Annotated in this window: 68 protein-coding genes and 5 pseudogenes; 37 read left to right on the forward strand and 36 right to left on the reverse strand. The window is 70.1% G+C overall.

The features are described 5' to 3' along the window. Positions 1–99: 99 nt before the first annotated feature. The 6 genes and pseudogenes from KVT44_RS45610 (at position 100) to KVT44_RS45635 (ending at position 5,235) form a co-directional block, all read left to right on the forward strand. Positions 100–1,086 (forward strand): acetaldehyde dehydrogenase (acetylating), encoded by a 987-nt coding sequence (locus KVT44_RS45610; protein ID WP_217574010.1) that lies wholly within the window; start codon positions 100–102, stop codon positions 1,084–1,086. Positions 1,087–1,109: 23 nt separating this feature from the next. Further along, positions 1,110–1,748 (forward strand): annotated as a pseudogene (locus KVT44_RS45615) (4-hydroxy-2-oxovalerate aldolase); the annotation flags it as partial. Beyond that, positions 1,745–2,791, forward strand: coding sequence for an amidohydrolase family protein (locus KVT44_RS45620; protein WP_217574012.1), 1,047 nt, complete (start codon positions 1,745–1,747; stop codon positions 2,789–2,791). The pseudogene KVT44_RS45615 and the gene KVT44_RS45620, both read left to right, overlap by 4 nt. A gap of 93 nt (positions 2,792–2,884) precedes the next feature. Continuing rightward, positions 2,885–3,487 carry a hypothetical protein gene (locus tag KVT44_RS45625; RefSeq protein WP_217574014.1) on the forward strand — a complete coding sequence of 201 codons (603 nt, stop codon included), beginning with the start codon at positions 2,885–2,887 and terminating at the stop codon, positions 3,485–3,487. A gap of 917 nt (positions 3,488–4,404) precedes the next feature. Next, positions 4,405–4,623, forward strand: a complete 219-nt coding sequence (locus KVT44_RS45630; RefSeq protein ID WP_190174175.1) for a hypothetical protein — start codon at positions 4,405–4,407, stop codon at positions 4,621–4,623. A gap of 15 nt (positions 4,624–4,638) precedes the next feature. Beyond that, positions 4,639–5,235 carry a DJ-1/PfpI family protein gene (locus KVT44_RS45635; protein ID WP_217574016.1) on the forward strand — a complete coding sequence of 199 codons (597 nt, stop codon included), beginning with the start codon at positions 4,639–4,641 and terminating at the stop codon, positions 5,233–5,235. A gap of 7 nt (positions 5,236–5,242) precedes the next feature. On the opposite strand, the gene KVT44_RS45640 is transcribed toward KVT44_RS45635, so the two are convergent. The 12 genes from KVT44_RS45640 to KVT44_RS45695 all read right to left on the reverse strand — a co-directional run bounded on the left by KVT44_RS45640 (position 5,243) and on the right by KVT44_RS45695 (position 19,824). After that, entirely contained in the window at positions 5,243–6,055 is an 813-nt protein-coding gene (locus tag KVT44_RS45640) for an ABC transporter ATP-binding protein (RefSeq protein ID WP_217574018.1), read from the reverse strand. A gap of 56 nt (positions 6,056–6,111) precedes the next feature. Beyond that, positions 6,112–7,086, reverse strand: coding sequence for an iron ABC transporter permease (locus KVT44_RS45645; protein WP_190174173.1), 975 nt, complete (start codon positions 7,084–7,086; stop codon positions 6,112–6,114). Positions 7,087–7,160: 74 nt separating this feature from the next. After that, complete coding sequence (locus tag KVT44_RS45650; protein WP_217574020.1) at positions 7,161–8,204, reverse strand: ABC transporter substrate-binding protein; 1,044 nt, start codon at positions 8,202–8,204, stop codon at positions 7,161–7,163. Between the two features lie 90 nt (positions 8,205–8,294). Further along, positions 8,295–12,647 (reverse strand): amino acid adenylation domain-containing protein, encoded by a 4,353-nt coding sequence (locus tag KVT44_RS45655; RefSeq protein WP_254650790.1) that lies wholly within the window; start codon positions 12,645–12,647, stop codon positions 8,295–8,297. Then, positions 12,634–12,891, reverse strand: a complete 258-nt coding sequence (locus KVT44_RS45660) for a phosphopantetheine-binding protein (RefSeq protein WP_217574022.1) — start codon at positions 12,889–12,891, stop codon at positions 12,634–12,636. The genes KVT44_RS45655 and KVT44_RS45660 overlap by 14 nt, the downstream gene beginning before the upstream one ends. Positions 12,892–12,923: 32 nt before the next feature. Beyond that, positions 12,924–14,486, reverse strand: a complete 1,563-nt coding sequence (locus tag KVT44_RS45665; protein WP_217574024.1) for a fatty acid--CoA ligase — start codon at positions 14,484–14,486, stop codon at positions 12,924–12,926. 48 nt (positions 14,487–14,534) lie between these two features. Continuing rightward, positions 14,535–15,062 carry an FcoT family thioesterase gene (locus KVT44_RS45670; protein WP_254650791.1) on the reverse strand — a complete coding sequence of 176 codons (528 nt, stop codon included), beginning with the start codon at positions 15,060–15,062 and terminating at the stop codon, positions 14,535–14,537. Next, complete coding sequence (locus tag KVT44_RS45675) at positions 15,059–15,949, reverse strand: TauD/TfdA family dioxygenase (RefSeq protein WP_217574026.1); 891 nt, start codon at positions 15,947–15,949, stop codon at positions 15,059–15,061. Before KVT44_RS45675 ends, KVT44_RS45670 begins: the two co-directional genes overlap by 4 nt. A 38-nt stretch (positions 15,950–15,987) precedes the next feature. After that, the gene (locus KVT44_RS45680) at positions 15,988–16,227 is read right to left on the reverse strand and encodes an acyl carrier protein (RefSeq protein ID WP_217574028.1); all 240 of its coding nucleotides are present in this window, start codon (positions 16,225–16,227) and stop codon (positions 15,988–15,990) included. Continuing rightward, entirely contained in the window at positions 16,224–17,348 is a 1,125-nt protein-coding gene (locus KVT44_RS45685; RefSeq protein WP_254650792.1) for a beta-ketoacyl-ACP synthase III, read from the reverse strand. Before KVT44_RS45685 ends, KVT44_RS45680 begins: the two co-directional genes overlap by 4 nt. A gap of 82 nt (positions 17,349–17,430) precedes the next feature. Then, on the reverse strand, positions 17,431–18,843 hold the full coding sequence (locus KVT44_RS45690) for an MFS transporter (RefSeq protein WP_254650793.1): 1,413 nt from the start codon (positions 18,841–18,843) through the stop codon (positions 17,431–17,433). A gap of 228 nt (positions 18,844–19,071) precedes the next feature. After that, positions 19,072–19,824, reverse strand: a complete 753-nt coding sequence (locus KVT44_RS45695; RefSeq protein ID WP_217574030.1) for an aspartyl/asparaginyl beta-hydroxylase domain-containing protein — start codon at positions 19,822–19,824, stop codon at positions 19,072–19,074. An 862-nt stretch (positions 19,825–20,686) separates the two neighbouring features. Between KVT44_RS45695 and KVT44_RS45700 the strand changes: the two genes are divergently transcribed. Next, positions 20,687–21,190 (forward strand): copper chaperone PCu(A)C, encoded by a 504-nt coding sequence (locus tag KVT44_RS45700; protein ID WP_254650794.1) that lies wholly within the window; start codon positions 20,687–20,689, stop codon positions 21,188–21,190. Positions 21,191–21,270: 80 nt separating this feature from the next. On the opposite strand, the gene KVT44_RS45705 is transcribed toward KVT44_RS45700, so the two are convergent. The 6 genes and pseudogenes from KVT44_RS45705 to KVT44_RS59025 form a co-directional block, all read right to left on the reverse strand. Beyond that, positions 21,271–21,924, reverse strand: coding sequence for a sigma-70 family RNA polymerase sigma factor (locus tag KVT44_RS45705; protein ID WP_190174164.1), 654 nt, complete (start codon positions 21,922–21,924; stop codon positions 21,271–21,273). 217 nt (positions 21,925–22,141) lie between these two features. Continuing rightward, the gene (locus KVT44_RS45710) at positions 22,142–22,828 is read right to left on the reverse strand and encodes a hypothetical protein (protein WP_217574033.1); all 687 of its coding nucleotides are present in this window, start codon (positions 22,826–22,828) and stop codon (positions 22,142–22,144) included. 150 nt (positions 22,829–22,978) lie between these two features. Then, positions 22,979–23,500, reverse strand: a complete 522-nt coding sequence (locus KVT44_RS45715; RefSeq protein WP_217574036.1) for a copper chaperone PCu(A)C — start codon at positions 23,498–23,500, stop codon at positions 22,979–22,981. Then, entirely contained in the window at positions 23,497–25,752 is a 2,256-nt protein-coding gene (locus KVT44_RS45720) for a cation-translocating P-type ATPase (RefSeq protein ID WP_217574038.1), read from the reverse strand. The genes KVT44_RS45715 and KVT44_RS45720 overlap by 4 nt, the downstream gene beginning before the upstream one ends. Then, a complete protein-coding gene (locus KVT44_RS45725; RefSeq protein ID WP_217574040.1) occupies positions 25,752–26,003 on the reverse strand; it encodes a hypothetical protein in 252 nt (83 codons plus the stop codon). Before KVT44_RS45725 ends, KVT44_RS45720 begins: the two co-directional genes overlap by 1 nt. A gap of 197 nt (positions 26,004–26,200) precedes the next feature. Next, positions 26,201–26,567, reverse strand: a pseudogene (locus tag KVT44_RS59025) (hypothetical protein); the annotation flags it as partial. 333 nt (positions 26,568–26,900) lie between these two features. On the opposite strand from KVT44_RS59025, the gene KVT44_RS45730 reads away from it, so the two are divergent. Then, on the forward strand, positions 26,901–27,179 hold the full coding sequence (locus KVT44_RS45730; RefSeq protein ID WP_254650795.1) for a hypothetical protein: 279 nt from the start codon (positions 26,901–26,903) through the stop codon (positions 27,177–27,179). Here KVT44_RS45730 and KVT44_RS45735 read toward each other — a convergent pair. After that, positions 27,169–27,495: pseudogene (locus KVT44_RS45735) on the reverse strand (IS5/IS1182 family transposase); the annotation flags it as partial. The gene KVT44_RS45730 and the pseudogene KVT44_RS45735 overlap by 11 nt on opposite strands. Positions 27,496–27,594: 99 nt before the next feature. Between KVT44_RS45735 and KVT44_RS45740 the strand changes: the two are divergent. Then, complete coding sequence (locus KVT44_RS45740) at positions 27,595–28,368, forward strand: class I SAM-dependent methyltransferase (protein WP_217574042.1); 774 nt, start codon at positions 27,595–27,597, stop codon at positions 28,366–28,368. A 630-nt stretch (positions 28,369–28,998) separates the two neighbouring features. Further along, a complete protein-coding gene (locus tag KVT44_RS45745; RefSeq protein WP_254650796.1) occupies positions 28,999–30,282 on the forward strand; it encodes a phosphatase PAP2 family protein in 1,284 nt (427 codons plus the stop codon). Positions 30,283–30,336: 54 nt separating this feature from the next. On the opposite strand, the pseudogene KVT44_RS45750 reads toward KVT44_RS45745, so the two are convergent. Next, a pseudogene (locus KVT44_RS45750) lies at positions 30,337–30,451 on the reverse strand (IS5/IS1182 family transposase); the annotation flags it as partial. 457 nt (positions 30,452–30,908) lie between these two features. Then, positions 30,909–31,094, reverse strand: a complete 186-nt coding sequence (locus KVT44_RS45755) for a hypothetical protein (protein ID WP_190174159.1) — start codon at positions 31,092–31,094, stop codon at positions 30,909–30,911. A 517-nt stretch (positions 31,095–31,611) separates the two neighbouring features. On the opposite strand from KVT44_RS45755, the gene KVT44_RS45760 reads away from it, so the two are divergent. Genes KVT44_RS45760 through KVT44_RS45770 form a run of 3 tightly spaced genes read left to right on the forward strand, consistent with a single transcriptional unit; the run spans position 31,612 to position 34,291 of the window. Then, the gene (locus KVT44_RS45760; protein ID WP_217574046.1) at positions 31,612–32,586 is read left to right on the forward strand and encodes a zinc-dependent alcohol dehydrogenase family protein; all 975 of its coding nucleotides are present in this window, start codon (positions 31,612–31,614) and stop codon (positions 32,584–32,586) included. A gap of 48 nt (positions 32,587–32,634) precedes the next feature. After that, a complete protein-coding gene (locus tag KVT44_RS45765) occupies positions 32,635–33,252 on the forward strand; it encodes an NADPH-dependent F420 reductase (RefSeq protein WP_144314580.1) in 618 nt (205 codons plus the stop codon). A 34-nt stretch (positions 33,253–33,286) separates the two neighbouring features. Further along, positions 33,287–34,291 (forward strand): zinc-binding dehydrogenase, encoded by a 1,005-nt coding sequence (locus KVT44_RS45770; protein ID WP_217574048.1) that lies wholly within the window; start codon positions 33,287–33,289, stop codon positions 34,289–34,291. 195 nt (positions 34,292–34,486) lie between these two features. Here KVT44_RS45770 and KVT44_RS45775 read toward each other — a convergent pair whose 3' ends face one another. Beyond that, positions 34,487–35,119 carry a TetR/AcrR family transcriptional regulator gene (locus tag KVT44_RS45775; protein ID WP_217574050.1) on the reverse strand — a complete coding sequence of 211 codons (633 nt, stop codon included), beginning with the start codon at positions 35,117–35,119 and terminating at the stop codon, positions 34,487–34,489. 118 nt (positions 35,120–35,237) lie between these two features. Beyond that, positions 35,238–35,693 (reverse strand): Lrp/AsnC family transcriptional regulator, encoded by a 456-nt coding sequence (locus KVT44_RS45780; RefSeq protein WP_217574119.1) that lies wholly within the window; start codon positions 35,691–35,693, stop codon positions 35,238–35,240. Positions 35,694–35,798: 105 nt separating this feature from the next. Here KVT44_RS45780 and KVT44_RS45785 point away from each other — a divergent pair, with 105 nt between their 5' ends. The 4 genes from KVT44_RS45785 to KVT44_RS45800 all read left to right on the forward strand — a co-directional run bounded on the left by KVT44_RS45785 (position 35,799) and on the right by KVT44_RS45800 (position 39,198). Continuing rightward, on the forward strand, positions 35,799–36,365 hold the full coding sequence (locus KVT44_RS45785; RefSeq protein WP_308314293.1) for an alpha/beta fold hydrolase: 567 nt from the start codon (positions 35,799–35,801) through the stop codon (positions 36,363–36,365). A 250-nt stretch (positions 36,366–36,615) separates the two neighbouring features. Then, positions 36,616–37,173: a TetR/AcrR family transcriptional regulator gene (locus KVT44_RS45790; protein WP_217574052.1), complete on the forward strand. Its 558-nt coding sequence runs from the start codon at positions 36,616–36,618 to the stop codon at positions 37,171–37,173. Beyond that, positions 37,170–38,063, forward strand: a complete 894-nt coding sequence (locus tag KVT44_RS45795) for an aldo/keto reductase (RefSeq protein ID WP_217574054.1) — start codon at positions 37,170–37,172, stop codon at positions 38,061–38,063. The genes KVT44_RS45790 and KVT44_RS45795 overlap by 4 nt, the downstream gene beginning before the upstream one ends. 115 nt (positions 38,064–38,178) lie before the next feature. Then, entirely contained in the window at positions 38,179–39,198 is a 1,020-nt protein-coding gene (locus tag KVT44_RS45800; RefSeq protein WP_217574056.1) for an NADPH:quinone reductase, read from the forward strand. Positions 39,199–39,524: 326 nt separating this feature from the next. Here the strand turns inward: KVT44_RS45800 and KVT44_RS45805 are convergent, their stop codons facing one another. From KVT44_RS45805 to KVT44_RS45820, 4 genes are all read right to left on the reverse strand, one after another. Further along, the gene (locus KVT44_RS45805) at positions 39,525–41,159 is read right to left on the reverse strand and encodes a Na+/H+ antiporter (RefSeq protein WP_217574058.1); all 1,635 of its coding nucleotides are present in this window, start codon (positions 41,157–41,159) and stop codon (positions 39,525–39,527) included. 46 nt (positions 41,160–41,205) lie between these two features. Continuing rightward, positions 41,206–42,072: an NAD-dependent epimerase/dehydratase family protein gene (locus KVT44_RS45810; protein ID WP_190174150.1), complete on the reverse strand. Its 867-nt coding sequence runs from the start codon at positions 42,070–42,072 to the stop codon at positions 41,206–41,208. Between the two features lie 818 nt (positions 42,073–42,890). Then, entirely contained in the window at positions 42,891–43,097 is a 207-nt protein-coding gene (locus KVT44_RS45815; RefSeq protein ID WP_217574060.1) for a hypothetical protein, read from the reverse strand. Between the two features lie 132 nt (positions 43,098–43,229). Beyond that, positions 43,230–44,354 (reverse strand): PP2C family protein-serine/threonine phosphatase, encoded by a 1,125-nt coding sequence (locus KVT44_RS45820; protein WP_217574062.1) that lies wholly within the window; start codon positions 44,352–44,354, stop codon positions 43,230–43,232. A gap of 604 nt (positions 44,355–44,958) precedes the next feature. Between KVT44_RS45820 and KVT44_RS45825 the strand changes: the two genes are divergently transcribed. Together KVT44_RS45825 and KVT44_RS59030 are read left to right on the forward strand one after the other, a co-directional pair. Continuing rightward, a complete protein-coding gene (locus KVT44_RS45825; protein WP_217574064.1) occupies positions 44,959–45,399 on the forward strand; it encodes a hypothetical protein in 441 nt (146 codons plus the stop codon). 239 nt (positions 45,400–45,638) lie between these two features. Beyond that, positions 45,639–45,746 (forward strand): annotated as a pseudogene (locus KVT44_RS59030) (IS5/IS1182 family transposase); the annotation flags it as partial. Between the two features lie 335 nt (positions 45,747–46,081). Here KVT44_RS59030 and KVT44_RS45835 read toward each other — a convergent pair. After that, positions 46,082–46,690 (reverse strand): TetR/AcrR family transcriptional regulator, encoded by a 609-nt coding sequence (locus tag KVT44_RS45835; RefSeq protein WP_217574068.1) that lies wholly within the window; start codon positions 46,688–46,690, stop codon positions 46,082–46,084. A gap of 94 nt (positions 46,691–46,784) precedes the next feature. Between KVT44_RS45835 and KVT44_RS45840 the strand changes: the two genes are divergently transcribed. Beyond that, the gene (locus tag KVT44_RS45840; RefSeq protein WP_217574070.1) at positions 46,785–47,531 is read left to right on the forward strand and encodes an SDR family NAD(P)-dependent oxidoreductase; all 747 of its coding nucleotides are present in this window, start codon (positions 46,785–46,787) and stop codon (positions 47,529–47,531) included. Positions 47,532–47,932: 401 nt separating this feature from the next. Here KVT44_RS45840 and KVT44_RS45845 read toward each other — a convergent pair whose 3' ends face one another. Next, entirely contained in the window at positions 47,933–48,793 is an 861-nt protein-coding gene (locus KVT44_RS45845; RefSeq protein WP_217574073.1) for a DUF1963 domain-containing protein, read from the reverse strand. A 521-nt stretch (positions 48,794–49,314) separates the two neighbouring features. Here KVT44_RS45845 and KVT44_RS45850 point away from each other — a divergent pair. From KVT44_RS45850 to KVT44_RS45865, 4 genes are all read left to right on the forward strand, one after another. Continuing rightward, on the forward strand, positions 49,315–52,209 hold the full coding sequence (locus KVT44_RS45850) for a LuxR family transcriptional regulator (RefSeq protein ID WP_254650800.1): 2,895 nt from the start codon (positions 49,315–49,317) through the stop codon (positions 52,207–52,209). A gap of 139 nt (positions 52,210–52,348) precedes the next feature. Then, positions 52,349–53,974 (forward strand): protease pro-enzyme activation domain-containing protein, encoded by a 1,626-nt coding sequence (locus KVT44_RS45855; protein ID WP_217574076.1) that lies wholly within the window; start codon positions 52,349–52,351, stop codon positions 53,972–53,974. 685 nt (positions 53,975–54,659) lie between these two features. Continuing rightward, positions 54,660–56,021, forward strand: coding sequence for a bifunctional o-acetylhomoserine/o-acetylserine sulfhydrylase (locus KVT44_RS45860; protein WP_217574078.1), 1,362 nt, complete (start codon positions 54,660–54,662; stop codon positions 56,019–56,021). Further along, positions 56,018–57,169, forward strand: coding sequence for a homoserine O-acetyltransferase (locus tag KVT44_RS45865; RefSeq protein WP_217574123.1), 1,152 nt, complete (start codon positions 56,018–56,020; stop codon positions 57,167–57,169). Before KVT44_RS45860 ends, KVT44_RS45865 begins: the two co-directional genes overlap by 4 nt. Before the next feature lie 36 nt (positions 57,170–57,205). Here KVT44_RS45865 and KVT44_RS45870 read toward each other — a convergent pair whose 3' ends face one another. After that, a complete protein-coding gene (locus KVT44_RS45870; RefSeq protein ID WP_217574080.1) occupies positions 57,206–58,165 on the reverse strand; it encodes a sulfurtransferase in 960 nt (319 codons plus the stop codon). A 462-nt stretch (positions 58,166–58,627) separates the two neighbouring features. Here KVT44_RS45870 and KVT44_RS45875 point away from each other — a divergent pair, with 462 nt between their 5' ends. From KVT44_RS45875 to KVT44_RS45900, 6 genes are all read left to right on the forward strand, one after another. Continuing rightward, the gene (locus KVT44_RS45875) at positions 58,628–59,560 is read left to right on the forward strand and encodes an ABC transporter substrate-binding protein (protein ID WP_217574082.1); all 933 of its coding nucleotides are present in this window, start codon (positions 58,628–58,630) and stop codon (positions 59,558–59,560) included. Positions 59,561–59,689: 129 nt separating this feature from the next. Continuing rightward, positions 59,690–60,727, forward strand: a complete 1,038-nt coding sequence (locus KVT44_RS45880; protein WP_217574083.1) for an ABC transporter substrate-binding protein — start codon at positions 59,690–59,692, stop codon at positions 60,725–60,727. Further along, on the forward strand, positions 60,724–61,497 hold the full coding sequence (locus KVT44_RS45885; RefSeq protein WP_217574085.1) for an ABC transporter permease: 774 nt from the start codon (positions 60,724–60,726) through the stop codon (positions 61,495–61,497). The genes KVT44_RS45880 and KVT44_RS45885 overlap by 4 nt, the downstream gene beginning before the upstream one ends. After that, entirely contained in the window at positions 61,494–62,264 is a 771-nt protein-coding gene (locus KVT44_RS45890) for an ABC transporter ATP-binding protein (RefSeq protein WP_217574087.1), read from the forward strand. Before KVT44_RS45885 ends, KVT44_RS45890 begins: the two co-directional genes overlap by 4 nt. Then, entirely contained in the window at positions 62,261–63,343 is a 1,083-nt protein-coding gene (locus tag KVT44_RS45895; protein WP_217574089.1) for a phosphotransferase enzyme family protein, read from the forward strand. Before KVT44_RS45890 ends, KVT44_RS45895 begins: the two co-directional genes overlap by 4 nt. Before the next feature lie 179 nt (positions 63,344–63,522). Then, a complete protein-coding gene (locus KVT44_RS45900; protein ID WP_217574091.1) occupies positions 63,523–64,347 on the forward strand; it encodes a DUF1684 domain-containing protein in 825 nt (274 codons plus the stop codon). Positions 64,348–64,416: 69 nt separating this feature from the next. Here the strand turns inward: KVT44_RS45900 and KVT44_RS45905 are convergent, their stop codons facing one another. Further along, positions 64,417–65,445: a LuxR family transcriptional regulator gene (locus tag KVT44_RS45905; protein WP_217574093.1), complete on the reverse strand. Its 1,029-nt coding sequence runs from the start codon at positions 65,443–65,445 to the stop codon at positions 64,417–64,419. A gap of 202 nt (positions 65,446–65,647) precedes the next feature. On the opposite strand from KVT44_RS45905, the gene KVT44_RS45910 reads away from it, so the two are divergent. Genes KVT44_RS45910 through KVT44_RS45920 form a run of 3 tightly spaced genes read left to right on the forward strand, consistent with a single transcriptional unit; the run spans position 65,648 to position 69,256 of the window. Next, positions 65,648–66,688 carry an FkbO/Hyg5 family chorismatase gene (locus KVT44_RS45910; RefSeq protein WP_217574095.1) on the forward strand — a complete coding sequence of 347 codons (1,041 nt, stop codon included), beginning with the start codon at positions 65,648–65,650 and terminating at the stop codon, positions 66,686–66,688. Beyond that, positions 66,685–68,247, forward strand: a complete 1,563-nt coding sequence (locus KVT44_RS45915; protein ID WP_217574097.1) for an AMP-binding protein — start codon at positions 66,685–66,687, stop codon at positions 68,245–68,247. The genes KVT44_RS45910 and KVT44_RS45915 overlap by 4 nt, the downstream gene beginning before the upstream one ends. After that, positions 68,234–69,256 (forward strand): DMT family transporter, encoded by a 1,023-nt coding sequence (locus KVT44_RS45920; RefSeq protein ID WP_217574099.1) that lies wholly within the window; start codon positions 68,234–68,236, stop codon positions 69,254–69,256. The genes KVT44_RS45915 and KVT44_RS45920 overlap by 14 nt, the downstream gene beginning before the upstream one ends. A gap of 131 nt (positions 69,257–69,387) precedes the next feature. Here the strand turns inward: KVT44_RS45920 and KVT44_RS45925 are convergent, their stop codons facing one another. Next, positions 69,388–70,788 carry an NtaA/DmoA family FMN-dependent monooxygenase gene (locus KVT44_RS45925; RefSeq protein ID WP_217574101.1) on the reverse strand — a complete coding sequence of 467 codons (1,401 nt, stop codon included), beginning with the start codon at positions 70,786–70,788 and terminating at the stop codon, positions 69,388–69,390. Next, a complete protein-coding gene (locus KVT44_RS45930) occupies positions 70,785–71,894 on the reverse strand; it encodes an LLM class flavin-dependent oxidoreductase (protein ID WP_217574103.1) in 1,110 nt (369 codons plus the stop codon). Before KVT44_RS45930 ends, KVT44_RS45925 begins: the two co-directional genes overlap by 4 nt. Positions 71,895–73,098: 1,204 nt before the next feature. On the opposite strand from KVT44_RS45930, the gene KVT44_RS45935 reads away from it, so the two are divergent. Then, positions 73,099–76,449, forward strand: a complete 3,351-nt coding sequence (locus tag KVT44_RS45935; RefSeq protein ID WP_308314294.1) for a lectin — start codon at positions 73,099–73,101, stop codon at positions 76,447–76,449. A 323-nt stretch (positions 76,450–76,772) separates the two neighbouring features. On the opposite strand, the gene KVT44_RS60800 is transcribed toward KVT44_RS45935, so the two are convergent. Next, positions 76,773–77,399, reverse strand: coding sequence for a hypothetical protein (locus KVT44_RS60800; RefSeq protein WP_308314295.1), 627 nt, complete (start codon positions 77,397–77,399; stop codon positions 76,773–76,775). Between the two features lie 67 nt (positions 77,400–77,466). Further along, positions 77,467–78,000, reverse strand: coding sequence for a TetR/AcrR family transcriptional regulator (locus KVT44_RS45945; protein WP_308314296.1), 534 nt, complete (start codon positions 77,998–78,000; stop codon positions 77,467–77,469). A gap of 199 nt (positions 78,001–78,199) precedes the next feature. Between KVT44_RS45945 and KVT44_RS45950 the strand changes: the two genes are divergently transcribed. From KVT44_RS45950 to KVT44_RS45960, 3 genes are all read left to right on the forward strand, one after another. Further along, the gene (locus KVT44_RS45950) at positions 78,200–78,667 is read left to right on the forward strand and encodes a nuclear transport factor 2 family protein (protein ID WP_217574107.1); all 468 of its coding nucleotides are present in this window, start codon (positions 78,200–78,202) and stop codon (positions 78,665–78,667) included. Between the two features lie 1,009 nt (positions 78,668–79,676). Then, positions 79,677–81,335: a discoidin domain-containing protein gene (locus tag KVT44_RS60805; protein WP_217574109.1), complete on the forward strand. Its 1,659-nt coding sequence runs from the start codon at positions 79,677–79,679 to the stop codon at positions 81,333–81,335. Between the two features lie 67 nt (positions 81,336–81,402). Further along, a complete protein-coding gene (locus KVT44_RS45960; protein ID WP_217574111.1) occupies positions 81,403–82,068 on the forward strand; it encodes an NAD-dependent epimerase/dehydratase family protein in 666 nt (221 codons plus the stop codon). Here KVT44_RS45960 and KVT44_RS45965 read toward each other — a convergent pair. Beyond that, positions 82,049–82,873, reverse strand: coding sequence for a low temperature requirement protein A (locus KVT44_RS45965; protein WP_254650801.1), 825 nt, complete (start codon positions 82,871–82,873; stop codon positions 82,049–82,051). The genes KVT44_RS45960 and KVT44_RS45965 overlap by 20 nt on opposite strands. Between the last annotated feature and the right edge of the window lie 515 nt (positions 82,874–83,388).

Here is an 83,388-nt window from a genome sequence, read left to right on the forward strand (position 1 = left end):
CCCCCTTCGTCAGCGCCGGCCAGAAGATCGAGGCACGCTTCACCGCCCTCGGCCCGGTGTCGGTGACCTTCACCTGAGGAAGACCCGAGGAGACCCTCCATGCCACCTGCCCCCGACCCGTGGCCGGTCGCCGTCATCGGCTCCGGCAACATCGGCACCGACCTGATGACCAAGATCCTGCGCGGTTCCGGCGCGCTGACGATGGGCGCGATGGTCGGCATCGACCCCGCCTCCGACGGTCTGGCCCGCGCCCGCCGCCTGGGCATCGCCACCACCGCCGACGGCGTCGACGGACTCCTGTCCCTGCCCGAATTCGCGGACGTCAAGCTGGTCTTCGACGCCACCTCCGCCTCCGCCCACCGGGCGAACTGGACCAAGCTGGAGCCCACCGGCGTACGGGTCCTCGATCTCACCCCCGCCGCGTTCGGCCCGTACTGCGTGCCGGTGGTGACCCTCGACGCGCATCTCGACGCCCCGAACCTGAACATGTCCCCCTGCGGCGGCCAGGCCACCGTCCCCATGGCCGCCTCCGTCGCCCAAGTCGCCCCCGTCGCCTACGCGGAGATCGTCTCCTCCATCGCCGCCCGGTCCGCCGGGCCCGGCACCCGTGCCAACATCGACGAGTTCACCGAGACCACGTCACGAGCTCTGCGCGAGGTCGCCGGAGCCCGGCGCAGCAAGGCCGTCATCATCCTCAACCCGGCCGAGCCGCCGCTGCTGATGCGCGACACCGTGTACTGCCTGGTCGAGGGCGACTGCGACCACACCGCCATCGAGAACAGCATCCTGGCCATGGCCGAGAAGGTCCACGCCCATGTACCCGGCTACCGGCTCAAACAGCGGGTCCAGTTCGACACATACGGCCCGGACGACCCCCTGCACATCCCGCAGACGGGGAAGTTCACCGGCACCAAGGTGACCGTGATGCTCGAAGTCACCGGCGCCGCCGACCATCTGCCCGCCTACGCCGGGAACCTCGACATCATGACCTCCGCGGCCGTCGCCGCCGCCGAGCGCATCGCCCAGCACACCCAGCACTCCCCGTACGCCCAGCACGCGCAGACCACCGCGGGAGTCGCCCGATGAACCGGCTCCACATCAGCGACGTCACCCTGCGGGACGGTATGCGCGACGCCCACAGCGCGGGCGCGACAGTCGTCCGGGGGGCCACGCACTGCACCGAGGCCGACATCTCCGCCCAGCACATCGCGGCGGCACGGGAGCTGGGCATGGACACCGTCGGCTTCCTGATGATGAGTCACATGACCGACCCGGCCGGCCTCGCCCATCAGGCGAAGCTGATGGAGGGCTACGGCGCCGCCTGCGTCTACGTCGTGGACTCCGGCGGCGCCCTGACCATGCGGGACGTCGCCGAACGCGTCGACGCCTCCCTCGCGGGCATGGGAGCCGGGGCCGGCAACGCGCCCCTGGAGGTGTTCGTCGCCGCCGCCGACAAGCTCGGACTCGCGCACGGCTACGACCTGTTCGCCCTGCAGGACGCGGCCGACGATCTCGTACGACCGCTCCAGGACCGCCCCGTCCAGGTCGACCGCGAGACGCTCACCCTGGGCTACGCCGGCGTGTACTCCAGCTTCCTGCGCCACGCCGAGGCGGCCTCGGCCCGCTACGGCATCCACGCCCGCAGCCTCCTCGTCGAGGTCGGCCGACGCGGCATGGTCGGCGGCCAGGAAGACATGATCACCGACGTGGCCCTCGACCTGCTCACCGCCCAGGAGGCCATGTCATGACCGCCGGGGCAGGCCGGGTCGACGTCCACCAGCACATCGTCCCCGCCTTCTACCGCGGCCTCCTCACCAAGGCGGGCATCGCCGAAGCCGGCGGTCGCGCCCTGCCCGGGTGGAGCCCGCAGGCCGCGCTGGAACTGATGGACCTGCTGGGCACCACCACGGCCATCGTGTCCGTCTCCACCCCCGGCACCGGCTTCCTCACCGACCCGGGCGAGGCCGCCGACCTGGCGCGACGGCTCAACGACTGCTCCGCGTCCCTCGCCGCCGATCACGCGGGCCGTTTCGGGTACTTCGCCACCCTGCCCATGCCCGATACCACCGCCTCCGCCGCCGAAGCCCGGCGGGCGATGGACGAACTCGGCGCCGACGGGGTCACCCTGCTGGCCAACAACCAGGGCGCCTACCTCGGCGCAGGCGGCCAGGACGCGCTGTGGCGGGTCCTGGACGAGCGGGGCGCGGTCGTCTTCGTACACCCCGCCGAGTTGCCTGCACCGGCCGTCCAGGGCATCCCGCCGTTCGCCGCCGACTTCCTCCTGGACACGACCCGGGCCGCGTACCTCCTCGTACGCAACGGCATCGCGCGCACGTACCCGAACATCCGGTTCATCCTCAGCCACGCCGGCGGCTTCGTGCCCTACGCCTCTCACCGCATGGCCGTCGCCATCGCGGGCGACACCGGACGCAGCCCCCTGGACGTGCTGGACGACTTCCGCGGCTTCTACTTCGACACCGCACTGTCCTCCAGTCCCGCCGCCCTGCCCACCCTGCTCGCCTTCGCCCGCCCCGGCCACGTCCTCTTCGGCAGCGACTGGCCCTTCGCCCCCACCCCGGCCGGCCAGTACTTCGCGGGCGGCCTCGACACCGGCGTGGACCCCGACCTCCTCCAGGCCGTCAACCGCGGCAACGCCGAAGCCCTGTTCCCCCGCCTGGCCGCCTCCCCCGCATCGACTCCGGTTCGTCCGGTCCCCACACGCCTGCGCCAGGCCGCCCAACGGGCCGCCGCCCGCCTCGTCTTCAAGCTCGTCCAACCCGGCACCGATTGAGGAAGGTCCCCAAGACCTCCCCCACCCGGAGTCCGAGGAAGCCGAGGAAGGCGTCGCCATCGACCGCGCCCGCGATCACCGCGTGCTGTCGCGATGCGCGTAGCTCTTCAACTGATCCCGGGTGGCCGGGCGTCGATGGCCAGGCTGAGGTCACGCCCGGAAACCAGCGGGTTCGACGTCACCGCGTGCGACAAGATGGGGCTTCCGATCGGTGGAGGGGGCGTTGGGGTGGGTTATGAACTGCAGGCAGTCATCGCCAGAGACGAGGTGCTGCGTGGCGCCTCACGGGACTTGCCTGCCGCTCGGGTGGTCTCTCTCGGCCGGGACCTGTCCCTGATGCCGATGACGGACCAGCTCTTCGATGCTGCAACGGACGGCACCGTGGGCTCTCTGGGGTTCTGGCGGCTTCCGGGAGGGTTCGACAAGCGGCTTGCGGACTGGTCAGCCGCCGGAGTGGTGGCCTATGTGGAAGCGGAGTACTTCGGCGGTGTCGGCGAGCAACGCGCTGCCGTCTGGGCTGATGGGGCCGTCGTACTGGGACCACTCCATGTAGCGGAGGGCCAGCCCTTCGGATCCGTCGGCAGCCCGATCTCGCAGGCCCTCCGGAGGCTGGGGGTGGTGGCAGATGCGGCCACGGACGAGTTCGCAACCGTGGGGCTGGATCGCCATCGGCACAGCGAGGACTGGATTGCTTAGGGCGGCGGCTTCCGGATTCCTGCAGCGATGGGCGGGATGCTGGATCCGCTCGCGGAATCTGCCGATGACTGCGAGAACGCGGACCACACGCCATACGCACACGTCGGCTTCGAGTAGCGCCGCGTCTGCGGCGTAGGGCACGCCGGTCTCGACGTGTAGCGCGGCCGGCATGCTACACGCTCCAGGACTTCGGACTCCATTCGCAAGCCGGTCGCCCAAGTCGTGAGGATCACCAACAACGAGACAGGGAGCGCCGGCAGGCGGCGACTGCCCCGTCCTGAGGCGCTTGATCACTCGCGAGCACTCCGCACGCGCAACATTCGCGGCAAGCGTGGCATGCAGAAGTTCCCTCTGGAACGTCACGAAGTCCTCTGTGGTGTGGCAATCGCGCACGTCCTTGATGAAGCCGATCAGCCGCTCCCCGTTCTCCCAGTGAAACGGGTGCTGCTCAAGGTGTCCAACCGGCCGGAGGGCATATCGGTGAGCATCGGATCCATCGGATCCACGGGAGGAATCCTTCCTGGGAGCAGGCCCCGCTCTCCACTCAATTCGCCGAATTTCGCCCATAGGGCTGGGGAGTCTCGATGGTCCTGGGGAGCGTGCTCTCGCCGCCGTCATGACCTGTGCCGACAGCACGCTCCCCACCACGAGCACTGCCGCGTCTGCGCCGACGCGACCGGACGGGCCGCCGACGCGTGCAGGGGGATACTTGCCGCCGTACGGTCGTGATCTCCCGGCCCGCACGAGTGCCCTTTCGCACACCCCGCCCACTGCGTGAGTCGTTCGGCAGTCGCGGTCAGTTCCCGCCAACTGGCGTGGTTTTTATCATGTGTTGAGCCCGTTTGTCGTGGGCCGCATGCCGGGCATCGTTGACGTGCCGGACCGACCGGCGCGGCGGAAGCGACGAGGTGGCACAGATGGCTGACGTGAACCCGGAACCGATCGCGACCTTCTGCGGCGACTGCAACTGCGGTTGTCCCCAGCTCTTCCTGGACCCGGATGCTCCCGAGGACAAGCGGGTACGCATCACCGACGACTTCGGACAGCAGGTGCAGATGAGCGAGGAGCAGTTCGCCGACCTCGTCGCCCAGGCCAAGGCCGGCGCCCTGGACCGGCTCATGGTGGCGTCGGCCTGACGCCGGCACGACTCCGTGAACGACGACACCCTGGCCGTCGGCGTCCTCCTCTTCGAGGGCGCCGAGGAACTCGACGTCGCCGGGCCTTGGGAGGTACTGGGGTTCTGGGCCGCCCACATCGCGTCGTCTCCGGTGCGGGTCCTGACCCTCGGGCCCAGGGCGGGTGTGGTGCGGTGTGCCAAGGGGCTCGGTCTCGTCGCGGATCACGATCTGACCACGGCACCGCCGCTCGATCTGCTGGTGCATCCCGGAGGTGACGGCACCCGCACCCTGGTGAAGGAGGAGCCACACCTGGCCTGGCTGAGGGAACTGCGTCGGCAGGGAACGGTCTTGGCGAGTGTGTGCACCGGCTCGCTCGTCCTCGCGGCCGCCGGTCTGCTGGCGGACCGGCCGGCCACCACCCACCGGAACCACCTCGACAAGCTTGCGAAGATCGACAGCTCGGTCGACCTACGAGCCGGGCAGCGATACGTCGACGCCGGCGACATCGTCACCTCCGCCGGTGTGTCGGCCGGGATCGACATGGCGCTGCATCTCGTCGGTCGTTTCGGCGGGGCCGAGGAGTGCGAGCTGACCCGGAACGGAATCCAGTACGAGCCGCCCCGCGCGTGACAGGGCGTCACCGCTCCGCAGGCTCGGGCTCGGGCGCGGGCTCCTGGGCGAAGGCGAGCGGCTGGGCGGCATACGTGATGCGGACGACGCCGTCGGGGTGTCGATCCGTGGTGCCCCGTACGCCGAAGACGTCGCACAGGAGGTCCGGTGTCAGGACCTCCAGCACGGGTCCCGCCGCCACCACCGCGCCTTCGTGGAGCACGACGAGGTGGTCGCAGAGCCGGTCGGCCAGGTCGAGGTCGTGCAGGACCGCCAGGGTGGTGATCCCTGTGCTGCGGATCAGGTCCAGGAGCTCGAACCGGGCGCGGATGTCGAGGTGGTTGGTGAGTTCGTCCAGGACCAGGAGCCGGGGTCGTTGGGCGAGGGCGCGAGCCAGCAGGACGCGCTGGCGTTCGCCGCCGGAGAGGGTGGCGTAGTCGCGGCCCGCGAAGGGGCCGACACCGCAGCGCTCGACCGCCTCGGCCACGGCCTCGCGGTCCTCGGCGCCGTCCCGGCCCATCAGCCCGTGGTGAGGCGTGCGCCCCAGGGCGACGATCTCGGTCACGGTCAGGCCCGTCGTGGTGCCGGCATCCTGCAGGACGGCCGCCGTGCGGCGGGCGGCGGTACGAGCAGACAGTTCCCATACGTCGTCGCCGCCCACCCTGACCACGCCGTCGGCCGGCCGCAGCGAGCGGTAGACCGTGCGGAGCAGGGTGGACTTACCGCTGCCGTTGGGGCCCACGAGCCCGACGATGTCGCCCTTGGCGGCCTCCAGGTGCACATCGCGGAGGATCTGCTTGCGGTCCAGGGTGATGTGGAGCTGGTCCACGGTCAGTTTCATACGCCGTCCAGGCTCTTCATACGGTGTCCAGGCCCTCCCATGCGGTGTCCAGGCCTTCATACGGTGTCCAGGCCCTTGTTGCGGCGCAGCAGCCACAGGAAGAAAGGGGCGCCGAGCAGGGCGGTGAGGATGCCCAGCGGCAGTTCGTTGGGGCGGTTGACGGTGCGGGAGAGCAGGTCGACGAGGACCAGGTAGATGGCGCCCAGGAGTGCGGTCAGGGGCAGCAGTCTGCGGTGGTCCGCGCCGGTGGTGAGGCGGACCAGGTGGGGGATCATCAGGCCGACGAAGCCCACGCCGCCGGCAACGGCGATGACGGTGCCGGTGAGCAGCGCGCTGATCACCAGCAGGACGGCGCGCAGCCGGTTGACGTCCACGCCGAGCGCGGTCGCGGACTCGTCGCCGGCCAGCAGGGCGTTGAGGCGACGGCCGAACAGGGTCAGCACGACGGTGCTCGTCAGGACCACCACCGAGACCGTGGGCAGTTGGCTCCACTGGGCGCCGGCGACGCTGCCGAGCATCCAGAACATCACCGTCCGCAGTTCGGTGGGCGTCGCCAGCAACTGGACGAAGCTCGTCACCGACAGCAGGACATAGCCGACCGCGACCCCCGCCAGCACCAGCCGGGTCGGGGCCAGTCGGCCCTGGCGTTGTCCCAGGGCGAAGACCAGGGCCCCGGCCGCGAGGGCCCCGACGAACGCCGCGCCGGACACACCGAGACCGCCCAGCCCGCCGAGCGCGACACCGCCCAGGGTGATGACCAGTACGGCGCCCAGGGAGGCACCGTAGGAGAAGCCCAGGACGACCGGGTCGGCGAGCGGGTTGGAGACCAGGGTCTGGAGCACCGCCCCGGCGACGGCGAGGCCCGCGCCGACCAGAGCGGCCAGGGCGACGCGAGGTGCCCGGAAGGTCCACACGATCTGGTCCAGCGCCGGGTCGCCGGTGGCTCCCCGGCCGGTGACGTGGTGCAGGAGGATTCCCCACACGTCACCCACCGGGATGTTCACCGCGCCGATGCTCACCGCCACCACCATGACGCCGACGAGGACGACCAGCAGGCCGACAACCGCGAGCGGCAGCCGCAGGCGGCTCGGAATCGGACTCGGGCTCAGAACTTGTCGGGGTGCAGCATCTTGGCGACCTTCTCGACGGCCAGGTCGTTGCTGGGGCCGAGGTACATCGAGTCGGACAGGGCCACGTACTTGTTGTTCTTCGCGGCCGGCCACTGGGGGAACTCCTTCAGCAGTTTCTTGGCGTAGGCCGCCGGGTTCGGGTCGTTGTAGCCGATGACGACGAGCGCGTCGACGTCGGTGGCGGCCACCTTCTCCTTGCTCAGGTCGGCGAAGGAGGTCTTGGATGCCGACGCGAAGGCGTTGCTGCCGCCGGCCTTGGCGAGGATGTCGTTGTAGATGCCCTTGGCGACGACCGAGCTGAAGTCGTTGCCGCCCATGGCCATGTTGGAGAACAGGATCATGACCTTGGGCTGCTTGTCGCCCTGCACCTTCGCGGAGACGTCGGCGATGTTCTTCTCCGACGCGGCGATCAGCTTCTCGGCGCGGTCGCTGACGTTGAAGATCCTGCCCATGTCGCGCAGCAGCGTGTAGCTGTCGGCGATGGTCATCTTGGAGGTGTCCTGGTCGCAGCCCTGTGGGGAGACGTAGGTGCCCGCGCCCACCTGCTTGAGCTGGTCTCGGGTGGCGAAGCCGTTCTTCTCGTCGAAGCCGTACGAAGTCGTGGACAGCACCAGGTCAGGCCGCAGCCCGATCATCGCCTCGCGCGGAATGTCGTACGCGTCGTTGAGCTTGACGTCGCCGGTCGGCAGGGCCTTGATGGCCTTGGCGCGGCCCGCCACCTCGGACATCCCGTAGCTCTGCTGGTTGGCGACGATGCGGTCGCCGACGCCGAGGGAGAGCAGCGTGGAGACCTCGGCCACCGAGGCGCCGTTCATCACGACCACCCGGCTGGGCTCCTCGGTGAACTTCTCGGACACCCCACAGTTGTCGAAGGTCACCGGGTAGCCGGACTTCGCAGCCGCCGCGGACGCCTTGCCGCCGGTGGCGGCGCCGTTGTCGGTCGACGAGTCGGCGCATGCCGTCGTGACCAGACAGAGGGCGCCGGCCAGGGCGACGGCGACCGGCCGTTTATTCGACATGCTGGCTCCTTGTTACGGGGTGTTCGTGAGGCGTCGGGTTCTGTTGCAGTAGTCGGGGGGTGGAGCCCCTGAGTTCCCGGACATGCCCAACTACCTTGCGGGCGTGGCGGAGTGGAACTGTTTCCCGGCCGGGGCGGGCAGGGTTCCGGTGGTGACGCAGTGGTCGAGGTAGCGGAAGATGAGGTCGCGGTCGACGGGCGGGCAGGTGATGCCGCTGCCGCGCAGACCGTGCACGACGTTGTCGGCGCGGACGCGTCCCAGGCGCAGGTCGGGCCCGGTCGCGTCGTCGGCGTTCGCGTCCCAGGAGTCGAAGAAGGCGAGCGTGGTCGCCGCCACGCCGGACCCATCGGAGTCGCCGGAGTCACCGGACGAGCGGGGCAGTTCGGCACGCCACCGGGCCAACGGCATACGCCGCAGCGGGTAGCCGTACTCCTCCAGCCAGTCGTACACGTCACCCAGTCTCACCAGCTCGCCGGCGGCGTGGTTGAAGACGATCGCGCCCGGTGCGGGCTGTCCGAGGCAGAGGTGGACGAGGGCCTGGGCGACGTGGTCGACGGGCGTCCAGGTCTCCTCCTCGAACAGGTCGGGGACGATGCCGGCGGGAGCCCCCGCGCGCACCACGCTCCAGAGGAAATCCCGCTCGTTCACGTAACCGGTGGTGTACGGGCCGACGATTCGACCGAGCCGGTGCACGGTGACCGGCAGGCCCCTCTCCGCGGCTTGTTCCAGCAGGCGCTCGGCCGCCCACTTCGACTGCTGGTAGCCGTAGCGCAGTCCGGGATGGGCCGGGAGGAACGCCTCCGGTACCTCCGGGGCGAGGGCGAGGGGCGGGGCGACGGAGAGGGTCGACACGAAGTGCAGGGGGGTCGAGCGCACGGCCGCCATGCGCAGCAGGTCCCGGGTGGACTCGGTGTTGGCGGCGCGGAGGGTGGCGTACTCGCGCATGATGCTGACGGTCGCCGCATTGTGGATGATCGCCCCGCAGGTGTGGGCGAGTTCGGCGAAGAGCGCGTCGTCCAGGCCGAGGTGGGGGCGGGTGAGGTCCGCGGGGACCGCCGTGATGCGTTGGCGCGCCGCGTCCGGGAGGTTGATCAGGTGGGTTTCCAGGGCCTGGTGGATGCGGGCGGTGGCCTCGGCGGGGCTCGCGGCGCGAACGGTGCAGACGACCTCCGCGCCGGTGCTCGTCAGGAGTTCGGCCAGCAGGTGTACGCCGACGAAGCCGGTGGCGCCGGTGAGCAGGACTCTGTCCGGTGTGCCGCTCGCCCGGGGGCCGTCGCCGGGGCGGATGTCCGGATCGAGGACGGTGTCGGCGAGCAAGGCTGCCGGAAGGCCGGGAGCGGCCGGTCGAGGCTGCTCCCGTTGCTCCAGGAAGATCGCCAACTCGGCGGGGGTCGGGTACTGGAAGAGCCAGGCGACCTTCACGTCACGGCGCAGTTCGACGCCGAGGCGGTTGGCGACCTGGATGGCCTGGAGCGAGTGGGCCCCCAGGTCGAACACGTCGTCCCGCGCGGAGACGGCGGCCACGCCGAGCGCCTGTTGCCAGACGGCGGAGATGGTGCGCTCCAGTGTGCTGTCGGAAGAGGCCGCCCACACATCGGGGGCGGGTGCCGTCGTGGCGAGCGCGTTCCTGTCGATCTTCCCTGAGCTCGTCCGGGGCAGGCGGTCACGAAACTCGACGGCCGCCGGGATCATCGCCGCGGGCAGCGTCTTCCGGAGGTGGTCGCGGATCCCCGCCACCGCCGGGGCGGGCCCGTCCGGGACGACGTACGCGACCAAGCGCCGCGTCCCATCCCCCAGCACCTGCCCTACGACAGCCGTGCCACGGACTCCCGGGTGACTGAGGAGGGCGCCCTCGACCTCGGCCGGGTGCACACGATGTCCGCTGATCTTGAACTCGGTGTCCGACCGGCCCAGGTAGCGCAGTTGCCCGTCGTCGCCGATCCGTACGAGGTCGCCTGTGCGGTAGGCGCGGGGTGCTCCGGGGAGCTGGTCGAGAGGGGCGAAGCGGGAGGTGTCCGGTGGCCGGTCTCCGCGGTAGCCGAGGGCCAGGTTGTCGCCCAGGAGGTGGAGTTCGCCGTCGACGACCGCGGCTCGGGTGCCGGGCAGCGGCAGCCCGATGGGCACGTCTCCCGGGGCGAGCGAGGGGTCGTGGAGGTCGGCTACGGTGGCGACCACGGTGGCCTCGGTCGGGCCGTAGGTGTTCAGCAGCCGGACCGACGTCCCGACGGCCTTGCACCAGCGGTCGACCCGCTCGGGGAGGGCCGCCTCGCCGCCGATGACGACGGTGCGCACGTCGGCGGGCAGAGTGACGGCGCCGGTCGAGACGGCGTAGGCGAGTTCGTGCCAGTAGGCCGTGGGCAGGTCGAGGAAGCTGATCCGCAGCCGTGCGCAGGCCTCCAGGAACCCGGGGACCGACTCGGTCATGTCGTCGCCGCGGACGACGAGCGTGGCTCCCGCGCACAGCGTGAGGAAGATTTCCTCGACGCTGGTGTCGAAGTGCAGAGGGGCGAACTGCAGGACGCGGTCCCGGCGGTGAAGGCCGTAGCGGTGCGTGGCGCCTGCGACGAAGTGCGCGAGGGCGCGGTGGCCGATCTCGACGCCCTTGGGGCGCCCTGTGGAGCCCGAGGTGTGGAGGACATAGGCGAGGTCCTCCGGCGTCGTCGTCGGTGTCGTCGGCTGGGCCGCTCCGGACTCGGGTTCCGGCTGGTCGTATCGCAGAACGATCCGGTCCCCGAAGTCGTCGGCGTAGGAGTTGGTGGTGAGGACCAGGGCCGGTCGGGCGTCGTCCAGTAGTTCCGCCCTGCGGGCCGGGGGCGCCGTCGGATCGAGCGGGCAGTAGGCGGCACCGGAGAGCAGGACGCCGAGGATGGCGGTGATCGCGTCGATGCCGCGCGGCAGAACGACGGCCACCAGGTCGCCGTGGCCGACCCGGCGGGCAGCCAGTCGGCGGGCGAGCGCACGTGCCGACCCGAAGAGTTGGGCATACGTGATGCAGTCGCCGTCGTGCGCGACGGCGACGGAGCCGCCTCGTCGGGCGGCGTGGTCGGCGATCAGGCCGAGGACCGGGCGGACGGGGCCGGGCAGCGGCCCGCCGTCCAGTACCGGGACGGGCTCGCGTGCACGCAGATCGCCGAGCACCCGGTCGGGGGCGGCGACTGCCTCCCCGAGCAGGGAGAGCAGTCCCTCCTGGAATACGGCGACGTCCGCCTCGTCGTAGAGGTCGGGGTTGGCGTCCACGGCGATGCGCAGTCCCCCGCCCTCGGAATGGTCGTAGACGTTGACCGACAGGTCGTCGACGGGACCCGCGGAGACGTTGTGCACCGTGCTGCGGTGTCCGGCGAACCGCAGGTCGTACTCGAAGGGCATGATGTTGACGCCGGGACCGGACAGCCGGCGCTGTCCGCCGACGAGCTTGAGGTCGCGCCGCAGTTGTTCGTAGCGGTAGCGCTGGTGCGGCAGTCCGGCGCGGAGCTCGCGGGAGATCCGGGCCGCGAGGTCGCGCAGGCTGTCCGACCGGGTGACCGCGACGCGCAGGGGCAGGATGTTGCGCACCATGCAGGGAACGCGCAGCGATACGGAGCCCAGGCGTCCCATCGCCGGCAGGCTGAGGACGATCTCCGGTGCGCCGGTCGCATGGTGCAGCTGGGCCGCCGTCACGGCCAACAGCACCTCGGACCAGGTGAGTTTCAGGTCCCGGGCAACGGCGCGCAGGGCCTCCGTCTCCGTCGCGTCGAGCTCTGCCACCCGCCGGTGGAACGTGCGCGCGGGCAGGGCCGTACGGCCGGCGGGTGTCGCCACGGGCGGCCGGTCCGCGAACCGGTCCGCCCAGTAGGCGCGGGCCTTGGCGAAGCGGGGCGACTCCTGGTAGGCGCGTTCCTCGTCCCGCACCGCGGCCAGGGTGCCGAAACCGCTGTCCGCCACCGGCTCGCCCGCCGCCAGGGCCGTGTAGACCTGGGCGACTCGGCGAGCGACCAGCGACAGGCCGAAGCCGTCGAGGGCGATGTGGTGCACGCGGTGGTACCAGAGGTACTGCTCCGGTGCGATGCGCAGCAGGGCGTGGCCGAAGACGGGGCCGCGCGCGAGGTCGACGGGGCGGCCCATGTCCTCGCCCATCCAGGCCAGGGCCGCCGCGTGCGGGTCCAGCTCGGTGGTGAGGTCGGCCGTGTGCAGGCGCCAGTCGCCGGCCGGGGCGTCCGTCTGCCAGGGGCGGCCCTGGTCGTCGACGACGAAGGCGACGTTCAGGGCCTCCGTCTCCGCGACGACGTGGTGCAGGGCCGCATCGAAGACGGCCGTGTCCACCGGTCCGTCGATGAGCACGTACTCGGCCGTGTTGTACGCGGGACTGTCCGGGTCGAGCTGCTGGCCGTTCCAGATCCCTTCCTGGGCGGCCAGCAACGGATGACGCCGCACTGTGTCATCCATGTCGCTGTCATGCGTCGGCATGGTCCGCTCCCCTCTGCCGTGCGGAGAGCAGCTGCCACCACTGGGCGAACGAGGTGCACTCGGCGAGTTCGACGAAGGTCACCTCCGCGCCGGTCTCCCGCCACCGTTCGAGGAGGGTGACGATGCGCAGGGAGTCCAGTCCGGCGTCTATGGGGTTCTCTTCGAGGTCGACTTCGTCGGGCCGCTGGTACAGAAACTCCGCCAGGTCCGCGCGGAAGCCCTCCAGCGTGAGGGGAGCAGGCATGTCGTTCTCTCTCAATCCGGCCTGGTGGAAGGTCAGTTGACCTTGCGTGTGGAGTCGCCCCAGAAGCGGTCGCGCAGCTCGCGGCGCAGGATCTTCCCGCTGGGGTTGCGCGGGACGCTGTCGATGAACTCGTAGCGGGCGGGCAGCTTGAAGCTCGCGAGCCGCGGGACGAGAAAGGTGTGCAGGTCCCGGGGGCTGGGCTGCTGCCCGGGCGCGGGGACGACGAAGGCGTGCACGTACTCGCCCCAGCGTTCGTCGGGGGCGCCGACGACGACGGCCTCCGCCACGCCAGGGTGGTGCTCCAGTACGTTCTCGATCTCGGCGGGGTAGACGTTCTCGCCGGCGACGAGGATGGCGTCCTTGATGCGGTCGCGGATGAAGATGTAGCCGTCCTCGTCGATGTATCCGGCGTCCCCGGTGTGGATCCAGCCGTCGACGAGGGTCTCGGCGGTCTTGTCGGGCAGTCCCCAGTACTCGACCATGTGGGCCGGCGTGGCCAGGCAGACCTCCCCGACCGCGCCCGGCGGAAGTTCGCGCCCCTCGCCGTCGATCACCTTGCTGCCCACTCCCGGATACGGCCGCCCTGCCGCCTGCATGAGGGAACCGCCGGGGACATGGGCGGCCGGTGGCAGGCAGACGGCGGTGTTTCCGGTCTCGGTGAGGCCGTAGATCTGGGCGAACTCGCAGTCGAGAACGGCGAGGCTCTCCTCCAGCAGTGCCTCGGAGATGGGGGAACCGCCGTAGACGGTCTTGCGCAGGGTGGTGAAGTCCTTGGCGCCGCCATCGGGTTCGGTCAGCATCATGCGGAGCATGGCCGGGACGACGCAGGCGGTGGTGATGCCGAGGTCGCGGATGAGGTCGACGGCCTGGCGTGCGGCGAAGGCCCGCATCACGACGATCGTGGTTCCGGCGTTGAAGTTCTGCGTGGCCCACCACAGGCCGCCGACGTGGAATCCGGGGATGCCGATCAGCGCGATGTCACCGGCGCGCCAGTCGATCCAGTCCAGCCCCTCGCTCGCCAGCGCGTCGCGGATCGCGAAGAAGCTGCGGTGGGCGAGCACGACGCCCTTGGGCAGACCGGTGGTGCCGCTGGTGTAGAGCTGGGCGACAGGGGTGTCGGGGGTGACGTGCAGTGTCGGGTCGGTGTCGGGGTGGGATGCCTTCCAGAGGGCGAAGGGCACTCCGAGCTCGACGACCGTGTCGGGGGGCGCGGTCGGCATCTTCTCGACGATCGGCCCGAACTCCTCCTCCAGGAAGAGCAGTCGGGTCCCGGAGTCCCGCAGGATGTGGCTGACCTCGGGGGCGGTGAGCCGCCAGTTGACGGGGACGAGCACGGTGCCGCTCTTGGCGCAGCCGAAGAAGATCTCGTAGTAGTGCTCGGACTCCTTGCCGAGGTACGCGACCCGGTCGCCCGGCGTGAGTCCGGCGGCCTGGAGGGCGTGGGCGATGCGGTTGCTCTCGCGGTGCAGTTGCTCGTACGTCACCGTGCGGCCCTCGAAGAGAACCGCGGGGGTCGTGGGCTGGTGGTGTGCGTGGAAGCTCGTGGTCTGGACGAGTGTCTCGAGCTCCGGGTGGTGGAGCCTGTCCGTGGACATGGGGGTCTCCGTCCTCTCTTGCCGCTGGGTGGGGTTGCAGAGGGCGCGTCAGGGGACGTTGACGAACGCCAGGATGGCCTCGCCGTCGCACCGGCCCGAGTCCGCGTCCCAGTAGCGGAAGGCGGTCTCGACGTGGAGGAACGGGCTGCCGCCTGCCGGGGCGCGCCGGGTGACGGACCGGAATTCCATCTCCCCGGAGAACGCACGGGGGTTGACGGGTCGCCGGAAGTTGGAGGCGAAGCGGGCGATCAGGATGTCCGGGAGCTGGTGCTTCCAGAAGTCGTCCAGTGTCCAGGATTCGAACCCTGTGCCCAGCCCTTCCTTCACGGACTTGGCGACGAGGTAATACATCATCTGGTTGTAGCAGATGTTCACCTCGACGGAATTCAGGTGGCCGGTGTCGTCGATGTAGCACGACTCCGGAATCGCGAATTCGCAGCGGGCAAGGGCTCGTCCGGTATCGCTCTCGGTCACGACGGCCGAGCGGAGGTATTTGCAGTGGTCCTTGTAGGGCACCAGAACCTGCGCCAACAGGTCCTCGTCCGTGGGGTGCCAGGCCATGGAGGGGGCCGTCATGCCGCCTTGATCCCGTCGTGGAGCTTGCGCTCGTCGTGCACGGTGACGCGGTAGGAGACGGTCGGCTCGGGGGTGGTCGTGTGCCGGGCGCGATGGATGAGGCTGCGGTTGTCCCAGACCAGCAGGTCGCCCTGTTCGAAACCCTGCAGGTGGATGTTGTCGTGCTCGAAGGTCTCGTCGAGCTGGCCGGTGGCCTCGAACAGGCGCCCAAGCAGCTCGTCGTCGAGCGGCTTGCCGTCCTGGTCCTCGATGCCGACGGTGAAGCCCTCGCTGATGTAGAGGACTGTCTCCCCGGTCAAGGGGTGGGTGAACGTGGTCGGCTGGAGGACGGCCGGGGTCTTCCGTTCGACCTCTTCGATGATCTCGGAGATCGGCCGGTAGACGTCGTGGGGCCGGATCTTGAAGTACTTGCGCACCGAGTGCCGGCAGTACGTTCCGCCGATCTCCTTCTTGAGTTCCTCGGGCAGCCTGCCGTACGCCCGCCCCATGTCGATGAAATACGTGCCGCGGTTCTTCTCGGGAATGACCTGGGGGTAGATCAGGGTGATTCCGAAGGGGTCCGGCATGAACTGGTAGTCGGCGTGCCAGAACTTTCCGGTCTTCGGTACGCCTATCTGCTTTCCGTTCTCCGGCACGTTGGAGGAGACGAATATCTCCGTGACCTCCGGGTGGTGGTACATCGGCTCGTAGTAGGTCTCCGGGCGGCCCAGCCGCTTGCCGAGTTCGAGGAACTCCTGGGGAGAGAGGTCCTGGCCCTTCAGGACGGCGATCTTCTTGGTGTAGACGGTGCTTTTGAGCGCGTCGATGTCGGCGGACGAGGCGGTGGCATGGTCGAAGCCCTCGACCGTCGCGCCGATCGCGGTGCCGGGCTGCTCATTGATCCGCATGGGTGCTGCCTTTCGTGGGGAGGGGAGAGCGGAGGAAGTCAGACAGCCGCTTGACGGGCGTCGACGAGCCCGGCGAGGTCGCCGAGGGTGAGGTCGGGCCGGAATTCGTCGTCGCCGACGGCCACACCGAGGTCGCGCTCGATGCGGATGCTGATCTCGACCATCGTCAGCGAGTCGACGCCCAGTTCGGCGAAGGTCGCCTCACGGCTGATCCGGTCGGCCGGGGCGTCGTGCAGCCTCGCGAGGATCTCGACCAGCTGGTCGTAGGTGGTGCTCATGACGTCGTCCGTTCTCCTTGGTCGTACGGATGGGCCGGTACGTCGTGCGGATGGGGCGGTTGGTCGTACAGATGAGGCGGTTGGTCGTACCGATGGGCCGGCGCGGGGAGCGTGGGCCAGGTCAGGAGGCAGGAGCCCCAGGTGAGGCCGCCTCCGAAGGCGGTGAGCAGAAGCCGGGCGCCGGGCCGGAGCGCCTGGCGGGCAGCCGTGTCGGCGAGGGCGAGCGGGATGGACGCGGCGCCCGTGTTGCCGACGGACTCGACATGGGTCACGCACCGCTCGCGAGGGAGACCGAGGTCGTCGGCCACCGAGTGCAGGATCCTCAGATTGGCCTGGTGGGGTACGAAGTGGTCGACGTCGTCGATCTTCCAGCCGGCCCGGGACAGCGTGGCGCGCGCCGACTCGGCCATGCGCGTCACGGCGTGCCGGTAGACCTCCTTGCCTCGCATGGCGAAGTGCCGGTCCTGGCGGCTGGGTTCGCCCGGTCGGGAGCGCTGTCGGGAGCCGCCGGCCGCGACCGTGATCAGGTCCTCGTGGGCGCCGTCGCTGCCGAGGTCGAAGTGGCCGACCGCGCCGGGCTCGTCGGGGTGTCCGGCGCGCAGGACGACGGCTCCCGCGCCGTCGCCGAAGATGATCTCGTTGGCCCGGTCGAGGGGATCCACGATCGTGGAGTAGGTGTCCGCCCCGATGAGCAGGACCCGTTCGGCCACGCCGGCCGCGATGAGCCCGGCGGCCGAGGCGAGGCCGTAGACGAACCCGGTACACACGGCGCTGATGTCGAAGGCGGCCGCCCCCGTCAGACCGAGCCGTGCGGCGACCGCGGGCGCGGTGGCCGGGCAGCTGCGGTCCGGGGTCGTCGTGGCGACGACGACTGCGTCGACCCTGTCTGTCGCGGCGGCGAGTGCCCGGCGGCCGGCTTCGACGGCCAGGTCGGACGTCGACTGTCCGGGGTCGACGACGTGCCGTCGGCGGATCCCGGTCCGGGTCCGGATCCATGCGTCGTCGGTGTCGAGCCGTCGCGCGAGGTGCTCGTTGGTCACCACGCGGGACGGCACCCATCCGGCCAGCCCGCACAGGACGGCGGCCGGAGGAGCGTAAGAGCCCGCGGCGGTAGGGGACATGGGGATTCTCCTGGCATGACGGAGGACGGGCCGTAAGGCCCGGACACGGAATTGGGAGGCGAAGGGGGTGTCCAAGGAGTGTCTAAGGACTGGTACTGGTGGCCCTGCGAAGGACGAGCAGTGCGAGCGCGCCGCAGCCGATGCCGCCCGCTATCGCGAACACGGCGGTACGGATGCCGTCGAGGAGCCCTGGCCCGGAGGCGTTCTGCCCGACGCCACCGGCGAGCGCGACCAGTACGGCGAGGCCGACCGCGCCGCCCACCTGCAGGGTGGTCGACGCCAGTCCCGAGGCGACGCCCTGGTCACCGGGGGCCACCCCGGCGGACGCGGCGATCCACATCCCCGTCCACGCGGCACCCTGGCCGAGGCCCAGCAGCACGATTCCCGGCAGGAGGCTGGGATACGAGCCGTCCGAGGTGAGGGCCAGGCCGAGTGCCGCGGCTCCGGCGGCACCCAACGTCATGCCGCCGACCAGCATGCGGCGCATACCGAAGGCGGACACGGCCCGTTCGCCGGCCTGCGTACCGACGGCCACCACCACGGCGGGCACGAGGAACGCGAGCCCGGTCGCGACCGCGCGGTACCCGTGGACCGTCTGGAAGTAGAGCGTCAGGAAGTACGGCACCGAACTGAACGTCGCGCTGAACAGGGCGGTCACCCCCATCGCCGCGAGCAGGCCGCGGTGGGCGAACAGCCGTGCCGGTACGAGCGGATCACGGGACCGCCGCTCCACGACGGCGAAGAGCGTCAGCAGGCAGACCGACAGCACCGCGCTCACGAGGGCCGCGGCCGTGTCCCAGCCCTCCGCGGGGGCCTGCACCAGCAGGAACACCAGGAGCGTGATCCCGCCCGTCGCGGTCAGCGCACCCGCCACGTCGAAGTGCCGTAAGCGGTCCCATGGACCGTCCGCGGGGAAGAGCAACCGCCCGGCCACCGCGAGGGCTCCCGCCACGGGCACGTTGACGAAGAACACCGACGGCCAGCCGAACGCCTCCACCAGGACCCCGCCGAGGAGGGACCCGAAGCAGAGCCCGCCGGCTCCCGCGGCACCCCACACCGCCAAGGCCCGATTCCGGTCGGGCCCTTCGTCGTACAGGGTGGTGATCAGGGACAGCGTCGCCGGGAACAGCAGGGAGCCGCCGATGCCCTGGACCGCCCTGACGGCGACCAGGACGCCGGGCGTCTGAGCCAGGCCGCCCACCAGGGACGACCCCGCGTACAGCAGCGCCGCGACGACGAACATCCGACGCCGGCCGAGCAGGTCGGCGGCCCGGCCGCCCAGCAGCAGGAAGCCTCCGGTGGCCACGACATAGGCGCTCACCACCCACTGCAGGTCGTGGTCGGAGAACCCCAGCCCGGCGCCGATGTCGGGCAGGGCGACGTACACGATGTTGTAGTCGAGCGAGATGACGAGCTGACCCGACGCCAGAACAAGCAGAGGAAGTCCGATCGACTTTCGGAGCGGAACCTTTGCCGACTCCGTCGTGGACATCATCGATCACCCCCCTCGGGATCACAGTATTCGGAATTCCCACGGAATTAATTTCCGGCAGACCGACGGTTTTTCGTCACCGTAGCAGCCCGATTCGGACTTGGGAATGGGCGACTTCTCGACACTCATTGCGTATTCAAGGAATATCAGGGCAGCACTGGGAACCGGCAGTCGGAAACTGCCGGATCGGCTAGAAATGGGAACTCCTTAAACGAATTCTTTACCCCCGAGTCACTCCTCCCCCATGAGCCGACGGATTTCGGTGATGAGGGCAACCAGCGCCCGGCGCTCCGGGACGGTGGTTTCCGGATGCCAGAGGTCGATGAGCAGGCAGGTCCGTGGGTGGGTGCCCGCGTTGCGTGCCTCGTGCTCGAAGGAATAGTCGAAGAGCAGGCACTTGCCCTCTTCCCAGGAACGCGTCTCCCCGGCGACCGTGATGCTGCACCCGTCGGGGATGTCCACCGCGAGATGCAGGTTGATGCTGAAGTTCCACAGGTCGCAATGGGGTTCGATGACGGCACCCGGCAACAGGGTGGAGAAATGACATTCCAGGAGAGGGCATATTTTGCCCGTGCCGACGGCGACATCCTTCAGCACCTGATAAGCGGTAGGAGCCATGACGGCCGACTCCTCGGCGAGACTTCCTTTACGGAAGAGGTAGAGGGCCTGCCAGTCCTCCTGGCGTTTCAGATAGTGCTCGTAGTCCGAGAAAACCTCCCGCCGGGCCGCCCATGCGGCATTCAGCTCCTTCTTGATCGCCTGATGACTGGCCTCCAGTTCATGGACGACCGGGGCCAGTTCGGGGTAGGCGTACGGGTCGTGCCAGGGGGTGGGAGAGAGCCCCGGCATGATCCACTTGGCCGCTTTCTGCAGCGGATGCCGTTCGCTCCCGCCCGGCTCCAGCATCTGCTCGACCCGAGCGATCGATTCCGTACCGAACTCGGCTCTGATCGCGGCGAAGGCGTTCTCTATCTCTGGTGTCATGCGGTTCTCCGGAGTTCGGCGGCCCGGTCACACGGAAGCGGTCGACGTCCGGAGCACCGTTCCCCGGCGCTCGAACTCCACGATCGCTGCAGCAGACGTCTGCGTTCCACGTGTGCCGACCCACCTTCGCCCGAAGTTCCGCGCTTCAACCCGCCGACCTCGCACGGTGGTCAGAGGGTGTTGAGCTGCGCTGTCGAACTAGTAGTCGGTCGCGAGTGGGTTCGAGTTCCCGCGTTCTCCGGGCCGATTTCCCTTGCTGTGGCGACACTTGGCGGCACTTGAGGACACAGGTAGTCGCGCCGACGGACCACGGAGTTCCCTCGTTCGCACAGTGTTCTGTTCACCGTTCGCACAGTGTTCTGTTCACCCGCGGCCGCGAAGGCGCCCACGGACCTCCGCCGCGCCACGGCCTGTGCGGCGCGCCGGCCTTGGCCCCGAGACCGCCGAATCCACCAGCAGGTGGAGCAACCCGCTCAGCACCAGCCCCGCGGTACAGCCCACCAGGGCTCCGGGGACGCCCTCCACAACGAAACCCAGCCAGGCGTAACCGGCCGCCAGCACGGTCAGGGTGGCAACACCCAGGGGCCAGGCCCTGCCGATCCTCGTCCACCGGTGTTCGGGTCGGGCGGCCTCCTGTTCCCACGGCCAACCCCGCGGTGATCCTTCCCTCGGCTCTCGTGCGAGACCCCGCACGTGATCACCCCTCCCCCGCCGCGGTCCGGGCAGTTCCGCAACCACGTTCGATCCGGGCTCCGGAGGGGTCCTTCCCCGCCGACACAGGGCGGAACCGGTCAGCTCGGCAGGAGCCGGGAACCAGCAGGGAGCACGCCCCGACCTCTGACGTATGGAGCCGAGAAGCCTGATGCGTGTGATGCGCCCGACGCACAACACGCCGTTCGCCACCTTCTTACGGGCCGTCGCGCCGCTGTTGGGCGCCTCCTGCGGCGCGCTGGCCCTTCTGGTGGCGTACACCGCGACCGGCGCGGCAGGCGATCCGCCGCCCAGAATCACGGTCGTCGACGCGCGCATCATCGCGGCACCAGCAGGCTCGGGCTCCACCGCCGCGTACTTCGAGATCCGCAACACCGGCCGGTCGAAGGACACGCTGCTGTACGCGGACTCACCCCAACTGGGCGTCAGCATCCTGCGCCGTACGGTGCGCCGCACCGGGACAGGGCGTACGGATCCCGTGTGGGCCGTCGACGTCCCGGCCGGCGGCACGGTACGTATGGCGCCGGGAGGACTCGGGGTCGTGATCCTGGATCCCCCCGCGCTGAGAGCCGGGCAGCAGGTGACCTACCTCTTGTGGTTCCGGCAGAGCGGGAAGGTCGCCGTCCGGGCGAGCGTGGCCGAAGGCGTGAGGTGAGCCTCGGCGGTCAGGGCCGGCCTGATGCCGGGAAGGGTGCCGGTGTCCCCCGCTCACGGTGGACACCGGCACCCTTTTCGTCATGCGGCGACGACGGCAGGAACGTGCGGCTCCTCGGCCTCGACAAGGAGTTCGACGAGGGTCGCCCGGGCGCGTGCCACCCGCGAGCGGATCGTCCCGATGGGACAACCGCTGGCCTCGGCGGCCTCCTCGTAAGGAAGTCCCGTCAGCTGGGTGAGGACGAACGCCTCACGGCGCTCGGGGGGCAGCGCGTTCAGCAGGTCGAGCAGCGCCACACCGTCGTCGAAGCCGGGCAGGCCGCTCGGCTGGGCCCGCTCGGCCCACATCGTCCAGTCGTCCGTGTCGGCCACCCGAGGCCGCGTGGCGGCGTATCGCCAACTGTCGACCACCGTGCGACGCGCGATGGCCAGCAGCCACGTACGCGCCGACGAGCGTCCCTCGAACCGGTGCAGGCTGCCGAGCGCCCGCAGGAACGTGTCCTGCGTCAGATCGTCGGCGAGCTGGCGGTCGGAGGAGAGGTACGTGATGTAGCGAACGACGTCGGGGTGCAGGGCCCGCACGAATCGGTCGACGGCGTCCGGGTCACCGGCGCGGGCGGCGAGGGCCCAGGCGGTGGCCGGATCGTCGGGCGATGCCGTCGAGCCGGGCTGATCCGCCGCCTTGTGCCCCGCGTCGCGCTTCGGGCGCGAAGCGGGGCAGACAGGAGTGATCACCTGATGTCCTTCTCGGTTGTCCGGGATCCGGCACAGCGGCACGGCAGCGCGGCGGCACGCGCGAGCGCGCGCCGGTACGCCGGGCGTGACTTCGCCGCTGCGGAAACGTCCCGGGACGGGAGGTGGGATGGGGCCGCACGACGTGAACGGCCCGTGCCCGAAGCCCTGGCGCCGACGACGCGGCGCCCATGGGGACGGCTTCGGGAAACCAGCTGTCTCAGGCGACAGCGATCCCGGCCGGAGGCCCCCGAGAAATGATCGTGTGCGCGAGCGGCAGCCGCGGCACCCGCTCCGAACGTTCGCGCGTCGGCCGCAGGCTCGGTCGGCGAGGCGGGGCGGGCAGAGCGAGCGACAGCCGCAACGGAGCCGCCAGCCATCCCGCGACGGCCCTCAGCACGCGGAACGCGGCCTTCTCGCCGTAGGCCAGCCACAGCCCACTCAGCACAGCCGCCAGGGCGTGGGCGGCGAGCATGCCGAACGATGACGTGCCGCCCATGCCGTGAGCCAGCTGAGCGAGGTGCCCCGCGTGCTCCGAACGCCCGGTGGACATGGACCCGATGGAGCCCATGTCCATCGCGTCCATGGACATGGAGCCCATGTCCATGCCGCTCATCGCGTGCGCCACGGAGCCCGTGCCGGCGCCCGATGCCGCCGACTGGGCCAGCGAGAAGGCCGAGTGGAGCGCCCCCTGCGCGACGACCGCGGCGGGCACCACCAGCGCGAGCCCTCGCTCACGGCCCGCCAGACACCAGCCGACGCCGGTCGTGGCGGCGAACCCGGCGGCCATCGTCCACCAGGGCACGGTGGCGCCCGACATCAGTACGTGACCGAGGGCGGCGAGCAGCACGCAGACGGCCGCGAACACCGCGGCTCGCATCGTGCGCAAACCCCACCCAGCAGTCATGACCGCCTCATCCTCGCATCCGGGCTTCGCTCGTCACGGGTGGGTACGCACAGCACCCGGACCCGCCACTCACCCTGAAGAGAGTGATACAGGACACAGCGCCCTGCCGGAACTCGGCGGGCGGTCGGGCCGACCTCTAAGGGTGAGGAGTCATGTGCCGTCCTGACCCGGACGGACCACCACAGCCAGGGTCTTCACGGCCCCGCCGCGTTCGAAATGCAAGGTGAACGAGACGAGATCACCGGCCTGCCAGCCCGCTTTGGCCGGGACCGTCACATCAAGGCCGTACGGGGACATGGCGAGGCTGCCACCGGCCGGGACGGCGACCGACGCCACCGTCTGTGCGGAGGCCGACCGAGTGCCGGTCATGCGATGCCGGCTGAGGGTGCCGGCTCCGTCGACCGCGCGGGACGTCACCTTCAGCAGCCGGTCCGCCGAGCCGCCGTTATTGGTGATCCGGAAGAAGGCCGCCGTGTCCGGGGCGTCGCCGTAGGGCAGGTACACCCGGCCTCCGGTGACCGCGATACGGGCCGGGCTGCCCGCGTTGCCGTACGCGGTCCACATGCTCAGACCCCCGAGCGCCAGGCCGCACACGGCGACGGGCGCGAGCGCGGCGAGCAGGGTGTCGGTGAGCCGACGGCGGGTCGGACGCCAAACCGGTTGTCGAGTCATCGGGTACGCCTCCGGGCGGGTGAGAGCTGCCGGCCGCGCAACCGCAGGCTGTTGCCGACCACCAGCACCGAACTGGCGGACATGGCCGCGGCTGCGAGCATGGGGTTGAGCAGGCCGACCAGGGCGAGCGGTACGGTCACGATGTTGTAGCCGAAGGCCCAGACGAGGTTGACGCGGATGGTGCCCAGGGTGCGCCGTGCCAGCAGGACGGCGTCCGCGAGGGCCTCGATGTCGCCGCGTACGAGGGTCACGTCGGCGGCCCCGATGGCCACGTCGGTGCCGGTGCCCATGGCGATCCCGAGGTCGGCGCCGGCCAGCGCGGCGGCGTCGTTCACGCCGTCGCCGATCACCGCGACCCGGTGGCCCTGCTCCCGCAACTCCCGTACGAGCTCGGCCTTGTCCTCGGGCGTGCAGCGGGCGTGCACCTCGTCGATGCCCAGGGCTGCGGCAACAGCCTGGGCGGGCGCCTCGCGGTCGCCGGTGGCGAGCACGGGCCGCACACCGAGCCGCCGCAGCCGGTCGACGGCCCGGTAGCTTCCGGGGCGTACGACGTCCCCGACCTCGATCAGCGCCTCGGCCACCCCGTCCACACGGACCAGTACGGGCGTGTGCGCGGCGGCTTCGGCCACCGGCAGGGCAGCCGCGAGCGCGGCGGGCAACTCGTCGTCCGGTGCGAGGACTTCGACCAGTCGCCCCTCGACCCGGCCGCGCACTCCCCGCCCCGGCAGGGCACTGAACTCGCTCGCGTCCGGCAGCCGCTGCTCGCGCAGCTCCCGCCGGGCGTAGGCGGAGACGGCCCGGCCGAGTGGGTGTTCCGAGCCCTGCTCGACGCCCCCCGCCAGCCGCAGTACCGCGTCGCGGCCGAGTCCGTCCGGTACGGCGGTGATTCGGGCGACGCTCATGTGGCCCGTGGTGAGCGTGCCGGTCTTGTCGAGGACGACGGCGTCGAGGTGCTGAAGTCCCTCCAGCGCCTGCGGGCCGGTGACGAGGACGCCGAGCTGGGCACCGCGGCCGGTGGCGGCCATCAGCGCGGTCGGGGTCGCGAGGCCCAGCGCACAGGGGCAGGCCACGACCAGGACGGCCACGCACGCGGTGACCGCCGCCTGTGGATCGGCCCCGGCGCCCAGCCAGAACCCGAGCGCGGTGACGGCCAGCGCCAGCACCACGGGCACGAAGACACCGGCCACCGAGTCGGCCAGCCGCTGGGCGCGCGCCTTGCCGGCCTGCGCCTCGGTGACCAGACGGGTGATGCGGGCGAGCTGAGTGTCGGCACCGACGGCCGTGGCCCGTACGAGCAGCAATCCACCGGCGTTGACGGCCCCGCCGACCACGGCCGAGCCCGGCCCGACCTCGACCGGCTCGCTCTCCCCGGTGACCAGGGAGAGGTCCACGGCCGAACTGCCCTCCACCACCTGTCCGTCGGTGGCGACCCGCTCGCCCGGCCGTACGACGAAGACCTGACCGCGTTCCAACTCCTCAATGGGAACAAGTCGTTCGGAATCGCCGTCGCGTACCGACACCTCCTTGGCGGCGAGTTCGGCCAGCGATCGCAGCGCCGCCCCGGTGCCGCGCCGGGCCCGCGCCTCCAGGAACCGCCCGGCCAGCACGAACAGCGGTACGCCGACGGCCGCTTCGAGATAGATGTGCGCGACGCCGTCCGAGGCGGCGGGAACGAGGCTGAACGGCATCCGCATCCCGGGATCACCGGCGCCCCCGAGGAAGAGCGCGTACGCCGACCACGAGAAGGACGCCATCACGCCCAGCGAGACCAGCGTGTCCATGGTTGCCGCCGAGTGCCGCAGCCCTCGTACCGCCCGTACGTGGAAGGGCCAGGCGCCCCATACCGCGACCGGCGCCGCCAGCATGAAACACAGCCACTGCCAGTTGCGGAACTGCAGCGCGGGCACCATCGACAGCACGAGCACCGGCACCGCGAGCAACGCGGTGACCAGCAGCCGGTCGCGCTCCTGCCGCGCTTCCTCGGTCTCCCGGCCGCCCTCATGTGGTTGCTTCTTGGGTGGCTCGGGGAGCGCGGCCGTGTAGCCGGCCTTCTCGATCGTCGCCACGAGTTGCCCGACGCCGACCTCCGTCGGATGGCTCACGCGAGCCCGCCCGGTGGCCAGGTTCACGGTCGCCGTCACTCCGTCGAGCTTGCCGAGCTTCTTCTCGACACGGGTCACGCACGCGGCGCAGGTCATGCCGCCGACGGTCAGATCGGTCGTCACCAGAGTGCTCACCGATTCGGTGCCCATCAGCCGTGTCCCCCCTGCATGTTGCCCATGTCGTCCACGCCTCCGCCTCCGCCTCCGCCATTGCCGCCGTCGCGACTCGTGCCGTTGCCGTGCATGCCGGGTGCGACAGGACCGGCGCCGGCACCCACCCCGTAGGACACCGTGAAGATCAGGGCCAGCAGCAGGAGGAAGCCGCAGAGCGCGGGCGGGGGCGCCGCTTTCCGCAGGGCCGCGCCCGCGCCGGTCAGGGAGGATTGCCGGGACTCGTCCATCAACCGCGTCTCCAGGTCACGTCGGACGGCGTCGGTCGGATCGCGCCGTACCGGTTCAGTAGTCGGATCGGCCACCGACCGGGTTCCGGAGGAGATATGTGGCGCGCATCACGCGAGGACCGCCCGTCCCGTACGCCCTGTCGGCGGACGGACGGCCTGCCCTGCCGACAGGTGTACGTCGGCAGGGCACAGCCGGCCTACTCGGCCCGGGATCCCGCGGAGCGGCTGCGCAGGACCGCGAACACGGCCGCGGCCAGCCCCAGTACACCCACGACCAACCCGCCGATGCCGAGCCCGCGAGCCGTCGAATCGCTGCTCGACGCGGCCGGCTTGGAACTGCCGGAGGTCTTCGAGGTCGCCGCCGAGGCGGACGCGGCGCCGCTGTCCCCGTCCTGCGCGCTCCTGCCCGTGAGCTCGAGGACCGGCGCCGGGTTCTCCGGCTCCTGGCTGGCGGACGCCGGTCCTGGTGCTCTCGGAGACGCCGTCGGTGATGGTGCCGTCGTCGGTCTTGACGGGCGTCTTGAGCTTCGTGTCCGTCACCTTGGCGGTCGAGCCATCTGCGGGGCGACGATGCCCCGCACGGCAGCGACATGGGTATGCGGTTCAGTTCAGGGATGCGGTCAGGCCCGCGTAGCGCACGCCCCTCGTCGGTGCACGCCCGGACACGCGGCGGCCACCTCGCCGTCGCTGACGGTCAAGTCAGCGGACCGCGACGGCGTCGGGCCCTCCCTCTTCTCCCCCGCACACGCCGCAGGCCACCCGACCGGCATCGGCCGAGCAGCGAGCCGGACGAGTACCGTCCCTCCTCGGCTTCCCTCAGCTGCAGTGCGGTGACGCAGCGGGACTTGGACGTCGCTTCTTTCGGCTAGAGCGAGTGGTGTTGACCGGCTCAGATGTGTGTACCGCTATCTCGACGGTGAGCCCGAGGAGCCTGCATCCGAACGCATCGAGGCCTACGTCACCGCGCTTCTTGAGCGGTGGTCCGACATCACCGAGGACGAGGAAGAGACCTCGCCTTGGTCGGTCGGGCCGTTGATCGACAGTGCAAGCGGTCCGCTCATCTACTTCGGGATGAGCTGGAGCATGGCCGAGGAAGCGTCGGCCTACGTGGCAGCCGTGGCCGACTCGATGGGGCTGGTCTGTTTCGACGTACAGCAAGACCGGCTCAGGCCCTGAGCAGGGCTGCCAATCGGCGGTAGCCGATGAGGGATGCGGCTATGCCAACAAAGGCGAGGAAGCGTTCGGCCGCGGGCAATGCGATGGCGGATGCCACGCCCGCGGAGCCATCGGCGCGGATGGTCGTAGTCGTAGCCCTTGTCTGCGTGCGGTTTCGCCGGTCGTCGGCGTCGCGGCCCGCGGCGCGATCGGATGGGCGGGATACCGCGCACGAGCGGCTCCAGACCCTGGCTGCCGTGCATGTTCGCCCTGGAGCTGCCCAGGACAGGGGCAGCCCGTTCCGGTCGGTGAGCAGGTGGATTTTCGATCCCGGCTTGCGAACGATCATGCCAAAAGAAATATCGTCTGATCAAAGGGTGGCGGTGTCCAGGACTAGGTTCTGTCCGGCGGATCATGTGACCAGTAGGCTGCGACGATGGAACGCTTGACCGACGTACCCGAGACTCTTGTCCAGCCTGCAGTTCCGGCGCAGGTGAATGACTACGACAGCTTCGCCGAGGCGTACTCGACGGAAACCGAGAACAACCTCGTGAACGCGTACTATGCGCGGCCCGCGATGTTGGCCCTCGCCGGAGACGTGGCCGGCCGTCGGGTCCTGGACGCGGGTTGCGGCTCGGGCCCCCTGTCCGCTGCACTGCGCGACCGCGGTGCGGTCGTCACCGGCATCGATGCCAGCGCCGGGATGCTGGCGTTGGCGAGGCGGCGGCTCGGTGACGATGTGGCCCTGCATGTGGTCGACCTGAGCGACCGCCTGCCGTTCGCCGACGGTGCGTTCGACGACGTGGTCGCGTCGCTGGTACTGCACTACCTGGAGGACTGGGGGCCGACACTGGCCGAGTTGCGGCGAGTGCTCAGGCCCGGCGGCCGGCTGATCGCGTCCGTGGACCACCCTTTCGTGGCCTACACGATCCACGATCCTCGGCCCGACTACTTTGCGACCACCAGCTATACCTTCGACTGGACGTTCAACGGGCAGTCCGTCCCGATGAGATTCTGGCGCAAGCCGCTCCACGCGATGACCGACGCTTTCACCACCGCCGGTTTCCGCCTTTCCGTCATCAGCGAGCCGCAGCCCGACCCGGCCGCCCGTGAGCTGTTCCCCGACGACTTCCATGACCTCTCGACCAAAACCTGCTTCCTGTTCTTCGTCGTCGAGGTACCGCCGTCGGCTGCCGGCTCGGACGACTAGGTTCCGCACAACGGATCATTGTCGGAGCCAGCGTGCGGACGATGTCTGGGTGCGCTACGGCTTCACTGGCACCGGAGTGTGGCTCTTCCCCGGAAAGGTCCGCTGGGCAGTGCTGCTGAGCAACTAGCTTTACCGCGCCGGCATCCCGAAGGTCATTGCCTGTCCGCGCCTTATCCGAGTTGCGGGACCCCCTTTCCAGCAGCGCGATGGTGACAGCCGCACTCGGGGTTCGTCGAGGAAGTCGGTCAGCCGCTCCTTCCCGCTGGCGAAGAACTCCTCGACTGGAAGCAGGGGCAACCGCTCGCACATACAGATCCGCGCTCGCCTTGAGCGAACCTCGCCCGCACGAAGACCTGGAAGATCCTCCGCGACTGCCGCCTCGGGGGCGACGGGGTCCACCACGCCGTGCTCGGCATCGACCGCAGACGCTGGACCGTCGAGCGCAGGTTCAACTGACCTTCGCGCCATCCGTTAACCAGCGGAACCCACCCGCATCACTCCGATAGCATGATCGATCTACTTAGCCAACATCTAACAAATCGGCCAAAACAGTTGATATCGAGATCATCGCGGGTGTTTTCGCGAATAAACTGCAGATTTGCGTTCGCTGCGTGGCGCCAACCGCGGGCGATGCTGTGGGTCATGGCGGGCGTGACGGCCTTCGGGTTCCTCATCGCGCTGGAGATCGCCGCGCGTCGTTACGGCCTGCCGGGGCCGATCACCAACCAGGCGCGAGAGGCGATATTCGCTCCCAAGTCGGGTTTCCTGTTGTACGCCGGTATGGCGTTGATGATGGTGGTGCTCACCTGGCGGCAACGGTTCATCGCGGCTGGTGCCGCGGTCGGCATCGACGTCGCCATCTTGCTGGTGCGGTGGGCGGTCGACGCCACGGTGACCGACGGCCACCCCTTCGGCAACGGCGCGTTGTGGGTGATTTTGGGCCATGCGGTGATCGCCATCACGCGCCGCACCGGCCGGGAACGTGTCCTGCTGCTGAAGGGCGTCGGCCTTGGCCTGCTGCTGGTGACCGGGCGCAAGACTGGCGATACCTGGCTCCTCATCACGTCGAAGACCCGCCCGACTACGCTCGACCAGTACGTGGCAACCGCCGATCACGCGCTGGGCAACCCGTCGTGGCTGGTGGGCCGGATCGTCACAGCCACCGGCCCGATCGGCGCCCATGTTCTCGGCTTCGTCTACATTCAGCTTGCGGTGGCCGCGGTCATCGTGGCGCTGTACCAGCTGCGCAACGTCGCGGTCGAGCGCCGCTTCCCGCGCCATCATCTGGTGCGCACCTTCCTGGTCATCGGCCTCCTCGGGCCGGCCATCTACATGATCTTCCCGGTGGTCGGACCGGTCTTCGCCTACGGCGCGGACGGCGGGCACTGGGCGGTGGCCAACCTCTGGCCGAACACGCCGCCGCCGATCAATACCCCGCACCAGATGCCATTCGACGAGATCACCCCACGCAACTGCATGCCCAGCCTGCACACAGCGTGGGCTACCGCGATTTTCATTCATTCCCGTAAGGGCCCACGGATTCTGCGATTCGCAGGCGCGTTCTGGCTGATTGCCACGCTCGGCGCAACGCTGGGATTCGGCTACCACTACGGCGTGGATCTCGTTGCCGGCGTGGTGTTTGCACTCACGATCGAGGCAGCGCTGCGCTCGCTCGACCATGGCTGGGACCGGTCAGGAATCCAGCTGGTCACCTACAGTGCCACGGTCTTCGCCGCGCTCTTGGTGTCATATCGCTGTCTGCCGGTGGAGATGGCCAAACATCCGTCGGTGTTTGGGCCACTTCTCATTCTGGCGATGGCCTCAGTGGTCCACGGCTACGTGCAGACCGCCAAACTGTGGGACCCGAAGGCCGCACGAGCGCGGCAACCGGAACCGCAACCCGAACTAGTTTGAGTTACAGGCCATTTCATTTGGGGAGTCTGCGATAGCGGATGAGCGTGGCCGCGATAGTTGGTTCCATGTGCAGTCGGCCTTGGCCACGAACGCAATCGCGGCCCAGGCCTCCCGGCCACCGTGAGACCGACGACGGCCTCCGTCCGCCCTGCGGGCGAGCCGGCGCCGGGGCACCACCCGGGAAGAGCTCCCACAGGCCGTAACTTGTCAGTTCATCCCCCAGGGGCTTTCTTCCGGATTTGGCGTCGGCTACTTCCTCTGTATCGCCGACCAACGGTCGAGCACGCAAGGTGACTTGTGATTTCGTGTTCGAGTGAGCGGCCCACTGGAGGAGGGGACTTCCCGCATGGGAGACGCACACCAGCTGGATTCCGAGCGCTCCGCCCGGCTCACCAGTGCGACCGAGATCAGCGCGCAGCAGGCGCCGCGCAGCGCGAGCGGCCCGGGGGCCGACGGATCGGGTCCGTGCTCGGTGGTCGCCGCCAGCCGGACAACGATCACTGGGAGGGACAGGATCTGGGAGAGGAGCACCACCCGATGAGCCGGTGCGTCCCGCGACGCTCTGGCACCGCAGTAGTCGGCCGCTCCCCAGCCCACCGCCGCCACCGTGGCCAGCAGTGTGGTGATCACGCGGCACCCGGCCGGTGCAGCAGAACATCGCGCCTGGCCTCCGCCAGGTCACGCGCCGCCTGGCGGGGCGTGCACACCGCGTCCTCGGCCGGCCGCAGCGTCTCGGCCACCAGGGCACGCAGCGCTCCCCGCACCTTGGCCAGGAACGACGCCGCGTCCGCTGCGACCTCGCCGTAGAGCACCCACCACTAAGGCGTTGGTCGCCGAGTTGGCGACGACATCGGGAACGACGACACAGCCGCGTCGGCGGCGCTCGACGACCATCCGGAGCGGCCACTTCCGCGCGCTCTGAAGGTAGTCGCGGATACGGATCTCTGGGCAGTCCCCCTTCTTGCGGAATCCCCGCACCCCCTGCGGGCAGGGCATATAGCAGGTGGACACCCTCGCCGGTTGCGGTACCCGGATCCGAGTTATTTACTAGTAGGTACAAAACCGGATACGCGGAGCAGTTCCTCGGGGTCGAAGTGCGGTGACTCCCGTTGCCGAGGGTGTCGGCAGGTGGCTGTGGACGGCTTGAGCCCGGCGCCGGGCAGCGCGCGTGCTCGCCGCCCGCTCGGCAGCGCCTCCGTGTGGGCGGTCGCTTCAGGCACCCGAGAGGACCGCGCCCCGGACCCCCCAACGGCAAGGGCCCGCGGCGCGGAGGCCGAGGATTCCGCTCACCCCGTCCTTCGTCCGCACCCCTGCAAGGAGACGAGTTCCATGCTCGCCATTCACCTCACCCAGTTCGGGGAGCCGGAGCGGAGCCTGAAGGTCGTGGACGTTCCCGAGCCGCCTGCTCCGGCCGCCGGGCAGGCGCTGATCCAGGTCGAATACGCCCCACTCGACCACCACGACCTGCTCCTGGCGAAGGGCGTCTATCCGGTCCGCCCCGAACTGCCGAGCGCCATCGGCAACGAGGGAGCCGGCACGGTCCTGGCGGTCGGACCGGGCGTCACCCGCATCCGCCCCGGCGATACGGTCCTGCTTCCCTTCGGCACGTTCGCCTGGTCCGAACGGGTCCTGGCGGAAGCCGCGAAACTCACCGCCGTGGACAGGTCCATCAGCCTCGAACAAGCGGCGATGCTCACCATCAACCCCACCACCGCGGGCCTGCTGGTGGAGTCGCGTGACCTTCCGGCCGGTTCTTGGGTGGTGCAGAACGCGGCGAACAGCGGGGTCGGCCGGTCCGTCATCGCCTTCGCCCAGGAGCGCGGGCTCCGCACGATCAACATCGTGCGCCGCGAGGAGCTCGTGACCGAGCTGGAGGAACTCGGCGCCGACATCGTGCTGACCGACTCCCCCGACGTGGCCGTACGCGTGCGTGCGGCCATCGGCAACGATCCCGTGCCGCTGGGACTGGACGGCATCAGCGGAAAGGCCACCTCGCTCCTGCTGGACGTGCTGACCGAAGGCGCCCTGCTGGTGATCTACGGCTACATGAGCGGCGAGCCCTTCACGCCCGACCCGAACGTACTGAAGGCGAAGAACATCACCACAATGGAGTTCTGGATGTATCAGGACGAGTACCTGCCCCGTCATCCGGACCTCGGTGCGGAGTCGGCGCGGCTGGTCGCGGCGGGAAAGCTCACCTTGCCCTCCGCCCCCGTCTACAAGGCCAGGGACTTCACCGAGGCCCTCGCGTACATGGAGAAGAACGGCAAGGTCCTCCTGGACTTCAACCCTCACCGCGGGTAGCCGTCGTCACGAACCCCCTCTGGCTGCACACCATCAAGGACGAGCACCATGAGCACACACGGCACCATCGGCGTACTCGGCGCAGGAGAAGTGGGACAGGCGGTCGCCGACAAGGCTGTCCGCCACGGTCATGACGTCCTGATCGGCAACAGCCGGGGTCCCGGGACTCTCGAAGCTCTCGTGGGCAGGCTGGGGCCAAGGGCTCGCGCGGTAACGGCCGAGGAGGCGGCGAAGCCGGAGCTCGTATTCCTCTCGGTGCCGTTCTTCGCCGTGCCGGAACTGACAGGCCTCACCACCTGGGCCGGGAAGATCGTCGTCGACACGACGAATCAGTTCGCGGCGGCCAACCCCTGGCGGGGGCGGTACGACGTCGGTGACCTCACGGGCAGCGAGTGGGTTGCCCGCCACCTTCCCGGCGCCCGGATCGTGAAAGCTCTCAACACCCTGTATGCCCCGTTCATCGCCGCGGACCCCCGGCATGCCGAAGGACGACAAGTGGCCTTCTACGCGGGCGACGACGCCGACGCGAAGGCGGCCGTGGCCGGCCTGCTGGACGCATTCGGATTCGCCGCCCTGGACCTTGGCGGCCTGCGGGAGGGCGGGCGCCTGATGCAGCTGGATGGTGCGCTCAGCGCAAAGCACCTGCTGCTGCAGGACGTCGACTGACGCCCCACACACTCCAGCGCGCAGGAGGAGCATCATGAACCGTCGTGTCGTCCACACCCGTGGCGGGCCGCCGGCCGGCGTCCTGACCGTCATCGAGGAACCGGAACCGACGCCCGGGCCCGGTCAGGTCCTCATCCGCACCACCGCCTTCCCGGTGCACCCCGGCGATCTCCAGGCCGTTGAGGCCTACCCCGAGGAGGCGGCGAAGCCGATTCCCGCCGGCGTGGAGGCCACCGGCGTGCTGGAGGCGATCGGTCCGGGAACACACGTGGCACCGGGCGTCACGGTCGGCGGCCGCGTAACGGTCTTCCCTCAACCGGGGGCCTGGTCCCAGTGGGTGGTGGCGGATGCCGCGGCGGTCGTCGCCGTACCGGACGAGCTGTCGGACGAGGTCGCGGCGCAGATGCTGGTGAACCCGCTCACCACGGTGATGCTGCGCCGTGAGGCGCAGGAGCACCCGGCCTTCGGATACGACGGTCTTCTGGTGCAGACCGCCGCGGGCTCGTCGGTCGGGCGGCTGCTGACGGGCGTGTCCCTGATGCACAACCTGGCGCTCGTCGACGTCGTCCGCAGCGACCGCGGTGCCGCCGAACTGCGCAAGCGATTCCCGGGTGTACCGGTCGTTGCGACGGAGCATCCTGGCTGGGAGGACGAGATACGCCGAGCAGCCGACGGTCGCCCGATCAGTGTGGCCCTGGACCCGATCGGCGGGAAGCTGACGGAGAGCCTTCTGGACCTGTTGACGCCGGGCGGGAAGCTGGTCAGCTACGGACAGATCGCCGAGGAGCCGATCTCGGTACACGCGTCGACGCTGCTGCACAAGTCACTGACGCTACGGGGCAAGAACATCGGCCGGTGGCTGTCCGAGGCCTCCGCCGAGAGACGAGCATCCGACGTCGCCACCGCAAAGCAGATCGCGCTCGCGCTCAAGGACCAGTTCGACGTGGCCGCAACGTACGGCCTTGACGAGCTGGGCAACGCCCTGGAGCACGCGGTACGGCCCGGCAAGATCGGAACCGTCCTCGTCCGCCCCTGGTAGCCGCCGCCCGTGCAGGAGTCCTGGTGACGGTCGGCAAGCCGTCGGCAGGAGTCGGGAGTTGATGCCCCGACGCCACTCATGTCGTGCGGCTTCAGCCAGGGATCGGACACCCGCGTGGCGCTCGCTCCTGTGCCCCTCTGACACCTGGTCGGCTGCGCGCCCGGTGACAGCCGCCTTGTGGGGCCGTAGCGACGATCAGGCATCGGTCGAGGACCTGGCACCCGGCGCATGCTCGTCCGTCGAAACGCGGGGAAGGAGCGCCAAGACCTGCTCTGCGGCCCCGTTGACGACCTCGGGAGTGGCTCCCGCCTTGCCCAGGGCCTCGAGTCCCCGAAGCACGGCAAGCAGGAGGCCGGCGAGGCTGTCCGCATCCGCGTCGGCATCCAGAGAGCCCTCCGCTTGGGCCCGCGCGATGCAGCCCCGCAGCGCGCCATGCAGTCCGCGGACAACCGCGGCGATTCGCTCGGCAACGCCCTCATCAACGGCCGACAGTTCCGCTGCGATCTTGGCCATCATGCAGCCGCGCCGTTCCACGTCCCCGATGATGCCTTCCGCGACATCACGTACATGCCGCTCCAGCATGGGCAGGGCCGGTCCGGGGCCGCCCAGAGCCGAGCGCCAGGCCTCCAGCGCGTCACTGTTGTAGCTGTCGAGAGCCCGCAGGAACAACGCGTGCTTGTCTCCGAACGCTCCATACAGACTTCCCCGACCCAAGCCTGTCACAGCGCTCAGGTCGTCGATGGAGGTGCCGTTGTAGCCCACGGACCAGAACTGATCGCGGGCAGCCCGCACAACCTCTTCTTCGTCGAACTGTCGAGGCCGAGCCATGGGGCAACTGTACGCCGCGCACAACAGCCGAGATCGACGTCGGCGGCATGCCCGAGTTCGACGCAGCCGGCACCTTCCTGAGGGCAGCCGACACCTTCCTGAAGAAGGTCGGAGCGGGTCACGACGTTGTTGACGCGGCGTCGGTCAGCGGCTTCGGGGGGTAGGCGCGGAGCACGAGTGACGTGGTGGCAGGGCCGTAGCGGGCAAGTGCGTCGACGACTTCTTCGAGTCGTCCTGCTTGCGGGCAATGGACGTCGAAGATGAGGCAGTCCTCCCCGGTGACTCTCAGGGTGGAGACGACCTCGGGGATCTTGGAAGCCAAGTCCAGGGCGCGAGAGAGCTGGGCATGGGTAGTGCGCAAGCGAATGATCGCGTGAATGTTCAGACCGAGTGCCGCTGGGTCGACATCGGCCCGGTAGCCGGTGATGACGCCGTTCTTCTCCAGCCGCTGGATGCGCGCACTGGCCGCGGGCTGCGACAGTCCGACGCGGCGTCCTACCTCCGCTCCGGTCAACCGGCCTTCGGTCTGGAGCAAGGCGAGGATGTCCCGGTCGATCCGGTCAAGTGATTCCATCGTTGTCCGCACCATCTTCTTTGGGATCGCTTGCGTCGCTGTCGCTGTTCTGTTGCTTCCAACAGAATCAGCGCCAGACGCCCCCAGGATCGTAGGGGGCGACGAGTGAAACGGTGGCAAGCAGTGGTCGCGTACGTCATCATCCCCGGCATCGACGGCTCCGACGAGCAGCACTGGCAGACCTTGTGGGAGCAACAGTGGGGAACCTCAGCGGTGAGGATCTCCCCTGTCTCGTGGTCCGCCCCCGACCTGGATGACTGGGTCAACGCTGTCCAGACGGCGTACGACGATGCTTGCCGTCAGGACAGCCACGTTGTGCTGGTAGCTCACAGTCTGGGCTGTTGGGCGGCCTCCACCTGGCTGAACAAGAACCCGTCGAGCCCGATAGGCGGCGCGTTCCTGGTCGCGCCACCCGACCCACAGGGGCCGGCGTTCCCACGGCAGATGGCTCCGACGTTCATCGAGCTGTCCGCCCAACCGTTGCCGTGCCCGGCCCTGGTGGTGGGCAGCACCAACGACCCGTACTGCACCCCCGAGGCAGCCGTGGACTTCGCGGAGCGATGGGCAGCGCGATGGCATCCGGCGGGCGCGTGCGGACACATCAACTCCGCCAGCGGCCTGGGCCCGTGGCCGCATGGCCGCGAACTCCTGGACTCACTGACCCGGCTGTGATCAACCACCGCAGGGAACATTGCCCACCACCAGGTGCCACCCTGCGGTTCCAGTTCGCACAAAGAAGTCTGCCCATTGACGCCAGGCGGCCCGCCGCGTCCGGCGTTGCAACTGATTCGGCGTCAAATCCAATTCAGGAGGCTTCAGTTGCTCCTGTCCACAAGATCACCGAGCTTGCACCACAAACAGAATGTCTGTTCTGCTAGTGTGCTCCACAAGCAGAATGCAGATTCTTTTTGTGGGGGGTGTGGTGCCGCGACTCACGGACGCGCGCAAGGAACTCCGGCGCGCCCAGATCACCGAGGCCGCCGTACGCTGCTTCGGCCGCAACGGTCTGGAGCGGACCTCGATCGCCGACATCACCGCCGAGTCCGGCCTCTCGACCGGCTCGATCTACGCCCACTACAACAACAAGGCCGACCTGGTCCAAGCCGCCGCCCGCGAGGTGCTCGCCCAGCGCGCCGCGGTCCTCGGCGAGTACGCCGCCAGCGACACCCCGCCCGACCCCGAGGAACTGCTGGCCCGTCTGATCGCCGCCATCGACGCCGTCGACGCCCGGGTCGGCGTGCAGACCTGGGGTGAGGCGACCACCGACCCGGCCATCCGCGACATCGTCGTCGACATGACGGACCGGATGCGCGCACTGCTGCACGACTGCGTCACGGCCTGGCTGGTCAAGGTCGAGCGCCACGAGCCGGCCGAGGCCCGGGAGCGCGCCACCCCGATCGCTCACCGGATCTCGGCGCTCTACCTGGCCGAACTGCTGTACGCCGCCTTGCGATCACCGACCGAGGAGACAGCTTCATGACCGCCCTGACCGCTTCGTTCGCCGACCGCACCGTTTTACGGGTCGGCTACGGCGCACTACAGCTCGAACGCCTGCATGACCGCCGCGACGAGGCGGTCGAACTGCTGTGCCACGCGGTCGAGTTGGGCGTCGACCACGTGGACACCGCCCAGTTCTACGGCTTCGGTTTCGCCAACGACGTGATCCGCGAGGCGCTGCGCCCCGAGGACGGCGTCCTGGTGGTCACGAAGGTCGGCGCCGACCCCAACCCGGGCGGGCGGTTGCCACTGCGTCTGGCGCAGCGGCCCGAGCAGCTGCGCGCCAGCGTCGAGGACAACCTGCGCAGCCTCGGCGTCGACCGGCTCCCGGTGGTCAACCTCCGCCGCCTGGACACCGGCCCCGGCCTGCGTCCCGAGGGCGACCAAGTGGTCGGCCTCGACGACCAGCTCGCGGTGATGACCGCCCTGCGCGACGAGGGCAAGATCGGTGCGATCGGTCTGAGCAGCGTCACCCTCGACAGCCTGCGCCGCGCTCTGCCGGCGGGCATCGCCTGCGTGCAGAACGCGTACAGCCTCGTCTCCCGCGACGACGAGGACATGCTGCAGCTGTGTGCGGCCGAGGGCATCGTCTGGGTGCCGTTCTTCCCACTCGGCGGGGCCTTCCCGGGTCTGCCCAAGGTCACCGAAGAGCCGGTGGTGCACGCCGTGGCCGAGTCCCTGGGCGTCGCGCCCTCCCAGGTCGGCCTCGCCTGGCTACTGCACCATGCCCCAAACGTGTTGCTCATCCCCGGCACCGCCGACGCCGCCCACCTCGAGGCCAATCTGGCGGCCGGCAAGATCACCTTGGACGCCGCGACCCTCACCACCCTGGATGCCATCGAGTCCCGTTCCAACGAGGTCCCCATCAGCTGACCGGAACCGACGGGACCTTGGTCGCGAGCACACGCCGGACATCGTGACGCAACTCCCTGACGCAACTCCCGGCCGCACCGGGAAACCCTTCTTTACCAGGCTCTGAGGACGGATCATGAAGGCCATCATCTACCGCCACAACGGCGGCCCCGACGTTCTTCACCTCGTGGACCGTGACCTGCCCGCGCCCGGCCCCGGCGAGGTTCGCGTCCGGGTTGCCGTGTCCGGGGTCAACCCGACCGACTGGCAGGCGCGCTCCGGCGCCGGCCACCCCAAGCACTTCTTGGAGGTCACCCCGCACCTCGACGGCGCCGGCACGATCGACGCCGTCGGTGAGGGGATCGACCAGAGCCGGGTCGGTCAGCGGGTCTGGGTGTTCATGGCCGCCGCCGGGCGGCCCACCGGTACCGCCGCCGAGTTCACCGTCGTGCCCGCCGAGCGGGCCGTGCCGCTGCCCGACGAGGCCGGTTTCGACGTCGGCGCCTCACTCGGCGTCCCCGCGCTCACCGCGCACCGCGCGCTCACCGTCGCCGAGGACGGGCCGCGCCGTCTGCGGCCCGGGACGCTCGACGGCAGGGTGGTGCTCGCCGCGGGCGGGGCCGGGGCGGTCGGGCACGCGGTGATCCAGCTCGCCCGATGGGCCGGCGCCACCGTGATCAGCACGATCAGCGGCCCGGAGAAGGCCCGGCTGGCCACCGCCGCCGGGGCCCACCACGTGATCAACTATCGCGAGGGTGACCCGGCCGCCGAGATCCGCAAGCTCGCCCCGGACGGCGTCGACATCGTCGCCGAGGTGGCGTTGGGCGCGAACCTCGCGCTGGACCTGGCCGTGCTGCGGACGCGCGGCACGATCTCGACCTACGCCAACGACGGTGGCAAGCCGGTCGAACTGGACGTGCTGCAGAACGTGGTGCTGAACGCACGCTTCCAGTTCCTGGTGCTCTACACGGCCGGTCCGGAGGCGCGCACCGCGGCCGCCGAGGACGTCGCCGCCGCAGTCCGGGACGGCGCCCTGCCGGTCGGCGAGGAGCACGGACTGCCGCTGGTCCGCTTTCCGCTCGACCGCACCACCGACGCGCACCGTGCGCTGGAGAGCGGCGCGGTCGGCAAGGTCCTGGTGGACGTCATATCTTGACGTGCAGTCAGCCGCCGTGCGAGCAGGGCGCCGGTCGCCACCGCCCACGCCGCGGCCTCAAGTGGGTCCTGGAACGGACGTGGTCGTGGATCACGCGAGCCCGCCGCCACAACGGGGGCCGGGGCCCTGGTGCCGTAGGCGGAGTCGGTCCAGACGACGGCGATCCCGGGGTGCGTGAACGCGAGGGCGGGCGCAGCCTGACGGTCGGCCGACCTGGGAGGGTCGCGCGGACGGAGGGCCGCACGGACACAATGCCGCACGGACACAGTGCCGCGACGCGGCTGCCTGCCGGTGGAAGAGCACACCCCGGGACCGGACGCGGTCGCTCACTCCCCGGCCACCCTGCGTCGCGCATCGGCCGTGTCGCCGGCCGGCGGTGAGGGCGGTCGGCCGGGGAGCGCGCGCAGGGCCAGCTCGATCCTGATCTCCTCGCTGTCCAGGACCGCCTGCAGCCGACGCAGGACGATGTCGTCGATGATGCGCTGGTCGCGGAGGCGGATCAGGGCGCTGCGTTTGACGCCGATCAGGGCGCGGCGCAGTTCAAGCCCGGTGCGGACGCCGGGCTCGGTGTCGGGCGGTCCTGCGTCCTCGGCGGCGTACTGGCGCAGTTCGCTGCGGATGGCGTCGGTGGTCTCCGGCGGCGTATCCAGGCGGTCGGCGTAGTCGGGAAGGACTTCCAGCGCGGCGTTGACGATCTGGCGATGGGCGCGGCGTTCCTCGCTGGTCTCGTCGGGATCTCCGCGCAGTCCGCCCCAGCGGATCACCGCGGGCATGGTCGTGCCCTGGACGACCAGCGTGACCAGGATGACGGCCACGGCGGTGAAGACGACCAGGCCATGTCCTTCGAGCGGCCGACCCGCGGCCGTGGTGGCCGGGACACCGAGGGCGGCCGCCAGCGACACGGCCCCGCGCACCCCGCTCCAGGCCACAGGGAACCTTTCCCGGGCGCCGGAGCGCAGCGTGCGCTGGACCGGGCGGCGGTCGACGGCACGGAGGAGGTAGGGCACCGAGTACAGCCACAGCAGGCGCGTGGCGATCACCACGCCGCCGACCAGCAACGCGGTGACCACGGCGTGTCCCAGGGAGGCGGAGCTGATCGCGCTCACGATGGCGGGTGTCTGGATGCCCACCAGAACGAACAGGGCGCTGTTGAGGATGAAAGTGCTCACCTCCCAGAAGCCGGTGATCTGCACTCTGGCCCCCGCGCTGGTCACCCTGGGGCCCGCCTGGCTGAGGATGAGCCCGCAGGTGACCACCGCCAGGACGCCGGAGACGCCCAGCACTTGCGCGGGCAGGTAGGTGGCGAACGGGGTGAGCACGGCCAGGGCGCTCTCCAACACGCGGTCGCGCAACCGTCTGCGCAGTGCCACCACGGCGGCGGCGCAGGCGGCGCCGATCGCGACACCGCCCGCGTAGGCCAGCAGGAAGCGTGCGGCGGTGCCCGACCAGGTGACGGCCTGTCCCTGAACGGCGACCCCGACGACCACCGCATAGAGGGCAAGTGCGGTGCCGTCGTTGATCAGGCTCTCTGCCCGGAGGACGGTCTGGATCCGGCGGGGCAGGAGCCGGGCGACCGCCTGCACAGCGATGGCGTCGGTGGGGGCCACGACGGCGCCCAGGACGAAGGCGAGCGGCCAGGAGAGGCCCAGCGCGTGCCCCACCCCGGCCACGGCGGCAGCGGTGGCCAGCACCAGGCCGGTCGCGAGCAGCACGATCCCGCGCAGGTTCGTCCGGATCTCGCGGACCGAGGTGGTCAGCGACTCCCAGTAGAGCAGGGGTGGCAAGAAGAGCAGCAGAACGACCGGGGGCGGCAGGACCAGCGTGCGGAACCCGGGGGTGAGACCGATCAGGCAGCCACCCGCCACCAGCAGGACCGGCTCGTTCCAGCGCAGGCGGCGAGCCAGCCACGTCATGGCCAGCACGGTCGCGAGAATTGCCGTGATGACTTCCAGGCCCCGCATTCGGCACCGCCTTCCCGATGGGTCAGGCACCCCCTTCCCTGGTTGTTCAGCCCTGGGCGAGTTCTGCCAGGGCGTCGAGACGGGTGGGCGTCCAGCCGAGCTCGCGGCGCGCCCGGGCGCCGCTGAACTGCTGGTCGAGGGCGAACGCCTCGGCGATCGGGCCCATCCGCCGTACGGCCTCCTCGACGGTCAGCGACTCGATCCGGTCCGGGCATCCGGCGGCGTGGCTGAGGGCCCGGGTGATGTCCGCCAGCGGAAGGTTCTGGCCGCCGACCCCGGCGTAGACGGAACCGGCCGGCGCGTTCAGGGCCAGGACGTACAGCTCGGCGATGTCGTCGACGTGGACCAGTGCCCAGTGGTTGGAGCCATCCCCGATGCAGGGCACGGCACCCGCGGTGCGCCCCGGCTCGACGAAGAACGACTGCGCCAGTCCGCCGGAGAGGCCGTAGACCAGCCCTGGCATCACGACCACCGGGCGCTCTCCGGTGGCGGCCCGGGCGAGCACCCGCTTCTCGTTCTCCAGCCGCCAGGCGGTGATGCGCGGCGGGCTCAGCGGGGCATCCTCGTCGACGACCCCGTCGGTGTCGCCGTACACCCACACCCCGCCGGTGTGCACATAGGGTCCGCTTCCCACACCGTCCTGCAGTGCCTCCGCCGCCGCGCGGTCGACGTCCGCGGTGCCCTCGGCGTAGTCCACCCCGAGGTGGATGACCCCGTCGGCCCTGCGGGCCGCCTCATGGAGGACATCGGTGTCGCTGAGCGCCCCCGCGACCGGGGTGGCACCGAGGTCCGACACGGTGCGCGCCGCGTGCTCACTGCGCGCCAGCGCCGTCACGCCGATGCCGTGCCCGGTCAGTGCCCGGATGGTGGAGCGGCCGATGTAGCCGGAGCCGCCTGTGATGAAGATCTGCATCGCTCTCACGGTCCTTGTGGTCGGCGGCGGGAGATTCCGCCGCTCCTCCACCCTGTCTCCGTGCCGCGGCCGGCGTCCAAGACCTCTTCCGTCAGCGGCGATACCCCCAGGGCATCGGCGCTGGACAATGGAAGGACGAGGAAGCCCCCGGACGTCGCGACGTGTTCCAGCTTCTCCCCGACGCCGGCGACCGAGGGCCACGGCCCGGCCCCTCGCCGCCGGTTCGCTCGGGGAGGTCACACCACTCGGGGACGGCGTCGGGGTCCTGCGGCAGCTGCTCGGGCACCAGATCCGCCGATGCCGATGGACTCCTTGACCGCCAGCCGGTGGCCGCCGACAGTACGGCGACGCGGGGCTCCCGGAAGAGCGAGCACAGCTGCAGGCCGCGACGGTCGACGAGCAGTCGCACGGCTCAGGCCGAGAAGGCCCTCGCGCACCCCCTTAAACTTGGTCGCCCCAAGAAGTGCGCCTTGCGGAAGACGAACTCGTCCACCCACAGCACCCGGCGGGGCCCGGCCCGGCACCGACGGTGCGGTCCGGAGTCTGAGCAGCCGGGTCCGGCCCGCCGCCGGCCGTAACCTCCGGCACAGCCGCGCGGCCGGACGGCCGCCCAGCTCCACCGCGACCGACCGCAGCCACCCCGTAAGTCCGCTGCACCCGAAGCAGGATCATGACCCGTCGGCCGCCGCCCAACGGCCGCTCGTCCAGCATCCGTTGGTACGACCTGTGCCCCCGTGCAGCCCGCTTGCGACAACCCGAGCACCGACCCGGGCTGCCAACGGACACCGCGTCCACCACTACGACGTCCGCGGAGGCGTTCACGCGCTCCACTCTGGGGCGCACAGCACCGAGAAGCCGACGAACATCCACAGGTCCAGCCGGGAGATCCGGCTACGGCCGATCCGGTCCCCCAACGGCCCCAGCAGCGCGGCGCACCACATCGCACCGACGATCGCGGCACCCGAGACCAGTCCCTGCAGCGCGGAGCCGACCGCGAAGTCCTTGGCGACCAGCGGATCGGCCACCCCGATTCGTGAACAGCCGCTGGGTGAGATCCGCGTGGGGCAAGGCACTCTCCTGCCCCTCATGATCGGACACGGCCACGCCGAGCAGCGGGCGCTTCGGCCGCTGGAGGCGCGAGTTGCTCCTGCCGCTGCTCACAATGACCCCGGCATGCGCTCGATCGCCACCATGGCGGCGTCGTCATCCAGGTATCCGCCGGCATGGTGCAACAGGTCCGCGCACAGGTGGGCCAGGAGAGCGTCGGGACCCTTGCCGGACTTGCCGGCCACCCGTTCCGCAAGCGGGTAGAACGTGCCGTTGCGGTCGCGGGCCTCGATGACGCCGTCCGTGTAGAGAAGGGCGATGTCGCCGGGCTCGAAGGCGAACGTTTCCGGGAAGAGTTCGGATTCCACGAATTCGGTGAGACCCAGAGGAGGTGCCGGGTGGCGCACCTCGAGCACGCCGACCTGGGCGCCGCGCAGCAGCAGGGGCGGGGGGTGCCCGCAGTTGATCATGTGAAGGGCCGGCTCGTGGTCCGGGACGTCCAGCACGGCGGCGGTGATGAATGCCTCGCCCCGATCCTCGGCCTCGCCTTCGGGGGCCGCGGGGTCGTCCAGGTCCGAGGAGACGGTTCCCTCCAGGAAGGCGACCAACGCGGGCAGGTCGGCCTGTCTGTGGGCTGCGGCCCGGAATGCGCCGAGAAGGAGGGCGGCATCCCCGACCGCCTCGAGGCCCTTGCCCCTGACATCGCCGATGACGATCCGGGTTCCTTTGGCCGTGCGGGCGGCGGCGTACAGGTCGCCGCCGATCTGTGCCTCGGTCTCCGCGGCGAGGTAGACGGAGGCGATGCGCAACGGGCCGATCCGGTGGGGAATCGGCTTGAGCACCACTTCTTGTGCGGCCATCGCCACTGAACGCAGCCGGCTCAGTTCCCTTTCATGGCGTCCTCGCAGGTGGGCGAAGAAGGTCACGAGCGCTGACATCAGGATCAGGACGATGAGCTGGAAGATGTGGTTCAGATCGATAAGGCTGGTGCGCATCACCGCGACCGTGGTCTGGGCCAGGACGGCGAGCGCGCCGACGAAGCCGGTCGCCCAGGGCCCGTCGAACGACGCTGTGAGAGCGGGTGCGGCGACCAGGAAGGGCCCGAGGTGGACGCTGGGCGGAGCGAGTATGTCGACCACCGTGACAGTCGCGATCAACGCGATCGGTACCGCCAGCAGGGCATGACGTGGCTCCCCTGACAAACTGTGATCTTCACCGAGTCGTCGAGAAACCATATGTCCTGGATACACCGCATCGCGCCCCAGCGCCCGCGCCGACAGCCGGCACTCCTACCGCGCCTTCGGCGCCCCACAGCCGGGAGCGCCGATCGCCAGGTCCGACCGTGACGCCGAAGGCGCTCTTGCCCTGGTCGGCACAGCCCGGACACTGAACGAACGGGCGGCCCCGGCTCGTCTCCGGCGCGACGCTCGCCGAAATTCCCCACTCGCTTGATCCCCCCAACGCCGCAGGTAGGCGCGGTTGTCGCGACACGGACGCGATCCTGACGGCGGCGCGGTCGGCCGGGTCCGCGCCGCTGGATCCACAAGCTGCCGTGGCCTCCGGGGAGGTCCTCCTGTCCCCCGCGGCCACGCGCTCCCTCATCACGCGCGCTGCGACAAGAGCGACTACAAGGAACGTCACGCGGTGGAGTGCGGGATCAATCGCCTCAAGCGCCACCGGGCAGCGGTCACGAGGCACGACGAACTCGCCGTCCGCCACGAAGCCACAGTCACCATCACCGGCATCAACGAGTCGCTCTGACGACGTTGAACGCGAGTACCGCAACGTGGTCAGATACGCCCGTCGTACGCACGAACCTGTCGCCCGGGGAGATCCGTCGTGCCCTACTACCTGCTCACCGTGGAGAGCTCACATCGCACCGGCTTCGGCCTCCAGGTCAAACCCACCGTGCGGATCAAGGAGCTGGCGTCACGGGTGAAAGACCTGGACATACCAATGCCGGGCGACAAGCTTCTGCTTCTCTTCCCCGGCGAAGGGACATGGCAGGCACCGCTGGCCGGGTTCGGCATCGAGGCATGGAGCCGGGACGGCGTCTACTACAGCCACAGCAGCCCGACGGACCCGGAATTCACCCTCACCATCGGCGGCAACCGCGAGCCCGCAGATCTCCCCGTGGGCACAGAGATCTGGCTAGACGACACAGCCCCCACGGGAGGCCGCCACACGAAAGGCTGGCGGCAGATCATCGAGGACATCACATCGGCGCCGTGGTGGCAGGCAGACCCGGACACCATCGACCCGCCTGTCCCGGATCGCTAAGGCCTCGTCGCCTCGGCCACGCGCATCATGAAGGCCAAGCACTTCGAAAACGCGCCCTAGGCTCGGATCGTCACCCGGCTCTAGGCCGAGGCCGACGCGAAGGGCCTGATCACCTGGGACGTGCAGGTCGACTCCACCATCTGCCGGGCTCACCAGCACTCCGCCGGGGCGTCAAAAAAGGGGACCCGCGAAAGGAGCCGTCCGGCGGCATGTTTGTCGAGCCGACCGACCACGGACCCGGACGCTCCCGAGGGGAGCTGACTACCAAGATCCACCTCGCCGTCGAGCGGGGGCAGAAACCGCTGTCGGTGCTGCTCACGGCCGGGCAGCGGGGCGATTCCCCGCAGTTGGAGCCAAGACTGACTACCGCGAGCGCCATGCCGTGGACCGCGGGATCAACCGTCTCAAACGTCACCAGGCCGTGGCCACCAGGTACGACAAGCTTGCCGTCCGCCACGAGGCGACCGTGCTGGTCGCAGTCCTCAACGGATGGCTGTGGCCAGCACTTTCCCAATGGGCCTCAGGCCGGTCTGGGGCCGTAGCCGTTGGGCGGCGCGCATAGCGAGCGCCGGCGATCGTGCTTGCCCGTGGCGCTCACTTGATTGTCCGGGCACCGCGGGTACAAGCGATCTCCACTTCCGCTCTGCAGATCCTCCGCCGGCACCCTTGGTCGTCAGGGCCGTCAGGCAGGTGGCCAGCTTCGCAGGGCCATGTCGGCCACCTGCTGGAGTTCGTCGCGGGTGGTGCCGCCGGCGGCTTGGACGGCGATGCCGTTTGCCACGGTCATGAGGTAGCGGGCGAGTAGTTCGGGATCGGCGTCGGGGGGGAGGTCGCCTTCGTCGACGGCTTGCCGGAACCGGTCGCGGAGGAGGGAGGTGTGCTCGTTGCGCCAGGCGATGAGGGCGTCGCGGGCATTGCTTCCCGGGTCGCCGGCGGCGAGGGCCCCTTGGACGCCGAGGCACCCGGTGGGGCAGCCGGGGCGGGTGGTGGCCCGGACGGAGCCGTTGAGGAACGCGGCGGCCACCTGTCGGGCGGTCGCTTCTTGCAGGGCCCGGGCCCCGTACGAGGCGGGGCCTTCGGTGTAGCGCTCCAAGGCCTTCCGGAACAGGTCCTCCTTGTTGCCGAAGGCCGCGTACATGCTGGTGCGGGTGATACCCATGGCGTTGGTCAGATCGGTGAGGCTGGCACCTTCGTAGCCCTGTCCCCAAAAGACCCGCATGGCGTGTTCAAGGGCCTCGTCGGCGTCGAAACTCCTCGGTCGGCCGATCGGTGCCTTCTGCCGCGTCTCCATGCGATCGATCATACCTCTTCCGTACCGATCGGTGCAGATGTGCTACGGTCCCGTTCAGTACCGATCGGTACCGAACTTTGTGGAGGTCATTCCCATGGGAGAGCTCGCAGGCAGGACCGCCGTCGTCACCGGCGGCGGCACCGGGATCGGTCTGGCCGCCGCCGTTCGGCTGGCAGCCGAGGGGGCGCACGTGTTCATCACCGGCCGACGCAAGGCCGTGCTGGACGCGGCTGTCGAGACCATCGGCCCGGCGAGCGCCACCGCGGTGGTGGCTGACATCTCCGACCTGGCCGAGCTGGACCGGCTGTACGACACGGTCGGCGCCCGGGGCCGTGGCCTGGACGTGCTGTTCGCCAACGCCGGCACCGGGTCGTTCGCGACGCTGGAGCAGGTCACCGAGGAGCACTACGAGGAGACCTTCGGCGTCAATGTCCGGGGCACGTTGTTCACGGTGCAGAAGGCGCTGCCGCTGCTGAACGATGGCGCGTCGGTGATCCTGAACTCCTCGGTGCGCGCCGATGACGGTGTCGCGGCCTTCGGCACATACGCGGCCTCCAAGGCGGCGATACGGTCCTTCGCCCGGACCTGGGCCAACGAGCTCAAGGGCCGCGGTATCCGGGTCAACGCGATCTCCCCGGGCACCATCGACACTCCTGGACTCGACGCAGTGGCCGCGGGAGACACTCCCCTCACCAAGTCACAGTTCGCCGCGGGTGTCCCACTGGGCCGGATCGGGCGCCCGGACGAGGTCGCCGAGGTGGTGGCTTTCCTCGCTTCCGGGCAGAGCGGCTTCATCCTCGGAGCCAATCTGTACGTCGACGGCGGCGAGAACCAGATCTGACCCGCGGGCGACATCCGTCGCGCGATCATCAGCGGCGACGATCCGTGACGGACCGAGAAATGACAAGCTCGCCGTCCGCTACGAGGCGACCATGCCGGCCGTAGGCCGGCGAGGCGGTCATTGGCCGAGCGGAGCGGCCCCCGGTCGGGACGTTCCCGGCCGGGGGCACGGGGACCGAGAGCCCCTCAGTCGGCCCTCACGCGGTGCCCTCCTGGCGGTGCGAGGCGCGGGAGTTGCCTCGCTCGGCACGCTCGGAGGGGCTGGAGCCTCGTAGTCGGCGACGCGGCTCCAGCCCGGCTTCAGCGGTCAGTCACGGCTCGGCAGCCAGATCCTGAAGCGCGGGCAGAGCGCGACGTCACCTGCTTGGAGACTGGAAGCAAGCCCAGCTGGCCAGGCACAAATCAGGGGTTCCAGAAAACCGAGGTGAACGCACGGTCGAAGCGCCACGCGGCCAGGTCCTCGCGTTGGATCACCCAGTGGACGGAGGCGCTCTCCCAGCCCTCCACGTCCATGCCGGCCTGCCAGTCGGCCAGAAGCACCCAGTCCGAGACGTCATCAGAGACCGGCCCGTCCCACCGGCCCGCTTCCGCCGCTTTCACGGCACGGTACGCGGCAATGGCGATCGGATCGGTGTAGATGGCCTCCTCCCAGGCGTATCCCCCGATCTGCAGCGGCCCCGCGGGGGCGATGGCGTCCTGGGTGCTGTCCCAGACCGCGACGAGTTCCTCGGCGCGGGGATGCCCCGGAAGCGGCCCGCTCCCCGGCTCCTCGGTGAATTCGACCGCGTGGTGGTAGGGCAGCGACACGCTGGAGGTAGCCCGCAGCGGGCCCTGGGGAAACCCCTCGAACATCGCCTCTTCATCCTCGTGGTCGAAGGTGTTCCAGGCGTTCCTGTCCCGTTCCGTCACGGCCGTGCCAGCGGGGACGTACACCACGCTGCCCATCGTGTCGTAATCGTCGGCGGTCTCGGGGAAGGCGAACAGCAGCAGATGGCCGTCCGGCGGCAGGGGCAGGTCTGTCGCGTCGGCGGCCAGGGCCGCGAGGTCGATGGAGGCGACGAAGGGGTGGGCGGGGTCCGGGACGTCGGCCGGAAGCAGGAGCGGACCGCCGAACCGGCCCATGACCGGGCCGTCCCCGACCCGCGTCAGCGCCGCGCAAGGGCGAGCGGTGCCCAGCCACCGCTCTACGTCGTCGACGGGTATGTCCCGCGCGATCGCCTCGTCACGGAACGGACGTAACAGGTCCCGCATCTCAGGAGTCATGGGCAGACCGTAGAGGAAGGGACTGACACAGCGGCGTCGAAGCCGTCGGCGGGCCACCGAGGAGCTGCCCGGCCCCTTGTCCCGGTGAAAACCGGCATGGCAAAGGAACCGCCACCCACAACTACCGCACCCCGCGCCACTGGGAGGATCGACGACACACCGGTGTCGGCGCAGGCTGCGACTGAAAGCCGCTCACCTCGGACGCTCCAGAGCGGGTTGACCAGCAAGGTCCACCCCGCTGCCGACCACAAGTGCCGCCGCCGGACCGCATGACGCGACCCGCGCCATCGACGTCATGGTTCGGTATGAGCATCCGTCATGCCGCCTTCCTGGTACGGGCGTTGCTCGTACCGACACACGCCGAGACCACCTGCCGTACAGGCGGCGTGACAGACGTCATTGACAAGCCGAATCCGCGAAGGTTGTCATGAACACATGCTGCGATGCCTTGGGACCTGCTCCACGACCGCGAGTGCCACCTCCAGGGCAAAGGGCGGGCGACTGCCATGGGAGTACGGTCATTGACCGGGCGCCGCGAGCTGCTCGACACCGCCCGGGCCGAGTTGACGGCCCGTCCCGGAGTGCTCTTCCACGGTCCCGCGGGGATCGGCAAGTCCGTGCTCGTGGCCGCCCTCTTGGCGTCCTTGGCCGCGCACGACCGGTCGGCCGGCACGGTGCTGCACTGCTCGCCCGCGGAGGAGGACGCCCGGCTCCCGTTCGTCGGCCTCATCGACCTGTTCGCGCGGGTGCCGGAGAGTTGCCTGGAGGCGTTGGCGCCCGCGCCCCGGGCAGCTCTGCGGGCGGCCCTGCTGCGCGGCCGGGAACCGGTCGACGACCAGAGCCGTCTCGCGGTGCGCGTCGCCGTCCTCGACGTGCTGCGAACCCTCGCCGCCACCGGCCCCGTTCTGCTGGTCGTCGACGACCTCCAGTGGCTCGACGGGCCCAGCGCCGAGGTGCTCGCCTTCGCCGTACGCCGCGTCGAGGGCCTCGACATACGCGTGGTGGCCGCCGAGCGGGTGGCCGACGGCGAGCAGCCCGAACGACTGCGCTGCTGCCCGCCGGGCACCGTGGAACTTCCCGTGCCGCCGCTGGCGGACGGCGAGGTGGCACACCTCGTGCGTGCCGGTATCGGTGCCGACCTGCCACCGGCGGTGCTGCGGGCCATCCAGCACGCCGCTGCCGGGAACCCGTGGTACGCACTGGAGTTGGGGCGGGCTGCCACGCGCGAGCGAGGTCCCGTCGACTTCGGCCGGACGCTGCCCGTACCCCAAAGGCTTCGTACCGTGCTGCTGAACCAGGCGCGTGCGCTGCCGGAAACAGCGCGGCGCACCCTCCTCGTCACGAGCGCCGCCGCCCGCCCCAGCCTCACTCTGCTGCGTGCCGCCGGGCTCCAGGACCCCGCAGCGGACCTCGCGGAGGCCGAACGACTCGGCGTCGCGACAGCCGACGCCGACGGAACCATACGTTTCCGCCATCCGCTGATCCGGGCCGCTCTCTATGCCGACGCCCCGGTGTACAGCCGCCGGCAGGCACACGCCCTGCTGGCTCGCTCGGTCACCGAGCCCGTGGAGCAGGCCCGCCACCTCGCTCTCGCCCACCCGCACGAGGACGAGACCACCGCCCGCACGCTGATGTCCGCGGCCGAGTCCGCACGCCGCCACGGCGCACCCGACGCCGCCTTTGAACTGGCCGAGCTCGCTGTCCGACGCACCCCCGGCGACCGCTCCGCGGATCGCGCCGACCGGCTGCTGGCCGCGGCCGAGTACGCATGCGACGGCGGACATCTGGAGGAGGCGGGGCAGGCGGCCGAGACCGTCCTCGCCGAGTCGGGCTCCGCACGGCAGCGGGTACGGGCCCGGCTGATCCTGCTGCGCAACGCCGGGCAGGCGCTGGAGGGCGCCCATGACCTGATCGAGGAGGGCCTCCGGGACGCCGACGGCGACCCGGAGGCCGAGGCATGGCTGCACCACTGGGCGGCGGTACGCGGCCTGCTGTGCGGGGAGTTGGAGGAGGCGGCCCGGCATGCCCGGCGCGCCGCCAGGCATGCGGCCCGGGCGGGCGACACCGACACCCGGATCGGGGCGCTCGCCACCCTCGCCCGGGTGCGGTCCCTGGCCGGGGAACCGGTGGCCGCCGACGCCGCGCTCGAGGAGGCACTCACTCTGGTCGGCGGCGCCGACGCCGGACCGGAGAGCTGGGGACTGATCCGGATGCGGGCGATCCTCGCCCTGGACTCCGACAAGGTGACCGAGGCCCGGGACCAGGTCGCCGGACTCCTCGCGGAAATCGGCGAGTTCGCCGGGGTCGAGGAGGTCATGGCGACCTTGGTGTCGCTGACCCGTATTCAGGTGCGCTCCGGGGACTGCCAGGAGGCGCTGCGCACCGCCGCCCGCTGCTCGCGTGCCATGGCCGAGACGGGCGTACAGGCCGCTCCGGCGCTGTATGCGGCGGCGCTCGCGGCGACCGCGGGTGGCACCGCCGACGAGGCCCGGCACCTCGCCGAGCAGGCGGTACGGGCCTCGGAGGCGGACGGCGACCGATTGTTCCTGCTGCGCGCGCTGGCGGTGCTCGGGCAGGCCGAGCTGCTCGTCGGCGACCCACGGGGGGCTGCGGCCGCGGTCGAGGCACTGCAACGCGTCAAGGAACTCGGCGAGGCCATGTCCGCCGCCGATCCGCCCTTGCTGCACTGGTACAGCGACTTGGCCGAGGCCCTGGTCGTCCTGGGTGAGACGGACGCGGCCGGGGCGGTGCTCCGCGAGGCCCGCACGCGTGCGTCCGGCGATGCGCCCGGGAGCGTACTGGCAGCTCTGGAGCGGGCGGAGGGGCTGCGTGAGGCGGGGCTCGGCCGGGCGAAGGAGGGGGCGGTACGACTGCGTGCGGCCGTGGACCGCCTACGTCAACTTCCGTTGCCCGTGGAGCTGGTACGCACCCTGATCGCGCTCGGCGCGGTCGAGCGCCGCGCCCGCCACAGGAACGCGGCGCGAGCGGTCCTCGGCGAGGCCCTGGAGACCGCGACGCTGATCGGCGCCGCTCCGCTGGCGGCGCGGGCCAGGGACGAGCTGGCGCGGCTGGAAGCCGGAGAGCGGAGCGGTGAGGCAGGCGCGGGCGGGCCCGAACTCACCCCCACGGAAGCCAGGATCGCCGGACTGGTCGGCGGCGGGGCCACCAACCGGGAAGTCGCCGCGGAGCTGTTCATCAGCGTGAAGACGGTGGAAGGTGCCCTGTCGCGGGTCTACCGCAAGGTCGGGGTCCGCTCGCGCACCGCGCTGGCCCATGCGATGGCGGTCGCCGTCATCGCGTCCGGGGCGGCCGTTGATTCCGGCGACGACGACCAAGTGAAGCCCCCGGCCCAGGCGGTGATGACGAGTCAGCCCGGCCGCGTCCGGATTCCCCGTGCGCGCGGCACACGCCGTTGACGTGACATCCGCAGTTCACGTGACATCCGCAGTTAACACGTAACGCAAGGGTTCCCCCGCTTATGCGGGTGGGGCTGATGTTCCTACGGTGAAGCCGTTCCGCTTCCGGGACACCACCCCCACTCTCCGGAGGACTTCAGTGAAGTCACGCCTGAAACTGCTCGGCCTGGTCGCCGTGCCGGCCCTGCTCGCCGCCGCCCCCACCGCCTACGCCGCCGGCACCCCCCAGCCGCACTCAACCCGCGCGGCCGTCACCGGAGATGTCCTGAAGGGCCTGAACCAGAACGCGACCCACACCGGCAACGTCGCCGCCGGGAAGCGGATATCGGTGGCGATCAGCCTGGCCCCCAGAAACGACAAGGCGCTCGACACCTTCGTCGCCAAGGTCAGCAACCCGCGGTCGAGCTCCTACGGGCACTACTTGACGAAGCGTCAGTTCGCGGCCCGCTTCGGCCGGACCGATGCCGAGATCAAGCAGCTCAAGGACTACCTGCGCGCGCAGGGTCTCACCGTCGGCACCGTCCACTCGGGAAACCTGCTGGTCGACGCCAGCGGCACCGCCGCCCAGCTGGAGAAGGCCTTCGGCACCAAGCTGTCGACCTGGAAGGACACCAAGTCCGGGCGCTCCTTCTACGCCAACGAGACCGCGCCGACCCTGCCGACCGCCATCGCCTCCCTCGTCAGCGACGTGTCCGGCCTCAACAACCGCGCCCAGCTGCACCACCAGGCGCCCTCCACCGTGACCCCCCACAACGGCCCGGGCGGCGGCTACACCCCAGCCCAGCTCAAGGGCGGCTACAACGTCTCCGGTACGTACACCGGCAGCGGCCAGAAGATCGCGCTGCTGGAGTTCGACGGCTTCCAGCAGTCGAACATCACCAAGTACGACACCAACTACAGCCTGGGCTCGCCCACCCCGACCGTGCAGAAGGTGGACGGCGGCTCCGGTTCGCTCGGCGACGGCCAGGTCGAGGTCGAGCTGGACATCGAGGTCCTGCACGCGATCGCCCCCAAGGCGAACGTCACCGTCTTCGAGGGTCCCAACTCCGACGCCGGTGAGGTCGACACCTACCAGGCCATCGTCGACAGCGGCATTCCGACCACGTCGATCAGCTGGGGCGCCGCCGAGAGCGCGCGCACCACCTCCAACATCAACGCCGTGGACGCCGTCTTCAAGGCGGGCGCCGCCGAGGGCCTCGGCTTCTACGCGGCCTCAGGGGACGACGGCTCCGACGACGCGGGCGACGGCGGCACCTCCGTCGACTACCCGGCCAGCGACCCGTACGTCACCGGAGTCGGCGGCACCAAGCTGACCGTCACCTCGTCCAACGCCTGGAGCAAGGAGGTGGCCTGGTCCGGCGGTGGCGGCGGCAAGTCCTCCGTCTTCAAGATCCCCAGCTGGCAGACCGCGGTGCAGAAGAGCGCCGGCGGCGGCTACCGCCAGGTGCCGGACGTCTCGGCGCACGCCAACCCCAGCCCCGGCGTCTCGATCTACTCGCAGGGCTCCTGGTCCTCGGTCGGCGGCACCAGCGCCGCCGCGCCCGAGTGGGCGGCGTTCGCCGCGCTGTACAACCAGCAGGCCGCGGCGGCCGGCAAGGCCAACCTCGGCTTCGCCAACCCCGCCCTCTACACGGCGAGCGGCACCGGCTTCCACGACATCACCAGCGGCAGCAACGGCGACTACTCCGCCGCGACCGGCTGGGACTTCACCACCGGATGGGGCTCGTACAACGCCGCGACCCTGGCGAGCAAGCTGCTCGGCTGATCTCCAGAGCGCATGTGAGTGCCAACCAATAGGGCGCGGGTCGGGATCACTCCCGGCCCGCGCTGCGGGTCTGTTCCCACCCCTGCGTCCCGAATGCGTCGCACATGAGTCCGCTCGTGATGGCAACCGGGCCCGGAGGAGGGCTGACGACTCGCCCGTTCGTCGCAGCCGTGGCAGTCGAGCCACGCGCTCCGGGCCGATGTCGATCCACGAGCTCGATGAGGGGCGAGGCTGTGGGCCGGCCCCATGGAATCCCCTCGCAGCGGAAGCAGTCCCAGTGGACAGCCGTGGCGGCTCGCTCAGAACTGGGCCAGCAGCATCATGTGGTCTGTCCGGTGGCTTCCGGCCGGATCAGAGCACGCGCGTGCAGGTGCGACCGCCATGTGTCCCGGCGGGTGAGGGCGCACGGTCGTCCTTCAACTCCCCCCGTCACGCTGGTGCTTCATGACCATCTGTGGTTACCTGGCTGCATGACCGTGCTCGCGACTCGCCGCCACGTCGACTACGTGCGTGTCACCACCACGGGTTGTTCCGCCGAGAGCTGACGCTCCGCTCCGGCACCTGATCACTCCCCCTCTCCGCACCGTGCTGTCCGCTGCCCCCGCCCAGGCGCGGCGCACAGCCCTGCGGTGCCTTCACCAACCCCGCGCGCCTCCGCACTGCGCACGCCGCACAAGGGAGAAACATGAGCCAGCCCATCGACTCCGTCACCGCGGGTCACACCCCCGAGGACGAGCTCGTCGGCCCCGACACCTCGGCCTGGTCGTTCGAGACCAAGCAGATCCATGCCGGTGCCGCGCCGGACCCGACGACCGGGGCACGGGCGGTGCCGATCTACCAGACCAGCTCGTTCGTCTTCCGCGACACCCAGCACGCCGCCGACCTGTTCGCGCTGGCCGAGCCCGGCAACATCTACACGCGCATCCACAACCCCACCCAGGACGTCTTCGAGCAGCGCGTCGCCGCGCTGGAAGGCGGAGTTGCCGCGGTGGCACTCGCCTCCGGTCAGGCCGCGGAAACGCTCGCCATCCTGACGCTGGCATCCGCCGGCGACCACCTCGTGTCCAGCACTTCCCTGTACGGCGGCACGTACAACCTCTTCCGCCACACCCTTCCCAAGTTCGGCATCGAGGTGTCGTTCGTCGACGACCCGGACGACCTCGAGGCGTGGCGTGCCGCGATCCGGCCGAACACGAAGGCCCTCTTCGCCGAGACACTCGGCAATCCGCGAGGCAACGTACTCGACGTACGTGCGGTGGCGGACGTCGCGCACGAGGCGGGCGTTCCGCTGATCGTGGACAACACCGTGCCGACCCCGTTTCTGCTGCGGCCCATCGAGCACGGTGCCGACATCGTCGTCCACTCCGCGACGAAGTTCCTCGGCGGCCATGGCACCACCATCGCCGGCGTCGTGGTCGACGGCGGCACCTTCGACTTCGGCGCGCACGCCGAGCGCTTCCCCGACTTCAGCGAACCGGACCCCAGCTACCACGGGCTGCGGTACTGGCCCGCGCTCGGCCCGGGCGCCTTCGCGATCAAGCTGCGGGTGCAGCTGTTGCGCGACATCGGTCCGGCCATCTCGCCGCACTCCGTCTTCCTGCTCCTGCAGGGCGTCGAGACGCTCAGTCTGCGCATCGAGCGGCACTCCGCCAACGCCCAGGCACTGGCCGAGTGGCTGGAGCAGCGCGACGAGGTCGCCGCCGTCCACTATCCGGGACTCGAATCCAACCGGTGGTACGCGGCGGGGCAACGCTATCTCCCGCGCGGCGCCGGGGCGGTGCTGGCCTTCGAGCTGCGGGACGGGGTCGAGGCCGGAAGGCGATTCGTGGACGCGGTCGAACTCTTCAGCCACCTCGCCAACATCGGAGACGTACGCAGCCTGATCATCCACCCGGCGTCCACCACCCACAGCCAGCTGGACGAGGCACAGTTGGCGGCGACCGGCACCTCACCCGGACTGGTACGCCTGTCGGTCGGGATCGAGAACCTCGCCGACCTCAAGGCCGACCTGGAGGCAGGGTTCCGCGCGGCCAAGGGCGCGTCCTGAACAGCGCACCGACGCCGTCCACGGTCCCCCTTCCGCCGGCCTCCGGGGCCTGGCGGGAGGGGGACCCGCCCGGGCGCCGCCAGTGGCACACCCGGGAGAAGCCGCTTGCACTGGAGGCAGGCGGTGAACTGCCCGGTGTGCGGCTGGCGTTCGAGACCTGGGGACGGCTCGCACCGGACCGCTCCAACGCCGTACTGGTACTGCACGCGCTCACCGGCGACAGCCATGCCGCCGGACCCGCCGGACCCGGTCACCCCACCCCCGGCTGGTGGGACGCCCTCATCGGCGCCGGACAAGCCCTGGACACGGACCGGTGGTTCGTCGTCGCGCCGAACGTGCTCGGCGGCTGCCAGGGCAGCACCGGGCCGTCCTCGCGCCGCCCCGACGGGCGGCGCTGGGGCAGGGAGTTCCCGTTCCTGACCCAGCGCGACCAGGTCGCCGTGGAGGCCGGCCTGGCGGATGAACTGGGCATCGAACGCTGGGCGTTGGTGGTCGGCGGCTCCATGGGCGGGATGCGCGCCCTGGAGTGGGCCGTGACGTACCCGGAACGCACGGACGCGCTCCTGCTGCTCGCCACCGCCGCGGCGGCGAGCGCCGAGCAGATCGCCTGGGCGAACATCCAGCTCCACGCCATCCGCGCCGACCCGCACTGGCATGGCGGCGACTACCACGACGCCGGCCCCGGCCGCGGACCGCACACGGGACTCGGCCTGGCCCGTCGCCTCGCCCACGTCACCTACCGCAGCGAGCCGGAACTGGCGGTCCGCTTCGGCCGGACGCCCCAGGGCGCGGAGGACCCGTGGAACGGCGGCCGCTACCAGGTCGAGTCGTACCTCGACCACCACGCCGCCAAGTTGGTGCGCCGTTTCGACGCGGGCAGCTACGTGACGCTGGCGGAGGCCATGAACAGCCACGACATCGGCCGCGACCGCGGTGACACGCGCACCGCCCTGCGCCGGGTGACCGCGAGGACCCTCGTCGCCGGAGTCGACTCCGACCGCCTCTATCCGCCGTCCCAGCAGGCGGAGCTGGCCGCCGCGATCCCTGCCGCGGACCGCCTCCGTCTGGTCGAATCCCCCTACGGCCACGACGGATTCCTGATCGAGACGGAGCAGGTCGCCGCGCTCGTCCGTGAACTCGTCGGCTAGCCGCTCGACCGGAGAGGTGCTCGTGAGCCCCGGGACTCAGGTGCCCGTCGTAAGCGGCCTGGATGGATCCTGGGACCATTCCTCCAGCGAACCGTCGTACAGGGCGATGTCCTGACGGCCCAGCAGCGTGAGGGCGAGCGCGGTGCCGGCGGCGGAGATGCCGCCGCCGCAGTAGAGGATCACCGGTGACTCCTCGCCCTTGAGGACCGTACCCACGCGTTCGGCGAGTTCGGCGGCAGGCAGGAACCGGCCCGTGCCGTCGAGGAGGCCGCGCCCAGGCAGGCTGAGACTGCCGGGGATGTGGCCGCGTCGGCTGTAACGGGTGAAGGCGGAGCCGTCGAAGCCTCCGGGCGGCAGGGCACATACCAGCGTGCCGGGACGCTCGCCGCGGCTGACGGCCCCCACCGTCTCAATGCCGGTCCACATGTCGGGACGAGGTACGGGGGTGAGGGGGCCGGTGACCGGAGTGGCACTCGTCTCGCCACCATCCCTCTCGTCGCCACCCGTCTCGTCGCCACGGGCAATCGGATGTCCGCCCGTCTCCCATGCCTGCCATCCACCGTCCAGTACCGCCACGGGCACGGAGATCGACCGCAGCATCCACCACAGCCGGGCCGCCCAGATGCCACCGCCGCTGTCGTAGGCGACGACCTCCGAACCGTCGCGGACACCGAGCCGCCGCAGGGCGGCGGCCAGCGCCTCCGGTGCCGGGACCGCGAAGTGGTACGGCGCCCCCTGGTCCGACAGTTCGCCCGTGAGGTCCGCGTGGCGAGAGCCGGGGATGTGGCGCTCGGCCCATTCGGAGCGACCGCTGCCGGACCGGTGGTCGCCGTCGTGGCGGGGTGACGGCAGCAGCGCGGTGGCATCGAGGACGACCAGTCGGGGGTCGCCGAGGCGGGCGGCGAGCCACATGTCGTCGACCAGCGGTCCGGGAAGCAAAGGGTCGGAGCGCAGGGGGTCAGAGAGCAACGGGTCGGGGCGCAGGGGGTCGGTCATGGCGGGGATGCTAACCCGGCGGTGCCCGTCGGGGGTGAGCCTGATCTGCGAGTTCTCGTTGGCTGGGCAAGCTCGTCCCACATCGTGGAACTCGTTTGCACACCATCGGCTGCCCGGGGTTATGGTTTCGGCCATCTACGCGGGAGCCCCTACCCGGTTGGGCTGAGAGGGCGTCTGGGAGCGGTGTCGGCATCTGTCGGCCCGGTCCCCATGGGAACGCCGACCGCATCACTTGAGCCTCAGTGCCCGCGTAGGAGTACCGCATGTCTTCAGCAGTCGAGCAGCAGTGTCCCCCGGCGTCCGCCGCGGCGGCCCGCTCCTGTTGTTGACCCGCCCGGTCTCCCCCTCCCCCTCCCCCTTCTCTTTCCTTTTCGCACCAGGCAGCCAGGCCACGGGCCCGCACGCCTGAGTGCCGTCCGCATTCCGCCGTCTGCCGTCTGCCGTCCACGGAGCCGTCTGCCCATGTCGCACGTCCGAGTCATGCTCGACTACTTCCACCCCTGGCCGAATTCCGCCGGTTTGTACGTGGCCCGGGAGCGCGGCTGGTACCGCGAAGCGGGTCTGGACGTGGAACTCACCGTCCAGGACCCGGGACGCGGCGACACCTTGGAGTACCTGGCCCGGGGCGAGGTGGACTTCGGCCTCTTCCCGCCCAACCGGCTGCTCGCCCGCCGCGCCGTCCCCGGCCGGCCGCTGCTCGCCGTGGCAGCCGTCAACCACCGTGCCCTGGAGGCGATTCAGACCGCCCGCCCCACCGGCATCACCCGCCCTCGCGACCTGGCCGGACGCCGCCTCGCCTACAACCCCACCCCGCGTGGACGCGCCATGGTCCGGCACCTGGTCGCGGCCGACGGTGGCGATCCGGACGCCGTGATCACCGTCGACGCGGGCTACCGCGAGCTGACCGTGGACGACATAGCGGCCGGTGAGGCGGACGCCACCTTCGGCACCTACTGGTCCTGGGACGCCCTGCGCGGCGACCTTCCCGAAGAGCAGCGCCTGACCTGGCCGGTCGACGAGATCGGCGCCCCCCGCTATCACAGCTACCTCCTCGGTACGAGCGAGAGCCTCGCCGACGCCCGCCCCGACCTGGTACGTGCCTTCCTGGCCGCCACCGCCCGTGGCTACGCCTCCGCGGCGGCCGACCAGGCCGGCGCCCGCGCCCTGTTGGAACGCGTGATCCCCTACTTCTCGCGCCCCCTGATCGCCCGTTCCCTCAGCCTGGTCGCCCCGACCTGGACCGACGCGAACGGGAACTGGGGGGTCATCGACGAGACCCGCATGGGCCCCTACGCCGACTGGCTCGCGCGGCACAAGGCCGTCCCGCATGCCCGCGACTGGCGGTCGTCGTACACGAACGACCTGTTGGCCACCGCCCCGGCAGGCGCCGAATGACCTGCCAGGCAAGGGAACTGACGAGACGTATGGCCATCGACCTCATGCGGGTCGACAGCGCGCTGTGTCGGGCGTGAAGAGGACTCTCCCACGCCCCCAGCACTACCGCGCCCATCCGAGGAAACCCCCATGAGATCCCGTACGACCGCCCTGCTCTCCGTCGCCACCGCCGCCGTCCTCGCCGCGACGGGCTGTGCCGCGCAGGACTCCACGTCCGCCGCCGCGAAGAACGGCACCACCCAGGTCACCCTCGCCCTGGACTGGACGCCCAACACCAACCACACCGGCATCTACGTCGCCCAGCAGAAGGGCTGGTTCAAGGACGCCGGAATCGACCTGAAGATCGTGCCGTACGGCTCGACCGCGCCCGAGACCCTGATCGCCGGCCACAAGGCGGACTTCGGGATCTCGTACCAGGAGGGCGTCACCACCGCGCGCGCCGCGGGCCAGGACATCACCTCCGTGTACGCCGTCACACAGAAGACGAACGTCACGGTCTCCGTGCGCGCCGACCGCGACGACATCGCGTCCCCCAAGGACCTGGACGGCAAGACGTACGCGGGCTTCGGCGCCCCCTATGAGAAGGCCCTGCTCCAGAAGGTCATCCAGGAGGACGGCGGCGAGGGCACGTTCAAGCAGGTCACGCTCAACACCTCGGCATACGCGGCCCTTTACGCGGGCAAGGCGGACTTCGCGATGCCCATGCCCACCTGGGAGGGCCTGGAGGCGAAGCTCACGGGCAAGCCCCTCAAGGACTTCCAGCTCGCCGACTACGGCTTCCCGGCCATCTACTCGACTCTCATCGCCTCATCCGGTCAGTACCTCAAGCAGAACCCCGATGTCGCCAACAAGTTCCTGGCCGTGGTCGACAAGGGTTATGCATACGCCGCCGACCATCCCGGCCAGGCCGCCGATCTCCTCATCGCGGCCAACAAGAGCACGCTCACCAACACGGAACTGGTCAAGAAGAGCGAGGCGTTGCTCGCCAAGGAGTACTACCGCGCCACCGACGGCACGCTCGGCACCCAGACGGCGAAGCGCTGGCAGGACTTCGCCGACTTCGAGTTCAGGTCCGGCCTGCTGGTGGACAGGAACGGCAAGAAGCTCACCAAGGCGCCGGACGCCTCGACGTTCTTCACCGACGCCTACCTCCCGGACACCAAGTGAGGACGGCCCTGCGGGCGGTCTGGCCGCCGCTGCTCGTCCTCGCCGTGCTCGTGACCGGCTGGCAGGCGTACGTGACTGCCGCCGGCGTCGACCCGACGGTGCTGCCCAGCCCCGCCCGCGTCCTGTCGCAGGGGTGGGCGAACCGTGGCGACCTGTGGGACCAGACGCTGCCCACCCTCCAGGAGACCCTGCTCGGCTTCGCGCTGTCCTTCGCCGCCGCCTGGCTGGTGGCCGTGGTGCTGGACTTCTCGGCTGCGGCCCGCCGGGGCCTGTACCCACTCCTGGTGGCCTCGCAGACCATCCCGATCGTGGCCGTCGCACCGCTGCTGATCATCTGGTTCGGCTTCGGTCTGCTGCCGAAGATGCTGGTGGTGACCCTGACGACGTTCTTCCCGCTCGCGGCGAACCTGGCCGCGGGCTTCGCGGCCACCAACCGCGACGCGATGCGGCTGCTGCGCTCCCTGGGCACGGGCCGGGTGCGCGCCTTCCGCCTGGTCCGGGTGCCGAGCGCGCTGCCCCACTTCTTCACCGGGCTGCGGGTGAGCATCACGTACGCCGTGGTGGGCGCGGTCTTCGCGGAGTACGCGGGCGCCGAGAAGGGTCTCGGGATCTATATGCAGGCGCAGAAGAGCGCGTTCCGCACGGACCTGGTGTTCGCGGCGGTCGCGGTGACCGCCGCGCTGAGCATCGCCCTGTTTGGGGCGACCTGTCTGCTGCAACGGCTCGTCCTTCCGTGGGAGCGGGCGCTGGTGAAGGAGGGCCGGTCATGAGTCTCGAAGTGCGGGGCGCCACAAAGGCGTTCGGGTCGTTGGCAGTGCTGCGCGACCTGAACCTCAGTGTGGAGCCGGGTGAGTTCGCGGCCGTCATCGGTCCGAGCGGCAGCGGCAAGAGCACCCTGTTCAACCTGATCTCCGGTCTGGACAGGCCTACTTCGGGCGAGATCCTGGTCCAGGGTGCCCCTGCGTCCGTGGCCTCGGGCAAGGTCGCCTACATGCCCCAGAAGGATCTGCTGTTCCCGTGGCGCACGGTGCTCGACAACACGGCGCTGGGACTCGAGGCCCAGGGAGTGCGGAAGAAGGAGGCGCGGCGCAGGGCAGGGGAACTCTTCGAGGCCTTCGGGCTCGACGGCTTCCAGTCCTCGTATCCCTTCCAGCTCAGCGGCGGCATGCGGCAGCGCGCGGCCCTGCTGCGCACCGTCGTTCTGGAGCGGCCCGTGCTGCTGCTCGACGAGCCGTTCGGCGCGCTCGACTCGCTCACCCGAACGGAGATGCAGCTGTGGCTGGCCGACATGTGGCAGCGCTACCGCTGGACCGTCGTCCTGGTCACGCACGACATTCGTGAGGCCGTCCTGCTCGCCGACACCGTGCATGTCCTTTCGCCCCGCCCGGCCACGGTCGTGGAGCGCATCGAGGTGCCGCGTTCCGGCCCCCGCGGTCTCGACGCCCTCTCCGAGCCGGAGTTCGCGGCGACCGAACGGCGGCTGCTGGACTCCCTCAGCGGCCGGGCGAGCCGGGTGAACGAGGTGAGGGCGGGATGAGCGGGCTCCTGGCCCACGGCATGGGTACGGAACCGGTGGCCCCCGACTGGCCGCCGCTCACCGAGGCGGAGGTCGAGGCCGTCCTCGGCCCCGTGCGTGTGATTTGGCGCAGCCCGCGCCCGCTGTCGGCGGCCGCCCTGGTCGAGCGGGGCGGGCGGCGGCTCTTCGTGAAGCGGCACCACAGCGACGTACGCACCTTGGAGGGTCTGGCCGAGGAGCACGCCTTCCTGCGGTATCTGCGAGACCGGGGTGCGCCGGTCGTGGAGGTGCTGGGGGCCGAGGCGCGCGGGGAGTGGGTGTACGAGGTCCACACGGCCGGAACGGGAACGGATCTCTACCGGGACGCACTGTCGTGGTCGCCTTTCGCGTCCGTGGCCCATGCCCGGGCCGCCGGTGCCGCACTGGCCCAACTCCATCTGGCGGCGGAGGGGTTCGGCGCCGCGCGCCGACGCCCGCAGCCCCTCGTCTCCTCCTTCAGCATCTTCGCGGCGGTCGATCCCGAGGCCGCGCTGGAGGCGTACGTGGCCGAGCGACCGGCACTGGTAGCGGCGTTGGCGGGCCGTCCCTGGCGGGAGGACCTGCGCGCGGTCCATCTTCCCTTCCATCGGCGTCTGCTGCCCCACCTCGGCCGCCTGGCACCGCTGTGGACGCACAACGACTGGCACGCCTCGAACCTACTGTGGGACCCGGCGACCGGCACGGTCTCGACCGTCCTCGACTTCGGCCTCAGCGACCGCACGACCGCAGTCCACGACCTCGCGACCGCCATCGAGCGCAACACCGTCCAGTGGCTCGACCCGTCCCGGCCCGTCCGCCCGGACGACGTGGACGCGCTCCTCGACGGATACACCTCGGTACGCCCGCTGAGCCCCGCCGAGTCGGCCGCCCTGCCCGAGCTGCTGCCGCTCGTGCACGCGGAGTTCGCCCTGTCCGAGCTGGGCTACTTCCACAGCGTCACCGGATCACGGACCAACGCCGATCTGGCGTACCGGTACCTGGTGGACCACACTCGATGGTTCACCACCAGCGACGGGCTCCGGCTCCTCGATCGCGTACGGCTGCGTATACGTCGTTCCTAGTGCCGCATGGGCTGTCAGGGCTGTGCTTGTGGCCGGTTGACCGTGTGCCGACCGCGTCCAGTCGTCAACCCGACCACCCGCCCTCCACGATCCCCGAGCGCCGACAGCAGACAGCCGCTCCTCAGCCGAAGACCCTCACACCATTCCGAGGCCGAGCCTCGCGAGACGAAGGAGTGCCCATGACCGTTCGGCTCCCTACAACGGACCTTCAGGCCTTCACCCAGGACTGGCTGGAGTGGTACCGCGGGCAGGAGGAACGCCTCGCCGCTCCGCACGGAGTCCTGGCGCTCACCGGCCTGCACTGGCTCGACGACCGGCCGCAGCGATTCCCTGACGCACCGGGCGCCTGGTGGACCGGCGCCGCCGGGGTCACCGTCGTCCTCGACGACGGCGAGGAACTCATCGTGGAGGGAACGCCGGTGCGGGGTGAACACCGCTTCGGAGTGCTGCCCGAGCGTGGTGGCGTCGACGCCGTCTGGGGCGATGCCGTGATCGAGGTGGCCAAGCGTGGCGGGCACGACATCATCCGGCCCCGGCACCCGGACGCACCGTTGCGCACCGCCTTCGCCGGTACACCCGCCTACGCCCCGGATCCCCGCTGGGTGGTGACCGGTCGTTACCGCGCGTTCGACGAGCCGCGTCCGACGACCGTGGGCGCCGCGGTCGAGGGGCTGGAGCACGTGTACGACGCCCCGGGCCGGGTCGAGTTCGAACTGGACGGACGCCCCCTGGCCCTGACCGCGTTCCCCGGACACGGCCCGGGCCGACTGCTGGTGCTCTTCACCGACGTCACCTCCGGGGTGACCACCTATGCCGCCAACCGGGCCCTGGCTCTCGACCCGCCGGCCGCCGACGGAACGGTCGTCCTCGATTTCAATCGCGCGGCGAACCTGCCGTGCGCCTACACCCACCTGGCCACCTGCCCGCTGCCCCCGATGGAGAACCGACTGCCGGTGGCCATCGAGGCCGGGCAGAAGACGCCCCTTGAGCGGGGCCGAGCCTGATCGGCGGAACCATCTCCAGTCGGGCTTGGGCATGAGCCCAGCTGCGGCTGTGCGGCCACTCACCATGGACTACGCAGCCCTCCGCTCGCCGGTTCGCCCACGTTGCCCAAGCACGTAGCCGGCCTGGAGGCGTGTCCTGGCTCCCAGGGCGTCCATGAGATCCGCGATGCGCCGCTGGCAGGTGCGCAGGGAGATGTCGAGCCGCCGGGCGATCACCTTGTCTTCGAGGCCGTTCAGCAGCAGGCGCAGAATGGCCTCGTCGATCAGGGCGGAGGTGGAGCGCGCGCTGTCATGGTCGTAGCTGCCGTCGAAGGGCCGTGCCTCGTCCCACGCGCCGCTGAGCGTGCGCCACAGCGCTGCGACCACGGACTCTTCGCGTACGAGGCTGAGCCCCTGCCCCTCCCCGACGGGGACCACGGCGACTTCGGCGTCGACGACCAGCAGCCACGCGGGAGGGGAGACGGCCGTGCGCACCTGTCCTCCGTCGCGCAGCAGTGCCTCCGCCTGCTCCCGCACCCGTACGTCGAACCTGGCGGCCTCCGGCAGCAGCACCCGGAGGAGATCGGAACGCGTCCCCGCGTACCCCGGCCACGCCCCGCGGTCCAGGTCCGCGAGTTCCTCCCAGGGATCCTGGGTCGGGAGGGACAGCAGGATCTCTCGCTCCGCCTCGACGGTGATCGTGGTGAGGATCCCGCGGGCCGCTCGGGGGTCCTCGACGCGTTGTACGTGCGGATGTTGTGGCTCACCCGCGAAATTGGCCCGGTACAGCGGCAGCAGGCTGTGCATCTGCTGCCTCAGCCGCTCCAGTTCGTTCTGCCGTCGGCGAAGAGCCTCGTCCTGCACCGCCAGCAGTTGCAGGGAGGCGGACATCGGGCTGACGGCGACGTAGGCATACGTGCAGCCGTGCACCAGATGCAGGAGTCGCAGCCGGACGAGATCCTCGATGGCCGCGGCGGCTTCCGCCTCGGAGATGCCGAGATCTCGTACACACCGCTGGATGTCGACGTACTCACTGCGTAAGGCGAGCGTGTAGACCTCGCTTGCCGCGGTGCCCGCCTGCGGGATGTCCGGCAGATCCGCTATGCCGTCGATGTTCACTGTTCGTCTCCCCCTCGTAATCGTGCCTGACGTAAGTCGGCGGCTGCCCGGCGAGGGCCGCTGCCATTGATTCTTCAACGGAGACAGGTCATGGGCCCGACCCCGGGGCGCTTTGTTCACGTTCCCGCAACGCCCGGGCAGCGCATGCCGGCCGACCGCATCCACCGCGCTCCGGACGGCTGCGGCAGAGACAAGGAGATTCATGAGTAACCGTCAGCCCGAGGCCCGCTTACAGGGCCTCTGGTCCGACCTGGTTCCGGTCGCCGTTCCGTCGGAAGCTCCCACGGCCCCGCACGGCAACGTTCTGGGGCGGATCCGCTTCACGGACGCCCCCGCCGAGCCCGCTCTCGTCGAAGACGCTCCCCTTCTGACCACCCACATGACGAACGAACACGTCACTCCGGTCGAGGAGATCTGGCGAACCGGCCTGCCCGTACGGGCCGGCGTCGCCGGAGACGCCGTCTTCGCCGAGGACGGCGAGCATCTCTTCTACGCGGTGCGTCTCGGCCCTCAGCCCGTGTACCGCCGACCGGTGCGCGAACTGTACGAGAACGCCCTGCGCTTCACCTGGGAGCGCGGCTACACCGACCTGGTCCGCATGTGGAACCTCATCGGCGGAATCACCAGCCCGAACGCGGACGGCCTGGAGACCTACCGCGACTTCTGCATAGGCCGGGCGGAGGCGTTCGGCGCCTTCGCCGACCGCTTTCCCCAGCTGTCGGCCGCCACCGGGATCGGCACACTCAGCCCGGGCGTCGACGTCTGCTTCCTCGCCGCGAAGCCGGGTCGCGCCGTGCACCTGGAGAATCCCCGGCAGACGCCCGCCTACAAGTACCCCTCCAGATACGGGCCGAAGTCTCCGAGCTTCGCCCGGGCGACGTTCCTGAGGGACGTCGACGCGCCGGGCCGGGAGACAGGGAGCCTCTTCGTCTCGGGCACGGCCAGCATCCTGGGCGACGACACGGTGCACGTGGACGACGTCGCGCAGCAGACCGAGGAGACACTGCGCAACATCGAGGCACTCGTCGGCGGCGACAACCTCCGGCGGCACGGCGTGGCGGGTGCCGGGTACGACGTCAAGGACCTCGACCAGGTCAAGGTCTACGTACGCGACGCCGAGCACCTTCCCGTCGTACGGAGCATCTGCGAGTCGACGCTTCCCGGCGACGCGGACATCTCGTACTTGAACGTCGCGGTCTGCCGGCCCGACCTGCTGGTGGAGATCGAGGGAGTGTGCAGGTGACGGACATCCTCACGGACATACCCGCCGTTCCGACCGAGTCCGCCCCGGCCGACGGCAATCTGTCCGTACGACTGGAACAGCTCGCGCGGCACAAAGGCTGGCTCGACCGGCCCGCGTACCTCCAGGGAACGCACCGCTACTCCTACGGCGAGGTGTACGACCGGGTGCGCCGGACCGCGGGGGCCCTGCGACGACTGGGTGTTCGGCGCGAGGACCGGGTGCTGCTGGCGCTTCCCGACAGCGTCGCCTTCGTGGTGACGTTTCTGGCCGTTCTGCGGATCGGCGCGGTGGCCGTGCCGGTGAACACGTTCTTCCACGCCGACGAACTGCGCTCCAGCGAAGAGATCGCCGAGGCCTCACTGGTCGTCTCCGACGCGGCACTCCAAAAGGAGTTCCGCGGCCGCAGCGTGACGCCGAGGGAACTGACGGAGAGCTACGGCCCCGCGAACGACGACGTCGACACCGGCGGCGCCCCGGAGCCGCTGACGTCCGACGCTCCCGCCTTCGCCGTGTTCACATCCGGCACCACGGGGGCACCTCGCCTGTGCTTCCACGACCACGGCGACGCCCTCCACTTCGACCGGGCGATCGGCGGTGTCCTCGCGCTCCGCCAGGGCGAGGTCTGCTATTCCGTGTCGCGGATGTACTTCGCCTACGGGCTGGGCAACTCGGTCCTCCTTCCTCTGCAGCGCGGCGCCGTGGTCGTACTGACGCCGCAGCGGGCGGACGAGACGAGCGTCCCGCTGGTCCTGCGACGCCACGGGGTGAGCGTCTTCTACGCCCAGCCCAGCTTCTACGCCCGGCTGCTCGCCCGCCCCGAGGCCGTCGGCCTGCTGGGCCGACTGCGTCTGGCGCTCGTGGCCGGCGAGACGCTGCCCCGGCCCCTGGAGGACAGGCTGCGCCGCGTCCTTGGACCACGTCTGCTGAACATCTGCGGCACCAGCGAGATCGGTCACGCCGTCCTGGCCAACGGCCCGGACGAGACCCACCCGTACAGCCTGGGCCGCATCCTTCCTCCGTACCAGGTGCGGGTGGTCGACGACGCGGGCAAGCCCGTCCCCGACGGCGAGGTCGGGCAACTGCAGATCGCCGGCCCCACCATCGGCCCCGGTGTGACGCGGGGCAGCCTGCCGCCGCACCGGCTCGGCCCGGACGAGTGGTTCACGACCGGAGACGCCGCACGCGTGGACGACAAGGGTCTGGTGTGGTTGCTCGGGCGCGTGGACGACATCGAGATCGTCGCCGGAGCCAACGTCCATCCCACGGAGGTGGAGGACCTGATCACCGGGATCGCCGGGGTACGTGAGGCCACTGTGTGCTCGGTACGGCGGGCCGACGGTGTGACGAGCCTGCGCGCCTACGTCGTCGCCGAGCCCGGAGTGGACCGACTCGCCGCGTTGGCGGCCACGATCCGCTCGACCACCGGGGCGAGGCTGACCTCGTACAAGGTCCCCGAGGACGTCGAGTTCATCGACGCGCTGCCCCGCAACAGCACAGGAAAGATTCTCCGCCGCGTCCTGCGCGGAGCGAACAGGGAGTTGCCCGATGGCACAGCATGAGACGTCCCCCGTCGCCGCGAAGACCCCGGTCACCGCGTTGGCCGCCGCACTGCTCACCATGGTGTTGTGGGCCTCGGCGTTCGTGGCGATCCGGCACATCGGCGAAAGCGTGCGCCCCGGCTCCCTGGCGTTGGGCCGCCTTCTCGTCGGAGCTCTCGCGCTCCTCGCCGTCGTGACGGTCCGACGCGAAGGGCTGCCACCGCGCGCCGCCTGGCCCGGGATCGTCGGCATGGGCGTCTTCTGGTTCGGGCTGTACATGGTGGCACTGAACTGGGGCGAGCGGCACACGGAGGCGGGGACAGCGGCCCTCCTCGTCGGCGCCGGTCCGCTCCTGGTGGCGCTGCTCGCCGGGTTCCTGCTGCACGAGGGCTTCCCACGTCCCCTGCTCGTGGGCCTCGCGGTGGCGTTCGTGGGTGCGGCGCTGGCAGGGGCTTCCAGCGGCGGTGGCGACACCGCCGTGGTCGGCGTGCTGCTCTGCATGGCAGCGGCGGCGGGTCACGCCGTCGGCGTCATCTTCCAGAAGCCCGCGCTCTCCCACGCGTCGCCGTTGCAGGTCACCGCCTACGCCAGCACGATCGGCGCCATCGCCTGCCTGCCCTTCGCGGGACAGCTCGTCACGGATCTGGGCAACGCGTCGGCCGGGAGCTGGGCGGGAGTGGTGTACCTGGGACTGCTTCCGACGGCACTGGCCTTCTGGACCTGGTCGTACGCTCTGGCGCACATGCCCGCGGGTCGCCTGGGAGCAGTGACCTACATCGTGCCGGCCATCACCGTGGTGCTGGCCTGGCCCACGCTGGGAGAGTTCCCGTCGGGCCTGGCGCTCGCCGGGGGTGCGCTGTGCCTTCTCGGCGTAGGGATCTCGCGCCGTGCGCCGCGGACCGCGCCCGGACCGACCCCATCGCCGACCACATCACCGGCCCCTGAGCCGGCGTTCGCCGAGTCCGGATCGGTGGGCGATGTGCGGGGGGAGACGGCCGACGTCTCAGGACCGGCACGGGCACAGGACTGAACACCGACCGCCCCAGGAAGAGAGACTGCAGGAAGAGAGACTGACTGAGTCGGGCGCCGCGAGGACGTGCTCGCGGCGCCCGAGGGGCCTCGTCCTGATGGGATGGACCCTCGCCGCCGAGGCGGAGCGGGTCAGCCGGCCTGCCGCCGGTCGGTCGTGGAGCGGTGGGTGAGTGGTTCCCGCAGGCCCAGGTGCTCGCGCAGCGTCGTACCCGTGTACTCGGTGCGGTAGACACCGCGTTCCTGCAGTGCGGGGACGAGCAGGTCGACGATGTCGTCGAGGCCGTCTGGGATCAGGTAGGGCGTGACGTTGAAGCCGTCGACAGCGCCGTGCCGGACGTAGTGGGCGAACTTGTCCGCCAGCCCCGCCGGAGTGCCCACGTGGCCGCGCTGGGGACCGAGCGCGATGACGGTCTCGCGCAGCGACCACCGGTGCGCCTCGGCCTTCTCCCGCCACTCGGCGACCACCTTGCGCGGGTCGGCGATACGACGGGCGCCGAAGGAACCGTCGTTCTCGGCGACGACCGGGTCCTCGTCGGGCAGCGGACCGTCGGCGTCGCGATCGGAGAGGTCCAGGCCCCACAGGAGTCCGGCGATGCCCAACGCGGTTGCCGGAGTGACCTGTTGGAGACGGATCCAGCGCTTCTTCTCCAGGGCCTCCTCCTCCGTGGCCCCGATGATGATCTCCGTGCCCGGGAGGATGCGCAGGTCGTCGTCGGGCCGGCCGACGGCGCGCAGGCGGCGCCGGAGGTCGTCGGCGAAGGCGAGCGCGTCGTCGAAGTCGTTGCCATGCGCGGAGAAGATGACGTCGGCGTTGCGGGCGGCGAAGTCCCGGCCCTCGCCGGAGTCCCCGGCCTGGAAGATCACGGGGTGCCCCTGGGCGCTGCGCGGCAGCGTGGGCGCGAGGTCGACGTCGAACTGCGGCCCCCTGTGGCGGACTTGACGTACGGCGCCGGGTGCCGCCCAGGCGGGGGCGCCCGGGGAGCCGGAGACGGCCCCGCTCTCCCAGCCGTCCCACAGCGCGCGGGCGACGGTGAGGAACTCCTCGGCGCGCCGGTAGCGGTCGGCGTGGTCGAGGTAGCCGCCGCGGCGGAAGTTGGCGCCGGTCCAGGCGTTGTCGGTCGTCACCACGTTCCAGCCGGCGCGGCCCTCCGAGAGCAGGTCGAGACCGGACAGGCGGCGGGCGAGGTCGGCAGGCTCGTTGAAGGTGGTGTTGGAGGTGCTGACCAGGCCGATCCGGTCGGTGACGGCGGCCAGTGCGGCGAGTTGGGTGATGGCGTCCGGCCGCCCGGTGATGTCGAGGTCGTGGATCTGTCCGTCGACCTCGCGCAGCCGCAGCCCCTCCCCCAGGAAGAACGCGTCGAACAGGCCCCGTTCGGCGGTCTGGGCGACGCGCCGGAAGCTGGCGGGGTCGATCTGGGAGCCGCTGGCCGGGTCGGACCAGATGGTCCAGTGGTTGACGCCCTGGAAGAAGACGCCGAAGTGGAGCTGTGCGTCCGGGCGGGGTACGTCGAGGGGGTCGGTGCGGGTCATCGGGTCTCCTCAAGGGCCTCGAACGCCGCACCGGCGGCGTAGCGGTTGGCGGGCCGATCGAGGCCCAGGTGGGTGCGTAGGGACGCGCCGGGCAGCGGGCGGACGGCGTGCCGGCGCTGGAAGAGGTGGGGCAGGACGAGCCGGGACAGCTCCGGCAGGTCCTCGTCCAGCACCAGCGGGTGCAGGCGTACGCCGTCCACGACGCCTCTCAACTGCTCAAGCAGGGTGGCGAGTCCGGCGGCGGAGCCGATGTGGCGCAGCCGTCCGCTGGTGGTCCAGGGCGCATGCCGCTCGAGGTCCGCGACGCGCTCGTCGGCCGTGGCGTCCACGGTGTCGAGGGCGACCTCGACCTCGGCGAAGGTGCGCGGTGTTCCTGCGGCGGCCGCGGCCGCGGTGACCGCGGCGATGTCGTGGCCCTCGACGAGGGCGACGTCGAGTTGTTCGGCGGGCACGAGGTCGGGCCGGCCGAGGACGACGAGTTGGCCCTGGGGCGGACGAGGGACGATCGCCGGGCCCTTCACGGCGTAGGTGTCGCCGGTGAAGTCGACGTAGTGGAGCCGGTCGCGGTCGAGGTAGCGGCTGGTGGCCACGGAGCGGATCACCGCGTCGTCCTCCCAGGAGTCCCACAGGGCGCGCACGACCTCGACGCCGTCGCGGGACTCGCGGGCGCGGGCGGCGCCGCCGTCGACGAGGGGGCGGTCCCAGGCGCGGGCCGCCTCAGGACGCACCTCCTCGCTCACCACCCACCCGGCACGCCCGATCGAGATGTGGTCCAGGGACGCCAACTGGCTGGAGATGTGGAACGGTTCGGCGTAGGTGACCGGAACGACCGGCGCGATGCCGATGACACTCGTCGACGCGGCGACGAACGCGGCCCGCTCCACCGCGCCGATGCGGCCGACCGCGTCGGGCGTGGCGCCGGGCGGGAGCACGCCGTCCTCCAGGGTGAGCAGGGTGAACCCGGCGTTCTCCGCGGCGGCGGCGACGCGGGCCACACGGCGCGGGGTCAGCAGGTGGTCGGGTGAGTGGGCGGCGCGGCGCCAGGCCGCGGGGTGGGCGCCGTCACCGTCGAGTTCGACGGCGAGCCGCAGGGCAGGGCCGGACATGGGGTTCCTTCCGAGGGCACGACGAGACGGCCGGCCCGACGGGCCGACGGGGTCAGGGGCGTGCGGAAGGACAGACGGCGGAGGCGGTGCGGCAGTAGTCGACGTGCCGCCGGATGATCAGCCGCGTCCCCGTGCCGGCACCGTGTGGTGCGGCGCCACGTACGCGCATCGGGGCCTCCACCCGTCCGGGAGCGATCGCTTCAACCTACGTCGTCGCCCCCGGAAGATGTCAAGAACATTAGATGTACGCGCATACAGCAGCGTCACGGCTGTCACTCGCCGCGCTCCTGACCAAGTGACGGCTCCCGCCGCCCAGCGGGACGGCCCCGCCCACGCGGGCAGCTGTCGGGGAGAGGCCGTCGGGGTCGCCGCTGACAGCATGTCGAACTGTCTCCAGCGCTTTGGACGACGCATGCGTGCGGCGTGGACGCCCCTCTCCGGCACACGGCCGGGCTCACCGGACGACTGGCGGTACGGAAGCGCCGCGGAGGAGCAGCGCGGAGCATGGACGGCCACGTTCGTACCGTTTGTTCGTCCACGCCCCCCTTGCGACCGTCCTGGGCAAGGCGCCGTCCACCCGACGCGTTTGCGAAGGAGTGAATCGCCGGAGGGCGGGCGTGCGCCGAGTAGGGCAGGGCGGGACAGGCTGTGAATGATGCCGGTCGCAACGGGAACAACCCTGCCTTGCCCGTGCCTTCGGTGGTGTGTGCTCGTGACTGCGGGCGCAAGGAGCCTTCGCCGAGAGACGGCAACTCCCCCAAGGCTCAGCCCGGCTCCTGGCTGGTCCGGCGAAGGGAGCAGGTCCGCGTCCTCGACCGCAGGGACCCGCGCGTGAAGGCCTGTTGTGGCTGACCGCCAGGCACGCCGGGGGCCCGGGGCCGCTCGCCGGTCCAGGGAGGCGTGGCCACTCGCCGGCCTCGGGATCACGACACTCAGAGCACCCGGCTGTGAACTTCGCGCTCAGAAAGTCCTGTTGGCCTCGTTGACATGCCGCAAGCACTCGCGTTTCACTCAACACTCGTGCATGGCAACGTTGTCAGGCCGTCGGAGCGACCGGCATCGTTGCCCCCCGCCGGCGTTCCCCGTTCCCCGAGGACGTCAGCACCGATGTGCGAATCGTGAACCGCTGCGGAGGCAACCGATGGTCAGACCTCGACGTTCTACGGCGCCACGTGACCGAACGAGATTCCGCCAACGCCTGGCGGTGGTGTCCGTCCTGGGCATCGCCGTACTCCCACTCCCGGCGATCGGGGGCGCCCATGCCGCGAGCGCCGCGACGCCTGCCCTGGTGAAGGACCCCGCGTCCCTCGTCAACCCCCTCATCGGCACCTCCGGCGCGGTGGACACCTTTCCCGGCCCCGACATGCCGGCCGGCATGGTGCAGTGGGGTCCCGACACGACGCCCGACCGTCCCTCGGGCGGCGGCTACGAGTACAACGACAACAAGATCTCCGGCTTCAGCCTCACCCATGTCTCGGGGCCCGGCTGCGGCGTCGCGGGCGACCTGCCCATCCTGCCGGTGACCGGCGCGCTGTCGGGCAACCTCGGCGATGCGTCCGTCGGCTTCAGCCACGACGACGAGCAGGCGGGCATCGGGTACTACAAAGTCACGGACGCGAACGGCGTCAAGACCCAGCTGAGCGACACCACCCGCGCCGGCCTGGGCACCTTCACCTTCCCCGCGGGCCGACAGGCGAACCTGCTGTTCAAGCTCAGCGGGGGCGCCACACAGGTGGACGGGACCCGCGTCCAGGTGGTGAACGACACGGAGATCCGCGGCTCGATCGACAGCGGTCACTTCTGCGGCGCGAGCAACAGGTACACGCTGCACTTCGACATCAAGTTCGACCAGCCGTTCACCGCGAGCGGCACCTGGGTCGGCAGCACCATCAACTCCGGCGCGACGTCGCTGAAGGCGGGCAGGGCCCAGCAGACCCTGCAGGCGCACCCGTCGAAACCGCTCAAGGAGAAGCACTTCACCGTTCCCGCGGCCCCCTCCCCGACCGTGCACGGGAGCGGCACCACGTCCACGAGCACGCCGTCCCCGGCGCCGAGCGCCGACGCCGCGCCCCGGACGTCCGCCGCGAGCAAGGCCGTCCAGCCCCCCACCACGGGTGCGAACGGCATGTACCTGACCTTCGACACCTCCTCGACCCCGACGGTCAGCGCGAAGGTCGGCATCTCGTACACGAATGACGCCAACGCCGCGGACAACCTCACCACCGAGATCAAGAACTGGAACCTCGGCGCCGTCGAGCAGGCGAACCACGACGCCTGGAACGCTGTGCTGAACAAGATCCAGACCGGCGGCGGATCCTCGGACCAGCAGGTCCAGTTCTACACCGCGCTCTACCACGCGCTGCTGCACCCCAACGTCTTCTCCGACGACAACGGCCAGTACATGGGCATGGACAACCAGGTCCACAAGCTGGCAAAGGGCCAGCAGGCCCAGTACGCCAACTACTCGGGGTGGGACACCTATCGCTCCCAGACCCAGCTGATGGCGATGGTCGAGCCCAAGGTCACCAGCGACGTCGTCACCTCGATGCTCAACGGCTACGACCAGACGGGCCTGCTGCCCAAGTGGGCCTCGAACAACGGCGAGAGCTATGTGATGGTCGGCGACCCCGCCGCCGGCATCATCGCCGACGCATACGCCTTCGGCGCCCGGAGCTTCGACACCGACAAGGCGCTCGCCGCCCTGCAGCACGAGGCCACCGCCCCGAACAACGACCGCCCCGGCGAGTCGGTGCGGGACGCGAAGGGCTACCTCCCACTGGACGAGAACGACTACGGCTGCTGCAACTTCTACGGCCCGGTCTCCACGCAGTTGGAGTACGACTCCGCCGACTACGCCGTCGCCGCCTTCGCGAAGTCGCTGGGCAAGACGGCCGTCTACGAGAAGTTCGCCACTCGCGCCCAGGACTGGATGAACGTCTTCAACCCGCAGACCGGCTACATCCAGGGCAAGAACAAGGACGGCCAGTTCGCGACCGGTTTCACCCCCGGCACCTCCAACGGCTTCGTGGAGGGCACCTCGGCCCAGTACACGCCGATGGTCCCGTTCAACCTGCAGCAGCTCATCCAGGCGCGCGGCGGTGCCAAGGCCTACTCGTCCTACCTGGACAGCCTGCTCGACAACATCACGCACCCCGGCAACACCGACGCCGACCTGAGCAACGAGCCCAGCGTGGAGATCCCCTGGGAGTACAACTACACCGGCGAGCCGTGGAAGACCCAGGCGGCCGTCCGCAAGGCCCAGCAGAACCTGTACTTCAACGCTCCGGTCGGCTCGTTCGGCAACGACGACCTCGGCGCGATGAGCTCCTGGTACGTCTGGTCCGAGCTCGGCATGTACCCGGAGACCCCGGGCACGGACACCCTGGCGCTCGGCAGCCCGGCGTTCCCGGTGGCCAAGGTGGCCTTCGGCAACGGCAAGACGGTGCGGATCAACGCTCCGCAGGCAGCGCCCGACGCGCCGTACGTGCAGTCGCTCGACGTCAAGGGCAAGGAGTGGAACACCTCCTGGCTGACGTACCAGCAATTCGCGGGGGCGGGCACGGTCGACTTCACGCTCGGCACCGAACCCGACAAGTCCTGGGCGTCCGACCCGTCGGCGGCACCGCCGTCCGACACCACGGGGGGCGACCGGGTCCTGGCGGCGACCGGTCCCTCCAGCGACGGCCTGGTGCTCCAGCCGGGCGCGTCCGGTGACGGCACGCTCGACCTGACCAACCTCGGTGGCAAGGCCGTCACGGTCGACTGGAAGGCGACGGCGCCCTCCGGCATCACGCTGGACACGGCGTCCGGCTCGGTGCCGGTGCCCGCCTCGGGCAGCGCCGAAACGAAGGTCCATGTGACGGCGGGCACGAGCGAGGGAACCTTCCCGGTCACCTTCGCGCTGACCGACCACAGCACCGGCGCGGCGCTCAGCGGGGCCACCCTCCGCGTGGCCGTGGCCAAGGCCGGTGCGCTGTGGCCGTACGCCACCAACGAGGGCATCTACCCAGACGGCACCAGCTACTCGGGCGGCTTCGACGGCGGCGGCTGGGCGTTCTCGCAGAACGCGCTGTCGGCGGCGGGCGTCACCAGCGGCTCCACTCTCACGGTCGACGGCATCTCCTACACCTGGCCGACGGTGACATCCAGTCAGCTCGACAACCTGGAGATGGCCGGTCAGACCATCCCGATGCCGGCCGGTACGTCGGGTGCGTCACTGGGCCTGCTGGGCTCGGCGGCCAACGCACCGACCGACGGCAGCGGGGTCTCGGGCACGGTGACCGTCACCTACACCGACGGCACCACCTCCCAGGCGACCGTCGGCTTCTCGGACTGGACGCTCAACGGCGGGTCGAGCAAGCCGCTCGCGGGTGACACGACGGCCGTCACGACGGCCTACCGAAACACCGGGAGCGGAGGCCGGGACAACGTGAAGACCTACGTCTTCGCCACGAAGGTCCCGCTCGACGCGTCCAAGCAGGTGGCGTCGATCACGCTGCCGGTGACAGGCTCGACGGGCACCGACCACCTGTTCGCCTACGGCTTCGGCCAGTAGGAACTCGGCACGCGCCGACGAATTCGGGCCGGTTCCCAGGCATGAGCCCGGGAACCGGCCCCACGCGGGCGCAGGCCCGCCCGGCCATCCCCTGCCCGGGACTGCTCGTGGCCGCGCTCCTGCTACCCGGCAGGCGGTCGCCCGGTAGGTCGGGTGGGCGCTCCACCCTGGTCCCGTACGGTCAGGCCAGGCGGACGACGACGCACCTTGTGGCGCAGCGTGAGGTATGAGGTTGCCGCGCCCGCCCGAAGGCGGCTCACGCTTGCCGTCTTCTGCGGTGAGCCGGCCGATGTCCAGGATCCCGAAGCAGGCGGTCATGCCAGTCATTCCCAGGACGCCGAGAGATACCGCGAGCGACCTGCCCTCCTCAGAGTGGACTTTGTAGACCCCCGTTCCGTCCGACAGGGCGAATTCCCGATCGTGATCGCGCGCATGACCGCTCCGACCTCAACCGGTGTGACGAGTCCTGCATTCATCCAGCCACGCATGGCAGGGTCGATCGACAGGTGTGTGACCTTGACCAGAAGCTCCCCTTCGCCGGGCACGGGGACCGGCGTCTCGGCAAGCTCGAAGTCGGAATCCTTGAACGCGCCGACCGGGCGGGCCGCGAGGCGGAATCGGCGATTGACGCCAGTCATTTCTGCCCTCCCCTCGCCGGACGGGATGTGGTCGTCGCCGAACATCGGGAGGCCACTGGCGGACTCCGTGCGGGGTGCCTCGCCCTGGGTGACGCCCGTGAGGTCGGCAAGGCGGGTGCTGACGGCGTCGTCGGTGCCCCAGACGACGAGGGCGTCGACCAGACAATCGCTGCCGCCGGTGAAGTCTTCGTCGGTGAAGCCCCGGCGTTTGAAGCTGGTCGTGTAGTTGGTCAGTTGGACGTACAGGTCGAGGAAGCCGCGTGCCATCTCGCGTGCCGTCGCGGGCTCGCTCTCGAGGACCACGGTGACCACGGGCGCCAGGAGCGTACCGTCGCCAAGGACACCCCGGGCCTGGCTGACGCGCTCCTTGGGAGACAGGTCAGGACGTGTGCGGCAGATAGCCGGGCGCCCACCATGCAGGAGCGCAGGCCACGGCCGCGTCGACCATGTCGTCCTTCGTCACCGAAGGGTCGCTGAGCCATGCCTTGATGGCGCCGGCAAAACCATGGGCCATGAACTGCGCGACCACACGCCGGCTGGCATCGCGAATCTCCGGTCTGCTACTGCTCGCCATGAACCCCAGGGCGTAGTCGTTGAAGTGACGCACAAGCGCGTCGTAGACACCGCTGCCCGCCGGATCGGTGAGGGCGAGCCGGTAGATCTCCCGGAACCGCTCGACGTGGTCCCCCACCTCCGCCGTGGTCATGCGGAGCAGGTCGGCAGCCGAATGCCCGCCCGACTGCCTGGTCTCCTCCAGCCGGTGACCACGCTCCAGGTCGGCGTAGAGGACCTGGATGAGCAGCTCCAGCGGAGTGCTGTAGCGGTTGTAGAACGTTGCCCGGGTCAACCCGGCGCGTTCGGACAGTTCCGCGACGGTGACCTGGGAGATGGGCCGTTGCGACGCGAGCTCCACGATGGCCTGCTCGAAGGCCTTGACGGTACGAGTGATCCGGGGATCGATCTGGTCGCTCAGAGCACTGCCCTCCTGTTCAGCTCACCATGCTGCTACTCGCCTTCCGGCAGCGTGGCCGCCACCTGGCGCCTTCATATTGTGCCGCCACCACAACCAGTGATTTTATGCAGGTGTCAAATAACATCGGAAGGACACTGCCTTGGCTCCCCACGCCCCGATCTCACCGCAGGAAGCCGCTGACCGGCTGGCCATTCGTGAGCTGATCGACGCGTACGCGCACTGCGCGGACCGACGCGACGCCGAGGGCCAGATGGCCCTGTTCACCAAGGACACGCGCTTCCTGGTGTTCATGGACGCCACTGCCACGGAACCGACGCAGGAACTACACGGGCGCGAGGCCCTCGCCCCGGTGTTCGACAATCTCAACACCTACCGGGCGACCACGCACTTCAACGGCCAGAGCACCGTCTCGCTGGACGGGGGCCGCGCAACTGGCGAAAGCTACTGCATTGCCCACCACATCTCGGTCGACGACAGCGGACAGCGCACGATCATGATCGCTTCCATTCGCTATCTCGACACATTCGCCAAACACGACGGGGAATGGCTCTTCACCGAACGTCGTCTGATGGTCGACTGGACCGAGACCCGACCCTGCACACCCTGACCCACCCGGCCAGGCCACGGAGACCGCCCACCTGCAACCACCGGAGTCACTCGCGGCCCCGATCCCGGCTGGAGGGCGAGTCCCAGCCGGACGGGAATCCAGCCTCGCGGAGTCCGGTGCGGGATGCACCGTTCATGGCGCCGCCAGGGCCTCAGCCGACACCGACGTACCGCCGTCGGGCGCCCGAGGGTCTGCACCGGGCCGAGGCGACCCGCTCCCGGTCCGCCGTCCCGGCCTCGCTGGGAGCGAAGAACGAACTGGTTCTTGGTCGACGTGGGGGTACCGGCCCGCCGGCAAGGCTGACCGAGGCAGGCAGCAGCGCACGCTCCTTCCGCCACAACACCCTCCGGCAGGGACGACAGCCATGCCCAGCAGAGACCAGCGAGTCGCCCAGGCGTTCCGCGCCATCACCAGCGCGCCTGGTCAGCGCCCACCTGGACGGGATTCTGGGCAGGGTCGTGGCCGGCGCATGCGGCCCCAGCGGGACCTGCGTGGTCCGCGGGTGGCTCATCGCGGCCGGATGGTTCCACGCAATGGGCGCAACCGAGATCCTGAACGCTCCCCGCGTGATGCCGCACGGCTGCCTGGCCGGTGGCTAGCCGGGGCTCAGCTTCGAAGACGGGAGTCTGATCCCGCGCGCTCGCGCCCAGCCACACGATTGAATGCGAGAGTCGCTCAGTGGTGCGCGGTCCCGGTGCCCTTCTGCCGTGAAGTACGTGACCCAGGAGTGACTGGGTGAGGCCGAGCCTCAGGCCCGATGGAGAACGGTCACCGCACTGCTGATGGCCTGTCGAAGCGACCCACGGTCAGGCCGCGTTCCATGTAACTAACCGGATGGAAACCCTCGCACGACTAATTTACATGTGTATATTATCGGGCCGCGGAACGATCAGGGCCGATGGCTCTGCACCATGCAGAGTCTGTTGTTCGCCGTCCGCGACGCCGACAACCCGCTCAACCGCGCACGTCGCGCCGGCCGCCGCCAGAGGCATCACATGAGGAGGCACGCGTGGTGTCCGAACCCGACGCCGCCGGTCAGGCCGGCACCGGCCGGCTACCAGAGCAAGCAGTGCCTGACGCGGAACTCACCGACCGCATCCGCCGACGGGCTGCGGCCTCGACGCCACCGGTCCAGGCATTTGGCCACCGTCACATCCCCGCCGCACTGGCTTATGCCCGGCTGTGCAGCCGATGGCCTGCCGCGGCGTCCGCGCTCGCCACCCATGCCTTTTCGCTCGCCACGCTGGAGATTCGCCGCGGTATCCAGCCGCGCGGGATCTGGCGCCACCAGCTACTCATGCTGGTCCAGCAGACGGCCGCAAGCTGGGCCGCAGACGGCAGAAGCGACCACCTTGCTCCCGGCTTCGTCGCCTGCCTTGAAGCAACCGGCACCACGACCCGCGGGCGGCTGCTTCCGATCGGCGCACGACCGCATGACGGCACCATGCTCGATGCCTTTCACAGCCTGCCCGAACGGACCCGAATCGTGCTGTGGCACGCCGTACTGGAGGCGGAGCCCGACGCCGAGACTGCCGCCCTGCTCGCCACGGAGCCGGACGCGATCGCCGCCCTGAAGCCGCTGGCTCAACAGGCACTGCACAAGGCCTACTTGCACGCCCACCTGCAACGCAACGGCAACCAGACCTGCGCGCGCTTCCAGCGTCTCATCGAAGCCACCACAAGACCGGGCGACCTACGGCGTAGCCTCGACCTGGAACAGCACATGGACACCTGCTCCTGCTGCACTCTGGCCGTGGCCCACCTCTTCCACATGATGCAGGATCCGCGTGGCGCCTTGGCAGAGGGACTTCTCGGGTGGGGCAGCGCCGCCTACCTCGCCGACACACCGCACGAACACCGCAGCCATTTACTGACCACGCGGAGCAAAGCGCCTGTTCCCGTCGCCCGTGCGGCCGCTGAGACCCCCGCACCTTCTGCCCAGCAGACCGGGACCCCGGTACGCCACCGCGGCCACCGGGCAGCACTCGGCGCCACCACCATCGTGACAGCGGTAGCCGCAACTTCGGCCGCCGTCGCAGCCGTAGCACTGCTGTCAGGCGGCCGGGGAAAACCCGAACCTGCCACTCCGACGACGCAGCCGCCCCTCGTCACAACAGCAGCCACGACATCCCCCAGCGCCGCCGGCACAAGCGCATCCCCCACCGCCGGCACCTCTCCCAACGCAGCGCCGTCACGCACGCAGGCGCCTTCCGCCTCACCAACGCCCGCTTCGAGCCCGAAGAACAACGTGAACCTGGCACTGCACCAGACGGCGACAGCCAGCAGCTACACCCAGAACTACGTTCCGTCCAACGCTGTCGACGGGAGCACCACGACGTATTGGGAAAGCGCCAACAACGCGCTTCCTCAGTGGTTCGAGATGGACCTGGGCCCGCCAACCGACGTCCGCACGCTCGTCGTGCGTCTTCCGCCTCTCGCGGACTGGAACTCACGCCGCCAGACCATCGCCATCGATGCCTGCACGAACGGCCATGACTGCCGAACAGTGGTCCCGGCGACCCCGTACACCTTCGCCTCATCGACAGGAAACGCGGTGACGGTGGCGCTGGGCCCGCTGATCCGCACCCGCTACCTGAAACTGACCTTCACGGCCAACACCGGCTGGCCCGCCGCTCAGCTCTCCGAACTGCACATCTTCTCTTCCTGACGTGCCCGCCGCCAGCAGCTGCAACGCCTGCAGCGAGCCGGTGGGACAGAACCGCAAAGGAGCCAAAATGAAAGTGATCCTCTTCGGAGCATCGGGCATGGTGGGGCAAGGGGTGCTCCGCGCCTGCATGGAGGACCCGGGAGTGACGGAAGTGATCGCCGTCGCCCGACGGTCACTTGGCCGCAACGCCCCCAAGCTTCGCGAAGTTCTCCACTCGGACTTCGCGGACCTGGCTCCGATCGCAGCAGATCTGGCAGGCGCTGACGCATGCTTCTACTGTGCCGGCGTGTCATCGGCAGGGCGCAGTAACGCGGAGTACGAGAAGATCACCTACACCTACACGATGGAAGCCGCGCGGGTCGTGGCCGCCGACAATGCACACCTGACATTCGTATATGTGTCAGGAGAAGGCACCGACAGCACGGAGCAAGGGCGTACCTTCTGGGCCCGGGTCAAGGGCCGCACGGAGAATGCGCTGCTGGCCATGGACATGCACGCCTACGCCTTCCGTCCCGGATGGATCCAGCCCGTACACGGAGAGACTTCCGGAACGAGGTGGTACCGGCTCTTCTACCGGCTCACGTCCTGGCTCTATCCACTCCTGCGTCGTCTCGCACCCCGGTATGTGACCAGTACCGAGCATCTCGGGCGCGCGATGATCGCTGTTGTGCGGCTGGACGGTGCAGGACCCCACATCCTGCGGACGGAGCAGATCACTCGACTCGGGGCATAGGGCCGAGGCGACAGGAAGCTACGTGGGCTCTGGGTGTGTTGTCCCGGGACGTTGGTACACGCGTGCTGGGTACTTGAACAGGTGAGGGTCTTCTGGTGTGGATTGCGGCATCCGCACGCCGCCGCAGAGCACCCTGGCCGTGGCGGTAGGGGTTCGGCTGTCGTGGGCATGCTCGACAAGGGGGACCATGACGGCACATGAGCCCGACGGCGAGGGTGAGTGCGTTGGTCGGCTCGTGGGCCAGTCCGTCGACGACGCCGGTCACGGTCTCGCCGAGCACGATGATGATGAACAGCCCGAACCGTTCGGTGAGCGCGTCGGTCACGCTGAGCGCGACCGCCTGTACCGGGGTGGCCGTACCGACCATGGCAGCGAATCCCGCCAGGTAGGCGACGGCCAGAAGGCCCCACGTCAGCACACGGGTCTCTGCGGGGAGGGCGGCGCTTGCGGCCAGGACGAGCGCGCAGGCTGCCGTCCCGGTCACGAACAACCTGCTGGGGCGGCGGAATTCGGGGCTGTCGCCGCGTGCGGCGAGCAGCCACAGCATCGCCAGGACCGCGAACAGCACCCCCGCGGTCACGGCGAACGCGACTCCGCGTGCGCCGCCGGCCTCGGGGATGAACGCGCCCAGCGGGACGAGTACGAGGATCTGCAGCAGGAACATGCTCCGGCCGCGGGCATCCTCGTGGCCGTGCAGTTCGTGGTGGAGGGTGCCGTTGAACCAGGCGATCCACACCAGCGCGAACACCGCGGCGAACAGACCCAGCCCATGCCAGGTCAGATGCCCAGGGTCTGTCCCAGCCATCGCGTCCCGCAGGAGTGTCAGTGCCTGTGGCGGAGCAAGCTGCCTGATAGTCGCGCTCGTTGGCCCTACGGGCCGGCTGTTGCCACGACCAGCTGTGCCGCTTGAACAACTGCCTGGTTTCCGACCGCGCAGGAGACGTGGAACAGGCAACTCGATGGGCGTCTTGACCTGCGCCGGGGTCCACTGGTGGTCCGCCCAGCCATGCGCGAGTGCCCTCGCTCCACCTCACGTTTCCACTCGGACGACGTGGACTCGCCCGAGCCGGTTGCGCAGGCAGCGAGCAGCCCGATTGGGCAGTGGCCGATCTGCCTGGACACACAGCGGGAATGTCAACGACCGCACCCAGTGCGAGACGATCTAGCCGACGAACGTCTCCGAGATGGTCCACAGTCGGGCGGCGTTCTCCGGGTCGAGGGCGTACGGCGCGACGCCGGCGATGGCACCGGCTCGTTCGGTGACTGTCTGGGCCTGTGCGCAGTCGTCGAAGTAGCGGCCGGTGATGCCCTCCACCGAGG

This window comes from Streptomyces sp. GbtcB7 (genome assembly GCF_019091445.1).
In the GTDB taxonomy this organism is placed as follows: domain Bacteria; phylum Actinomycetota; class Actinomycetes; order Streptomycetales; family Streptomycetaceae; genus Streptomyces; species Streptomyces mirabilis.

What these genes read in the sequence shown, in the direction of transcription:
- KVT44_RS45810 (WP_190174150.1), bottom strand. Translation starts at nt 42,072, where the DNA reads ATGCAGATCTTCATCACAGGCGGCTCCGGCTACATCGGCCGCTCCACC.
- KVT44_RS45895 (WP_217574089.1), top strand. Translation starts at nt 62,261, where the DNA reads ATGAGCGGGCTCCTGGCCCACGGCATGGGTACGGAACCGGTGGCCCCC.
- KVT44_RS45645 (WP_190174173.1), bottom strand. Translation starts at nt 7,086, where the DNA reads ATGGTGGTGGCGGTGAGCATCGGCGCGGTGAACATCCCGGTGGGTGAC.
- KVT44_RS45875 (WP_217574082.1), top strand. Translation starts at nt 58,628, where the DNA reads ATGTCGCACGTCCGAGTCATGCTCGACTACTTCCACCCCTGGCCGAAT.
- KVT44_RS45765 (WP_144314580.1), top strand. Translation starts at nt 32,635, where the DNA reads ATGAGCACACACGGCACCATCGGCGTACTCGGCGCAGGAGAAGTGGGA.
- KVT44_RS45780 (WP_217574119.1), bottom strand. Translation starts at nt 35,693, where the DNA reads ATGGAATCACTTGACCGGATCGACCGGGACATCCTCGCCTTGCTCCAG.
- KVT44_RS45630 (WP_190174175.1), top strand. Translation starts at nt 4,405, where the DNA reads ATGGCTGACGTGAACCCGGAACCGATCGCGACCTTCTGCGGCGACTGC.
- KVT44_RS45965 (WP_254650801.1), bottom strand. Translation starts at nt 82,873, where the DNA reads ATGGCTGGGACAGACCCTGGGCATCTGACCTGGCATGGGCTGGGTCTG.
- KVT44_RS45840 (WP_217574070.1), top strand. Translation starts at nt 46,785, where the DNA reads ATGGGAGAGCTCGCAGGCAGGACCGCCGTCGTCACCGGCGGCGGCACC.
- KVT44_RS45670 (WP_254650791.1), bottom strand. Translation starts at nt 15,062, where the DNA reads ATGACGGCCCCCTCCATGGCCTGGCACCCCACGGACGAGGACCTGTTG.
- KVT44_RS45700 (WP_254650794.1), top strand. Translation starts at nt 20,687, where the DNA reads ATGCGTGTGATGCGCCCGACGCACAACACGCCGTTCGCCACCTTCTTA.
- KVT44_RS45960 (WP_217574111.1), top strand. Translation starts at nt 81,403, where the DNA reads ATGAAAGTGATCCTCTTCGGAGCATCGGGCATGGTGGGGCAAGGGGTG.
- KVT44_RS45715 (WP_217574036.1), bottom strand. Translation starts at nt 23,500, where the DNA reads ATGACTCGACAACCGGTTTGGCGTCCGACCCGCCGTCGGCTCACCGAC.
- KVT44_RS45675 (WP_217574026.1), bottom strand. Translation starts at nt 15,949, where the DNA reads ATGCGGATCAATGAGCAGCCCGGCACCGCGATCGGCGCGACGGTCGAG.
- KVT44_RS45650 (WP_217574020.1), bottom strand. Translation starts at nt 8,204, where the DNA reads ATGTCGAATAAACGGCCGGTCGCCGTCGCCCTGGCCGGCGCCCTCTGT.
- KVT44_RS45680 (WP_217574028.1), bottom strand. Translation starts at nt 16,227, where the DNA reads ATGAGCACCACCTACGACCAGCTGGTCGAGATCCTCGCGAGGCTGCAC.
- KVT44_RS45900 (WP_217574091.1), top strand. Translation starts at nt 63,523, where the DNA reads ATGACCGTTCGGCTCCCTACAACGGACCTTCAGGCCTTCACCCAGGAC.
- KVT44_RS45695 (WP_217574030.1), bottom strand. Translation starts at nt 19,824, where the DNA reads ATGACACCAGAGATAGAGAACGCCTTCGCCGCGATCAGAGCCGAGTTC.
- KVT44_RS45720 (WP_217574038.1), bottom strand. Translation starts at nt 25,752, where the DNA reads ATGGGCACCGAATCGGTGAGCACTCTGGTGACGACCGATCTGACCGTC.
- KVT44_RS45930 (WP_217574103.1), bottom strand. Translation starts at nt 71,894, where the DNA reads ATGTCCGGCCCTGCCCTGCGGCTCGCCGTCGAACTCGACGGTGACGGC.
- KVT44_RS45610 (WP_217574010.1), top strand. Translation starts at nt 100, where the DNA reads ATGCCACCTGCCCCCGACCCGTGGCCGGTCGCCGTCATCGGCTCCGGC.
- KVT44_RS45770 (WP_217574048.1), top strand. Translation starts at nt 33,287, where the DNA reads ATGAACCGTCGTGTCGTCCACACCCGTGGCGGGCCGCCGGCCGGCGTC.
- KVT44_RS45870 (WP_217574080.1), bottom strand. Translation starts at nt 58,165, where the DNA reads ATGACCGACCCCCTGCGCCCCGACCCGTTGCTCTCTGACCCCCTGCGC.
- KVT44_RS45795 (WP_217574054.1), top strand. Translation starts at nt 37,170, where the DNA reads ATGACCGCCCTGACCGCTTCGTTCGCCGACCGCACCGTTTTACGGGTC.
- KVT44_RS45775 (WP_217574050.1), bottom strand. Translation starts at nt 35,119, where the DNA reads ATGGCTCGGCCTCGACAGTTCGACGAAGAAGAGGTTGTGCGGGCTGCC.
- KVT44_RS45860 (WP_217574078.1), top strand. Translation starts at nt 54,660, where the DNA reads ATGAGCCAGCCCATCGACTCCGTCACCGCGGGTCACACCCCCGAGGAC.
- KVT44_RS45745 (WP_254650796.1), top strand. Translation starts at nt 28,999, where the DNA reads ATGCTGTGGGTCATGGCGGGCGTGACGGCCTTCGGGTTCCTCATCGCG.
- KVT44_RS45820 (WP_217574062.1), bottom strand. Translation starts at nt 44,354, where the DNA reads ATGGTTTCTCGACGACTCGGTGAAGATCACAGTTTGTCAGGGGAGCCA.
- KVT44_RS45910 (WP_217574095.1), top strand. Translation starts at nt 65,648, where the DNA reads ATGAGTAACCGTCAGCCCGAGGCCCGCTTACAGGGCCTCTGGTCCGAC.
- KVT44_RS45640 (WP_217574018.1), bottom strand. Translation starts at nt 6,055, where the DNA reads ATGAAACTGACCGTGGACCAGCTCCACATCACCCTGGACCGCAAGCAG.
- KVT44_RS45800 (WP_217574056.1), top strand. Translation starts at nt 38,179, where the DNA reads ATGAAGGCCATCATCTACCGCCACAACGGCGGCCCCGACGTTCTTCAC.
- KVT44_RS45690 (WP_254650793.1), bottom strand. Translation starts at nt 18,843, where the DNA reads ATGATGTCCACGACGGAGTCGGCAAAGGTTCCGCTCCGAAAGTCGATC.
- KVT44_RS45805 (WP_217574058.1), bottom strand. Translation starts at nt 41,159, where the DNA reads ATGCGGGGCCTGGAAGTCATCACGGCAATTCTCGCGACCGTGCTGGCC.
- KVT44_RS45655 (WP_254650790.1), bottom strand. Translation starts at nt 12,647, where the DNA reads ATGCCGACGCATGACAGCGACATGGATGACACAGTGCGGCGTCATCCG.
- KVT44_RS45625 (WP_217574014.1), top strand. Translation starts at nt 2,885, where the DNA reads ATGCGCGTAGCTCTTCAACTGATCCCGGGTGGCCGGGCGTCGATGGCC.
- KVT44_RS45685 (WP_254650792.1), bottom strand. Translation starts at nt 17,348, where the DNA reads ATGTCCCCTACCGCCGCGGGCTCTTACGCTCCTCCGGCCGCCGTCCTG.
- KVT44_RS45620 (WP_217574012.1), top strand. Translation starts at nt 1,745, where the DNA reads ATGACCGCCGGGGCAGGCCGGGTCGACGTCCACCAGCACATCGTCCCC.
- KVT44_RS45880 (WP_217574083.1), top strand. Translation starts at nt 59,690, where the DNA reads ATGAGATCCCGTACGACCGCCCTGCTCTCCGTCGCCACCGCCGCCGTC.
- KVT44_RS45835 (WP_217574068.1), bottom strand. Translation starts at nt 46,690, where the DNA reads ATGGAGACGCGGCAGAAGGCACCGATCGGCCGACCGAGGAGTTTCGAC.
- KVT44_RS45710 (WP_217574033.1), bottom strand. Translation starts at nt 22,828, where the DNA reads ATGACTGCTGGGTGGGGTTTGCGCACGATGCGAGCCGCGGTGTTCGCG.
- KVT44_RS45890 (WP_217574087.1), top strand. Translation starts at nt 61,494, where the DNA reads ATGAGTCTCGAAGTGCGGGGCGCCACAAAGGCGTTCGGGTCGTTGGCA.
- KVT44_RS45665 (WP_217574024.1), bottom strand. Translation starts at nt 14,486, where the DNA reads ATGTCCACGGACAGGCTCCACCACCCGGAGCTCGAGACACTCGTCCAG.
- KVT44_RS45725 (WP_217574040.1), bottom strand. Translation starts at nt 26,003, where the DNA reads ATGGACGAGTCCCGGCAATCCTCCCTGACCGGCGCGGGCGCGGCCCTG.
- KVT44_RS45925 (WP_217574101.1), bottom strand. Translation starts at nt 70,788, where the DNA reads ATGACCCGCACCGACCCCCTCGACGTACCCCGCCCGGACGCACAGCTC.
- KVT44_RS45660 (WP_217574022.1), bottom strand. Translation starts at nt 12,891, where the DNA reads ATGCCTGCTCCCCTCACGCTGGAGGGCTTCCGCGCGGACCTGGCGGAG.
- KVT44_RS45845 (WP_217574073.1), bottom strand. Translation starts at nt 48,793, where the DNA reads ATGACTCCTGAGATGCGGGACCTGTTACGTCCGTTCCGTGACGAGGCG.
- KVT44_RS45740 (WP_217574042.1), top strand. Translation starts at nt 27,595, where the DNA reads ATGGAACGCTTGACCGACGTACCCGAGACTCTTGTCCAGCCTGCAGTT.
- KVT44_RS45920 (WP_217574099.1), top strand. Translation starts at nt 68,234, where the DNA reads ATGGCACAGCATGAGACGTCCCCCGTCGCCGCGAAGACCCCGGTCACC.
- KVT44_RS45760 (WP_217574046.1), top strand. Translation starts at nt 31,612, where the DNA reads ATGCTCGCCATTCACCTCACCCAGTTCGGGGAGCCGGAGCGGAGCCTG.